The organism is Amphritea atlantica (assembly GCF_900111095.1).
GTDB classification, from domain to species: Bacteria; Pseudomonadota; Gammaproteobacteria; order Pseudomonadales; family Balneatricaceae; genus Amphritea; species Amphritea atlantica.
On record NZ_FOGB01000014.1, the window covers coordinates 1 to 113,026 of the forward strand.

Below are 113,026 nucleotides of genomic sequence, written 5' to 3' on the forward strand. Positions count from 1 at the left end.
CCCTAGCCAGTGGCGCAGCCACGTCTAGAGTAGTTAGAACGGAAACTTCATTTCCTGCTAGTCGTTAGACACGACTGCGTCGCTTGCTGGATAAAAACCGTGGCTCGTCGCTCGTCGTTCGTAACAGCAAAAAGGCTGCCGGGTTGTTGCCTTTAAGAATGCATGAAATACCAGAAAGCTCAGTATCACTACCGGGCTTTTCGCTTTTTCTAACCACTAGCAAGTGGCGCAGCCACGTCTAGCAACTCACGTTTTTCCCCCTTGTAGCAAAACCCACAACAGCCCGGATCGATCAAATACTATCAATGTAGGCTTTCCAACAAACGCTGAAAATAGTCAGACATACATATTTTTTACCTATATTTATCAATCACTTATTTTTATAAAAATCATGGTACGTTAACTGCAATATTCCTCCTACCCACTTTTAATCAGCACTGTATACCTGTGCGTTGTGATGCGGTTTATCACGCACTTAGTGCAAAAGGAGATTGATATGTCACGTATTGGTTTGTTTTTCGGCACCGACACCGGCAAGACACGTAAAGTAGCCAAGATGATCAAAAAGAAGTTTGACGATGAGGTGATGGCAAGCCCGTTAAACGTAAACCGTACAGATGCCTCTGCTTTTGCTGAGTATGAGTATCTGATTATCGGTTCCCCGACGCTGGGCGAAGGCTTGCTGCCAGGTCTGTCTGCAGACTGTGAGAATGAAAGCTGGGAAGAGTTTCTGCCCGAGATCGACGATATTGATCTGACCGGAAAAACTGTTGCTATCTATGGCCTGGGTGATCAGGTTGGTTATCCGGATGAGTTTGTCGATGCTATGGGTGAACTGTACGACTTTGTCACCGAACGCGGCGCGAAAGTTGTCGGCTCATGGCCTACCGATGGTTATGAATTCAACCACTCTGAAGCGGTGGGTGAAGATGGTAAGTTCGTCGGCCTGGCACTGGATCTGGATAACCAGTCCAACCTCACAGAAGAGCGGCTGAATGCCTGGTTAGGCCAGATTGCACCAGACTTTGATCTGCCGCTCTAAGCTCAGAGCGGACGGTATCCATAGTTTCTATTAGTTACGGTATTCCCTGCCGTACGCCTTTTATGCGTAGCTCTCAGGGCTACGCTTTTTTTCCGCCAGACAGCCTGACAGGCTGGCCTGCGTGTTCATGTGAGGTATTGCGATGATCAATCCCAACGGTTCCGGAACTGACATACTCAATGCACTTGTCCCGATGGTGGTGGAACAATCCGCCAAGGGCGAGCGAGCCTATGATATCTATTCAAGATTGTTAAAGGAGCGGGTCATTTTTCTGATCGGCCCGGTTGAAGACCACATGGCCAATCTGGTGGTCGCACAGCTGCTGTTTCTGGAAGCGGAAAACCCAGGCAAAGATATCCACCTCTACATCAACTCTCCGGGAGGTTCGGTCACCGCCGGGATGTCTATTTATGACACCATGCAGTTTATTAAACCGGATGTCAGCACTATGTGTATGGGTCAGGCGGCCAGCATGGGCGCATTTCTGCTGGCCGGTGGTACTCAGGGTAAGCGCTTTGCACTGCCTAACGCCCGGGTGATGATCCACCAGCCGTTGGGCGGCTATCAGGGGCAGGCCTCCGATATTGAGATCCATACCAAAGAGATTCTCAGTATCCGCCACAAACTCAACAGCCTGCTGGCTAAGCACACCGGCCAACCTCTGGAAACCATCAACCGGGATACCGACCGGGATAACTTTATGACCGCAGAGACAGCAAAAGCCTACGGTCTGATTGATGAAGTGCTGATTCAGCGAGGCTGATAACGGATGGCAGATCTTCAGAAATATAACCATTTCTATCTAAGTTACAGCGGCATCAAACTGCCGCTGAAGCTGGTCGGACCGCTAGAACTATCAGAGATCGAAAACCGGAACACGTTTTTCGCCTCGATAGAGGATGATCAGGGTCGGGTGACCGAGATCGCCAAAGTGGTCTACAACGAGATCGAGTTACACCACCACTATCGCTATCACGATGATGACCAGAGTCTGGTAGAGGCGGTGATCACCGCGGATGGGGAAACCCATACCATTCAGTATTGAGGTCAGGGGAAGCCCTGTTTCAGAACGGCGGGTACACAAGACCACCGTTATTACCGGAGAGACGATTATGCTTGAATCAGACTTTTTTGAAGTGTCCGATGAGTTTATCAACCTTGCCAATGATCTCGGCGACGAGTGGGCTCAGCCGATGCTCAGTGCATCGATCATGCATGCGGCGGCACGTTTTAATGCTTTCCACCTGATGTCACAGAATGATACCGGTGATATCAATACCGCCATCGATTTTCTCACCACACAATACAAACAGATGCTGATAGAAAACCTGCGGGAACTGAGAAGCGATCAGCCGGATATGCTCAATCACAGCTGATCTGTTCCCGGTGCCCTCGGCAGTAACATAGAGAACACCACAGAGAGCACAGAGGCCTGCAGGATTGAGCGCACGTACAGCATGGCTAGCGGCTCAGTCTGACACTCTTCTGCACATAGTAGGCGATCAGGCCGATGCACAACCCCCAGAACGCGCTGCTGATGCCCAGCAGGTTCAGCCCGGATGCGGTGACTAAAAAGGTCAGCAACGCGGCTTCCCTGTCACCCGGATCGGCCAGCGCAGCCGACAGACTGTTACCGATGGTACTCAACAGCGCCAGTCCCGCGATCGCCATCACCAGTGCCGTTGGAAAAGCGGTAAACAGTGAGGCGATGGTCGAGCCAAACAGCCCGGTTAACAGATAAAAGCCCCCGGCCCACACTGATGCCATATAGCGTTTTGACCGATCCTGCCCGGCCTCATCGCCCATACAGATCGCCGCCGTAATCGCCGCCAGGTTGTATGAGAATCCCCCAAAAGGAGCCAGCACCACCCCGGCAAAACCGGTCCAGGTGAGCAGAGGCGAAACCGGTGTTTCATAACCATTGGCGCGCAGCACAGCGACACCCGGCACATTCTGCGAAGCCATGGTGATAATGAACAGCGGTACCCCTACCCCAATCATGGTCTGCAGATTAAAGGTCGGCGTGACCCAGAGCGGCGTCGACAACTGCCAGTTAAGCACCTCAACATTCAGTTGCCCCTGAATCAACGCCGTGGCAGTACCCGCTAACAGTACAATAGGGATGGTATAGCGCGGCAACAAACGTTTTACGGCGATAAAAACCGCTAACATCAGCCCCACCAGCAGCAGACTGGATTGCATCACCTTAAACAGATCGATGCCAAACTGCAGTAGAACCCCTGCCAGCATCGCCCCGGCCAAAGGCATCGGAACATGATGCATTATTTTTTCAAACCAGCCGGTAATACCACACAACAGAATCAGTCCGGAGCTGAAAATAAAAATACCGATCGCCTCATTAATCGGCACACCGGACAACGCCGTTACCAACAGCGCCGCCCCCGGTGTCGACCAGGCTGTCAGTACCGGAGTTCGAAAGTAGAGGGACAGACCGGCACTGGTCAGTCCCATACCGATACCCAACGCCCACAACCAGGAGCTGATTTCAGCTGTTGAAGCCCCGGCAGCCGCGGCCGCCTGAAAGATAATCACCGCCGAACTGGTATAACCAACCAGTACGGCAACAAAGCCCGCAGACAGATGTGACAGGTTGAATAAACCTGCTACGCCTGGTCGGCTCTTTATTGATCCCATGCTACCAACTCCCTACACCCGAAAACATGTTGTGCGTTATAACGTCCAAGTACGGCAAGCGTATCATTGTGCGTTATAGCGTACAATGATAATTTAATACCTCTCTTCTAACCGGAAGCCCCAATGCAGGAAATAAATCTTTATCTCGCGACCACATTGAAACAGCTCAGACAGACAAAAGGCTGGAGCCTTGACCGTGCTGCCAGTGAAACCGGCGTTAGCAAAGCGATGCTGGGACAGATTGAGCGAGGTGAGTCCAGCCCCACCATTGCAACGATGTGGAAGATATCAAAAGGGTTTCATAAATCGTTATCCAGCCTGTTAGAGCCGTCAGCAGACAACAACAGTCAAACCGTGATCCGCCCGCCAAATAAGCAATCCAAAGTGCTGGACAGCAACAACAGTCCGATCGCACCGATATTTCCCTATGAGGAACAGTTTGGATTCGAGATGTTTGAGTTAACGCTGTTGCCGGGCTATGAGCGGATATCTGAACCCCACATTGATGGTGTCACGGAACATGTGATTGTCATCAGTGGAGAGATGGAACTCCTGATTAATGGTGAATGGATTAAACTGACTCAGGGATCATCGGTGCGGTTTGCCGGTGACACACTTCATGGATACCGGAACAGCAGCGCCAGCCCCGCTGTTTTTCACAACATTCTTCACTATGCCCATGATGTTTCTGAATAAATAATTTCAACGTAAGCTGGGGTCTGAATAAAGAAGCAAAGATAACCACAGCATTAACAATCGCCCACCCTCCTGCCATTTTTAGACTACGCTTAATCTGAACTCGATAATGGCCTGAAGGGATGGGAAGTAGCATGTCTGATCACCACACATACCGGAAAACAGAGATAGTAGGTTCATCACCTATCAGCAGTGACGAAGCGATTCGTAATGCATTGGCTGAGTGCAGTAAAACGATCAGAAATATGGAGTGGTTTGAGGTAGTTGAAACCCGGGGACATATTGTCAACGGTCAGGTGGGCCACTTTCAGGTCACACTGAAAGTGGGCTTCAGGGTCGAAAGCAGCTGATACTTCCGGCTCACATTCAAAGACAAGAGCTCAGGCATAACTCCCGGTGCTGATGCCAGACAAGCTGTTTAATCAGCTAATCTCTTTGATTAGCTGATTAAACTTATCCGGATCTTCAGCTTTGAGGGTCATCAGCGATGACTTCAGCGAGTTGATATTCGCTGACAGATGCTGCCGTTTAACCTGCTCTATATCTTCAGCTATCTTTTGCAACTGATCTATGGATTCACTGGTCTGATGCTTTGTCAGCTCCAATAACACATCGGTAATCACCCCCAGTTGCTTACCATAACTGGCCACATCCCGGACCACGGCGGTTTCTATTTGACGGTTACCCGCAAAATTAACCTCAATCTGGGGAGACCACCAACTGGTAACAGGGGAGATATCCTGGGTCAGATCACCACTGAAAGGCGGCTTGAACATCCCCAGCCAGGGATTCATCCATAGGTTCATACTCAGTCTCTCCTCTGAATTCAGTCAATACCCATATCAAAACTCAGATCAGTATAGACAGATTTTCAGCGAACAACGCCTTGTATTACCTCGTCAGCCACTCAGCGACGCCGGGGTTTTCTGGCACTCCTGCCCGATTTACCTCGAGGACTTTCGCCGGATTTGGGGGAATAAGATGACGCGCCACCGGATCTGGATTTCTGTGAACCACGTCCCGATCCGCTCTTTTTATTTTGCCCGCCAGGTTTTTTACTCTGACCACCGCCAGATCGTTTTTTCTGCCCCGCAGGTGCTTCCGATGACGAGGCAGCCGCCGCTTTTAAGATCTGCTTCAGTTCGTCCTCTGTCAGATCCCGCCACTCACCCACCGGCAAGCCTTTGAGATCGACATTCATGATCCGCACCCGCTCCAGTTTTGTCACTTCATAATTGAAGTGTTCACACATCCGGCGAATCTGGCGGTTCAGGCCCTGGATCAGGGTGATACGAAACACCTTAGGCGACTCTTTAGTGATCTTGCATTTTTTGGTGACCTTACCGAGCATCGGCACCCCGGCACTCATTCCGGTAATAAACTCATCGGTGATCGGCTTGTTCACCGTTACCAGATACTCTTTCTCATGCTTATTTCCGGCACGCAGAATCTTATTTACCAGGTCGCCATTGTTAGTGAGAAAGATCAGCCCCTGAGAGTCTTTATCCAAACGGCCAATAGGAAAGATGCGGGTGCTGTGATTGACAAAATCGACGATATTATTGCGTTCACTTCCCTCGGTGGTACTGACAACGCCCACCGGTTTATTCAATGCAATAAACACAAGATCTTCCGCTTCTTCAGGATCAATCGCCTGACCGTTCACCTTCACCAGATCTCCCGGGGAAACCCGGTCACCGATAGCGGCGCGCTTACCATTGATAAACACATTACCCTGCTCAATAAAACGATCTGCGTCCCTGCGGGAGCAGATACCACTATCACTGATATATTTATTCAAACGGGTTGATGTGTCACTCAACATAGATTGATGTCTCAAAAATGGGGGCTGAAATGGCTTATCAGATGAAATCTGAAGCGGGTAGCATCTGAATTATGCGTATTCTTGACCAAATGACCGGCAGGCGCCAGTCCTGTCATAAAATTAAAGGGTTAATTAAGAGGGAAATGACAACTGAAACAGATTCAGGCCTCTTCAGTCATCTGCCTGAGTTTATTGATGGTATTGAGATTCCTTCCCGTGGCGGGCACACCCAGACACTTTTCCAGACCGGCGACCAGTTTTGACCGGCCGATCCCATCCGGCGCCTGTAGATAGAAAACCTTTCCTTTTATCTCAAAACGCTCAGTTTCAGAAGCCAGCGCCATCAGTTTTGCCCTATCAGGCTGAGGCTCGTGCTGTAAAAAGTAAAAGTGAACCGATTTACCATCAGCCAGATCATAGGGGTTATGTTTCACCGCCGCATCAAACTCATCCTCGCCCAGCACGATCATTTCAGGCCGGAAACCAAACCCCGCTTCAATCTCACGTAGTACACTCTCTCCGGGTTTCGATTTTCCCTTTAAAATAACATTGCCACTCTGAATGTAGGTTCGCACCGCATCAAAGCCGTTCTGTTGCAACAGTAAACGCAGATCCGCCATTGGCAGGATATTTCGCCCGCCAACGTTAATGCCTCTGAACAGTAAAATATAGGTTTTCATCGTATTACAGAGTTCCCTTCAGCAAGAGAGCGGTCTGTTAACACCGCTCTCCCCTGATTGCTCCTGGACGAGCCTTAGTGATCAGGTTTACTCGGCCCTGGCGTCGGCCCCATGTTCAGATAACTGCGCACCAAACCAGCGATGAATCGCAGTTAACAGATGAAGATCGGTGGTTTCAAAACGGATCTGAGCCCCTGTCGTGAGAGGTGAGTAGGTGACCGCTATTCCCGCTGACCCGGCCTGAAGTTCTTTAAGTCCCGGCATCGTGGCACCATGCAACATTGCCGGATCGGAATAGTCACCCTGCTGGAAACGTTCAGCCTCATGACTGAGATGTTGCTGAATCATAGCGATCTGATCATGCGCAGCGGCATCTTTAGCAACGACCTTTTGCACCCCTCCGAATTCGGTCATGGTGAACACATGCATGGTCTCCGACATTGCAAAGGGCATCACATGGTGAGACATCTGATGCACCTGCTCCTGGGTGGTTTGAGCGGATGCCGAAGCAACGCTTATCAGCAGCAGAAGCACAGCGGCCTGCACGGCTTTTGCAATACAACACACAGACTGTTTCATATCATCTCCATCTTATTCGGGTGAGGAACAACAGCAAAGCAGCAGATCTGTCGGTCAGGCACCACGTATCCATAGAGCTTAAACCTATAAGCCTGCCATTAAAACGGTTTAATCCTTACAAAACAGTGTTGCGAACAGCTGCGTTGATTCTTTCAAACCCGCTTCTGTCAGCACAACCGATTTAGTCTTGTTAACCGGATCATGAATATACCCCTTTTCATGCAACCGATTCATGACCTCAAAATCCATCCCTTTCCAGGCACGGACTTCATCATGAAGCGTCAGCTGTAATAGCGCTAAAACGGTTTGGTCAATTTTATCTTCATCGATATTCATAGGGCCCCTCCATGATAGCGGCTGATGTCACACAGGCGCATCGGACACTACGGAACTGGATGGTAGCCCGCTACGGCTACTTTGTGGCGCCCTTGAAGAAGAGTATAGCCCTAATAGCCAACACTATAAGCCCCATTGCGCGAGCTAACTATAAGTTGATCCAGTCGTTCATGAGGAGATCCCCAAAGGGCGTTAGAAAGGGGTAAGTAACAGGATATAGAGCGGGACGGCCCCCTGGGCCATCCCGCTTTTTCGAGATAGGAGCAGCGGTTTTTCCTTTATCCATCCACTGCTTCAGCCGATGCGGTATCCTCTTCTGAAGGGTCCAGCAACACCTCTCTGACGATCAGTTCGCTGGCGTCATCAACCCCGTCACGATCCACAATCACCTGTTTCAGCTGCGGATTGGATGGCATCTCGTACATGCTCTTACGCAGTACTGATTCCATAATCGAACGCAGACCACGGGCACCGCTGCCCCGGGCACAAGCCAGTTCAGCAATACGGGTCAGCGCCTCATCGGTAAATACCAGATCAACTCCCTGATAGGCGTACAGCTGACGATACTGCTTTTGCAGTGAATTTTTCGGTTCGGTCAGCACCCGCACCAACGCTTCAGCGTCCAGCTCATGGAGGAAGGTGACCACCGGGAAACGCCCGACAAACTCGGGAATCAGACCAAACTTCTGTAGGTCTTCTGGCTTCAGCTCGGCCAGCAGTTCATCGTGGGTGTGCTCTTTATCGGCCACAAAGTCAGCCTGGAAACCGATACCAACCCCATCGGGCCGCAACCGCCCTTTAACGTGCTCCTCCAGGCCGGGGAAAGCGCCGCCAACAATAAACAGGATATTGGTGGTATTGATCATCTCATCACCGCTATCTCCGCGACGACCACTTTTCGGCAGTTTGACATCATGACCTTCAACCATTTTCAGCAATGCCTGCTGCACACCTTCGCCGGAGACATCCCGGGTGGAGGCCGCCCCACCGCTCTTGTCCGCCAGTTTGTCGACCTCATCAATATAAACAATGCCCCACTGAGCCCGCTGCACATCACCATCGGCGGCATCCACCAGCCGACGCATAATGACATCAACATCTTCACCGACATAACCGGCCTGGGTCAGGGTCGTGGCATCGGCCACCACAAAGGGCACGCCGATCACCCTGGCCAGACTTTTCACCAACAGGGTTTTACCGGTGCCGGACGGGCCAACCATCAGCACATTGGATTTTTCCAGCTCGACGCCGCCATCAATATCGGTAATGGAATCGTTGCTGTTAAGGTTGAGCAGCCGCTGGTAGTGGTTATAGATAGCGATGGAGAGGATCTCTTTGGCGCCCTCCTGATCGATCACGTACTGGTCCAGATGCGCTTTTGTCTCTTTTGGCGTCATCAGTGATTCAGACAGATCATTCTGCTGCGCCTTCTGCCCCCAACTGCTCGACACTTTATACGCCAGCTCAACACAGGCGGAGCAGATAAAGCCTTCATTGCCAGAGATCAGCGGCACTTCCGCCGATTGCTGCACACCACAAAAAGAACATTTGATTTTCTCTTTATCACTCATGAATTCACCGCCTTGGGCATCTCAGTCTGATGCTTAAGTTGTTCTTTAATCCACTGCCGCTGATAGATAGATTGCTGTCGATCACGCAGTGAGGCTTTTAGCTTGGGAAGGACCTCTTCAAGGGGGAGTTTGCGCGGCTGTTCAATCCCGGTGCAGTACAGCAGGTGATAGCCAATTGAGGAGAGTACCGGCTCACTGACCTCTCCTGCCTGCATAGCAAACAGCACGTCGTCCAGCTCTGGATAGAGTTGTCCCCGTTCAACGTTGCCGATCTTGCCGCCATGCAGCGCCGTGGGGCATTCAGAATGTTTCTGCGCCTGCTCGTTAAAACGGGTTTTCTTTTTCAGAACCCGTTCACGGATCTCATTGATTCTGGCCAGCGCCCGGTCCGCCCGGTTCTCGTCATAATCATCGTTGACCGTTATCAGAATATGGTGAGCGGTGCGCCGTTCGGTGACGGAAAACTTATCCGGATGAAAGTAATAAAACAGCTCGGCTTCGGCATCAGAGACTTCCGGAGTGCTGGCCGATACCCGGTCAAGGGTGGCTTCCACCAGAAGATCGCGGCGAATCCCCTCTCTCAGCAACGCCAGGGTCAGATCCGCCTGTTCCAGCGCCTGCTCAAATGCAGCTGCGTTCTCATAGCGTTCGATAATCTCTTCCAGGGATTTTTTAACCTGTCCCTCGGAGATCACGACGCCCTGGCTTTGATCCGAACTGAGAATCACCCGTTCAATCTCCAGCTGATTGGCAATCAGACTGGCGGCTTCACTTCTCTGTCGGGCATCCAACTGATCCGGGGCACATTCAAACTGACTCCATGACAGCTTGAACAGCGCATAGATCGCTTCCGGGCTATCACCGTGGTTAACCATAATCACCTCCACGTGCCATTTGCGGGTCTGCGGTTGCTGCAGCAGGTTCCAGTGCCCGCTCCGGGATACAGATGCTCTGGCCATTGATATACAGGTTGTACTGAATATCGCTCTGGTCATCCCGCAGAACACCCTCGATCTCTCCCTGATCGCCTTTGCTGGCAATCAGTTGCCCCGCCATTCGCAGATCACACAGAATCCGTACTTTATCCCTGAACTCGAAACGGTTCTGAATCCATTCAGCATCCGCCGGGATCAGCTCCTCCTCCCGGCAGCCAACGGTGCGACCGGCCTCTAAAAAATGAACCCGGTAGATCAGTTGGTCCTGCAGATATGTTCCGACATCGTAAACGCAGCCCACCTCGCCCCGTCGCATCAGCAGTTCGCCCACCTCTGTTCCGGGATAGGTGCCATCATTACGCACATTCCTGATCAGTCTGACTTCGCTTCCGTATTCATATTTTGGCCGCATAGGACATCACTCCAGAATCTGGTCCAGGGGGACAAAAGTGGTTTGCGGACCTTTCATATGAAATACCCGAAATACCTTTTCTGTCAGCGCATCAGAGTGCACAAAATCTTCATACGCTTTTGTCAGCAGCTCTTTATAAGCCGTTTTGTAGCCCTCGATATCGGCCACCTGATCGGCATCGGGCAGATCTTTCAGGTAATCATGGAAACGCTGCATAATGTGCAGCCGGTTTACCTGTACCACGCTCCTGTCGAACTCAATAGCGAAATATTCCAGAAAATCCTCAGCAGAGCTAAGTTCTTCCAGATCATCCATAAATGTCATATCACTCATCGTCTCACCTCATGCACTCATTCGTTGATCTAGCGAATAGATCCCTTTCTGGTTGTAGGCTACTTCCAGCAGTGAGCGGGCACCGAGACGATCCGGACTATCCAGCGCCACTACTTTCTCCAGCCGTTCGATCCCCTCTTCAAGCTCTCCCAGGCGCAGACACAGATAACCGCTGCCTTTCAGCGCCAGCAGGTAGAAACGCACCATACCGAACGACTCAACCATGCCGTAGGAGAGATGTTCCAGGGTCATACGCCGCCAGCCCAGATCAAAACCAAACATCTTGCCGGACACCTCAAGAGCGGTCCCGGCAACCTCCAGCGCCTCGGTATAGCGATGCTGGTAGTAATAAAACCGGTACAGAGCCACCAGCACCATCAGATTTTGCGGCGCCATAAAGCGGGCTTTTATCAGGTAGGGTTCCGCCTGACCACGGCTGTAGGCGTCTGCTGCCTGATTGAGCAAAGCCATCACTTCGGGTGCCAGGGGTGCTTCAAAATAGAGATCAGCCTCTTCAAAACTGTGCAGGTCCATAATTATTCTCCGTGCGCATGCGCATATCTTTTTCCGTCAGGACACTCGTTATCGCAGATATCACTGCTCGGCTCACACTGACTGTAAAATTTAAACTGGTAGCCAGACTCAAGCGCGCCCTGCTTTTCTAACTGGGCTTCAAGCTTGTCGATCCGCTCCAGCATGCAGGCCATCGCCCGGCCCACCGGGTCGGGGATCATATGATGATTGAGGTTAATTCCAGACACACCGGCGCTGAGCTTCTGATCGGCAACCACCCGCCCCGGAATGCCAACCACAGTGCCATCTGCCGGTACATTAGCGACAACCACAGAGTTGGCGCCCACCCGGGCATCTGCACCAATGGTGATCGGTCCAAGAATTTTCGCGCCAGCACCGACCAACACCCGGTCACCCAGCGTCGGATGACGTTTACCTTTATTCCAGCTGGTGCCACCCAGAGTGACACCGTGATAAAGGGTTACATCATCGCCCAGCTCAGCGGTTTCACCGATAACAACACCGGCACCGTGATCGATAAACAGCCGGGCACCGATACGGGCGCCAGGATGAATATCGACGTTGGTCAGCAAACGCACCAGGTAGGCCAGCATGCGAGCAGTGAAAAACCACTTAGCTTTCCAGAGCTTATGTGACAACCGGTACAACAGGACTGCATGAACCCCGGGATAGGTGAGCAAAATCTCAAAGTAGTTTCGCGCAGCAGGATCTCGGTCAAAGACACAGTTCACATCCTCTTTCCAGGTTGCCCAAAGCCCCACTGGACCGTTGGTGATCATCGGAATAGCCTCCGTTTTCATATTCATCAGCGTCTCCCTTCAGTCAGTAATGAAGCACAGCGCATGCCAGACTGGAGAGCGTGTTTAAAGTGCAACAACTGAGGGTTCATAGATCTCACCCGCGACCGGTAACAGCTCTTCGCTGAGCCGGATCAGTTCCATCGAAGAGAGGGTTTGTTTATTCAGTGTGACCCGCTGGCGAATCTCTGACAGTAAGATTTCTGCCTGTTCACGGCTCAGTATGATGCCCAGTTCCTGATAGACATGTTTCACAATGCTGACACCGGAATGTTTGCCCAGCACCAGTTGATGTGAACGTCCCAGTTTCAGCGGATCGAGCCCCTGATAGTTGCGCTGATCTTTTAGCAAGCCATCGGTATGGATACCGGACTCATGGGTAAATACATGGCTGCCAACCACACTTTTCTGACAGTGCACCTGACGTCCGGATGCCTGCTCTACCATGGCGGAAAGGGACGGCAGACTGGTGAAATCGATACCGCAATCGATGCCGTACAGCTGTGATAAACCGATCACCACCTCTTCGAGGGCGGCATTTCCAGCCCGTTCTCCCAGGCCGTTGACGGTGGTATTCACATGGGTTGCACCGGCGCTGATTGCCGCCATGGAGTTGGCTGTTGCCAGCCCCAGATCATCATGGGCATGCATCTCGATCTCAAGATCGGTAGATGCTCTCAGATCGCTGATCACACTGAACAGGGAGAAAGGTTCCATCAACCCCAGGGTGTCAGCATAACGAACCCGTTTAGCACCTGCCCTGGCGGCCACTTCGTACATCGTTTTAAGGAAATCGGTCTCCGCTCTGGATGAATCTTCACAGCCGACACTGACACTGAAACCAAGATCTACCGCTGTTTTCACATAGTAATCGATCTGCTTTAACACCCACTGCGGAGTTTTACCCAGCTTATAGCGGATCTGCTGGGCAGACGCAGCGATCGACAGGTTAAGAATATCGACACAGGTCTCCTTAGCCGCGGCAATATCGCTGTCACACATCCGACACCAGACCATCAGCTGAGGGCGCTCAGCCAGGGCTGCAATCGACCGGATCACCTCGCATTCAGCGCTACCCATGGCCGGAATACCGATCTCCAGTTCAGGCACACCCGCACCATGAAGCGCCTGGGCAATCGCGATTTTCTCATCCGCATTGAAAGCCACACCAGCCGTCTGTTCACCGTCACGTAGCGTTGTATCATTGATGGTCACTATTCTGGTTGCAGACATCGGAAACCTCACCGCATCTATGTATCTGACTGAACTTATTCACGCGCCTGCGTCAATAAACGTTTCTTACTGAGTGTTACTGCAAACTACATTCCAAGTTATAAATACTTAATAAACAGACAGTTACAAATATCGCCCAGCGGGTTATCACGACAAAGCAGCCGATTTGTCACAAATACTACATAGCTTAATACGGGCAATCAGACAGGTTGTAAGACGCGCCCAGGGAATCGTATACGCAGGTTAATGAAGAGACTGCTACCCAGCAGAAGAGATGGTGGGGGATAAAGATCGGGTCAGCGCGTCGATACGAAATCAGAAACGCCCGGCATAGACTGATGGCAGTAAAACAGTCCCACCGGGCGCCCTGAAAAAGCGGTAAGCTTAGCTGACCAAAAACGCTTATAAGGCCAGTTTCAGCAGTTCGGCCAGATGCAGCGTCTGACGATCAGCATAATGCTGAATCTGGGAGCGGCAGGAGAATCCATTCGCCACCACCAGTGCTTCAGGTTCCGCTGCCAAAGCGGGCTGCAGAGCAAGGTTGAACATCTTTTCGGAATCCTGCTGATGCTCTTTTTCGTAGGCAAAACTACCGCCACCGCCACAACAACTGGCATCGATAAACTCAAACTCCAGTTCAGGTATCAGTTTCAATACTTTACGTACCGATTTCATCGCCCCCACCGCTTTCTGATGGCAGTGTCCATGCACAACCACCTTTTGTCCGATCGGCGTCGACAGTGCAAGCATGAAACGTCCGGCACTGATCTCCCGGGCGACAAACTCTTCAAACAGATAAACCTGTTTAGCCAGGCCTGGGGCTTTATCAGTCAGTCCCAGCTGCTGATATTCGTCCCGCAGCATCAGTGCTGATGAGGGTTCCAGTCCTATAATCGGCACCTGTTTATCTATGTAAGGGGTAAGATCATCCAGTAAACGGCAGGCTTTCTCCCTGGCTTTATCCAGATCTCCGGATGAAAACCAGCTACGCCCTTCCATCGCCCCGCCTTTTGCGCCGATAAAACGCACATCATAACCCGCGCGGGCCAGCACCTCCTGCGCCGCCATAAAGATCTGCGGTGAGAATCCCCGCGACAGACTGTCCGCCAGCATCACCACGGTATTGCTTTTTATCGCTTCCCTACTATTACTAACGGCTGGCGTCTCTGTCAGCTGATGAGCACTCGGCAGCGGCAGTGCCACTCTGGCGCTGATACCGATATAGCGCTCCATCCACCGACGGATAAGCGGGCTGCGGTTTCGCAGGGTAAAACAGACACGCAGCAGATGGGGAAACCTGAGCAGCAAAGGCAGGTTGGCAAACAAGCGGTCGCGCAACGCATAGCGCCCCCGGTTATCGGGTTGCGACAGATATTCTGAACGAATCGTGGCCAGATCCAGGCCACTTTCACACTCTCGCTTGCACCCCTTACAACCCACACAGGCGCGCATCGCATCATCCAGTTGCTGCTTCTCGTCTGCGGTGATCTCGCCATTGAGCAGGCGTTTCAGCAACCGGCTGCGACCACCCGGAGAGTAGGCAGCATCCTGCCGCACCCGAAAACTGGGACACATAACACTCTTTGTCACAGGCCTCAGGCATACCAGACTGTTGATACACACGGATACCGCTTTGGCAAAGTTGCCACCGGTTTTGGGGATATCCGCATAGGCATCTCCCAGCCCCGCACTTTCATAATCAGACCAGTCTAAATTGGGTTTCATACTTCGGCTTCTGTCAGGGGTTGATCACTGTTCTTGTTGCAAAACACAGATCAGTAACCTGCAAAACATACGCCAGCAACCCAGAGCGCATTAACTGATTGATCTGCATAGCATTGTCAGATGAGCTACACAGTTAACACCCGCTAGCATTCCCCCAGTTTGTCGTCTTTATGACAATAATATCTGTTGTCTGGCTTCACTCATCCGTTGCTAAGGTTGTTGCTAGGATCGTTGTTAGGATTGTTGCTAAGAGACCATCGCTTCACCGGCCTTTGAGCCGAGCTTTGCTTCGGTGGTCTGCCGATAGAGCTGATCCGCCAGGGACAAGAGCAACGGTTTCTGATGCAGCCGTTCAAGCCAGGAGGCTCTGATACCGTTGATACCGTAATAAGCCCCGGCGATCTGGCCACACACCGCCGCAGTGGTATCCGCATCATCGCCCAGATTAGCCGCCATCAGCACGGCATCATCAAAATTATCACTATGGAAGAAACACCACAGCGCCGCTTCCAGACAATCAATCACATAACCACTGCCACTGATTTCAGTCACCGGTTTTTGCAGAAACTCTTCGGTGGCGATCAGCCGCACTTTTTTGCTCTGTGGCAGATACCCCGCTGATGACATCAGAATGTTTTTATTCGCACCACGAAGGCAGCGGGCAATAATCGCAGCAAAATAACAACAGGCATCCAGGCACTCCGGGGCTCCATGGGTGGTGCGCGACGAATCACTGACATAACCGATCAGATCAGGGTGTTCGCTATAATAGAGCACCATCGGGGCCAGTCTCATCAGCGAACCGTTACCCGCAGACATGGGGTGAGTATCACCACTGAATGGCTCACCGGAGGACTCAAACAGATGCAATGCATTTGCCACCGTTGCACCGATATCGAAGCAACGCCCGGTGCTGCTGTGTCGCCCCTCCTTCCACCAGCGATAGTAACGCTGCATCTGATCTCTGGCGTCAAAACCGTTGCACTCAATCAGTGATTCCGCCAGACAGATCGCCATCGAAGTATCATCGGTCCACTGCCCTGGTTGCAGATAAAACGGGCCTCCACCCAACATATCGTCAATCGGTGTAAAACTGCCAGGCGGTTTAAACTCCAGCGTTGTGCCGATAGCATCGCCCACCGCCAGCCCGAGCAAGCAGCCCTGATAACGCTCTTTGAGTGAAACCATTTTCTCTCCTTATTGATTCAGATCAGCCAGCCAGTTACGATCACCCATATAATAGGTGCGAAACATGTCGACGAAGATTTAGCAGCACATGGCAGATTCACCTCTGGAACTGATCCAACATTTAGCCCCTGGCGAACCGACACTACCCGCTTACGCACGCCTGCCGGTGAACCACTGCAATTACCCTGCCATCATATTGGGCAGCCTGACATTTCAGCGCTATCCCGAAGCGATCTTTCTCGACAATGTGGCAACCTTTCATCAACCTCTGTTTAACCGTTTGGATAACATTGAAGCGGCCGCTGACAGAGCGGTGGCGTTTGAAACCTATATGCAGGCATCGTTTCTGCTTACCGCCCCTGAAGAAGCCGGCTATCAGGCAGAGAATCAGGAAAACGGCGCAGAGTTACGCGGTATAAAACACACTCACAAGAAAAAGGCGCGCCATAAGGCCGATTACAGAAAGCTTCTGAGAGGTTGGTTGTTTGACTCTGACAGCCGTGAAGCGGCGGTGATGAAAGGCTGGGTAGAGTCCCGTTTTGGCTTGCTGGCCCGCAACCACAAAGGCCCACTACGGGATTTCGAATCAGAGACCTATTTCAACTACACCCAGGAACGCAGTGCCGGTCTGTACAACACCAACAGTCTGGAAAGCCAGCTCGATCTGCTGTACAGCTATTGCCAGTATGAACTGCACCGACGGTTGCCAAACCAGCGACACTATCAACTCTATCGCGCCACCAACCGGCTGAATGAATACGACACCCTGTTTCAGGGGTCAAAATCCAGCTCAGCGGTGATTCTTAACAACCTGACCTCTTTCAGCAGCAGCCTGGAACAGTGCGACAGTTTTGGCGACACCCTGCTGCAATGTCAGGTTCCCTTCAGTAAGATCCTGTTCTTCCCCGACCTGCTTCCCGGCGCATTCAGATGTGAGAGTGAATATATCGTGCTTGGCGGACTGTATCAGGTCAGCAAGGTCGCGATTTAAGTTATATCGAGTGTGATCTGGCATGGAAAAGAACAGACCTTAATGGCGATTACTGTTTATGTGAGAACCGGAGGGACGAGTTCTCATCAGGCATGCAATAACCAGTCTTCCCGCATCATCCGATACAATCGCACCGGTCGGTTATGAAAATCCTGAAGCCTGTAGTTTACGAATCCAGCCTTCTCCGTCACTCTGACAGAGGCAGCAAGCTCTGGCTCGATAATAACGACGACCGACTCACACTGTTTTTGCTCGAAAGCATATTGTAGAACTCCTCTAACCGCTTCTGTCGCAAACCCCTGATGCCAGAACCTGCGTGCCAAACGATACCCCAGATTGATCTCTTTATTGCCGCCAACCCACTCAGGTCCAACACCACAGAAACCAATAAAATCGCCTGACGTTTTCTCGCACAATGCCCATGGCCCGATTCCATGTGATGCGTAACACTCAAGACACCAGTCTATAAATTGTCGGGTAGCTTCCTCATCGCAAACTCCGCGAACGGAAAACTTCATCACTTCCGGGTCGCTTAGAATTTCAGTGAGTGCCTGAACATCCTGATGGGATAACGGTCTTACAATCAACCTGTCTGTTGCAAATAGTTGCACCGGAATCTCCCTGTGCATTACGCCGTGTTAACCCGCAGTCAAAGCGGAGCCGAAGGCTTAGCGTTGGTTGAACACTTTATATTTGTTTGATTACATAGTTTTCAGCTTTTCGATAGCTACTCTGTAGAGGTTTGGGTAACAGCCCTAAGATGGCGTCTTTTAAAAATGAGGTAGAAACCTCAATACCTTGTTGATCACTAAATCCCCAAGCATCACCTTCGCGATTATTAGCTGAATAACGAATAATACCTTCAAAAAATGCACGTACAGAGCTAAAAGCACCATCTTTTTTCATTTTCTCTAGATTGCAGACAAGGGCGCTATTTATATTAAGTTCATCAGGCTCATTAGAGGGGCTTACGTCTAATAGCAAGAGCTCATTTTCACCACTGTAGCGCCATTTTGTTTTACTCTCAAAATCTTCCAAGGCCGATACAAATGAGTTGTCACTATAACTCCAATCTACACCATCTATGCTTGTTACAGTCTTAAGGTCAGGGTATTTATCTTCTGGCCAGTAAGCCCCATAACCACAACAGAAAATATCTATGTGTTCCTTTGAACGATGATGAAAATAGCTAAGCGATTCCAGAATTTCATCCTTACAAAACTGTGAATTCGGGTTGCAAAATAGGACTGCGACAAGACTTTTCTTCTTGATTTTTGCATTGACGTCAGCCATCGCTTTTGACGATGCAGGACTAACACCATCAAAAAATGCTATCCGTTTAGGCTTGCCTAAGAATTGGTTATTAACTGCCTTTACTATGTTCTTATATAGGATGGCGTCGATCATTGCTCAAATCTCTCTTTGAAATATAACGCTGCCAGCAGCGGCCGAGTGAAACGAGGTCCAGCGACCGCAGGGAGCGATGCTGGCTGGCCTTGTTAAGTTCATTTGTTTTCATTCTTGTAAATCCCTACACCAAGCCGAAGACAATCATCTAGCTCTTTTGGAGCGGAACCACAGTATATTGATTGAACAAGCATGCTTTTTGTATGCAGTTCTTTGAAATTAATTTCAAAACCGTGACCATTCCATGCTGTACCCAATTGACGAGTTTGAACAATTTCATGGCCTTCAAATTGCTCGAACGGAGAATACTTTGTAATTTCGTAACCATCATCACTAGTTATTTCTGGCATCTCGGCTAATTTGCGAACGCCTAAGTATTCGCCGCCAATTTCACCCTGCAAACAAAATACACCTTTGCTTGTTTTTAGGTAAACGACGTTGAACTCATCTTGAACAGTATTAATTAATACCTGTTCTAGAAACGCCCCCTCTAACTCTTTTAGAAGTTTGCATGCTTCGTCTATGTATTGCTCGTAGTTTTCACTCATAGGAACTTAACGCCCGCATTTGGGGCCGCAGTGTAGACGCGAAGCGCCGAAACGGAGGTCCCAGGCCACGAAGTAGCCGCCCAAGATGCGATTGTTAGAGCTTGTATTTGGCATAGTAGCTTTTTAGTGCCTCGTACTGTCTTTTAGGTACTTCATTTAGCTCTAGACCTGAGACCAATTCGTTAAATTTGTTTATATCTGGGGCAACCTCAAAACTATGGGTACCTATTGCCTCTCTGGACGTAACTGAAAATTTCTCATTCCCTGAACGTTCGATATTGCCAGATAACTCTGACACCATATCCCATGCATGAATATTAAGGTAACTAGATTTGGAATTCTCTAAATCTTGACCCTCAAGACCTATTTTTTCTTGTAGCTCAGATAGCTGGTCATATACATCATGGCTCTTATTAAAAGCTCCTTCTGAAAATCTTCCAGCTTTTGCTAAGGCAAAAAAGTTTGTCTTTATTAGGGGCTTAGCAACTTCTTTAAGATTTTCAATTGTAGCGTTGGCTTCGTTTACCGCCTCCTTCAATTTCGCCTCAAAGCCTGCACCTTTAAACTCTGAAAATTTATCCAAATTTGCAAAGGCGAGAAAGATACCGCTTGCAGCAACTGCAATTCCCATCTCGGCCGCCATACCTTTAAGGCCAAATACGAAAACAGAAGCTATTAACAAAATAAACCCGACAAAGTTTAAAAATCCATTCATTTATTTTCTCGATGTTGTAGCTCTAACAGCTAATTATAGTGCCGTTTGGCACTATAACTCCCAGGCACTATAAATCTGAGAATTGGGCAGGCCAAAATTCACTTTTATTTTATATATCAGCAGGATAGACAGTCTTAAGAGAGGTTTGCCACAGAATTGGAGTATCTGTAGAGGCCGCGTCCCTGCCAACAACTTACCCACATCATAATATCCAATCTTATTAAATCACAGGGCTATATCACTCCCCCCCTGTTCACATTCACGCAACCCCAGCCTGTAACCAAAGCTATTTATCAATCAACACAGCAGCCTGATGACTTCGGCACACTGTGATGATTTTTCGCGGCAGCTTTCTACCCATACTGGCAGTTAGTTTATCTTATAAACGTTTACCAAACTAAACAGTTGTGATTATATTCATTATTAAATTACAACAATAACAGAGGTTACCATCGGGAGATGTATGATGTCTAAGAGGGTTCTGACTGCTGCGGCAGCGATACTGTTTATCGGTGCATGGTGTTTTCTGGCTTATCGGATTAACAGTGACACGTCGGATAATAGGGGGATAGCAAGCGGGTTTATGATCAGCTCGGCTGTGTGGGGAGTATTACTGCTTCTTGGTGCTGCGATCTGGTTGAGGGAACAACGCGATTTCCACGCAGAGTCTGGCGTAGAGGGGATGGTCGGGCGTCTGGTCAGAAGCGATCTGACACAGGAAAATGTCCGGAACCAGCCCGACGGTGGAACGGCAGCGGATCTGAGCCAGGCTATCGAGAGACTAAAGCATACCCTGACCCAGTTTTCCCACAACAGTGTTCTGCTGGCCCACTCTGCTCAGGGGCTTGATGGTAATCTGAACAACATCGACCGGGCGACCGGTGAGATTGTCCACCAGCTGAGCACCTCGGCATCGGCAAGCGAGGAGTTGTCAGCCGCCGCGTCTGAAGTATCTGAAAACTGTAAACGTGCATCCGATAACTCCCACGAAGCCAACGAAGTAGCACTCAGGGGACAGTCGATCATTCGTCAGACCATCGGCAGCATGCATAAAACCACCGATATTGTCACCGATTCGGCGGCCGTTATCCGCAGTCTGGGTGAGCGTTCCGGCGAAATTGGACAGATTGTCGATCTCATCAGTAATATCGCCGACCAGACCAACCTGCTAGCGCTGAACGCCGCAATTGAAGCGGCCAGAGCCGGTGATCAGGGACGCGGTTTCGCGGTTGTATCCGGTGAGGTGAGAGAGTTAGCCGAGAAAACCTCTCAGGCAACCGAAAAAATACGCCTGACCGTTGAAACGATGCAGAAGGAGCTGAAACAGGCAACCGGGATGATGGATCAGGGGGTTCTGATCGCCCAGCACGGCACCGAGTCTGCGCAGCAATCTGAAACCGCACTCAACGATATACTCAGCCATATCACCTCTCTGGTGGGAGAGGTCGAGCAGATCGCAGTCGCCTCACGGGAAACCACTGCCACTACCGAAGAGCTATCCAGAAGCCTGCATCAGGTAGCCCAACTGATGGATGAAACAGCCGGTAACGTTAACCATAACAGCCTGATTGTGACCAAGCTGTCGGAATCGGCCAGAGAGATGAAACACCTGATCGGGCAGTTCCGGCTGGTGAGCAAGGCGGACGCCGAGGCGCTGGTGCAACGTGCCCACGATTACGCCCGGGAACACGGCCGGGACAAAGCGATTGCAGCATTTAACGATCACGAAGGTGATTTTGTGAAGGGGGAGCTCTACGTGCTGGTGCAGGATTTCAACGGCACCATGCTCGCTCATGGTGGCAACCCTGCACTGGTCGGCAAGAATCTGGCTGAGGCCCGGGATGCCAGCGGTCAGCCGCTGTGTCCGCCACTGGTAGCGATTGCAAGGGAACAGGAACAGGGCTGGTATAGCTACGCCTACCTGAATCCACACACCGGTAAAGATGAGCCTAAGCACACCTTTGTGCGCAGGTTTGGTGACGATTGTTATATCGCCTGCGGCATTTATCAGCCCCAGGCCTGAGAAACTGACAGCACTGAGAAACTGACAACCCAGAGAAACTAACAAACCTGAGTGGAGGTGATATGACGTGTCATATCACCTCCACATCAGTTTTAAGGATTCTCTCAGCTGAATCCGCCCGATTTACACCCGCTGCTGTCGATAGAAACGGCTGAGCACCCGCGCCAGATTGACTGCGTCATCACTGCCCGCCAGTTCACGAATCGAGTGCATCGCCAGTTGCGGCACACCGATATCAATGGTTTTAACACCGATCTCTGCCGCCGTGATGGGGCCTATCGTACTGCCGCAGGCCATATCACTGCGTACAACAAAGGATTGCAGCGTAACCTCTTCCTGCCGGGCGATATGACGGAACAGTGAAGCGGTTTCACTGTTGGACGCATAGCGTTGATTAGCATTGATCTTAATCACCGCCCCGCTGTTCATTCGTGGGCCATGATTACTGTCATGTTTATCGGCAAAGTTGGGGTGCACCGCATGGGCGTTATCCACCGAAACCATCATCGAGTTGGCAATCATCCGGTTACGGACCTCAGGATCGGGTGCCAAACGCTCCAGCAACTGCTTCAGCATCGGCCCTTGTGCACCTGCGGCACTCATGCTGCCCACCTCTTCATGATCATTACACACCAGCAGGGTATTCTGATCTGAGTTTGATTCGATCAGGGCCTGCATGCCGATAAAGCAGCTCAGCAGGTTATCGAGTCGCGCTGATGCGAAAAACTCTTGATTCAGACCGATGTAAGCGGGTTTCTGCACATCATAGAAATACAGCTCATAATCGAGAATTTCGGCAATGTCATCGACATGGTTTGCCAGCAATTCCTGTTTGAGTATCTCTCGCAGTTCGGCTTTATCATCCCCATGCAGTTGCGCCATCAGCGGTGGCATCTCTGTTTGCGGATTAACATTGCGCCCATGATTGACGTCACGGTCCAGATGAATAGCCAGACTGGGAATCACGGCTACCGGACGTTGAAAGTTCACCAGCTCGCTGCGCAGCCCACCATCGATGGAGACATAGTTCACCCGCCCGGCCAGGGACAGATCACGGTCAAACCAGGGATTCAGCAGCGCTCCGCCATACACCTCGACGCCCAGTCGCATACAGCCCTGACTGATGGTTTCAGGATTAGGCTTCACCTTCAGGCAGGGGCTGTCAGTATGGGCCCCCACCATGCGTATGCCGCTCGTGGCCAGGTCTGAACCGGTTGCCATATTCCAGGCAATAATGGAGGATTCATTGCGCACAATAAAGTAGCGCCCACCGGGCCATACATTCCAGGTGTTCTGTTCTTCCAGCTCGATAAAACCGGCTTCCTGCAGTCGCGCCCGCATCTCATATACCGCATGAAAAGGGGTTGGCGATGCCGCCAGAAAATCAAACAGTTGCTCATTAAACTCATGTTTTTGCATTATTGATCAGCCTTTTCCTGAGGCAGGATTTCTAACAACTCAATTTCAAAAATAAGGGTGGAGTTGGCCGGTACCATCCCCCCCGGGCTTCGTGCACCATAGCCCAGTTCTGAGGGCAGGTAGATCTTCCAGCGGGCTCCCGGGGACATTTTCAGCAACGCTTCCCGCCAGCCTTTAATGACATCCTTGACGGTAAACACCGGTTGTTTCTCTTTGCCGACTGAACTTTCAAACTGTTCGCCGTCTACGGTCCAGCCAGTGTAACTCACCCGGACCTGACTGAGTACATTTGGCTGGGGCCCCTCAGCTGCCTGTAACACCTCATATTGCAGGCCTGAAGGGGTGACCACAACCCCATCCCTCTGGGCATTTTCCTGCAGAAACTGCATCCCTGCTTTTTTAGTCCCATCGTTCAGTGCTTTATCCAGCAACTGCTGATGAAACTGCTTTTCCTCTTCAGTTTCGCCACAACCGCTGGTGATGGCGACTAACAGCGACAAAACGACAACACTAACAACCCGCATAACCACAATAGCTGTACCTGCTTCAATTAATAAACTGGAGATAAGCCGTTGATTTTACATCAGCACGCGACAAGACTACACTCAGATTTTCTGAGTTACGGAACCAAGCTGGTTATTTGTCTGTCTCAGAACCTATCAGTAGTAGCAAAACAGGAACATACAGCTTGATCTACACACGCCACTTACGTCGATTGCTCACCGCGTCTTCACTCATCCTGGGGCTGTTGACAGCGCTGCCAGCAAGCGCACTGACCAGCTCTGTTTTGCAACCGGATTCCATCCACAGCCAGACGATCACCGATATTGTCACATCCCTTAACCGGGATCACTATACTAATATCGTACTGAATGATGAACTATCGGGCAAAGTACTCGATCAGTATCTCGATAGTCTCGATCCGTCAAAGGCTTTTTTCTACCGCTCCGATATTGATGAGTTCCAACAATACCGGACAGTGATCGACGATGAGATCAATAGCGGAGATCTGACCGCCGCTTATGCTATCTTCAACCGCTATCAGCAGCGTACTCAGGAACGTTTAAGCAAGCTGATCGCAACTCTCGAAAACCCCGACTATAAGGTCGACTTCAATCGCGATGAAACCATTCTCACCGACCGGGAAACCAGTCAGTGGCCCGCCAGCGAAGCAGAGATGGATGAGTTCTGGCGCAAACGTCTGAAGAGTGCATTACTGGGGCTGAAACTGGCTGACAAGCCGGTTGAGGAAGCAAAAAAACTACTGATAAAGCGTTACAAAAGCCAGCTAAACCGGGCTTTGCAGACCAACAATGAAGATGTTTTCCAGAGTTTTGCCAATGCACTGACAATGCAGTTTGACCCGCATACCCAGTATTTTTCACCCCGTCTGTCGGAAAACTTCAATATCAATATGAGCCTGTCACTGGAAGGCATAGGCGCGGTATTGCAGAGTGAGAATGACAATACCAAAGTAGTGCGTCTGGTGCCTGCCGGACCCGCTGACAAAGCCGGACAGTTAAAGCCTGCCGACCTGATTGTGGGTGTGGGTCAGGGTGAAGACGGTGAGATTGAGGATGTTGTCGGCTGGCGCCTCGATGAAGTGGTAGCACTGATCCGTGGGCCGAAAGACACCGTGGTCCGCCTGGATATTATTCCTGCCGATGGAGACGACAGCCAGCACAAAATTATTAAGATCACACGCAACAAGGTGAAGCTTGAAGAACAGGCTGCCCATAGCAAGGTGATTGAACTCGAACACCAGGGTAAGCCATACAAACTGGGCGTTATCAGCATTCCGGCCTTCTATATCGATTTTGCCGCCCTGCAGCGCGGCGAACCCGACTATAAAAGCACCACCCGTGATACCGCCCGTCTGATCAAAGAGCTGACCGATGAAGGTATCGACGGACTGATCATCGACCTGCGCAACAATGGTGGCGGCTCACTGCTTGAGGCCAATGAGCTGGTCGGACTGTTTATCAGTCGCGGGCCGACGGTTCAGATAAGAGACCCGCAGGGTCGGGTCAATATTCAGGGGGATGCCGACCCGAAAGTCGCCTATAGCGGCCCGATGGCGGTTCTGGTAAACCGGCTCAGCGCTTCGGCTTCAGAGATCTTTGCCGGTGCCATTCAGGATTATCAGCGCGGCCTGATTGTCGGTAGTCAGACATTTGGTAAGGGCACTGTACAGACCCTCTCGCCCCTGCACCATGGACAGATAAAACTGACCCATGCGAAGTTTTACCGTATCTCCGGCGAGAGCACTCAGCATAAAGGGGTGATTCCTGATGTAACGCTGCCAACACTGTATGATACCGACGAGATTGGCGAAAGCTCGCTGGAGGGAGCCCTGCCCTGGGATATGGTGCATGAGGTGCCCCATCAGCGCTATGTCAACTTCAGCACTATCCTGCCGGAACTGAACAAGCGTCATATTGAACGCACCAAATTCAACCCCGATTTCCTCTATATGAACGCCCAGATCAAGCGGATGCATGAGAATAAGAAGGATAAAGAGCTATCCCTGAATGAAGCAACCCTCAAGGCTGAGCGCGACAAATCTGAGCAGTGGCTGCTGGATCAGGAAAACCAGCGCCGCGCGGCGAAAAAACTGCCCGCCATCAAAGCGCTTTCAGAACTGGACGATCTGCTGGAGAAAGACTCTCAGGGACGTACCATCAGTCCTGAGCAGGAAGCGATTCTCACCGAAACGGGCAATGTACTGCTTGATATGATTGAACTGACCCATAACTATATGGCGCTTAAGAACTGATCCGACAGGGATAGATTTAATGCAGTTAAGCAGGCTCAAACTTGGACTTCTGATTGGTGCTCCGGTGTTGCTGATCATCGCCTGTGTGACTGGGTATTTCGTCTATCACATGATCAGCGCGCAACAGGCCGAAAACCGTAAAAAAGTTGAAGGCTTTGGTGAACTGGTCATCCCCCTCGATACCACAACGCCGCAGGCAACCGATGATCCCAGCCTCAACCCCAGCATTGCCCAGGACGCGATGACGCCGGTTGAGAAGGTGATTTCCACCCTCAAGGAGGAGCGTTTTAAGCTGCTGAATGAGGCGGAGGTGATGCGGGAACAGATCACTACCCTACAGGCCAAAGTTGACGAGCTGGAGCTTTACAAACGCACCAATGAACGCTATGCCCCACACACCTTCGATGAGGAGGTGTCCACCATTCATACCCGTATGAAACAGTTCCTCGCCAGTCAGGAGGAATCCAAGCGGTTCAACAGTAATCAGCTGAAGGGGATGGCCGCTGCCTCAGCACAGGAGTACCGCCGCTATCTGACGATGAATAAACTGTTACTCGACCAGGATCAGATTGATGACGTCGTTAACCACCACCTGCCCGTGTTTGCCTACTGTATCGGCGATGGCATGGATATCGCGGCCAACAACCGTGCTGAAGAGTTACAGGTTCTCGAGTATTTCAAAACCGAAAAAACCGATCTGATGAGCAGCCGCCTGAAGAGTGACCTTAAAGCGGTTCTGGAGCCCTGTCAGGAGCTGTTTGCCGAGCGCATGAGCAGCTTCAGCAACTGAGCATCCCTCCCTGAATTACCTCTCCCCGCCCCCCCCTGTTCAGACAGCCAAAAGCAGCTGCCCTTTAATCAAAACGTCAAATTCTGTATAATTTGCGGTCCTGTCCTGATGCCTGCTGTTATTTTCGTCAGCCAACACGGCCGCCATCGGGCTATCGAAACTGTCCCTGTGTCTGGCTGACGATGCGGGTGTAAACATGGCACTCCCCCGGTTTATCAGGGGCAGGCCAATAGGAATATACATGTCCGAAAGCTTTGCTGAATTATTTGAAGAATCCCTGCAACATATCGATATGAAGCCCGGCACCCTGGTGATGGGTGAGGTTGTCGATATCGATAGCGACTGGGTCACTGTCAACGCTGGCCTGAAATCTGAAGCGGTTATTGATCGCAGCCAGTTCCTGAACGATGCTAACGAACTTGAAATTCAAGTGGGCGATATGGTTAAAGTTGCCCTGGAAAGCGTTGAAGATGGTAGCGGTGAGACCCGTCTTTCCCGTGAGAAAGCCAAGCGTGCGGAAGCCTGGGAAGTCCTGCAGGGCGCATTTGATGCAGAAGAAACAGTCAAAGGCTATATCAGCGGCAAGGTCAAAGGTGGTTTCACTGTTAACGTTAATAACATTCAGGGGTTCCTGCCTGGCTCTCTGGTCGATGTACGCCCAGTCCGGGATGTCGACCACCTGGAAGGTAAAGAGCTTGAGTTCAAGCTGATCAAACTCGACCCTAAGCGCAACAACATTGTTGTCTCTCGCCGCGCCGTGCTTCAGGAAGCCAACAGCGCACAACGCGATGAACTGCTGGAAACTCTGGAAGAGGGTCAGGATGTTAAGGGTTATGTGAAGAACCTGACCAACTACGGTGCATTTATCGATCTGGGCGGTGTTGACGGCCTGCTGCATATCACCGATATGGCGTGGAAGCGAATCTCTCATCCAAGTGAGATGCTCAACCCCGGTGATGAGATCACTGTCAGAATCATCAAGTTTGATAAAGAAACCAACCGCCTGTCTCTGGGCCTGAAGCAGCTGAGCGAAGACCCATGGTCCTCCATTAAAGCGCGTTACCCATCCGGTGCTATCGTGCCGGCACGGGTGACTAACCTGACCGATTACGGCTGTTTCGCATCGATTGAAGATGGTGTTGAAGGTCTGGTGCACGTTTCTGAGATGTCCTGGACCAATAAAAATGTTCACCCATCCAAAGTGGTACAGGTTGGTGACGAAGTGAACGTGATGATCCTGGAAGTGGACGAGGAGCGTCGTCGTATTTCACTGGGTATCAAACAATGCACGCCTAACCCGTGGGCCAGCTTCGCTGAGCAGTATGCTGCTGGCGACAAGGTGACCGGTGCGATCAAAACCATCACTGACTTCGGTATTTTTGTCGGTCTGGAAAATGATCTGGATGGTCTGGTGCATATGTCAGACATCTCCTGGGATGCTGACGGTGAAACTGCGCTGCGTGAATATAAGAAAGGTGACGATGTTGAAGCGGTTATCCTCTCTATCGATTCCGAAAAAGAGCGTATCTCACTGGGTATTAAGCAACTGGGCGGCGACCCGTTCTCTGACTATGTTGCTGTTCATGACAAGAACGCCATTGTGAAGGGTACAGTGAAGTCAGTCGACCCGAAAGGTGCGACTATCGAGCTGGCTGAGGGCGTCGAAGGCTACCTCAAAGTGGCTGATATCAGCATTGACCGCATCGAAGATGCAACCACTGCCCTGAAAAACGGTGAAGAGATTGAAGCGAAGATCGTCAATCTGGACCGTCGCAACCGCTCAATCACGCTGTCGGTCAAGGCTAAAGACCAGGCTGATGAGAAAGCGGCTATCAAGGCTGTTGCTGATGCGCCTGTTGAGCTTTCCGGCCCAACCACGATCGGTGATCTGATCAAAGCGCAGCTGGAAGCGAAGAAGTAACCTTGCGGAGCTGAACCGCAACACCAAAAAGGAGCGCATTGTGCTCCTTTTTATTTTCATGGCGATAGACTGAAAAACCAGCGTTAGTCGATCAGATAGTCAAAGTAATCATCATCGCTTTCAATCTTGTCATCGGTAATCTCATACCAGCTCAGTACCGAAGCACCCGCTTCCTTCACCGATTCCCGACGGCCACTGACTAACGGATGCCATTCGGGCAGCTCTTTCCCCTCATGCACCAGCCGGTAGGCACAGCTGGGTGGCAACCAGTGAAACGCTTCGACATCTTCCGGCCGCAGTTTGACGCACTGAGGTACCAGCGAACAACGCTTTTCATACTGCGTACAATACAGCGTCTCCATATCCAGCAGATGACAAACCACGCTGGTGTAATGCACCTCGCCGGTATCTTCATCCTCAAGCTTATGCAGACAGCAGAGTGAGCAGCCATCACAGAGAGACTCCCATTCCGGGGGAGTCATCTGTTGCAGTGACTTGCTACGCCAGAATACCTGATCGGCCACTAGCGTACTCCGGTTTCTGGCCGGTCCTGATACAGATCGAGCAGATAATCATCTTTCGGGGGTGGCATCTGCAGGAAGTAACCCTTTTCGCGGATATCCTCCAGCACCTTTGCCGCATCGACACGGGACAGCTCTTTTTCCGGCGTTAACAACATATCAAATACATGGACTGGCGCACCAAACATCTCTTTCAGCGGATCAGGCACCCGTGTCATTTTTTCCATCTTATCCACATAAAGATACATCTCATCTTTTTTGGAACTGCGAAACACACTACAAATCTTTTTCATAAACTCTCTGTTTATACTTTCAGGCTCTGCAATTTTTCCAACAATGCATCGCCAATCACCGCTTTACGCCAGCCTGACAGGCTTGGCGGCAGGCTGAACTTGCCCTGATTTTCCGTTCGTATCAGGGCATCAAGATCTTTTTTACGCAACAGTATCTCAGGCGCTATATTCAACTCTTCTGCTTTACTGCGCGCCATCGCTTTCAGCTGTTTAAGGGGTTTGTTCCATTTATAACTCAATGGCTGCTGAATCGGTTCCGGCGGTTTTGCTGCCGCAGACTGGGCTGCGGTTTTAAGAAAACCCAGTATCACCTCACCATCCTGCTTAACCTGCTGCGTACGGATATCTTCTACCTTCGCCAGGGCTCGCAGATCTGTGGGCCATTTATGCACAATATCCAGCAGAGCATGATTTCTCAGCACCCGGTTGCGGGGCACATCCCGCTGCCGGGATATCCGCTCACGCCAGGCGGTCAGATCACGCAGGGCAGCTATTTTTTCCGGCGGCAGTTTCCAGGCCTGACTAAAACGCTGGTAATAGGTGACGCCATCCGGATCGCTGTCCGGCGTCTGCTGCAGTAACAGTGCGGTCTCCTCTTCAACCCACTGGCGCATCCCCCGGCTTTCAAGTTCCGCTATCTGGCGCTGACACAGCACCGGCAGATAGGCGACATCCAGGGCGGCATAGAGTTGCTGCGACGCGCTCAATGGACGCTGCAACCAGTCAGAGGTGGTTTCACCCTTATCCAGCCTAACATCCAGCGCATACTCCACCAAACGCTGATAGCCCATGGAAAACCCCCAGCCAAGAAAACCGGCAGCAATCTGAGTATCAAAGATCGGCTGTGGCAGCTCACCAAGCATATAGAGGAACAGCTCCAGATCCTCATTACCCGCATGCAGTACTTTAAGCACTGAGGGATTACGAAACAATTGCACCAAGGGGGCATAGTTTTCGATTTTAAGCGGATCCACGAGGTAACAGCCTGTGTCATCGGCTATCTGTATCAGGCCAGGCACCGGATAAAAGGTATCCACCCGGATAAACTCGGTATCCAGAGCAATCAGAGGCAGGGTTTGCCACTGCTTGCAGTAATCGGCAAGCGTTTCATCATCAGTGATCCAGACCGGCTCAGCTGCAGCAGTTTCAAGTCGCTGCCAGTTATACGCTTGTGTCATCAGTACCTCAGTTCATCGACCGGCGACCGGCCATTGCATGGGCGAGTGTTCCGCCATCGACATATTCCAGTTCACCGCCCACCGGCACGCCATGAGCGATGCGGGTCACCCGGATATCCAGGTGCTTTATCTGTTCGGCGATAAAATGCGCCGTTGCTTCACCTTCCACGGTTGGATTGGTTGCCAGAATCATCTCTTTGACCGCACCGGACTCCAGCCGTTTAAACAGAAGGTCCAGCCCCAGATCATCGGGGCCTATACCATCAATCGGCGAGAGGTGGCCCATCAGAACAAAATAACCGCCATTGAAGCCTCCGGTCTGCTCAATAGCGAGCATATCCACCGGCGATTCCAGCACACAGATCTGCGATTCATCACGACTGTTATCGGCGCAGATCGAACAGAGTTCATTCTCTGACAGGGTGCGACAGCAACTGCAATGGCCAACTTTCTCTGCGGCCACCGTCAGTGCTGTTGCCAGCGTACTGGCACCATGCCGATCACGCTCCAGCAGATGAAAAGCCATCCGTTGAGCCGTCTTCGGGCCAACACCGGGCAGCACACGAAATGCATCAATCAGATCCTGAATCAGAGGGCTAAACGACATCGTCTCTACTCAGCCTCAGAACGGCATATTGAAGCCCGGTGGCATACCCATGCCGCCGGTGACTTTCGCCATACGCTCCTGAGTGTTCGCTTCCACCTTGCGCACAGCATCGTTAACTGCCGCTGCAATCAGGTCTTCAAGGATCTCTTTATCCTCTTCCATCAGGCTGTCATCGATCGCCACACTGCGAACATCGTGACGACCATTCATCACAATTTTCACCAGACCGGCACCGGACTCGCCATTCACCTCGGCCTTGGCGATCTCTTCCTGCGCTTTCTGCATCTCTGCCTGCATCTTCTGGGCCTGTTTCATCAGGTTACCCATGCCACCTTTCATCATATTTGTCCTCGCCTCTTGTAACCCCGACGTTCAGGTCCGGGCTTAATCTGTTCGCAAAATAATCGGGTTTAACCCTCTGACTCAATCGACTGGCTGCACCGACTGCAGATCGATAGTGGCGGCAAACCGTTCAATCACCGATTGTACAACCGGGTCATTCTGAATTGAGCTGACAGCCTGCGCCAGTCGTTCAGCGCGTTTGCGGTCACGATACTGGCTGGGGGTCTCACGCCCATAACTGCCTAAACTGAATTCTACCTCAACCGGCTGGTTAAAATAATGACCAATCGACTCGCGTATACGTTCAATATGGGTCTCACTGATCAGCGCTTTCTGCTCGTTGGTGTAATGAAAACGCCAGCAATCACCGACCGACTCCAGTGACGTGTTGGATGCGATACTGTAGGTCATTCCGGTCAGGCCGATCAGTTCAACCAGCAACACCCACTGCTCAGGCGTAAACTGGCCGATCTCTTTACTGACATCCGCTTCGGGCTCAGCGACCGTTGCCGCTGCTGATCCGGTCTGTTCCACCGCTGCAACAGCAGGGTTGGCAACTGGCGGCTGAGAAGTCATCGGCGGTTCGGGCCGGTCAGCCGGCTCCGGACGGTCTACTGACGCTGAATCCACCTGTGGACTGGCAATGGACTCAGAGTGACTCATCGCCGGTTGTGCAGACTCCTCATCAACGTTACGCCCAATGGACTGAACCACAGTTTCTGACTGCGATGACAGCGGGGAGCTTTCTTCCCAGGGAAGGTCGACCACAGGCGGCGACACCTGCGTCGTTACGGCTGCGTGCCCCGCATCAACGGGCGGTTCGGAATCAGTTTCAGGCTTTTTTCCCGGTAGGTCCTCATCACCACCCTGCAGATAGGATTCGTCATAATCCGGAGGGGAATCCTGTGGCCCCTGCGATGCAGACGGGTCAGACGCAGGCTGAATCTGGGGCTCTGTCTGTCGGGGAGCGGCAGGCGGTGGACTTGCTGACGGATGCTCAGCAAGCGGTGTCGCGGCACGCGGCTCTACAGCAACTGCAGCAGAAGCCGGGTCAGTCTCGCTGGGCTGGCTCAGCCCCTGATAACTCACCGATACCGGCCGGAACGCCAGCATCCGCATCAGAGTCATCTCAACCCCTTCCCTGGCATCCGGGACAAAGGGCAGATCTTTACGCCCCATCAGAGCCGTCTGATAAAACAGCTGAACATCTTCAGCGGTCAGCTTGCCTGCCAGATCCAGCACCAGATCCCGGTCTCCCAGGCCATTGTCTACCGCATCCGGAACAATCTGAGCCAACGCGATCCGGTGCATCAGACTGATCAGATCACCGAGCACCGCATTGTAATCAGGGGAGTAACGGGCCAGCTCTTCAACGGTGGTCAGCAGCCCTTTTGCATCGTGTGCGGCCAGGCTGTCCACCAAACGGTATACCAGTCGCTGATCGATGCTACCGAGCATCGCCCGGACATCAGCCTCAACCACCGAACCGGCACCAAAGGCTATCGCCTGATCGGTCAGACTCAGCGCGTCCCGCATCGAACCATCCGCAGAGCGGGCTAACAGCCACAACGCGGGTTCTTCATAGGGGATATTCTCCGCCGTCAGCACGTGACACAGGTGCTCAACGATGCGCTCCGGAATCATATTCTTCAGATTAAACTGCAGACAACGGGACAGAATCGTCACCGGCAGCTTCTGCGGATCAGTAGTCGCCAGCAAAAACTTAACGTGTGGAGGCGGCTCCTCCAGCGTTTTCAGCAGCGCATTGAACGAGTGTGTCGACAACATATGCACCTCATCAATGAGGTACACTTTGAAGCGGCCATGGGTAGGAGCGTACTGCACATTCTCCATCAGCTCGCGGGTGTCTTCCACCTTGGTGCGGGATGCTGCATCCACTTCGATCAGATCGACAAACCGGCCTTCACTGATCTCCCGGCAGGCTGAACATTCGCCGCAGGGTGTGGAGGAGACACCGGTCTCACAGTTCAGTGATTTGGCAAACAATCGGGCAATCGACGTTTTACCAACCCCGCGGGTGCCGGTAAACAGATAGGCATGGTGCAGCCGGTCATCGTCCAGAGCATTCACCAGTGCCTTGAGCACGTGCTCCTGACCAACCATTTCCTGAAACTTAGCGGGACGCCATTTACGCGCCAGTACCTGATAACTCATCGCTGCAAATCTATATGAGAGGGGTGTTTATTCATGGCTACCAATGCTAACGGTAACCGCCTGATATCGCCAGCGAAACCGGCCATTATGTGCTAACTAAATTGCGTTTTATCAAGTGATTCAGGTTTTACATGAAAACTGTTCTTTAGCGAACTCGGAATAAATAGACTAACTTAAACGAACAACAACAATCTTCTAACCTGCGAGGATATGGAGATGCAAAAAGCGAACAGTGCAAACGAGTACAGGATACGTAACCATCGTTTAATCGAACAACAGGAGATCATCCGCTTTCAGGACCGCCACTGCCCGATAGAGATCCTCACAGAAGAAGCCCCCTGCTGGATCAGCAGCGATGAACCGGTATCTCTTGAGTGGAGTGAACAAAGTTCACATTAACCTACCGGTTTTCACTATTTATTATACAAGGTCAAATAACGGGAGAGGCGCCTGAGTCTGCTCCCGTTTTTTATATAAGAGAAGCGGTATTTCAGTTCCCTGCGTTTTTCAGAATCAGTGAAAAACAGATATTGGTTTGCTGGGCAAATAGTGTAAACGCCATGAAGTCATCCTCACTCAGCGGCCGCTGAACCGCACTGCCTGAAGGGTCATTACGATCAGCATAAAACAGCCCAACACAATGCCGCCCCCAGATAATGGGGGCGATAAAAAAGCCATCACTACTGACCTGCTGCCGCAGTGAACTGTCCAGATAGGCCCGCCACTTTGGTACATTAAGATTCTCTACCCAGACCGGTTGCCGGCTATTAAGAACATGGGTGAAGATATTAGGCGAACCGCCAAGACTGACGACAAACTCCCGCTTAATCTGATTAAAATTAACCGCGGAGATAAACCGGGGCATCAGACAGCCCCGCTCCCGTGACTTAAGAAATACGATAGTCCGGCGCATCCGGATACCCCGATGGATCCCCTCCAGAGCGGTCTGAACAACCAGATTAAAATCCGCATTCTCATTTGGTAAAAATGCCAGCTCCCTCAGGATCCGCAGCTGCAGTGTCTCATCACTCAGCTCTTCCACAACCGGCCCGGCTTCCCTGTGCACCTGAGAAACCAGATCATGACGAATATAACGGGTTAAAACTCCGGCGCCATAAGTACGTAACAGCTCAACCGTCTCATCAGAACACTGCTCTACCCGGGTCATCAGGTCCCGCTTATCCCATTGCGTCAGATCTGCCATACTTGTCAGCAGCTTATCCAGCTCGTTGCGACTATAGTGAGGCGTTGCCAGTATCTCGCTCACTTTGACCGCCAGACTGACGCAACGCAGCTCCGGAGTACGCAGTTCCGGTTCTTCCAGAGTGCTGATCAGCACGCTCCCCATATTCCAGGAACTGGCCAGCCCCAGACTCATCTCCTCAAAGCTGGTACCCAGTTTCTGACGAACGATATAGGCTATATCGTCATGTTTGACACACTGTTTTTGGCGCAGCTGCTTATCCAGCTCGACAGTGACCGGCCCGCCCATGCTCCAGAAAGCACTCTCACCAAAACGATTCAGCAGAGCGGCAATAAAAGCTTCCTCCTGAACATCGTCCTCATAATCCTGCATCATCATCTTAGCAATCATTCCGGCATGAAATGACTGCGCCATCAGCTTTAACAGTCGCTCGTATACGCCGGGAGTCAGCTTTCTGTTTTTCAGCAGACTGTTGAGCATTTTGGCGGTGATACAAATATTCTTGATCCGGGTAAGCCCCAGCACAACCGACGCCCTGCTTACCGTCGTGACCGGATTGTGCCCCATATAACCGGCACTGTTGGCCACTTTGAGAATCGCCGTAGTCAGTGCATGATCGTGCAGAATCGCTTGCCCCAGCCTGGCCAGAGAAGAGGTATCATCTTTGGAGATCTTTTCAATCTCCCGAATAGTCGAACACAGCGCGGGCAACTCCTGCTCACTGATCCGTTCAACCCATTCGCGTGTCCCATGAGGCGTAATATTTGCCGACATTTTACTCAGCCCCTGCTTTAACTCAGTTTATTCTAAAACAGGAAAGCTCAGGCGTAGGGATGTGAAGGTGTGATTTTGAGTAATAGTAAGAGAAATATTGAATAAATAACTATCAAACCTCTGTTAAACGAAAATAGAGAGCGTTTAATCAGGAAATGAGATGAAGAGATTGGGGGCAGCTCCACCAGCCACATCCCGGCATACGCGTCCATCGCCTCGCAGGGGTTAGCCTGCGTCCTTCCGGGCCTACATTTCTGAGCCGAAAACGACTATGCACAGATACGATCGCAAAAAGGCGAGTGCTTTAGCTTTAAGCGTAAAATATGGGAGATTGGGGGCAGCTCCACCAGCCACATCCCGGCACACGCGTCCACCGCCTCGCAGGGGTTAGCCTGCTCCCTTAGCAGGTCGACATTTTGAACTGGAACCGATCGAGCACACAAATACAGCCGCAATAAAGTTTGCAGTGCTTAAAAGAGAAGACATGGGAGATTGGGGGCGGCCCCACCAGCCACATCCCGGCACACGCATCCACCGCCTCGCAGGAGTTAGCCTGCTCCCTTCCGGACCGATACTTATGAGTCGAAAACGATTGATAACACAAACACAGCTACAAAAAACTGCAGTATAAAAAAAATGATATGGAAGGTATTGGGGGCGGCCCCACCAGCCACATCCCAGCACACGCATCCACCGCCTCGCAGGGGTTAGCCTGCTCCCTTCCGGATCTACATTTCTGAATAGGAAATAACTATGCGCGTAAAGACAACCGCAAAAATTGGCAGTACTAAGAAAGTAAGATATGAGAGATTGGGGGCGGCCCCACCAGCCACATCCCGGCACACGAATCCACCGCTGTGGCTGCTCCCTTCCGGGCCTGACCAGGTTCACGGCTTATCGTTGCGGGAGGACCAATGGAGCCACCATAACGTGACCACTCAAGGTCGTCTCGAACGAGACAGGCGCGCAGTATAACAGCCTGTCCGGCAGATGCAAACAGGATTGCAGACAAGACTGAAAACTACCGCTATGCAATGAAGAATATGTTTAAAAAACAACCATTAATCATCCGATTCGAACTCTTTGGTAATACGCCGTACATACCACCAGACCAGCAAAACAACGGCAGGCAGAGAGTAACTCAACCAGTGGATCGCCATATCGCGGGGCTCGCCTGAAGTCAGATGGCGAATGGTGCGCTCCACCAGGTCAAAAACATAGTAGGTGACGACAATAATGGAGAAGGTTTCCAGCTTTGCCTGCAGATTCAGCTGCCGGCGGGTACGTTTATTCATCGAGCTGAGCAGCCCGTGAATTTTCTGCTCGGTTGACAGATCCACCCGTGAACGCAGCAGATCACTGGAGCGGGCTATACGTTGAGACAAACGCTCAAGCCGCTGGGCCGCAGCCTGCCAGGTACGCATCGCCGGGTCGACCCTTCGCTCAATAAACTGCTCCAGAGTTTGCAGGCCCTCGATACGGATCTCCTCCAGCTCTGAGATTCTCATTCTCACAAGAGCATAATAGGCATCGGATGCTGAAAACCGGTTTACCGTATCTGCTGAGATCTCTTCTGCCTGGGCCGACAGTGACATCAAAGCATCCAGTGTCTCGGACTCATCCCCCTTATCCAGCGCACTTAGTTTCAGGGTTATCTCGGCCAGCTCCCGGTCAAGCCGGGACACTTTTCTCATGGTCTCGCGGGCGGGTTCCAGGCCTAGCAGGGCGACTGCACGATAGGTGTCGATTTCGCAGAGACGCTGTATCAGCCGGCCACACTGATAGCCATGCATATGTATATTTTTCACCAATATCCGGTCCAGATAGAACTCACCTTCGGCACGAAAATCGGTCCACACCCGGGCAGCGCCACGCATCACCCGGGAACCGATCAGTTGATGATTCCTGAACAGCTCCCGCGCCCTCTCCTCATCGCCTTCGGCGGAAGGCTCCATGACCTGTATCTGCACCCCGGTGATCAGCTCGCCGGGAAGCTGATCACTCCAGTTTTCCGGCAAGCCCGCTAAGGTCTGCTGCCAGCGGCTATCCAGCTGATTCTGATACAGGGTCAGGGTATAAAACTCAGTATGCGCTTCCCAGCGTAGCGCCAGTGATTCAAGTTGCTGGTAACAGAAGCTGGCTTCCGGCTCCATAGCCTGCCCGCCACACCGGAGAAAAAACGCAGAGATATCATCACGCACCTCGGCGATCCCTTTATCCCCCAGCATCAGAGCAAAATGCAGTACTTTTAGCGGTGGACTCAGCTGCTGAAATGGCCGGGCGTGAACTTCATCGGCAATCATCTGCCGCTGTGAATGAAACAGCACTATCTCTCTCCCATCTACTCTCTCGGTTAATAACTCAGATCAACCTGACACTAAGGCTATCCTTTTTCGGCTCGCATATGCTAAAAATGAACCGGCTATATTCTCTGGCGTCTGACACAGAGAGGGGAGACAAGATCTACCGCCCACATCAGACTAAAGTCTATAGTCAGACCTAATATACAGGAGCAATATGAAACAGGATAGCAGCCGGCACTTTGTTGGCCGACTCTTTGCCCATCTCACCTGGATTACGCTGCTGGGGGTGTTCTATCTGATTTTTCAGGGCCGCCTGCTACAGCAGAATGACCCCAACCACGCATTGCAGGTTTCAGACAACAATCAGCCTGTCGTGCTGCAACGCAATCGTCAGGGGCATTATGTGGCCCCCGGAACCATCAATGGCCAGCCGGTTCAATTTCTGCTTGATACTGGCGCCACCGACATCAGCATCCCCGGAAGGCTGGCCGATACACTCCGGCTAACACCCGGCAGAGTCTCATATGCCAGCACCGCTAATGGCACCATTAAGGTTTATGACACCCGGCTGGATTCTGTCGCACTGGGAGGGTTGTCGCTGGCAGATGTATCTGCCCACATCAATCCACATATGCAGGGGGAAACGGTACTACTGGGAATGAGTTTTTTGCAGCACCTGGAACTGATTCAGCGCGGCGACACCCTGACCCTGAAACGTTAAACAGAGCAACGCTAATATCAAGAAAAACAGCTGCTGGCATTGCACTGGAAATACCTCTGATTTAGAATGTTTGTCAGTTAATTTTTTACATCAAGAGAAGGGCTGACGTCCTCGCCAACCTGCCTGCCTGGGCAAGGTGGTTGTTTTGACCGCTGTAGCAAACAGCAGCAAAACGATGTGGTCATTACCGACAAAAATCAGGTAACCCCCACGTATCAACGTCAGCTCTCATGAGAATGGGAGCAGATCCATGTTTGAAGCACATATCTATTCAGAATCACCCCGTACGGAAACTGTTGCGGCCATCCGCTGGGTTAAACTCAACTCACCTGCCTGTTGCTGGCACAGCCATTATCAGTGCAATATTCGTTACTGGATCACCCAGGGCAAACGCCAGTCGCGGGAACATCTGTTTCTCTATATCGAATTTCGTCAGCGTGACAACAGCCATGGTTACAAGATGCTAGAACTGCCCGGCAACAGCCTCACCACAGAAGCAGTACAGAAGATTATCTGTAATACCTCTTTGAGCTTACAGCTTGATCCATTAAAAACTGAACAGTGGTGTCGCTCACTTTGAGCGCAGTCCGTTCTCGGGTCATTAAAACGCCGGGACGCAACGCAGACAGAAACCGTAATAATCCCTCCCTGTCACCAGCACTGTTTCTGTCTGCATCCATGGAAAACCCAGTTCGGGAGGTTAAATACTTTAAAATCAAGTTCTTTTGCCGATACTATGGCGCATCAGCTCAACTTTTATCAGGTTTCACATGATCTCCAGACGCAAACTAACATACGAAATTCTCGATATCGGCAATAAGCAGCACACGCTGGGAAAAATTGTTGATATTTTCCTGATCCTGCTGATCTCACTGAATGTACTGTTCGTTATACTGGAAACCCTGCCAGCCATTACGGCCCTGGAACATCAATGGTTTTACTGGTTTGAAGTCTTTTCGGTTATTGTATTCAGCATTGAATATGTAGCGCGGGTGTGGAGCTGTGTAGAGGATGAAAAGATAGCCCATAAGCATCCGGTTTGGGGGCGACTGCGTTATATGCTGACCCCATTGGCGCTGATTGATCTGATCGTTATTCTGCCATTTTATCTGAGTATGATGCTGGTTGTAGACCTTCGCTTCATGCGGGTGTTACGTCTGTTGCGGGTTTTTAAACTCACCCGCTACTCCTCCTCGATGTCATTGTTATTGCAGGTGTTACAGCGGGAAGCCCGATCTATCAGCGCAGCACTGTTTGTGCTGTTTATGCTGATCATTGTTGCTTCCAGCCTGATCTATTTTGCAGAGCATCATGCCCAGCCCGAAGCTTTCAGCAGTATTCCCGCGGCCATGTGGTGGGCTATCGTCACCATGACAACCTTAGGCTATGGCGATGTTATTCCCATTACTGTGATGGGTAAGATCATGGCTTCGATAATCAGTATCATGAGCCTTGGCATCGTTGCCCTCCCCGCCGGTTTGCTGGCGTCGGGATTTAGCGAGGCGATTCGGGAACGACGCAGGACCTATGAAAAAATGGTGAACCTGGCACTTCAGGACGGTGAAATTGACTCGATTGAGCATAAAGCTCTGAACCAGATGCGGGAAACCCTGGGTATCAGTAAAGAAGATGCCGCCCATATTCTTCACGCCAATATAGACCGTAAGATGGAACAGGACGTTAGTCGCGACCTGAACCAGTTACGTCAGGAGATCGATGCGGTGCTGCTCGACCGTTGCCCCCATTGTAACCACAGCGTCAAATGGCTGGAGCGACGGGGTCGCAGTAAAGAGCGATCATAAGAAACGGAGGCTGGGCCTCCATTTCTTGCAACAGCAGCTGGCTTAATCCAGGCCGTTAAACTCCTCTTCATGCAACCAGGCCGCATGTTTCGGTGCCTTCTTAGTCCGGGACCACTCCTCCAGCATTAGCGGTGCAACCCGTTTCAGTTCGCTCATCTGTTCATCAGTGCCTTTCACATAAGTCAGCTCGAGACGATGACCATTCGGATCAAAAAAGTAGATTGAACGAATAATACCATGCTCGGTAGGTCCGATAACGCTGATCCCTTTTGACTCAATCTCTGCTTTTGCGGCCAGTAAGGCGGCCTCATCTTTTACCCGGAAAGCGATATGCTGCACCCACGCCGGAGTATTCTGATCCCGGTCCATTTTTGGCTTAGTTGGCAGCTCAAAAAACGCCAGAATGTTGCCGTTTCCGGCATCCAGAAACAGATGCATATAGGGATCAGGCTCTTTGGTAGAGGGGACACGGTCTTCCGCTATCGCGACAAGAAAGTCCATATTCAGCACATCTTTATAAAACTCCACGGTCTCTTTCGCATCGTTGCAACGGTATGCAACGTGATGTATCTGTTCAATCTGAATCATGACAAAGCCTCTCATAGTTAATTGTTATTATTAGGTTTTAGTTATCCCCAAAGTAGCATTTCACTACAGTACAGGCCAGACAGGTAACAGCCGTGACTATTATCAGGACGTAAGTCTCTATCAATAACTCACTGTTTTTATGATGTAAATTAAAGAAAGTTTGATTATTCAATAACTGGAAATTGTCTTTTTCTATAATAACCATATAAAATAAATGTTATTTTTGGCCCATTAGAGATATACCTTAGTGAACGATAAACATGCCACTCAGGACACTAAAGAACAGCATCTGGATCTGAGCCATTATTTTCCCTACCAGTTAGCAACCCTGGACACAGCGGTCAGCCAGTCAATATCCCAGCTCTACTCTGGCCGTTTCAATCTCAATCGTCAGGAGTGGCGGATCATGGCTGCGCTTGGCAATACAAATGCGATGTCTGCAAAAGAGATAGCAGCTCACTGCAATCTCGAAAAGATGCAGGTCAGCCGCACTATCTCACGGCTGAGAGATTCAGAGTTGATACATCAGCAGGAAGACCATGATGACCGCCGTTACACCCGGCTCAGCCTGACTGAAAAAGGCAGGGGAATCTACAAAAAACTTGTACCGCTGATACTGGCCCGGGAAGCGTTTATCCTCTCGGCACTCTCAGATGAGGAGCTGCATCAACTGCTGGGTCTGATGGAAAAAATCCGCCACAAAGCTCTTGAACTGCAGCAGTGGGGTTAATTTTTTCACCTTAAAAATACAGTGTCAGATTAGATAAATGACTGAATAGACGGTATTTTCAGCCACTGTCATCAACAAATATAAAGTCGCCACCCACCCGTTTACCCCGCTTTAATGCAAGATCTGCACGGTCCAGAATCGACTCAGGAGTATCCCCCCGCCGGTAGGTGGTCAGCCCCACGGTTGTGGTCATGGCAAAGGTTGAATCCTGCCAGCAAAAGGTATGTGCACGCACCCCCTGCCAGGCTTTCTGAATCACCTGCCGGGCGATTCCCGGGTTATCTTCACGCATCAACACGACAAAATCAGCGCCATTCCAGCGGGCCAGACAATCAACACCGCTCAGCGCTGTGCGGATAATATCAACGGTGGTGATTAACACCTGGTCACCACAGTTATGACCATAGTGATCATTCACATCCTTAAAAAAATCGAGATCAAACATCATCAGGGTAAAACCTGTACCGCTCGACTGGGCCCGCTCAACCTCTGCGGTAAGCCTTCTGAGCAGATGGTGCTGATTAAAAACGCCGGTCAACTGATCAATCTCTGACTGCTGCTTCAGTTGTTCAATCTCAGCAGTAAAGCGGGTTACCTCCTGAAAAGTGATCAGATAATGATCCTGAATAACTGTGCAGCTAACACCCGTCACCTGAAAATCACGCTCGTCGCCATCACCGCAACGGACCTGTAACCGCGCCTGGACGCTATCCTGTGTTTCCCTGAGCTGCTGGCCAATACTGCGGCAAAACAGCAACAGCTTTTCCTGCGGCTGAGCCTCAGAAGGAGCGACCACCATTCCGTCTTGATGGCTGGGCATCAGCTCAAGAGGATAACCGATCAATTGATGATATTTTTGATTGACGTAGACAATGCTCTGCCGACCCGGCTCTCTCAGTGAATCTTCGTTGAACATCATCACCATTGCAGCCACTGGCAGACAATCCAGAATATGAAGGAAATTTTCTAAATCGCCTTCCAAAATACAGTCCCCGCCTACAAAATTCCAGGATGTTCTTAAGTGTAGCGCATTCTGCGCGTCAGAACCGGATGCCTATTCAACCCGGGAACCTGTTAACCGGGTGACAATGCTGATCTCCCCTTCAAGGGTTTTATGCACTGGGCAGCGATCAGCAATTTCAAGCAAGCGTTGACGCTGCTCGTCTGACAGTTCGCCGGTCAGGGTAATCAGCCGTTCAAACTGATCGACTTTACCGTTAACAGTGTCACAGGAAGCACAGTCGTCAGCATGAACTTTAGCGTGTGATACATCCACCTGAACGTGTTGCAGCGGAATCTTTTTTTGCCGGGCGTACATTCTGATCGTCATAGAGGTACAGGCACCCAGACCGGCAGCCACCAGTTGATAGGGACTCGGGCCCAGATAGTTGCCGCCATAGCTGACCGGTTCATCCGCAACCAGATGATGACCGGCTACGCTGATATCCTGAGTAAAACCATCAGGATCAGCCTCACTTACCCGGATAATGCCTTCCGGTGCATTGATATACTTAGGTAAAACCTGAATATCGATATAGCGCTGCGCCCAGGTGGATATCAGCTCAGCCGCATAATCAGCATCTTTCTTCTCGCTCAACAGATGATCAGCAGAATCCAGTGTAACAAAGCTTTTCGGATGCTTAGCCATCTGGAAGATCCGTGCAGCATTATCCAGCCCGACCACCGTATCCAGCGGTGCATGCATCACCAGCAACGCCTTACGCAAACCTTTAACAGCCTGCTCCAGAGAAACCGAGGCGATATCATCTACAAACCGCCGTTTGATAGTAAACTCCCGTCCAGCCAGATTAACCCGGGCCTCTCCTTCAGTGCAGATCTCACCCAGTTGATCCCCCAGGTTGTGCAGCACATGCTGCGGATCGGCAGGTGCACCGATAGTGACCACCGCTTTAGCCTCAGGAACCTCAGCAGCAATAGCGAGAATGGCAGCCCCTCCCAGAGAGTGACCTATCAGTAACTGGGGCGCAGTATAGTGCTCCCGGAGAAAATCAACCGCCAGCAACAGATCCTGCATATTTGAGCTAAAGCTGGTATTGGCAAACTCTCCCTGAGAGTGGCCCAATCCGGTAAAATCAAATCGCAACACCGCAATCCCTAACGACGCCAGCCGCTGTGCAATACGCCGTGAAGCCTGCAAATCTTTGGAACAGGTAAAACAGTGGGCAAACAACGCGTAAGCACTGGGCTTACCCACCGGCAGATCAAGACTTGCCGCCAGTATTGAGCCATCATGGCCGGTAAATTCCAAACGTTCAGTTTTCATAGTTCCCCCTGATCTGATTTACCAACGAGTATCAATCAGATTTCAGAAGGGAGCCATTAGAATTTCTCTATCGGGGATATTGTGCGGCTAAATCAAAAAACAGACGCGACATCGTCGCTTGCCAGAACGGGGCCTGCGGCCCCTGCTAGACGGAAAACTGCGTTTTCCTTGTTAGAAAAAGATCAAAACAGATAAAAATCTTGAAATAAATTTGCTTTTTCTAGCTACGAGCAAGTCGCGAAGCGACGTCTAGCCAGCGGCTAAGCCGCGATCTGCTCTTAACGGCGTTTTAGTGATGATGCCCGCCATCTCCATGGGCGTGACCGTGAGCGATCTCCTCGGCTGAGGCATCACGGACATCAACAATTTCGATATCGAAGGTCAGGGTTTTGCCCGCCAGCGGGTGGTTATTGTCCACCGTCACCATAAATTTTCCAACCTTAACCACTTTAACCTGTCGCAGTCCCTCCTCTGTATGCACAGTACCGACCATCCCCGGACGCCACTTTTTTGCTCCCTGCAGATGTTTTACCGGAATACGCTGTTCACAGTCCGGCAGAAACTCACCGTAGGCTTCCTGAGGTGTCAGGGTGACGGAAAAAGTATCCCCTACCGCTTTACCCTCCATTACCTTCTCGAGACCACTGATCATATTGTTATGGCCATGCAGGTAAGCCATGGGAGAGCCTCCGCGTGTGGTTTCTTCAACGCTGTTATCTGCGTCGGTCAGGTGGTAGTGAAACTGCACAACTTTATCTTTGGTAACACTCATGAGGATTCCTTAATCTGCTGCCGGACTGACAATCACCCAGCGAAACGGTTGCCGGGATTATACGCCATCAACTCATCGCAGTAATCTCAAATTCACCCTGCGGAAGGGTAACAATATCCCCCCGATAGCGACCGGTTAACGCCTGACCTATAGGTGATTGCGGCGTAATAACCGTGACAATTTCGACCATATCAGTCACCTGAATTCCCCCGCCTGCAGGACCTAAAAACAATCGTTTCACCCCTCCCGCCTCATTTTCAAGGGTCACTAATGTCCCCAGCGAGATGGCTGAATTTTCAGTCACTTCCCGCTGCGGCATAGCCCGGTAGGCTGTCAGATCGATCTCCAGCGCCTGCACCCGTTTAGACTGCCCGTGGGCAAGATAGGACGCCTCCAGACCCAGAGTATCATACTGATTTTCTGCCACACTCTCTTCATGGGTGGCCGCCTCCCGGGCTTCATGTGCAGCGGCAATATTCATATCCAGATCAGCCTGAAGCTGGCTGATGATCTGCGCTATAAGCTGTTTTTTATCCATATATCCAACCCGCTATACAATCAATGCAGTATCCACATTAAATTATGAAAAAGAAACACGCTATTCACACACATTCATGCTGATCTATGGGACAATATGTCCGCTTATTTTTACCACAACGTTATAACTGATGGACTCCTGTTTTGCTGACTACCGCTAATATTACTATGCAGTTTGGCGCTAAGCCTCTGTTCGAAAATATCTCTGTTAAATTTGGTGAGGGGAACCGTTACGGCCTGATCGGCGCCAACGGTTGTGGTAAATCAACCCTGATGAAGATTCTCGGTGGTGATCTGGAACCCTCCTCCGGCAACGTCAGCAAGGACCCCAATGAGCGGATCGGTAAACTACGTCAGGATCAGTTTGCTTTCGAAGAGTTCACGGTTATCGATACGGTGATCATGGGGCATGCGGAGTTATGGGAGATTAAGCAGGAGCGGGATCGTATCTACGCCCTGCCCGACATGACCGAAGAGGAAGGCATCAAAGTCGCTGAGCTTGAAGTAGAGTTCGCCGAACTGGACGGCTATACCGCAGAATCCCGCGCCGGAGAGCTGCTGCTGGGGCTGGACATTCCTACAGAACAGCATTTCGGTCCGATGAGTGAAGTAGCACCCGGCTGGAAACTGCGGGTATTACTGGCTCAGGCACTGTTTGCCGACCCGGATATCATGCTGCTGGACGAACCAACCAACAACCTGGATATCAACACTATTCGCTGGCTGGAAGGGGTGCTCAACGAGCGTAACAGCACCATGATCATCATCTCCCACGACCGTCACTTCCTCAACTCGGTCTGCACCCATATGGCGGACCTGGATTACGGAGAACTGCGGGTTTATCCGGGCAACTATGACGACTACATGATCGCGTCAACAGCCCTGCAGGAGCGTCTGCAGTCAGACAATGCCAAGAAAAAAGCCCAGATTGCCGAGCTGCGCAGCTTTGTCAGCCGCTTCTCAGCAAACGCCTCCAAAGCGAAGCAAGCCACTTCCCGGGCACGACAGATTGAGAAAATCGAACTCAACGATATTAAGCCATCCAGCCGTCAGAGCCCCTATATCCGCTTTGACCAGGAGAAGAAACTGCACCGGTTGGCGCTGGAGGTTGAGGGGCTGGCCAAAGGCTATGGTGAAGCACCGCTGTTTAAAGATCTCAGCATGATGGTCGAAGTGGGTGAACGGATCGCTATTATCGGCCCCAACGGCATCGGTAAAACCACCCTGCTGAAAACGCTGCATGGCGACCTTGAAGCGGATAGTGGCTTGGTAAAATGGTCCGAAAACAGCAATATCGGTTATTACGCCCAGGATCACGCTCACGAGTTTGCTGATGAAATTAACCTGTTTGACTGGATGGCCCAGTGGACCAAATCCGGCTCTGATGAACAGGTCATCAGGGCTTCTCTGGGACGTATGCTGTTCTCACAAAATGAAATTAAGAAATCGGTGAAAGTCCTTTCCGGGGGTGAAAAAGGCCGGATGCTGCTGGGTAAACTAATTCTGCAACAACCCAACATCCTGCTGATGGACGAACCGACCAACCATATGGATATGGAATCGATCGAAGCCCTCAACCTGGCACTGGAAAACTTTGACGGCACGCTGATCTTTGTCAGCCACGACCGGGAGTTTGTCTCCTCTCTGGCCACCAGGATCATCGATATGCGTGAAGATGGACTGACAGACTTCCGCGGTGGCTACGAAGAATATCTGAAAAAGCAGGGCATTGCAGGCTAAGTATACCCCAGCAATAAACAAAAAAAGCCAGCAGCCGCTCTGCTGGCTTTTTTATGCCTGCAACCCGGTGTTACCAGCCGCATTACCACTACGGGTTGTTGCCTTAAGCTCGGGTGTATTACACTCACCGCGTTACTTGTTACAAACTGAGCTACACTGGTAGGGTCAACTGTTTGTAAATTCAGGTGATTTAGCTAAACGGCTGGATCAGTTTAATTATAAAGCCGCTGTGCCGGGGGGAATAGCTGCCCATAAAAGGATATAGATCATGATGCTACACAACACTCTCAGGCGTACCTGGATCGGCAGGATGGTTATCGCATTGATGCTTGTGATGAGTTTTCAAAGCGTAACCGCCAATGCCGCGATGGTTTCAACCGAGACCATTATCCAGACAGAACACCAGCAGTACACTAAAAGTGATCTGATACAGAAGCTGGAATCGGCCGAACTGCAACAACAGCTTGTCGATATGGGAGTTGATCCACAGGAACTTCAGCAACGGGTCGCCAGCCTGACACCGGATGAGATCAGCCAGTTGAACGCAAATCTGGCCTCGCAACCTGCCGGTGAAGGTATTCTGGGGTTAGTCGGCCTGGTGTTTGTGATTTTTGTCATTACCGATATGCTCTGTGCCACCGACCTGTTCAGCTTTGTTCACTGCATCAATCGCTAACAGGGCTGACACGCTGCTTAACCGGCTATCCACTCAGCTGTTTGCAGCACTGTTGCTGACCGCAATAGTGCTGCAAACCGGCTGTAGCAGTAATCAGAGACTAATCGACTCATTAACAGAGGACCCTGCTATCCAGGGGGTCACAGAGATCGATGGACTTGCCTATTTTCCACAGCAGGATGACCAGTGCGGCCCCGCTTCACTGGCAACCATGCTGGCCTATAACCAGATCACAACCACTCCGGAACAACTGCGCCCTTCCCTTTATATACCCAAAAAAGGGGGGACTCTGGCGGTTGAGATGGAAGCCAGGGCACGGCAGTTTAACCTGATCGTCTATCCTCTGAAGCCCGATGTGAGCGATATATTATTGGAGCTGGATGCCGGACACCCGGTACTGGTGATGCAAAATCTGGGGTTCAGCTGGCTACCCCAGTGGCATTTCGCGGTGGCTATCGGTTATGACCTGAATGCACAACAGATCCTGCTGCGCTCAGGCCCCGACAAACGCTATCCGACCGACCTCTCGCTGTTTGAAAAAACCTGGTCACGGGCAGACCACTGGGCCAGAGTAATACTGTCCCCCGACCAACTACCCGCAACCGCCACCCCGCTACGTTATACCGCCGCCGTCAATAAACTTGAGCAACTGGGTTCGCACACCCCAGCGCTGCAGCAAGCGGCAGCCCGGGCCTATCAGACCGCGTTAAAGCAGTGGCCCGACAACGCTACCGCACTGATGGGGCTGGGTAATATCGACTATGCGCGGAAACATTACCGCTCGGCTGCCGATTATTTCATCCGCTATATTAACCACAGCAATACACCCGCAGCAGGCTGGAATAATCTGGCTTACACGCTGATGCAAACAGGTTGCACAGCTGCCGCGATCGAATCGATCAGCTGTGCAGTGGCCATCGCACCGGATCAGCCAGCCTACCGCGACAGCCTCGATGAACTCAACAACCTCAGTGCTACACAGAATAGTAAGGCTAACTGTTCACTCCCCGCCTGTATCGCGTCGAAGTAAAAAATCCACACATGACTCCCAGTCTGAGACCGGAGCGGCAACGTTAGTGAACGTCTTCTCCCTCATTCAACCTCATTGATCACCTGAGATTCTAGCCATCGAGCTGAAAATTCATTAGCAGGCACCGGTCGGCCAAACAGATACCCCTGGCCAAAATCACAGCCAATATCGAGTAACATCTGTTTCTGTTCAGGCGTTTCCACACCTTCAGCAATGACTTTAATGTCCAGGGTATGCGCCATAACGATAATCGCTTCACACAGTACCAGGTCCTGAGACCCCGAAGTCAGATGGGAGACAAAACTCTGATCAATTTTAAGATAGTCGATATGAAACTGTTTCAGATAAGCGAGTGAAGAATACCCGGTACCGAAATCATCAAGCGCCACCTCGATCCCCTGATCACGAAACTGCAGCAGCTTATCTGCCACACCTCTGCCCGCCTCCATCAGCAAACTTTCGGTAATCTCGACACACAGGTTGGCCGCACCATTGTGCGTGAGGACATGACCAAACCAGTTGGGTTTGCTGCTATTGTCATCCTGATACTGCACCGGTGAAGTATTCACACTCACCTGCAGCTCGGTATTGAACCGTGCCTGCCAGATCGTCAACTGACGCACCACTTCAGCAAACACCCAGTTGCCAATATCCACAATCAGACCGGTCTCTTCCGCTAACGGAATAAAGTCCAGTGGTGAAACCTGTCCCCTGGGATGATTCCATCTCAGCAACGCTTCTGCCTTGACGACACGACCATTTTGCAGATCAAGAATCGGTTGGTAATAAACCTCAAACTGCTGCAGATCGAGCGCTTCACGCAACTCATTCAACAAACGACGGCGCTGCTGAGCCACGGCCTCCATTTCGGGGGTGAAATAGTGGAACCGGTTACGTCCCTCCTCCTTGGCTGCATACATGGCCTGGTCAGCATTTTTCATCAGTGCTTCCAGGGTCATCGCATCGCTGGGGTAAAGCGCAATACCGATACTCGCCGAGACAAAAGAGCGATTATCCTTAAGAATAAAAGGCTCACCCAACTGCCGTAATATATTTCCGGCTACCCGCTCAATCACAGACAGATCACCGATATTGCCCAGAATCACCAGAAACTCATCGCCCCCTAAACGGGCAACCGTATCGGTTTCCCGCACACAGGAGAGCAACCGTTTGGCAGCCCCCTGCAATAAAAGGTCACCATAGTCGTGTCCGAGTGTGTCATTCACCTCTTTAAAGCGGTCCAGGTCGATCATCATCACCGCGACCTGTTCGCCTTCCCTGTCGGCTTTTTTCATCATTTGTAACAGGCGATCTGTAAACGTACGCCGGTTGGGAAGATGGGTCAGAGAATCGTAATGCGCCATCCGGGTCAGTTCAGCCCGGGCACGTTTCTGTTCGATCAGATTGACATCGATACAGTACATCTCCTGCCTGTCATTTTCAGAGCGTAGCATGACATGGCTGGAGAACACCGGTACCAGACTGCCATCTTTATGTTGCAACTCCAATTCAGAGGCGGGGATCTCCTGGCCCTTTTCCAGCCAGTCATGATGTAGCTGAATCACCGTCTCACGCATCGCCTGAGGGATAATTAACGCCTCAAGAGGCTGACCCAGCGCCTCTTCCCGGCTATAACCGTAGAGCGTTTCACTGGCATCATTCCAGTAGATCACCTGGCGGTTCTCGTCATACCCCTGTACTGCGATAGCCGGGAGGCTCTCGATCAGTTCGCGGAAACGAGTTTCACTCTGACGTATCAGCATATCGGCCATCTTCTGATCGGTGATATCCAGCATCAACCCACGAAGCCAGCGGGGTTTTCCATCTTCAACCACCACATTGACCATATCCCGAAGCCAGACAATATCACCATTTGCCGTCAAAAAACGGTATTCAAACTCATGATCACGATGATCAGCGACCGCTTCGTCGCAAAAGCGAATCGCCCACTCCCGATCATCAGGATGGATATGGTCTTTCCAGAAATTGGGCTTAAACCAGGTGCCGATTGGATAACCCAACACCCTGACAACATTGTCACTGATATAGGTGTAAGTATAGGTATCATGATCCGCTTCCCAGACAATACCATTGGTCGTATCGACAAGGTTTTTAAAACGCTTTTCACTCTTGCGATGCGCCTCTTCAGAGCGATACAAACGGAAGTTCCAGTAGAGAATAAACAGCAATACCAATAAAACCAGTCCGCTGACTTTGAGTATTTTTTCCACCGCAATGCCATTCTGGGATACTGTAAGACCTGCCCAGTGCTCAAAGATCTGATTGCGTTCGTTCTCGGTGATGCTATTCAGCGCTTTCTCAATAATCCCTGACAGGATTGGATTGCCACGATAGACCCCAATGCGGAAATCACTCTGATAGTCCGTGTGGCCAGAAAAGCTCAGATTAAGTATCCCCTCCTGTTTCATTACAAACCCGGCAGCCGTCGCATCCCCCACAAAAGCAACAGCCTCCCCCTCTGCAACCATTCTGAGCGCATCCTGAATAGTGGCCGGATTGATAATAGTGATCTCAGGGTAATCACGCCGCAGCAACTCATTGGTAAAGTGCCCCTTATGGATCGCAACCCGTTTACCTTTCAACTTGTCCAGTGTTCCGATATACCCTTTAGATTGTTCACTGATAATCACGGCTGTGCTGGAAAGGTAGGGTTGGCTGAAATCAAGATATGTCTCTCGCTCTGCCGTTTTGACCATACAGGACATCAGATCAAACTCTCCATTCCGGGCGGCTTTTAACACCTCACCCCAGGAGTGTTTATCCGTAACGGGCACAAACGAAACACCAAGACGCTGTTCCAGCAGGGCAAAATAATCGGCTGATATACCGGTATAGTCACCGTTATTATCGACCCATTCGTAGGGGGCAAATGTGCGATCGATACCGAGTTTTAGCTGTGGGTGCTGCTGCAGCCAGGCGATCTCTGTGGCACTCAGGTTATCATCTCGCCAGGAAAATTCAGATGTGGCCGATTGCTGAGAAGATTCAGCCGCGTACGCTGAACCCCATACACTTTGAACCAGGCTCATAGCCAGACTGATAAATAAGATTAGCCAGGGGGCTATTCTGAACATCCATATCTCCAACAGCAAAAGCGTTCCAACCTGTAACCTGACACTCTCTATGAATCAGGTAAAGACAATCATTTAATACTCAATAGCTTAATATTTAACGGTTAAATTCCCGTTTAGCCACGTCGGGATCAGGATAGATTTTATCAACTCTAATTGCTTCCCTTCGCTTTAGCATAGATCTATTTGCCGAATAGTGGGCATTTTCAGGAGGATATATAAATTAAAAGCCAGCTTTCTGGCCGGCTTTTACAGGTTTTAAATATAAGCGCAAACACAAACCTTCAATCAGGTTATAAAACACCGCCGCACTTACAGCCCGGAAATATGCTCCGCAACATCCTGAATCGCAGCAGCATCGAGTTTATCAACCTGAACTTTCATCAACGCCTTCAGCGGACCGCCATAGGTACCCGCTTTATAACCATTCAGCGCATCGACAATCTGGCTTGAAGGCCATCCCTGAATCACCTGTGATTTCCCCATAGCCGACTTTTCAGCGGATGCACCATGACATTCAACACAGGCCTGAAAAACCTCAGCGCCACCAGCATGAACGACAGGCGCGGAGAATGCCATCGCACACAGAGCCAATACAATACCACCTGTTTTTTTCATCCGGGTCCCCTCCCATAAGTTATAACTCTATATTACTAAGGGTGTTCGACGTATTACAAAGCGCTCTGTCATCACTTTGAGAGGTGCAGTTCAGGTACTGTAGCGGTAGTTAACCGATGTGGAAAAAACGGTGTTCAGATCAGGGCATTCGCTGAGGCAGAAAATCTGGCGGATTTTCAGGGTATTATTCCGGTTCTTCCGGGTGAAAAAAACCAGCTCTGAGCGGCTGGTTTTCTGAAGACACGCCAGGCTTAATCGGTTTTTCGCTTTTTCAACGGAGCCATACCATCGTCGGAGACAATCTGTCGATTAGCAGCGCGGCGATTCTTGCGGTCCTGAGGCGCTTTAACAACCCGTTTGGGTCGTGCCTCAGTCGTTTTCTGTTGCTGCCTGGCAGGTTTTGCTGCAGGTGCCTCTTTTATCCCTTTAAAGCTTGCCGTTAAACCGGCCAGCTCACTGAACTTAACCGACTGTTGCAGAAAGCTTTCAACCCGCTTGAAGGCGTCCCAGTCTTTCGGCCCGATCAGTGACACAGCCAGACCTTTGGCTCCGGCCCGACCGGTACGGCCAATACGGTGCACATACTCTTCTGCCTGTTTAGGCATATCAAAGTTCACCACCAGCGACACCTGCAGCAGATCCAGCCCCCGGGACGCGACATCGGTGGTAATCAGCACCTGCTGCTGGCCGCGGCTGAAACTGTCCATGATTTTATTGCGATCGCTCTGACTCATCTCACCACTGAGAGCGGCAGTTTTCAGTCCCTTGCCCGACAGCAACAGTGACAGTCGCTCAGTATCGGCACGGGTGGCGGTAAAGATAATCACCTGCTGGTAGGTTTCAGTGTCGAGAATGCGTTCTAACACAGCCTGTTTATGATCCAGATGGTCAGTGAGATAAAAGCGCTTTTCGATATCAGCGTGTTCAGCATTAGCCGCCCCGATGGCGATCCGTTTAGGCGCTTTCAACAGCGTTTTAGCCATGCTGTTGACCTCTGCGTGTTCCAGGGTAGCGGAAAACATCAGCGTCTGCCGCAGACGATGACTGGCTGTCTGATTAATCCGGTTCAGCTGATCGGCAAACCCCAGATCCAGCATCCGGTCCGCTTCATCGAGAATCAATAGTTCCAGGCCATCGAGAAACAGAGAGCGTTCATCCAGATGGTTGACCAGTCGTCCGGGAGTTGCCACCACCACATGGGGATTTTTCGCCAGCGCTTTAGCCTGATCGTTGAAGTTTTCTCCCCCCAGCACCAGCGCCACCTTAAACGGAGAGCCGCTGATCAGACTGCGCAGCTGCCCGTAGACCTGTTTAGCCAGCTCCCGGGTCGGGGCCAGAATCAGCGCCCGTGGGTCCTTTTTGCTGAGGGCTTTCTGGCGCATCAAACGTTGCATGGTCGGCAACAGATAGGCCAGGGTTTTACCGGAGCCGGTCTTAGATGACGCGATCAGGTCATGCCCGGTGATCGCCGTTGGCACAGCCTGAGCCTGGATCTCAGTAGGCTCGGTGATCCCCTGATGCGCGAGGATAGTGCTAAGCCGGGGGTCGAGCCCCAGATCGGTAAAGTTTTCCGCGTTAGACAAAGTCTGCTCCGGTTATACTGAATTCATCGGAATATAGCTGGCAATCATAACAGAGATCAGGTCGCAACAATGACCCGGATCGCATCCAGTTTCAGCGAAGCGCTCTGCAGGTGATGCTCCAGTTCTGCCCGGGTGTGCGCCAGAAAATCGATCTCTTCCTGACGAATATTCGGGTTCACCGCAGCCAGTGCGCTAAGTCGTTCCTGCTCTGCACCCAGCAACCGGGCAACATTCTCTGTGGCTTGCGCCAGCATCGCCGGTTGTTGAGTATCCGCAATTGCTTCTACTCGCTCGACCATCTGACCGATCTCACTGCGGGTATGCTTGACAATATCCACCGCCTGGCGCCGCCCCACCCGCTCTGCCAGGTTGTTGATATGGGTCTCGGTCAGTATCGCGCTGAGATCTGTGCCATTGGTATCAACAACGATACGGCTCAGGGTCTGGGGCAGATAGCGCTGTACCTGAAGTTGTTTCGGAGCCGCACAGTGCAGCGTAAAGATCGCTTCCAACAACAGCGTACCGGGTTTCAGTGGCGGTAGTTTAATCGAGCAGACCGCCGTATTACCAAAGTCACCATTCACAACAATATCCATTGTGCCCATCACCAGCGGGTGTTCCCAGGTAAGGAACTGGATATCCTCCCGCCCCAACGCCAGCGCCCGGCTGTAGGTGGCCGTCATACCATCGGCAGGCAGACCCGGCAGGCTTTCATGATGCATATGATCGCCCGGGCTGAGAATAATACTCTGACTGCTATGCACCTGCTGTTCAACGCCAAACTGATCAAACATCCGCTCCATATAGCTGCTCAGTTCGATACTGTTACCGGTCACCTCCATGCTTTCGGCAATAGCAGCGGCTTTCACCGGGTTACAGGAGTTTAGTTCCAGCAACTGGTCACGCCCCTGTTGCAGTTGCTCCAGCAAACGATCTGCTTCAGCACGGGTACTGCTGATCAGCTGCTCGGTGTTCGCTTCGTCATACTCCTCAAACAGTGCCGGAATCAACTGATCGAGGAACTGATCGAACAATACCTGGCCTACCGGGCAGGCCCGTTCAAAACAGTTCAGGCCGCGATGGAACCAGTCCAGCAGGATAGCCTGTGCACTGAACTCATAATGGGGCACATGGATCTGAACATCATTGCGCTGACCAATCCGGTCAAGACGGCCGATGCGCTGTTCCAGCAGATCGGGGTTCAGCGGCAGATCAAACAGAACCAGATGACTGGCAAACTGGAAGTTACGCCCCTCACTGCCAATCTCAGAGCAGATCAGCACCTGAGCGCTCTCATCTTCATCGGCAAAGTAGGCGGCGGCACGGTCACGGTTAACCAGGCTCATCCCCTCATGGAACACCGAGGAACGAATCCCTTCATACAGACGCAGATGCTCTTCCAGCGATTTTGCAGTGTCTGCGTAGGCGCAGATCACCAGCGCTTTCTGGTCACGGTTCTGTTTCAGCCAGTCCACCAGCCACTCGACCCGGGGGTCGGCTTCCAGCCAGCGATCCGCCAGAATCAGCTCGGGATGCAGTCGCTCTTCAAGATCAGCCTGGGCCAGCAGTTGCTGTTCACTTTCAAGATAGAACTCGGGTTCCGGCAACGGATAACTGTGCAATACCCGCTTCGGAAAACCACTGACGCCATCACGGGTATTGCGGAATAGCACCCGACCGGTGCCATGATGATCGAGCAGACTGTCCACCGCATCCTGAATCGCCTGATCAAGAGAGTCATTTTCCAGCTCATCCTGCAGCTGCTGAGCGACCTCGTCCCCCAGATAGCTGCCCAGTTGAGTAAAGACTTCAGGGGCATCTTTCAGTTGCTCACGGGCATCTTCATCCAGCAACCGGGCCACCAGCTTACTTACCGGCTGATAGCCCTCCTCTTCGGCACGGAACTGTTGCAGACTGTAATACCGATCCGGGTCCAGCAGACGCAGCCGGGCAAAGTGACTATCAACCCCCAGCTGTTCCGGCGTAGCGGTTAACAGCAGCAACCCTTTAACTTCACGGGCCAGCGCTTCAATACAGATATATTCCGGACTGGACTCCTCTTCGGACCAGACCAGATGGTGCGCTTCATCTACCACCAGCATATCCCAGCCGGCATCCAGCGCCTGTACCAGACGGTCCGGGCTGGACTTGAGGAAGGATAAGTTACACAGCACCAGCTGTGCGGTTTCGAACGGATTAACGCCCTCGTCCGAAAGCTCCAATGCTTCACAGCGCAGCTCATCAAGAATAGTAAAACGCAGATTAAAGCGGCGCAGCATCTCCACCAGCCACTGATGTACCAGACTGTCGGGCACCACAATCAGCGCCCGGGACGCCTTACCGCTAATCAGCTGCTGATGCAGGATAAGCCCCGCTTCGATGGTTTTACCCAGACCGACTTCATCCGCCAGTAATACCCGCGGAGCAAACCGACGGGACACCTGATGAGCAATATAGAGCTGGTGAGGCAGCAGCTGCACCCGTGGCCCCAGCAGACCATAGCTTTCCGATTGCAGGTGGGCAAACTGATTTTTGAGCGTTTCCACCCGCAACTTAAACTGACTGATCTTATCCACCTGGCCGGCAAACAGTCGGTCGTGGGGCTTGCTGAAGTGCACCGCACTGTCGAGATCTCGCTCCTCCAGCACCAGCACCTCACCTCCGTCATCCTCCACCTGATAGACCATATAGCCATTCAGTTCCTGCTGGGCGGTAATGGTGACCTTAAGGCCTGCGGCATTGCGCACCTGTTCGCCCACCGGATAGACCACACGGCTCAGCGGCGCGTTATCGATAGCGTAAGTACGCTCCTCTTCAACGGCAGGAAACAGAATTTCAACGCGGCGGTTAGATACGCTGGTTACCAACCCCAGCCCCAGATTTGATTCGGTATTACTGATCCAGCGTTGGCCGGGAATAAATTCAGACAAAAGACAGCTCTCAAACAGGAAACGATATAAACAACACCGTGAAACACTATAGACGATAATCAAATTTATCGCCGGAAGTAACCGGTCAGCGCGGAATGATAGGCGTTGTGGCGGAGTACCTCAAGGCGCAATCACTCTCACCGGCTAATATAGGAAAATATTAATACAATCATCGCTATAAACAGACCAAACCAGTGTGCTGAAATATCCGCACTGGCAAAAATAATGTATGCTTGCGCCTTTAAACCTGTGAGTAATCTTCGATGTTCTTTATCGACCTAAATCTGGATCTGGAAATTCTGGGCCCACTGGCTGACAACAACTTTCTCAGCCCCCGCCCGATCCAGCAACAGGCTATCCCTGTGGCCATGGAGGGCTTCGATCTGCTGGCATCCGCCCCCACCGGAACAGGCAAAACACTGGCCTTTGTGCTGCCGGCTCTGCAGAAAGTATTCGACAAAGATCCTGACCACAGCAGCGCACCACAGATATTGATTCTGGCCCCAACCCGGGAGCTGGCAAAACAGATCTATCAGGTGATCGAACTTCAGACGCAACATAATCGCATTAAAAGCTGTCTGATCGTCGGCGGTGTCCCTTTTGGTATGCAAAAGAGCATGCTGGCTGAACCGATCGATATCATGATCGCCACACCGGGGCGACTGCTGGAGCTGAACGCACAGGAGTGGCTCGACCTGTCCCTGGTAGAGATGCTGATTATCGATGAAGCCGACCGGATGCTGGACCTGGGCTTTATCAATGAGATTAAGCAGATCGCCGATGTACTGCCCCTGCAGCGTCAGACATTGATGTTTTCCGCCACCCTGGAGGGTGAAAAGATCCAGCAGTTTGCGGCGGACCTGTTGAATGAAGATTCCCAGGTGATCGCAGTCGATCAGCCCCGCCATATACCTGAGAATATCGAACAGTTTGTCTATCGGGCTGACAACGAACAACACAAAGAGTACCTGCTGAAAGCGCTGATCCATCAGCCTCAGCTGAAACAGGGGATTATCTTCGTTAACAGCCGCAAGCAGGTGGAGCACTGGGTTAGCATCATCCGCAATGCTGGCATGCTCTGTTATGGACTGCACGGTGATATGCGTCAGAGTGAGCGGACCCAGCGGATCAAAGAGATGCGCCGCGGCCGGATCAAGATCATTATCGCCACCGACGTGGTCGGCCGTGGGCTGGACCTGCCGGATCTGACCCACGTTATCAACCTCTACCTGCCACTGAAAGCTGACAGTTACGTACACCGCTGTGGACGTTCAGGTCGTGATGGCGCCAAAGGTACCGTCTGGTCGATTGTTGAGCCCTTAGACTGGGCAACTCTGGGCCGGATCGAGCGCTTTATCGGCGAAAAACTCCCACGTACCACCTTCCCGGGTCTGGCACCGAAAAAGCCAGAGCCAGGCAAAGGCAGCGGCAAAGCAAAACCGAAGAAGCCCAAAGTTAAAAACAAGAAAGCGGTGGCTAAAGCCAACGCCAAAAAAGCCTCTTCACAGAAAAAATCACCGAAGAAACGGGTAGGTCGTGGACCCAAAGCGGGCCCTTCGCCCAGAAAAAGTGACTGATAGCAGGTTAAGCTGACCCATCGGGCCGCCACTATCCACAAGCCACCGACCGGTGGCTTTTCTTGTGCGCCACCTCTTTTGATTAAGCAACCACGGTTTCCTCATCAACCTCCCGGGAGATATGCTCCAGCATGGAGTCTATCTCGGTACGCTCAGCGTCATCGGCTCCCTCGGTCAGAGCCACCTGCAACATCGCATTGATCCGTTCCTTACGAAGAATAAACAGGTCACGCAGTGAATAGGTAATCACCAGACGCGCTTCGGGAAACTGTTTAACCAACACCCTGATCAGTTCGCCGGAACGTTTAGGTAAGGCCAGCACCATATGAATCGCCACATCCTGAGGTTTCAGGGATGACCCTTCCAGCGCAGTGCGAATCAGGATTGCGGGATCTTTAGGCTGCTGTCCCAGCGCCACCAGTAGCAGTTTAAGCTCGGGGTCACCAATCTCGGCAAGGTTATAGTTGAGCAGCGGTTCCAACACGGTCGAACCCACTGAGGCCCCCTGCATACTGACCTGATATTTTGAACTGCTCTCCAGCGTTTCGGTGCGCACAAACAATTTCCTGATCATCAGAAACACCACCACGAACAGATGCACCGCCACCAGGTAGTAATACAGCCAGATACTTGCAAACTGAGTCATCAGAGCTCCGGCAATAATCGGTCCTAAAACGCCACCACAGCCCAACAGGATCTGCATCATACTGGTGGCTGACATCGCCTCTTTCAGATCGATATGATCAAACACCTGGGTCACCGCCAGCGGAAATAACGCGACCCCTGACCCTCCCGAGATCAGGAACAGCACCACCAGCATCTCAATCGGCATCGGCATAAAGCTCTCAGCGATAATCAACAGATTACTGACCACCCCCATCGCCATCAGACCGGCCGCCACCAGGCGCTTATCATAGCGATCGGCCAGCCAGCCGACCGGGTACTGTGTGAGTAAACCACCCAACTGATAGGAGCCCAGCACCAGTGAAAGCCAGATTCCGGTAATACCGTGATCATAGGCATACAGCGAAATCAGCGAAACGCTGGCAGCACTGATCAGGCCAGCACAGAGACAGGACAGAGTACCCGAGGGTGAATATTGCCACAGCCTTTTTAGCGACATCGGCCGGGGCCGGCTGGGCAACTCGGGCAGGGGTAAACGACTCATCGACATAATAATCAACGAGATACAGAGAAACACGCCGATCAGTCCAAACAGCCGGGGATCATGTTCACTGGAGAGACTGAACAGAAACGGAGCCGAACCGAAACCGATGGCAAAACAGATCTGATACGTACCAAATACCTGCCCCCGGTTTCGCTTATCACTGAGCACATTTAACCAGCTCTCCAGTGTAATAAAACTGGTGACAAAGCAGAAACCGGCGACCATTCTGAGTCCGGCGGTAATCCAGATATCGATAAAATAGCTGTGGCACACCGAGACAATTGCCAGAGTGGCGGCCATTGAAGAAAACGCTCTGATATGTCCAACCCGCAGCACCGCCCGGGAGCCAAACAGTCCAGCCATAATGGCTCCAACAGCGAACATACTCATCGCCATACCAATATTGGCAGATTCAAAGCCCCCCTCTCTGAGACGAATCGGTAACATCACAAAAAACAGGTTATGACTCACCGCCACGGCAAAAATAGAGAAAAGAATCGGCTGAATCCGAATCAGAATATTGGATTGCATTGCGCTGAGGTCCTGAAAATCTACATTGAAGTCAACCGATCACGCCCCTCAAAAAGGGAATTGATCCGCACCTTTACAACGATACCGTCTTACACTTTTACCGCAAAGTATCTCCGACGAACAGCGATGATGTTCGTGTCAGCTGTTGCTAATCCGCTATATCCTGAACATCTTTCTCACATTGAACTAAGATTTACAGACTGGCCACACAGTTTCCAATAAGGCTGTCAGGCATTTTCTTAACGTTGGCAGATCAGGGAGGGGAAGCAAAATTATCTGTCCACAAATATCACTGCGCTGAGGGTTTTCAGCCTGTTATCAGACGTCAGAGGCTCCGGCACAATCCTCAAATTACAATAATGGAGCAATCGTTATGGATATCAATGTGGCAATTTCACAGAAACCTCCTGTGCTCTTAGATCTGAAAGCTTCGCTGGAACTGGCGGTAAGTACGATCGAAGAGGTCGCTAAACAGGGGTCGCAGTTATTGGTGTTTCCCGAAGCATTTCTGCCGGGCTATCCCACCTGGATATGGCGCCTGAGGCCCGGCGGAGATATCGCTCTGGGCAATCAGATCCATTTTCAGCTTCGCAACCATTCAGTCAATATCGCCAAAGGAGATCTTAACCCGGTCTGCGAGGCCGCTGCTAAACATAACATGGTTGTGGTGATGGGCATGAACGAGATCGACTCAGAGTTCAGCGGCTCTACCCTGTTCAATACTGTTGTGGTCATAGGCAGTGATGGCTCCCTGCTTAACCGGCACCGCAAAATAATGCCAACTAACCCGGAAAGGATGGTGTGGGGATTTGGTGATGCCAGCGGACTGCGGGTGGTTGATACACCGGTGGGACGCATCGGCTGCCTGATCTGCTGGGAAAACTATATGCCACTGGCACGCTACGCACTGTATGCCCAGGATATCGACATCTATATCGCGCCCACCTGGGACAGCGGTGACACCTGGATCGCCTCCATGAATCATATCGCCCGCGAAGGTGGCTGCTGGGTACTGAGTACCGCAACGGCGATACAGGGCAGCGATATCCCCGCCTCATTTCCCGAACGTGATCGACTGTTCACGGATGACGAGTGGATCAACCCTGGGGATGCTGTGGTGGTTAAACCCTTTGGCGGCGTGGTAGCAGGCCCTCTGCACCGGGAAAAAGGGGTGTTATACGCCACTATCGATACCGATGCAGCAAGGGATTCCCGTAAGGCTCTGGATGTTGCCGGACATTATCACCGGCCGGATATCTTCCATCTGGCGATCAATCGCACCGCGATGCCACCGGTAACGTTCAGTGATGCGAAGAACTAAACACCCCTGGCTTCTGTAACAAAAAACCCGGCAACCAGTGCCGGGTTTTATTATCTGAGGCTGAATCAGGCCGCCTGAACCGTTTCAATACCGGTTCGGCTGAAAGCGGTCAGCATCGCCTGCAATGCAGCGGCGGAAGTATCTTCTGCCACGGCGACCGCGCAATACTCCTCACCATTGATCTGAACCGCTATCGACGCCTGCGCATTGGCATCGGTTCCGCCACTGAGGGCATGCTGATCGAAGTGAATCACCTCGATACTGCAACCATATTGGGTTGTCAGGGCAGCGCACAGTGCCTCCAGTGCACCCGCCCCCTCTCCGGACATCTGCTGCTCACCGATTTTGAAGCTGGCACTGACACGGTGCCCCTCGGTATGCAGATCATAGTCATGCAACTGCCACGCTTCAGACACCGAGATAAAGTGTTCATCAAACAGACGCTTGATATTGGTCGGTGAAACCTCAACCCCGCTCTGCTCTGCCGCCCCCTGCACCACCCGGCTCAATGGAAAGTGCATCCATTTTGGCAGGCTGATGTCATAATCGCGTTCCAGTACCAGCGCCACTCCGCCTTTACCGCTCTGGGAGTTAATGCGCACTACCGCCTCATATTCCCGACCTATATCCCGGGGATCGATCGGCAGATAGGCCACATCCCAGTGCTGTTTTTTATGTTCGGTGTGGTAGTTAACCGATTTGCGGATCGCATCCTGATGACTGCCAGAAAACGCGGTATACACCAGCTCTCCCGCCCAGGGATGCCGCACCCCCACCGGAATACCTGTACAGCTTTCCACCACCTCGTTGATCTCCATAATGTCGGAGAAATCCAGCTTTGGATCAACGCCCTGGGAGTAAAGATTCATCCCCATGGTAATCACATCCATATTACCGGTGCGTTCACCGTTCCCCATCAAAGTGCCTTCAATACGGTCAGCACCGGCCAGCACACCCAATTCTGCGGCGGCAACCGCACAGCCCCGGTCATTATGGGTATGCAGACTAATACGGACATATTTGCGGTTAACCAGATGACGGCAGAAATACTCAACCTGATCGGCAAAGCGGTTCGGGGTAGACATCTCTACAGTGGCTGGCAGGTTGATAATAATGTCGCGTCCACTTTCCGGTTGCCACTGTTCGATCACCGCATCACAGACCTCAATGGCGTAATCCATCTCAGTGCCACTAAAACTTTCCGGGGAGTACTGGAACGACCACTCCGTATCGGGATGCTGCTGGGCATACTGCTGCACCCACTTAGCCCCCTGCACCGCAATCGCCTTAATCCCCTCACGGGACTGACCAAATACCTGCTCCCGCTGTACGGTAGAGGTGGAGTTATACACATGGATGACCGCTTTTTTCACCCCTGACATCGCTTCATAAGTGCGTTTAATCAGCTCTTCACGGGCCTGGGTCAATACCTGAATGGTGACATCATCAGGAATCCGCTGCTCATCCACCAGCTTACGAACAAAATCAAAATCGGGTTTAGAGGCTGAAGGAAAGCCCACTTCAATCTCTTTAAAGCCCAGTTTAACCAGCAGCTCGAATAGTCGCGTTTTCTGCTCAACACTCATCGGATTCACCAGCGCCTGATTGCCGTCCCGAAGATCTACACTGCACCAGTCGGGCGCCTGTGTTAGGGTCTTGTCTGGCCAGGTACGGTCGGTCAAACGGATCGGTTCAAATGCACTGTATTTTCGATAGTCGAACATAGCGTGTTCCTGCTGGGTATCTGCCGGTGGCAGTTCTCTGATTTATAAATGGTTGTTGAGTTGAAATCCCGCGCGGAAAAGCGCGGGACCAAACTTGTATATCGCATACTTGTGGTACACATAGATCAGCCAGGTAGACTGGCGCTTCAACCTGGTTAGACACTTGTGGTGTTGTCACCCACATCCGTTGATAACGTAATGCTTTGGAGGCTCTCGGCAAATATTTATCGCTGCAGCAATCAATAGAGCAAAGTTTAAAGTGTTTGTTACGCAATAACCGTTCTAATTACGGAACTTTTCATTTATTTGCGCAATTAATATTAACAATTTACACTAAGCATACCGATATAATTGCGCAGAGCAGTAAAACCATGAAATCAAACCATCCTCTCGACCGCTTTGACTTGAAAATCTTGCGCGAGCTACAGCGTGACGGCGGGCTTTCAAATCAGGATCTTGCGGAAAAAGTAGGCCTGACCGCTGCGCCCTGCTCCCGACGGGTAAAGGCATTGGAAGAGGCCGGTATTATCAGGGACAGGGTGGTACGAATCGATGAGCGCGCGGTAGATCTGAATCTGATCGCAATTCTGCATATCAGTATGGATAAACATATCCCGGAACGGTTCGAGGCCTTCGAAACCACTATCAGCAGTTTTCCCGAAGTCATGGAGTGCTATCTGATTACCGGCCATGATGCAGATTATCAGTTAAAGGTTGCAGTGCCGGATATGGATCGCTACCACGATATCCTGCTGGGAAAGATCACCCGGATTCAGGGGGTCACCGGCGTTAAGTCAGCATTTATCATGCGAAAAATCGTTGATACCACCGCCGTTCCTCTCAACTATATTAACGGCTAGTTAAGACAGGAAAATCAGCCCCCTCCCAGGGATATCTCCCCCGGCCCGCAAGCCCAACAGGTGTTTGAAAAGCGATTGCATTAGGGAGTTATCGCCGTATAATCAGGCCCTGATTTTAAAATATACGCACTCAGGGATGAGCACTAATGACACGTTATGCACTCGCATTTGTTCTGCTTTTACTCATCGGATGCAGCGGCGCTAACCGCCCCATGCAGCTTTCCGATACACCCACCACTCCCTCCCGCTGTTTTGGCCATGATATCTGTACCGCATCGACTGCCATAGTGAGAGATGAGCAACACCTTAAAATTGTTGTCAGTGGTATCTATCACCCCATAAAGGCAGCCAATATCTGGATCGACGGCACCACGTATCCACTTCAGCTCAGCCAGTCGCGAACAGTGTATAATAAGACTCTGACAGGCCTGCGCGCCTCTGTTCACCGCTTCAGCATCCCTCCGGGCATCAGAAATAAACTGCAGCAGGGTGTGCGGGTTAAACTGTACACCGATCTGCAGAGTTACTCACTGAGCCACACGCTGAAACGGCCTGGCTACACTGACACTCAGTGGCACACCCTGCTGGCAGCCGTAGAACCAGAGCACAGCCCAAACTGAGATAATAATGCTAATGTACACCTGACCCGAACCGCTCTGAAGCGCACAATTTATTCAGCATCTCCCCTCTCACACCTGAAAAGCAATAGGCTGCAATCATTGCAGCCTGATGTTTCCCCGTTATAATCAACAGTCAACAACTCCACATCTATTTCAGGAAGAGATACCCCCATGAAGTACCTGCTTACATTCTGCCTGGTTTTACTTAGTGGCTGCACTAGTCTGGCCCAGCAATATAATCTACCAGATCATCTCTATGATGAGGTGATTCATCCACTCAGCTGTAACCAATATGAAGTGTGCAGCGCACTCTATATTGACTACAACCGCCCTAAAACGCTGAAAATAGCTGTCAGTGGTGAATATCATCCTATCATCGGCGCGACTTTGTGGATTGATAATACAGCCTATAAGCTGACACCCACCGAAAGTTATACCCGCCATGGTGTGACAGTGTCTGGCAAGCGGATTGCGATGCGTCCTTTCATCTCAGAAACACCGCTAAAAGCACTGCTGAAGCAGGCGACCAAAGTCACTCTGGAAAGCAATCAGCAGAGCTTCTCCATAACGACAGTAATGAAAGAAAAAGGGTATATTCACCCTGAGTGGCGTGCCCTGCTGGCAGGACTGGATTGAGTACTGACCGCTCAACCATATCTTGACGTCAAGAAGATGGGCAGTTCAGCAGCTGTTGAACCGCCCCTCTGTGAAATCAGAGCAAGCTGATAAAACCGTTGAACTTACCGGTCTACACACCCTCTGCCGCGACACGGTGCAGTAGTCTCTCGTACAGCGGTGCCATATTATCCCAGCTCAGAGCCGATATATCCGGTGCAGAGAGTACCTGTCCGGCACACTTCAATCCGGCTAAGCGGATAACACTGTCCACCAGGCTTTGAGTCTCACCTTCACCGCTACAATAACAGCAGCTTGCCGGTAACAGTTGCGGATAAGCCAGCCGCCCGGGCACCAACGGCATCGCTCCTGCGGCAACCCCTTCCAGAACCGCGATCCCCTGAAAGTCATGCAACGCCGTTGAGAGAACAACATCTGCCTGCTGCAGCAAACGACGATACTCTGCAACCGACTCAACATATCCCCAATGCCCCAGCCGATCACCCAGCACAGCCCTGAGTTCCTGAAACGCTTCAGGCACACGGCGAAACTGCTGACCGACAAGGTCCAGTCTGAAATCGACTCCGGCTTCACACAGTTGCCGGGCAGCCCTGAGCAGTAACTCTGGCCCTTTATCGAACTCCCAACGATGATTCCAGATCAGCCGGAGCGGCCCGGGTTGTGGGGCATGGGGCAGAAAAACGGATTGCGGCAATGGCACCGGCAACACAGAAGAGCGTCGCTCCAACTGCTCAATCACACCCACCGGGATCTGGTCGGGAAGCTTTTTTAGCAATCGACGACAGCCGTCGATAAAGGTATCGCGATTATAGTCGGTATTGAAGCAGATAAGGTCCGCCGCTAAAGCGGTATAAAGGTTAAGTATCTTCGGTTCAACATTGCCATACTCCCGGCCAGATTCGGGATAGGCAAACTGATTTTCATGAAAATAGACCAGCGTTGGTATACCCGCCAGATGAGGCACAAAGCCGCGCAACGCTGAAAGGTCGGTCATTGAGGTGGCAATCAGCAGGTCATAGTCCTGCTCAAGACACTCACGCTCACTGAATGCCCAACTGAGACTATTACCCCGTATGCGCCAGGAAAAATAACGCGGCGGCAGGGTCAGAACGGTCCATTGGTGTTGCCCAAGATTATCGACCAGCCCGCGATGCCAGTAGGCATGACTGGCAGCATCATAGGCGGACAGCAGGAGTATCTTCATAATGCTCTATTGCGCATACAGAGAGCGATAACTTCGAATCCAGGCTTCACTTGCCAGGGCCCCTGGAAGCCGCTGCTTCAATGTCCTCAAAGCGTCGGCTTTGCTGACAAAACTTTCTTTCAGCAACACCACATAATCGTGCTTGGCAAGGTTAACAGTATGGGCAATTCGCGGGATATGGTAATCGCTGATAAAACGAATACTGCTCTCCAGACTGGTCAGCCGTGCAAGCTGCACCACAAAAAGGCCCGCCGGTTGCGCTTTCAGCCAGTTAATATCCCGCAGCGATGGTTCAGCATCCGCCTGAACCGCTGATGCAGGCCCAGGGGTATCAGCCCGCTCCGCTTCTGCCTGCCCGGTGGACTGATCTGAGTGATTCAGTGAAATACGATTGTTGCGCGGGCGGGACACAGCTGTCCCAGCCTGTTGCATCGCGGCTAAAATCTTGTCATACAGCACCTGGGTTTTCGGATTACCCAGTTCGATACTGGCGTCAGCATAGGCCAGCGCCTGCAGCAGATCCTGCGGCACCACCCGTCCTTGGGAGTAGATCAGTGCCAGATTATGAGCCGCATAAGCGTTACCCGAATACACCGCTTGTCGGTACCACTCGATGGCGCTGCCGGGGTCAAAGTCAATCAACAAAACGCCCAGTGCCAGTTGCGCTTTATCATTCCCCGCAGCGGCAGACTGCTCTATCCAGGGACGGGCGGCAGCGGGATCTTTTGCCACTCCCTCGCCCTGCAATAACATCAAACCGGTTTTTAACTGACTGTCCGACAGGCCCGCTTCTGCTGAACGCTGGTAGAGAGTAAAGGCCTGATGGATATCCTGGGGTACCCCTTCACCCTTTTCATACAACAGCGCCAGATTACGCATCGCTTTAGCATTGCCCAGCTCAGCCGACTGCGTGTAATAGTTGATACTCTGCTGCAGATCGATCTCAGTGCCTTTGCCTTTCTGATAGGCTATCGCCAGGTTATAAGCCGCTTCAGCATGATCACCTGCAGCTGAGATCGTCAGCCACTCGACCACCTTTTGCCAGTCAGGCGTACCACTCTCCACCCCAAGCGCATAGAGACGGGCAAGGATAAAAGCGGCCTGAGGATCCCCCACCTGAGCCAGAGGCAGGCAGCTATGGTAGGCCTGCATCACTTTCCCTTCGCTATACGCCTGCTGGCACTGCTGCATCTGCGATGCGTACACCCCACTACCCAACAGTGTTATAACGGCCGCAATGGTAAGCCTTAATCCCTTGAGCATTGTTGATCCTTTACCACAATGTTTCTGCTTGTTCATTCAATCCGATTAACACACCGCCAGATCGCCCAAAACGCGACGGGATTAATCCACCGGTTTATAAGCGGAGAGAATCGCCCGATAGGTGCGATACCAGACCATATCAGACAGTTTTTCAGGCAACTTCCCGGCGGCAATTGCCCGGGCACCACTCAGGGATGCACTCGATTCGGCATAGAGCACCACATACATATTCCCGGCAGCAGTCACAGCTCTGAAGTAGTTAGCTTTGCCATCCAGTTGATTTTTTTTCAGAAACACTCTGACCGAATCTTCACTACTCAGTTGTACCAGCTGCAACACATAATGCCCTTCAGGCTGCGACTTCAGCCAGGAAAAATCGTGGCGACCAATAACCGCCTGCGGGCTTGTTTCACCGTCTGTCTGCTCAACCGCACTACTATCGGCACTGACGCCAGTAACCTGATCATCCTCAGCAACCTGCACCTGTTCTGAGGTAGTCACCGATACCGCTGTGGTTAACTGAGTATTTCCGGCATCTGACTCTGCCTGAGTCTGAGTCTGTTCCGCGATGCCCCTGGATTCCATTTCAGTGTCTGTCTGCTCAACCGCACTACTATCAGCACTGATATCAGCACTGACGACAGTATCCTGATCATCCTCAGCAACCGGCGCCTGTTCTGAGGTAGTCACCGATACCGCTGTGGTTAACTGAGTATTTCCGGCATCTGACTCTGCCTGAGTCTGAGTCTGTTCCGCGATGCGCCGGGATTCTGTTTCAGTGTCTGTCTTCTCAACCGCACTACTATCGGAACTGATATCGGCACTACTATCAGCACTGACGACAGTATCCTGATCTTCCTCAGCAACCGGCGCCTGTTCTGAGGTAGTCACCGATACCGCTGTGGTTAACTGAGTATTTCCGGCATCTGACTCAGACTGTGCTGCGATGCGCCGGGACTCCTCGAGCGCCATCTGCTGGCGCAGGCTTTCGACCAGATCAACAGCCGCTTCATAGTTCAGCCGTTCACTCTCTTTTGCGTGATGCAAAGCCTTATCCAGATCCATCTCTTCAGCACCAGCTGGCTCCCGGTAGAGCAACGCCAGTTGGTAATCGGCAAAACCACTGCCCTGCTCTGCAGCACGCTGATACAAAGTCATCGCTCGCTGCGGATCCGTCTGTTTTAGCAGCGTTGCCAGTGTAATCTGCGCACTCAGATCACCCTTTTCGACCGCTAGCTCCAGCCAGTGGCGCGCCTGGGTGAAATCCTGAGGTGTCCCGCTCCCTTTAAGATAACTGATACCAGTCTTTACCTGACTGGCCAGATGCCCCTGCTTAGCCCCTTTAAGATACCAGCTAAAAGCAGTTTCCAGACTCTTGGGGACGACATCACCCCGCTCGTAAAGCTTCGCCAGGTTATAACAGCCGGGCCCATACCCCCACTCAGCAGAACGGGTCAGCCACTGCAATGCCAGATGCAGATCCGGTGAGCTTCCTTCGAACCCCTGACTGTAGAGATTGGAGAGAATGAAGCTGGCTTCACCATCCCCCTTTGCTGCCTGTGGCAGGCAACGCTGTAGCGCTGCGCGGGTTTGTTTATTTTCATAGAGTGTTCGACAGCTCAGATCTTCAGCCTGCGCCAAAGAACTCCAGATAAGTGAAACACTCAGGAGATAGAAAACAGTTCGGGCCATAGTTTGTCCGTAACAACAGTAACAAAGTCATTAATATATACAGAGGGGGCCTTAGGAGCCCTGCGTTGGCTATACCAGAATCCCGCATTGATCAGGATTCTGGTGGCACGTATAACTCCTGCAAGCGCCTGAATTTCCGAATCCAGTGGCTCTTTCGGGCAGACTCCGGAATCTCCGCTACCGCCTGTTCAGCCTCCGGTATGGTTTTATAGTCACCATAGATCAGCACATAAAACAGCCCCGCTTCACGCTGAGTACGAAAATATCTGACACTATCCGGCAGGTTATGCTTCTTAATATACTTGAGCATCCCTGCTTCATCGGTGCCATACCGTAGCTGAATGGTAAAATTGGGTGGGAACTGGTCCATCACCCAGCCATCCGCCAGCGCATAGGGGTTATCCGGATGCCATTCAACCGGTTGCGGTTGCGTCAGAGACTGGTCTTCAGTGTCAGGCAGTGCGTCAGCTGCGTTAACCTCCTGAGAAAGCTCTGTAGCAGACGGGGCCGGCTGCGTCGCAGCCAACTCCGGTGATGCCGTTTCAGATGCAGTTACGCTCTCTTGTGAAGACTCTCCGGCCTCGGGCGGCACTGCAGCTGCTTCGGGTCCCGCTACAACCTCGGATTCGGGTAACACACCATCAACCGAGAGCGTTGCCAGCAACAGCTGCTGTTCCCCTGAGCCATTTTCGGGGACCGACTCACGTATCAGCCGCGTTAACTGCTGTTTCTCTGCCTGAAGTTCAACCACTTTTTGCTGTTCTGTTTCAAGACGAATCAGATTTAACAGGGACTCGGCTTCACTGTTTCCGGCATCAACTGCCTGCTGCGCTAACTCGGCAGCTTTCTCATGATCAGCCTCAACCCCCTGGCCGGCATAGTACACCAGAGCCAGGTTTTGCAGCGCCAGGCTGTTACCCTGCTTAGCCGAGCGTTGATACCAGATCAGACTTTCGGCCGGATCGATCTCAGCGAGAATCACCCCCATCGCCACCTGGGCATTACTATTACCCGCTTCCGCTGCCTTTCTGATCCAGTGTTGCGCCGATGCCCGGTTAGCCGTTACGCCACGCCCTTCCAGCAACATAGTGCCTACCTTAAGCTGAGCACTGACCAGTCCCTGCTGAGCTGCTTTCAGATACCACTGATAAGCCCGCGACTGGTCTTTCTCCCCGGCAGCACCGGTTTCAAACATGGCCGCCAGCAACTTTTGCGCCTTCGCATGTTGCGCCAGTGCCGCCTGCTGATACCAGTGTCGCGCCTGGCTATTACTCTGGGCAACCCCCTGCCCCAGTTGATAGGCCAGACCCAGACGATAAGCCGATTCGGGATGACCTTTTTCTGCGGCAACCTTATCCCAGAAGAGCCCACGCTGATCATCTTCATCAGTACCCAGCGCCTGATAATACATAGTCGCTAACAGAAAGGCGGCTTTCGCGTCTCCCAGTTCAGCGAACTCCTGACACTGCCCCCGGGCACTCTGATAATCGGCAGTGGAAAAAAGCTGATAACATGCATTGGTGTCCTGCCCACCGGCAAACGAAACAGAGGAAAGTAGCAGTGCAGAACCCGCGCCAAGCAGTACGGGTAAATGAGCCATCCGGCTCAATGATATTGACTTCGATCTTATTAACATAGTCCCTACCGCAATTCTGAAGCGCTTTATAGAAGCCGCTTCATAGCATTTGTACTGCTTAACTCCCCCCCGGAGCTAAACAGAAAACTGGCGACCATAACAATCCTCTGTTGGGAGCCATTTCCAGCCAGTCTTTATCATATACTGACGGTACCGAACAGGCGGGCACAAAAGGTAACGATACCGGCCTGCAAGCAAAGTACGGGGAGCCACCGCTCCCAACGACAATTTAACAAATTGTCGGCTGATGAATAAGTGATATTACTCACTATTTAGCTTAAAAACGAAAAAACCGGCATCAAAAGCCGGTTTTATTATTACAGTTGAGATATCTCACTACGGGAGCTACGCCAAAGCCCCCGACGGAATCTCCCTGCGGGAGCGGCTGTAGATGAACAGTGCCAGAAATACCAGCAACCCCAGACTACACATCCACCATTCACCGTGGGGCCATAGCATCACCCCACCGGCAACACCCGAGATCAGTCTTAACAGAGGGTTAAGCGGACTCTCAAGATATCCCTCCATAAAGCCAACCAGCGCATAGATACCGAAAATTGAGAAGAAGAAAATACTCAACACCTCAGCGGTAGTACCACCAATAAAATTGGTATAGGCAAACAGCAACGGCACAATATAAAGTCCCTTAGCGATCTTCCAGGCAGTAAAACCGGTTGCCATCGGCGGCGTTTTTGCAATCGCAGCAGCCGCAAAAGCGGTCAGGCAGACCGGTGGCGTGACATTGGAGTCCTGAGACAACCAGAAGATAATCATATGGGCAGACAACAAGATCATAGTCAGATGCGCCGGATCGATCGCCTGTTCCAGCAGTTGGCCTTTAAAGTCGCCGGGCACCAGTGCTAGTAACTGTTGCGCATCTACCTTGCTCATCGGTTCAGCCAATAGCGCCGCTTTATCTGCATCGACCAGCAGGAAGATGGTTCGGGCAACTTCCGGCAGCGTCCCATTGACCATCATATCCACCAGTTGCATCTCCGCAATCAGGTTATACAGTGCTGGCGCTGACAGGGTAGCCAGGACAATATAGGCCGCCGTTACCGGCAATCCCATCCCCAGAATCAGAGACGCCAGGGCCACCAGCAGCAGGGTAATCAGCAGACTGCCTCCGGCCCACTCGGCCACCATCAGAGAGAAGGTGTTACCGATACCGGTCATCGCCACGACGTTGACCACCAGTCCCACAGCGATCAACAGCATCGCCGTTGTGGCCATATTTTTGGAACCCTGCGCCAGAGCATCAAAGACATCCCTGACACCCATCGGATGTTTTGACAACCAGGATGAAACCACCACCGAGATAATGGAGATACCCGCGGCGTAGGTAGGTGTAAAACCATAGATCAGCAGACCCACCAGAACCACCAGTGGCAACAGATAGTGCCAGCCATCCCGGAACACCTCCCCAATGGGACGGGTATCCAGCTCAACCGCCTGCGCCTGACTACGCATCGCCTCAACCCGGACAAAAAAGCCCACCGAGAGGAAGTACAACAGTGCCGGCAGTGCCGCCACGGCGATCACATCCACATAAGGGATCTGCGTATAGGAGGCCATAATAAAAGCCCCTGCCCCCATCACTGGCGGCATCAGTTGCCCCCCGGTAGAAGCTGCCGCTTCGACACCTGCTGCAAAGCGGGCGGGAAAGCCTGCCTTCTGCATCAGAGGGATAGTGATTACCCCGGTGGATACTGTATTCGCCACCGAGGAGCCTGATACCGAGCCCATCAGGCCTGAGCCCAGCACCGCAACGAATCCGGGGCCGCCTATCATACGGCCGGCCGCACAGCGGGACAGTTCGATAATAAAATCACCGGCACCGGACTTCACCAGAAAGGCACCAAAGAGAATAAACATGAACACATAGGTCCAGGATATCCGGGCGATCTGACCAAACATCCCCTCTGAAGAGAAGTAACTGCGATACAACAGTGTTTCCAGACTCAGGCCCGGGAAACCGAAGATCCCATCAATATATTGCCCCCACCAGAAAACATAGGTCAGGGCTACCAGAATCATGCAGGGAATGAACCAGCCAGTGGTCCGGCGCGCCATCTCCAGCGCAATAAAGATGGCACACAGCGAGAAGACCCAGTCGAGATCATCAAACTTAACGCCCCGGGCGTAGAGGGCATCTTCGAAACCGATCAGATAGAGGGTACAGGCGATCGCAGCACACCCCAGCAGGATATCGAGTATCAGCGTAATACGACGCCCGGCACTGGTGTTACAGCGCATCATCGGCACCATCAGCGCACATAACAGAGCAAAACCACCAAAATGGATGGCAGACACCCACAGCTCTGACACCGTGCTGAGCGTGTTAAAGTAGATGTGCACCAGGGCAAAGGCAACGCCCGCCCAGTAAATAAAGCGTCCTGTAAGCGAGTGTTCCGGACGCTGCAACAGCTCCAGACTCTTCAGCTTTGCAGCGGTTTCCTGATCGGTATTAGTATCAATAGAACTCATAGCGGTATTCCGTTGACAATAAAGGTAGAACGTAAGAGATCGGGGGCGTTGGCCGCCCCCGGGGGATCACTGAACTGATCAGCAATAGGGATCACTCAGCAATCAGGTGCTCAGGAATAGTCAGACCCGCTTCTCTGTAATAACGGGCGGCACCAGGGTGCAAAGGAAGTGGTAAACCAGCAATGGCTTTTTCCAGCGCCATCGCTTTAGTCGCTTTGTGAATACCGTTCAGGAATGGCAGGTTTTCATAGATAGTTTTCGTCAGCAGATAAACATCTTCCTCTGACAGATCATCACGGACCGCCAGGAAGTTAGGCTGAGCCATGGTATTGATATCTTTTACCTGACCCGGATAGGTGTTCGCCGGAATCACATAACGGGTCCATAATTTATAGCTACCGTTGGCTTTTTTGATCTGCTCATCGGTAAAGTCCAGCACGGTCATATCGCTGCCCAGGGACGCATAAGCCCGGGTAATCGCAGAAGTAGGCACACCGGATGGGATATTCATCCCTTCAATGGTGCCGTTCTGCAGCGCATCGGCACTGGGACCGTAGCCCATATGGGCCATATCCATGCTATCTGCATCGATGCCCAGGCCTTTCAGAATCTGCAGACCAGATCCCTCTGTGCCGGAATTTTTCTTACCGATGGAGAATTTTTTCCCCTTCAGACCGTTAAGATCATCAACGGTGCCGGTTTTCGCCAGATCAGACTTAACCACAAACTGTTCAACGTTCTGCCACAACATAGAAACCGAACGCAGGTTTTTCTTCGGACCGGTTGAGGCAAATGCCCCCTCACCACTCCAGGCCCAGGCGCCATAGAGTCCCTGCAGAATCGCAAACTGAGCCTCATTTTCGCTGAGCAACTTAATATTTTCACCGGACCCGGCAGAGTTAATAGCAGAGAGAGACACCTTATATTTAGGTTCAAGCTTTACTTTTGTCAGAGTTGCCAGAGCCACACCGACCGGGTAGTAGGTTCCACCGGTCGAAGCGGTCGCAAGAATATAGGAGCGATTCTCTTCTGCCTGCGCGATCGATGCGCCACCCAGAGCAGCACTCAGCGTGACAGCCAGACCCAGGCCTTTGATCAGAGTTCGTTTACTACTTTGCATGTTCAATTCCTTCTCTCGGGATTTATTGTTAGTGTCCATCGTATAAAGCAATGCTGATGCCAAGCCCAACAAAAATTTACAAATCATTGATAATAAATAGTTTTTATTATTCTCCTCTTCGATATTCAGAGATAATAAGCAAAAAACTGCCGATTACCCATAGAACAGATAAGCAGGATCTTGCCTATAAATGGCTTCACTCCCCCGCTTAAGACAGATAATGTCGCACGCAGAGATAAGTAAAATTAAAGTAAAGCAGAGTTTTTCAGAAATGCAGGGAGAATGAGCAACTTTTTGCCTATTCTCCCGCTGAGTCGATGAATTGCGAACGGTCGATCTGATATTTAACCATTTTCTGGTTCAGTGTACGGCGTGGCAGGTCCAGCATCTCCATCACCGCTTTGATATTGCCCTTGTGCTGCTGCAATGCATCGCAGATCACTTTATATTCAAAATTTGCCACCTGCGCGGCCAGCGGCAGAGCGCTCTCCAGCCGCTGATTGTTAAGCGGTTCGATAGCTGTTTCCGGGTAGATCAGATCGGCCACCGGCAACATATCATCCAGGGCATAACGCACCGCGATGTTCTTCAGTTCCCGGACATTCCCCGGCCAGGCATATTGCTGCAGATTGGTCAGATCCTGTCGGGTAATTCTACGCAGATCCCGGCCGTGCTGGGTGGCAGCCTGACGGGCATAATATTCAAACAGCAGCGGGATATCTTCGATACGTTCACGTAACGGTGAGAGGTAGAGGCAGGACACATTAAGCCGGTAGTAGAGATCCTGGCGAAAGTTTTCCTCTACAGAGAGATCCGCTTTGGAGGCGGCAACAATACGCAGATCCACCGGCACCTGTTTATTCGACCCCAGCGGCTCAATCACTCCTTCCTGCAAGCTGCGCAATATCTTCACCTGCAGACTGGCAGGCATACTTTCGATCTCATCCAGCAACAGTGTACCGCCATCGGCATGCTGAAACTTACCGGTACGTTTTTTGGCCGCCCCGGTAAACGCGCCCGCTTCATGGCCAAACAGCTCAGTTTCAATCAGATTTTCAGGTATTGCGCCGCAGTTGATGGGCACAAAGTTGCGCTCACTACGGGGACTGAACTCATGCAGACACTGCGCCACCAGCTCTTTACCGCTGCCGGTTTCACCGTAAATAATCACGTTGGTATTCAAGGCGGCGTATTTAAGAATATCCCGCCGCAGTTTCTGAATAGCCGGTGAGATACCGATGATTTTAGCGTCAATCCCGCTGCGGGAGGCCAGATCCTGTTGTAAACGAAGATTTTCCAGCACCAGCAGTCGCTTTTCACAGGCCCGGTTGATCGTCTCGACCAGGCGTTCAGGGACAAAGGGCTTTTCAATAAAATCATAGGCGCCATCGCGCATCGCACTGATCGCCATATCCACATCACCATGACCGGTAATCAGAATCACCGGCAGCTCTGGGATGATAGAGCGGGCTTCCTGCATAAACTGTAAGCCATCCATCTCCGGCATACGGACATCGCTGACCACCACACCGGGAAACTGTTCATTGAGGTGGGTCAGCGCCTCCCGCGCCCGGTCACAGGCAATCACCCCGAATCCGGCCATCTGCAGCCACAGGGTGGTGGATTGGCGAATCACCGGATCATCATCCACCAGCAAAACCTGGCCTCTGTTCATCTTTACTCCTCTGACTGTCTGATTAATGGCAGGGACACACTAAAGCAGGTATGCCCTGGCCGACTGTTAACCCGGATAGCCCCACCCAGATCCTGCACGATTGAGCGAACGATCGGCAAGCCTAACCCCAGCCCCTCACCGATCGGCTTGGTGGTAAAGAAAGGCTCAAACAGCTGAGTCTGACTCTGCTGATCAATCCCCTTGCCGTTATCACTGATCGCAATAGTAACGGTTTCTGTTGTCTGCTGTATCTGAATCTCAAGGCGCGGTGCAGAGACATCGGCCAGGGCATCACAGCCGTTACCGATCAGATTAACAAATATCTGCTCCAGCCGGGCACTGTCACCACTGACCTGCAATTCAAGTTCGGGACGGGGATAGTGCAGCTCAATCTGTTGCTGCTGCAGCCGACCGCGAAACAGATCAACCACCTGATCCAGCGCCAGCAGCGGATCAACCGGGGAAAGATGCTGGGGCTTCTGGTAAGCAAAGGTTTTCAGCTGCCGGGTCAGCACCGCCATCCTGTTGATCAGGTCATTAATCAGTTCCAGATTACTGTCCAGTTGCTCCGTTTGCTGCTGTTCTATTAACTGACGACAGATCGCAATATAGGTTCTCAAAGCGGTCAGTGGCTGGTTTAACTCATGTACCACCGCCGATGACATGCGCCCCAGAGCCGCCATTTTCTCCGCCTGAACCAGCTCATCCTGCGCCTCCCTCAACGCCAGAGTGCGCTGCTGCACCTGATCTTCAAGCTGGTCATTCGCTTGTTGCAGGGCTCGTTCCAGCCGTTTGCGCGGAGTAATATCAATCACCGTGACCAGATAGTTAACACTTGCATCCCGCTCAATCTGCTTGATTGAAAACAACATGGGAAAGGTATTGCCATCGGAACGTTTACCCACCGTCTCCATCGCTGTCACCGGCGCAAACCCACGACTACCAAGACGATCCAGCACCCGTTTCATCACCCCCTGATAAACGTCCGGCTCGATAAGATCTGCGATTCTGGTGCCCTTAATCCGCGCCATCGATACCCCAAACTGTTGCATCGCCATCGGATTGATAAACAGGATACGCCCCTGATTATCCAGGGAGATCATACCGACATGGGCATTATTGATAATATCCCGCTGCCGCGCTTCACTTCGCTCCAGCGCCTGCTGTGTCTCCCGGCGGGAGATATGCTTCAACTGTCGCTCCCGTAACAGAAAAACCAGCAATGAGATAACGATACAGAATGCCAGGCTAAACAAGGTTGCATTGCGCTGTATCCGCCTCACCTCCCGCAGGTCATTGAGCACCGACACCTGCCAGCCCAGGTCATCCAGAGTAACGCTCTGCAATACGGCCCGGGTACCATTGTGCAGTTCTACCAGACTGATCTCAGAACCATCATATAACCGATCAGTGCGCTGTTTTAGCACCACATCCTGAAGCTGTTTCGCCGCCTGAAACGGTTTACTGGCGATCAGAATCTGTCCCGCTTTACTGAACAGGTAGTGGCTGGTCTGATCCAATCCAGCCTGCAACAGGGTCAGATCCAGCCGAACCGTTGCCACCCCCAACAGCTGGCTCTTCATATATACCGGGGCGGACAGATAGACAGCACCATCACTCTCGCTGGCGGGTAAAACCAGCTGAAACCCCTGCTGCCCCTCCAGCGCCTGGAGAAAATAGGGTTTCTGACGATGGCTGACCGAATAGAAATCCTGCTGCTCCCGCCAATGGCTAAACGCCTGAGCACGGCCCTGAGCATCAAGGATAAACAGCGCCGTGGAGCCCGCCACCAGATTAGTCTGTTCCAGATAACGGCTAACCCGGGCAATTTTATCCGGTGAGGGGTTACGCAACAGTTCAGCCACATCATTACTTTGCGAGATCAGGAACGGCAGGTATTTATAGTCTGCCAGCTCGGTACGGGTCTGACTGATAATGTTCAGCAGTTGGCTTTCCCCGCTCTCCTTCAGGTCGGACAGCGCCCAGTTACGAACAAACTGGTTCACCAGTACCGTGCCAATGAGTGACAACATCAGCATCAGCAGGGCAAGCGGAAAAAAACGCGGAAACTGCACTCACTCTCTCCTGTTGTATGTCAACCCTGGGTTGATCACCGCATGGTGGACAGACCGATTATCTGGGATTACCACTGACGCTTCGGTGCTGACCCGTCACGCACCGCCTGATACCAGGCCGGAGCATCCATCAGCGCCAGCAGATCATCCATCGGCGGATATTCCAATCCCTTTTTATGACAGAAATCAGCAAGGTCAGGAAAGCTCCACTCAAACAGCGTATCTTTATACTCCTGAGGATCAAGTCTGGATTGCTCGTACAGTCCCGCCTTTAAGCGCTGATTCTGCGCTTCCACAAGAATAATGCCTGCCGCCGTGGAGACATTAAGCGAGCCCACCATCCCCATCATCGGAATCAGAATATGCTCATCGGCCAGCGCGGCCCCCTCATCACTGACGCCATGTTTTTCAGCCCCCATCAGCAGCGCACAGGGCTGGGTGAAATCGACCTCACGATAATCGATCGCCCGGTCGGAAAAATGTGCCGCATAGATCTTCATCCCCTGAGCTTTGGCCCCGGCAATCGCGTCCGAAACGGAACGATGGTTTTGGGTTTTGACCCAACGATCACTGCCCCGGGTGGTCCCTTTAAAGCCATACCCCTCTTTTGGCGTCACCGTATGGATGCGGGGTATTCCCACCGCATCACAGGTGCGTATCAGGGCAGCAATGTTGCGCGGCTTGTGTACCTGATCGGTAATCAGGGTCAGATCCGGTTGGCGGCGATTGAGGGTTTGAGTCAGTTTGGCGGTACGTTCCGGAGTCATCGGGGTCCCAAATTAAGCTGGTAACAAAGTTGCAGCCATATTACTGAAAAATGTCGGTCTGCTCACTGCAAAAATATAAATCTGTGACATAATTACCGCCTTATTAGTGTCATTAACCGGAATCAACATGTCAGCTGCACCGAACATCATCGCGTTTCAGGGCGTCGAAGGCGCCTATTCACATCTATCCTGTCGACGGGTTTTCCCGGAGATGGAGGCGTTTGCCTGTGAGACCTTTGTTGAAGCGATGTTTATGGTGGACCAGGGCAAAGCCAGGCTGGCGATGATCCCACTGGAAAACTCAACCGCCGGTCGGGTGGAAGAGATCTACCGGCTGATGCCCAAAAGTCAGTTACATATTATCGGTGAACATTTCGAACCGGTTAGTCACTGTCTGCTGGGAATCAAGGGCAGCTCGGTTGACCAGCTGAAAACCGTTTCTTCGCACCCACAGGCGCTGGCTCAGTGTGATGGCCATATCAAACAGCTGGGCATAGAGCCGATCGCTGCTTTTGATACCGCGGGTTCCGCCTATGAGCTGGCGCAGAATCCTGATCCCAGCCACGCTGCTATCGCCTCAAGCCTGGCCGCCGAGCTATATGATCTGGAGATCCTGCGGGACAACTTTCAGGATGTCACCGGCAACACGACCCGCTTTCTGATTCTCTCCAGTGAACAGGGGATTCCGGAGCACAAGCCCGATGTCCCCTATATCACCTCACTGATGTTTACCGTACGTAACATCCCCGCAGCACTCTATAAAGCCCTGGGCGGCTTTGCCACCAACGGCATCAATATGGTGAAGCTGGAAAGTTATATGGGTAACGGGCTGACAAAGGGGGCCAGCTTTCACCTGGATGTCGAAGGCCATCCCGATGACCGGATGATGCAGTATGCCCTGCAGGAGCTGGAGTTCTTTACCAAAGAGATGCGCAACCTGGGCACCTACGAAGCCCACGAGTTCCGTGCCCAGAACCGGCCACTGCCGGAGTAACTGAGTTGAGACAGAGGTATGGGTTACCTCTGTCTTTTAGCGCTGTTTTTTAGCTTCGACAGACACAAAAACGCCGGTCCCTATTCACCTGAATCGATCACCCCGTTAATGCGTAACCGGCTGATACCGCCATCGGGAAAGATATTCAGACGCACATGGGTAACCGGCCCGATATCTGTCAGCTCCTGCTCAAACAAGTGCTCTGCATCCATCTGCAGTTTCTGAGAGGGTAGCAGCGTTTCCCAGTAGAGACTCTGCGCTTCGATCTGTTGATCTGTGCCGCCATCCACATAAGCGGCCGTGATCGAACAGCTATCCGGATAGTTACCCTTAAAATGACAGGTATCCACCAGCACCTGCTGAACAGTGCCGGGCTGAGCCAGCGCAATAATCACCCAGTCAAACCCCGGAGTTCGACGCCGGGCGGTTTCCCAGCCATCACCCATATTGATACCCCGCCCCGGCATCAGAATATTACTCATGGTGCCATAATGCTGATCACTACAGGCCAGAGCCCTGCCACCATTCATCGCGGCGGCCAGATCAACCCGCTGTCCAGGAGAGGTTTCACCCCAGTTTTTACAGGGTGTGCCATAAACACGAAAACGAGCAATCCCGCCATCGGGATAGATATTTAACCGCAGGTGGGTCCACTGACTCTCTGAGGAGATCAGATGCAGGTTATGACTATCGCCACTGAGAGACACAGAGGTCAGCAACTCTACCCATTCGGTTTCAGAGTTCGGATCACCCTCTTCGCAATAGCAGGCATCAACCGATGCTGATGGCGGATAGTTACCGGTAAAATAGCGGGTATCGATATCGATAGCCTCGATCACACCCGCGGATGACAGCCGTATCACCGCGTGATCATAACCAGAATAACGTTTACGCCGGGATTCCCAGCCATCCATCCATTTTCCGTTGTCATCAAACACGCCCTCTTTCCAGACAGGCTCAGTCGGTTGCAACATCCGCCCGACCTCAGCAAACCAGTCATCGGTGACCGATATCGCCCTGGCACCCAACCGGGCATCGGCCAGATTCAACCATTTTTCCGGATCGAAACCGATGACCGGATTCTGAGTTTTCATCATCAGTTATTACCTAAACTTTTTAAATTTCTGAGCACGACAACAGGTGCAGACACCCAGAAACGCTCTGCCAGATCACAAAACAGCATTAATAAATTTACTCAGTTCAGGTGTCTGAGGATTGGCAAGAACCGTTTTAGAATCACCCTCCTCCCATACCAACCCCTGATGCATAAAGATCACCCGATCACCGACATCCCGGGCAAAGTTCATCTCATGGGTCACCAGGATCAGCGTCATCCCTTCCGCTGCCAGATCTTCAAGAACCTTCAATACTTCACCCACCAGTTCCGGATCCAGTGCCGAGGTAATCTCATCACAAAGCAATACTTTCGGATTCATGGCCAGCGAGCGGGCAATAGCGACACGCTGCTGCTGTCCACCGGACAGTTCGGCAGGATAGCTGTCTATTTTTTCCGCCAGTCCCACTTTTGCCAACACCTCCTGGGCGATCACTTTCGCTTCGCTTTCAGGGAGTTTGCGAACCAGCTTAGGTGCCAGCATGATATTCTGGCCGACAGTCAGATGGGGAAACAGGTTGAAGCTTTGAAACACCATCCCCACACTTTTACTCAGCTTGCGGATCTGACGGTCATCGTAGACCACCTCCATCTGATCGACGACCACGCCGCCCTCACTATAAGCTTCAAGGCCATTAATACAGCGAAGCAGCGTACTCTTTCCTGAGCCACTGCGACCGATAATAGACACCACTTCGCCAGCACCGATCTCAAGGTTGATCCCCTTGAGTACATGGTTACTGCCGTAATACTTATGAACATTGTTAATACTAACGAGCGACATTGAGTTTTCTCTCCAGTTTACGGCTTGCGACTGACAGGGGATAACAGAGCAGGAAGTAGAGCAACGCGACCATACCAAAGACTTTAAATGGCTCGAAGGTGGCGTTATTCAGCATGGTGCCTGCTTTGGTCAGTTCAACAAACCCGATAATCGAAGCAAGCGCGGTACCTTTCACAATTTGCACTGAGAAGCCAACCGTCGGAGCTATCGCGACCTTTAAAGCCTGTGGCAGAATGATATGCCGCATAATTTCGAAGTAGCTTAATCCCAGACAACGGGATGCTTCCCACTGACCACGAGGGATAGATTCAATACATCCCCGCCATATCTCTGTCAGATAGGCACTGCTGAACAGCGTCAGCGCCAGTGCAGCGGCAAACCAGGCAGACACTTCCAGGCCCATCAGCGACAATCCGAAAAACACCAGGAACAGCTGCATCAGCAATGGAGTGCCCTGAAACAGTTCGATATACAAACGGGTAAAGCGAACCAACAGCGTACGCCCACTGACCTGCATCATAGTCAGCAGCAGCCCAACGGTGGCGCCACCCGCAAATGCGATCAACGACAAAACCACTGTCCAGCGCGCTGCCAACAAAAGGTTACGTAAAATATCCCAATCGGAAAACACGCTCATGACCGGGCCCTCAGATTAGGAAACATGAAATAATGGATCAGCTTGAATCCCTGACGCATCAGAATAGCCAGCAACAGGTAGATAACTGTGATCACCATATAGACTTCGAAGCTCAGGAAGTTACGTGACTGAATAAAGTTCGCGGCAAAGGTCAGCTCCTCAACGGAGATCTGCGACAGTACAGCTGATCCCAGCATAACGATAATGCACTGACTGGTTAGCGCCGGATAGATTTTCTCAAGCGCCGGAGGCAACACCACCCGGGTAAAGGTCTGTGTACGGCTCAGCCCCAGAGTTCGGGCCGCTTCCAGCTGTCCCTTAGGGATAGATTCAATACCTGCACGAATAATCTCTGTACTGTAGGCCGCCAGATTAATCACCATCGCCAACAGTCCCGCTTCCCCAGCGGTCAGTTTGATTCCGATAGTGGGTAAACCAAAAAAGATGAAAAACAGTTGTACGATAAAAGGGGTGTTGCGAATCAGCTCAACGTAAACCCCCACTGCACGACTTAAAAATGTTTGTTTACCAGCACGGGCCGCAGCACCCAGGGTGCCAAGCAGGCACCCCAGTACTGTGGTAACGATGGCCAGAATCACTGTCGACAGCACTCCCCTGGCAATCAGGTCCGAGTATGGCAACAACTCTCCAAACTGAAAGGTATAGTCCATACCGATTAACCTGTTATAGCTTTAGTTCAGCAGGCAGTTCAGCGTTGAACCACTTCATAGAAAGCTCATCAAGCTTACCTGAGGTCAGACCTGCAACGATCAGTTCGTTCACCTTAGTCAGCAGCTCAGTATCACCTTTGTGAGTACCGACATAGCAGGGAGAGTTTTTGATGATGAACTTAGATTTAAGGCCGCGGGAATTACCTTTCTCAGCAATTTTCGCTGCCACCAGGTTACCGGTAGCGATCAGCTCAACCTGACCTGACAGGTAAGCCGAGATCGTAGTGCTGTTATCTTCAAAACGGCGAATAACCGCATCTTCCGGGGCCAGCTTAGAGAGTTCCAGATCCTCAACGGAACCACGGGTTACACCCACCGTTTTACCAGCAAGGTCTGCAGCTGAAGCTACCGCTGCATCACTGCTGCCAAATACGCCCAGGAAGAAAGGTGCATAGGCACGGGAGAAATCGATCACACGCTCACGCTCAGGATTCTTACCCATACTGGAGATAACCAGATCCACCTTACGGGTCTGAAGGTAAGGGATACGGTTTGCACTGGTGACCGGAACCAGCTCCAGTTTAACGCCCAGGCTCTCAGCCAGATAAGCGGCGGTATCGACATCATAACCCACCGGTTGCAGGTCAGAACCGACAGAACCAAACGGAGGAAAGTCCTGAGGTACTGCGACAACCAGCATTCCGCGTTTAGTAATTTCATCCAGCTGATTAGCATTAGCACTCAATGCTGTAATGCATAGCCCGATCAGTCCGACGAACTTCAGGCAGCTCTTGAATACACTCATCATTCTTTACGTCCTCTGGTAATAAGGAAAAGTTTTAGGGAAAGCAGCAATGAAACTTTTGTTTCACTTAGCCAAAACTTTGCAACACTAGTGCCAAAAAATGATAGTTATTTGAAAACAGTATGTTAGCTTTCAGAGATAAAGAAGGGGGAGGCGCTTATCAGAAACCATGCACCGATGCTGTGCAATAGTCTCTGAAACAGTGCAATCAAAAGAGGTATCTGGTGCGATAAAGCGGCACTAGCTAAAATCGAGTTCGTTCAGGTTTCGGTAGCTATCGCTGATAGACAAACTACGCGCCTGTCCCGATACCGCAATATGGTGCAGTAATGAGTTACACAGAAGGGTCGCCAGGCTCATCGCTGAGCTATACGCATCAAACCCGGAAACACTTTCAAGCGGACACTCTAACCACCAGGTCGCCTTCGCTGCCACTTTTCGCAAAGAAGCATCGCCGATCAGCAGCACAGGAATATTTTTCTGCAACACCAGTTTCAGCACCTCCTCAAATATCTTAGGTCGGCGGCGAAACGCGATAAAGATCACCAGATCATCACCGCCTGAACCTTCCAACTCCTCAGCAAGGGTTTGACCCGGTAACGGAGCCAGATCAACACTGGGCCTGATCTGCAGAAGTTGCTGGCGAATATGCAGCGCAACAGGGTAACTGTTGCGAAACCCGATCACTTTGACCGAGCGCGCCGATGCCATCGCCTCAATAACAGGCTGCACCTGCTCTTCAGACAGCGACTGTGCCAGCATCTGCAGGTTGCGAATCTCACGTTCAAAATGGGGTGCATAGGTACGTATAGAGGAATCGCTATCGACAACAGGCACACCTAATTGACGTTGACGTCTTGATTCCATCTGCCCCTCTTTAAAAGAGGAGAACCCAAGTCGTTTGAACATCCGACTCACGGTCGCCTTCGACACACCACACAAACGGGCCAGTTCAGCACTGTTAAACATAGCCAGATCATTGGGACGGTCGAGCATAAAATCCGCCAGTTTTCGCTCCTGAGGGGTCAGTTCGGCATATTTATCCCTGATTGTTTCGTCAATAATTCCCATGGAGTGTCCTGGTATGTCCTTTTAAAAAACTCATCATACGCAGTTTATTGATTTGTTGAAGTATTAGCGACCCGTTCATTCAGGGAAGAGGCGAACTGCTACGTTAACGAGTATAAAAGCATTACACAGCGTGATGTGCACGATAACCACTCGCTTGTGGCAGCTCATCAAAGCAGGTAGCAAAAGCCCTAGCGTTGCCCCCCCAGAATACCGGAGTAAGCAGCTCAGCAGATAGTCAGCAGGCGTTACATATCTGCGTGGTATATCCCGTTTACTCCTTACTCAGCTTCAGATAAACCCCCAGTGACATCAGCAGTGCCACGGCAGCCATCAGCATCCAGACTGCATTCAGCACATGTCCGCCACTGTCCACCAGCAACGATTTAAACATCAGCAACAGGGACTCTATCGACACCGCGATCACAATGGCCGACATAAAGCGGGTAATGGTGCGCCTGGACGTATCATGATGATGAATATCTTTATGGGCCAGCACCTCCTCTTCCAGTATGGTTTTACCCAGATCAAAGATCGCCAGCCCCAGCGTAATCAGTATCACAATTCCAAACGAGCGGGTAGTGACATCTCCCCCCAGCTGAAACGCTTTCCAGAGTGACACCCCTGCGGCATAAATCAACAGCATAGAGACCAGCACCAGCATGCCACCGATAGCTGCGTAGATACTCTGAAATATGGGGTGGATACCGGCCCTGATCTGATCACCTTTCAGATATGAAATCAGCCGCTGCAGATTAAAATTCATCACCAGATAACCGGCAACATTTCCCTCAGAATCATGTACTGCCTGAATACTGGAGATCGCCAGTTGATGGGTGGCACAGGAAAGATAGGGATCAGTGACGCAGACCTGATTATCGGTATTACGGGCGATCAGCATATAGGGGCGATGACTGCGATCACGCCCCTTTCCCGGTTCGCGCTGCTGTCGATAACTGACACCGGGGCTGCACACGGTATCCATTAACTGTACGCCGTTAATATCCACGCTATACATCAGCTCAGCAAAGGGATAATAACGGGATATACGGTTCATCACTCCGGCCTGAGCCTCTCTGTCGGAGAGCAGTGTGGTACCCGAAAAACTGGTCATCATCGATGCCAGCAGCCGGTGAATCGCCGGCTCATATTGCTGATAGTTTTCAATCAGCCGTAAATGGTTCTGCCTCATCTCGCCTTCACTTAACATTGATGGATAAAGGGTGTGTCGCCTGCATCTCCCCTCTGGAAATCCACAGGTAATACAGGCGCAAAAGGATAAAGCCCGCAGCTGGCCTGCGCGCCTTAAAATGTCAGTTTGAAGAGAGTACGAAACAGTTTTCGTCGGGATCGTCAGCCAGGCTGCGCAAATACTCTGCGGCACGGCTGAGGGTTGTCGTCATTGAACGGTGAGCTGAAGTGTCCTCGATGATAACCGGGGACTGACGAGAAAATTCAGAGTCTTCCTGAATTGAGTGATGAGTGTCCATAAATTCTGTCTGCATAGTTTTATTATTGTTTGTCTGAGTGGCAGTCTTACACTCTGGCCTGAGTCCAGGCGCGACCACCACGTTACGATGTTATACAGTACAGCATCACGCAAAGTCGTTTGATCTATTATTCTAATAAAAGCAAAAACATTCGACCTAAATTATGATATTCAAGGGATTATTTTTAATAAAAATAAACAATACAGAGTCTTATTGACCACTCATTGTTTTGCTACTACATCCGAGAACACTACCCACGCATCCGCAGCCGTGCTGATTGACGCCCACACCTGACGAATACACAACGGGCTGTGCAGCTGGCAACTAAAATACCAGCCCACAGCTCCCATAATACTAGGTATTGATCGCGCGAAACTCCCCTGAAGACTGCGTCGCAAGACTCACCAGATAGATCGCTAACCAGGAGGCAACAAAGCCCGGCAAAATCTCATACACCCCCGGACCGCCCATGAAACTGCTGTTCCAGCCTAGCTGAATCCAGACGATAACGGTGACCGCACCGACAATCAGCCCCGCGACAGCCCCCGTACCGGACATCCGCGCCCAGGTCAGCGACAAAATAATCAGCGGACCAAACGCCGCACCAAATCCAGCCCAGGCATGGCTCACCAGACCCAGCACCTTTGAATCGGGATTACCCGCAATAATCGCCGCAGCGATCCCCACCAACAGCACACTGATACGACCGATAAACACACTTTCCCGTTCACTCGCTTCCTTATGCAGGAACAAACGATAGAAATCCTCTGTCAGCGATGACGAAGACACCAGCAACTGACTGGAAATCGTACTCATGATCGCCGCTAGCAACGCGGCATAGAGAAAGCCGGTAATCAATGGGTGAAACAGCAGATCAGCCAGAACAATAAAAATCGTTTCGGCGTCTTTGATATCCAGACCGTTGCGCACCGCATAGGCACGACCGAACACACCAAGACAGATTGCACCGATTAACGAAATCGCCATCCATGACATACCGATATTCCGCGCGGTGGACACCTCATTAACCGAACGCACCGCCATAAACCGCACAATAATATGCGGCTGTCCGAAATACCCCAGTCCCCAGGTTACCGCAGACAGAAACCCGACCACCGTCAACCCATGGGTCCACGACAGAAAGTTCGGATCAACGATTGAGAGGGTTTCTGAGGCCTGGCTCAGCCCCCCGCCGCCACTGCCGAACAACACCACAGCAGGCATCAGCACCAGTGCGATCATCATGATGCAGCCCTGCACAAAGTCCGTCAGGCTCACTGCTAAAAAGCCGCCAATCACCGTATAGGTCAATACAATGCCAAGCGTCAGCCAGATTCCCACAGAATAATCACTGACTCCACCCACGCTGATCAGCCCACTGAACGCGCTGGAAAACAGCTTACCCCCTGCCACCAGACCAGAAGCGGTATACACAGCAAAAAACACCACCACAATAATCGCGGACACCGTTCGCAAAGCAAAGGCCCGGGTAGGAAAACGGCACGCCAGAAACTGCGGAATGGTCAGACTGTTATCATAACGTTCGGTCTGTTCACGCAAACGTGGCGCAACCACAATCCAGTTGACTAAAGCTCCCACCAGTAACCCGATACCGATCCACGCCTGTACCAGGCCTGACGCAAACAGGGCACCCGGAAGCCCCAGCAACAACCAGCCACTCATGTCCGATGCGCCAGCCGATAGCGCCGCAACCGATGGCGGCAGATTTCGTCCCCCCAGCATGTATTCTTCAGATGAAGCCGTAGACTTCCGCCAGGCATAAAAACCGATCGCAATCATCAGTACAAAATAAAGAGCCAGGCTAATCCATACACCGATAGCCATAGAAATGCCTCCCTAAACTGGCCAGCACGACAACCTTCTGCACTACCAGAATTCATATTTGATTACCTTAAGTAGTAGTTGCTAACAGGCGAGTCCTCAAGTTGAAATTAAGATGACAGCAAAGATTTTCAGCCAGAAACCGGCACCCGACAGCGCTTTTTCAACACTAAAAACGCGTTAATTACCGCGCTTGCGCAGCAGTCCGGACAGTCGGATCTCCGGACATTTTCTATAAAAGGCCAACGGCCCTTTTGCTCGCCAAAATCTAAAAAAACTCTACAATGCGCGTTTGAAAACCTCACCTGGGCGATGCATTGAAACTCAGCAAACGACTACAACAGATTGAACAGCTAGTGGCTTCAGATTATGACCATATCTGGGATTGTTGCTGTGATCATGGCTTTCTTGGGGCTGAGCTGCTATCTCGGCCAACCAGCGCAACCATCCACTTTGTGGATATCGTGCCTCAGCTCATGACACAGCTGGAAAACAGGCTGCGACGGTTTTATCCCGACGCCAGGGAACGATGGGAAACGCACTGCATCGATGTGGCCCGACTTCCGCTGCAGCAATACAGTGGCAAACAACTGATCATTATTGCCGGGGTCGGCGGTGATCTGATGATTCAGTTTCTTGAAGCGATCCATCAGCAACATGCCCAACTGAATATTGATCTGCTGCTCTGCCCGGTCTATCAGCAGTATGCTTTGCGCGAGAAACTGATCGAACTGAATTGCAGTCTGAAAGATGAAATTCTGATTGCAGAGAATCAGCGTTTCTATGAAGCGATACTGGTATCATCAACCCCCGATCACCAGGCGCTTATCAGCCCTGTGGGCAACAGAATCTGGCACTCAGAAACCGCCGCACAAAAACGTATCGTCGAATCCTATCTGCGTAAAACCCTCAGCCACTACCAACGGATTCAGCAAGGCGACAAGATCAAGGTGGATCATATCCTTGAGGCATATCGCGCGATTACATTGTGATGCTGACCATTCAGTTCTCAATTTACCTTACAGAGTAGCGGGAAAACCACAGAACCGATGCCTTCTGGACAGCTTACCGTCAGGTCAATGACTCCGGTTATTCATCACTATTCAGAGCAAACATAGCGGCCTGATGAATAAGACGGGCATCGTTCAAAGCGCGATGTGCACGATAATCACTCGCTTGTGACAATTCATCAAAACAGCTAGCGAAAGTACCCGCCCGGTGACCACTCAGCAATGTACTGAGATCCACAACATTAAAAGTTTGCTCAATAGCCACCGCTTCAAACAGGCGACCTATCCAGAAACCGTCCCAGTCTTCATGGTCGGAATACACGACTTTAGACGCCAATAAGCTGTTAAGCTCCTTTGCGACCACATCCGCCGGTCTGCCTTTTTCGAAGAGATCCTGACGCGACAGTCCGTGCAGCTCATATGCTTTCAGACTCCAGTGTTCCCAGGATTCTTCAGGTCGGATAAGTGTCTGATAGGTCTGTTCAGCGTTCACCAGACCGATCTCTATCGGATAACTAACAGGACTCAAGCCGCTGGCTTCGATATCTAAAACCCATATATTACTCATCGGGTCTCTCCTTGCAGAAGACGCAGTTGCTCCTCCAGTTCTGCGATCCGCTGATCACGTTGCTGCAACAGTGCTTCAACCGCTTCCTGATCCATCCGTTGTGGAATATGTTGTGGACAGTTCCGATCCCAGGCATCAACGGTAAACATCAACACCTGTTCCGGCCGCGCCCTGTATCGGTCCTGGCTGGGCATCAGTTCAGCTAACAACGCTGGCTGATCCTCTATCACTTTTGCACGGCCCCAGATTTTGATTCGAACACTGTTGGCATAGTCCATTAAGAAGATAAACGCTCTGGGATTATCGGTTAAATTTCCCTGAGTAATGAACTGCTTGTTTCCCCGGTAGTCTGCAAAAGCGAGGGTTTGCCTGTCGAGTACCTTCAGAAAACCCGGTGGACCACCACGATGCTGGATATAAGGCTGACCGTCAGCATTAACGGTCGCCAGATAGAAACTCCTCTGCGCCGCGATAAAGCCCGCCAAGTCGGGCGTGATGTCACGTTGCCAGCCACCGCCCTGCTCCATTCGCGCATAACTATCTCTGGAACCCTTTCGGGTCTGAATAGCCTTTACACTCGCGGTAAAGGCGATATCGCTGGTATAGGTCAACTTTACATACCTCTTTCTCTGGTGCACCTCGAAAAACCGACGGCATAACTCACAGGCCCAGATCGCTGAGGCCGGGGTGATCATGAGGGCGACGACCCTGAGGCCAGTGAAATTTCCGCTCCTCCTCACTGATCGCATGCTCATTAATACTGGCGATACGTTGTCTCATCAGGCCATTAGAATCGAACTCCCAGTTTTCATTGCCATAGGCACGAAACCACTGTCCGGAATCATCATGAAACTCATAGGCAAAACGAACGGCAATTCGGTTATCCGTGTATGCCCATAGTTCTTTGATAAGCCGGTAGTCAAGCTCACGGGTCCACTTGCGTGTCAGCAACTGCACGATTGCTTCGCGCCCTGCTACAAATTCGGCACGATTTCGCCATAAGCAGTTCTCGGTATAGGCCAGAGCGACTTTCTGGGGATCGCGGCCATTCCAGCCATCTTCGGCGAGTCTGATCTTTTCGATGGCCGAGGCTTCATCAAACGGCGGTAAAGGGGGTCTGGACATAGTAAATTCTCCTCTTAAGGGTAAAGGGTGGCGAAAGCGCCACCCACACACTGACTCAGGCTGCCAGGGTATCAACAGCTGGAAAGTCGATTTCGGTACCCAGCACTTCATTCACGTAGTTCGTCAGGGTATTCAGGGCAACGTGGCCTACGATCTCCACGATCTCTGCGTCGCTATAACCGGCAGCACGAACCGCCCCGACCTCACGGTCAGAGACCTTGCCGCGGTTGTTCACAATGCTGACGGCGAAGCTCACCGCTGCTGCGGCTTTTTCATCACTGGAGGTGCCACGGCGATTGGCTTCAATTTCAGCTGCACTCAGTCCGGCCAGATTGGAACCAAGATACTGGTGTGCAGCGAGGCAGTAGTTGCAGCCATTGATCTCGGCAACCGCAAGGGCGATACGCTCACGCGTCCGGGCATCCAGCGAACCATTACTCAGTGCACCATTCAGACCGAGGTAGCCCTCCAGAGTCTGCGGGCTGTTGGCGACAATGCGAAACAGGTTAGGCACACTGCCCAGAAGGGAATTAACCGCTTCAAGTGATTCTCGGGAGGCTTCCGGTGCAGCCATCACAGATGCCGGTGTAGGTATACGGGACATAATTAACTCCTAAATGTTATCGGATTGGAGAGCCCAGCATACAATTAACAAAAATAAAGATAATTAGACTGAAATTTAATTATCTATTACTGTTAGTGAAATAATATATGCGATGAAACTGTGTGAAACAGAATGGATAAACTTGAAGCGATGCGGGTGTTTATCGAGGTTGCGGAATGTCAGAGCTTCGTTGCCGCCAGCCGCACACTGGACCTGTCAGCACCAGCAGTAACCCGATCGGTCGCTCAGCTTGAGAAGGCCCTGGGGCTGCGCCTGTTCAACAGAACCACCCGTCATGTCCGGCTCACGGATTCGGGAGCCCGGTTTTTCGAAGACGCCAAACGTATTCTGGAAGACGTCGAACAGGCCGTGGCTACCGCATCAGGAAGCTACGCCGAGCCCAAAGGGGTGTTATCGATTACAGCCCCGGTACTGTTTGGTCAGATACATATCGCACCGATTCTGACGGAATATTTGCAGCAGAATCCAGCGGTAACCGTCAGAGCGTTATTCTACGATCGCGTCAGTAATATACTCGATGAGGGTCTCGACGTCGCTGTCCGCATTGGCCACCTCAAGGATTCAAGCATCTACGCCACCCCCGTCGGCAGCGTGCAGCGACTGGTCTGTGCTTCGCCCAGCTATTTGCAAAAGCATGGCACCCCCAGGCACCCTGCCGAGCTCAGAGATCATGAAATCATTCAGGCTTCAACGGTTGAACCGCCAACCACGTGGCAATTTGAATCATCCACAGGCAGGGAATCGGTAAAACTCACTCCACGCCTGCTCTGCTCCCAGAATGGCGCAGCAATAACAGCGGCCAGAGAAGGGTTTGGCATCACCCGCCTGATGTCCTATCAGGTTGGCGAGGAGTTAAAAAACGGCTCCCTGACGCGCATACTGCAAGACTACGAAAGCCAGCCACTGCCGGTCAGCATTGTTCATCTCGAAGGGCGACAAGCTAACGCAAAGATCAGAGCCTTTATCGACCTGGCGATTGAGCGACTAAGAGCCAATCCCTATATAGACCACGCTTAAGAGCCCCCTGTCTACAGGGGCTCCTAGTTGGCCTACTCCCATCAGCGATCACACCGTTGAGAATGGTAGTCATAAAGGTCTGTCATCTTTCACCGCTTAATTCAGGTTCCGTATGCATTCCCACGCGGGAGCGTGGCAACGAAACAGAGAAGGCGTTCGGAAATTTGCAGTGCAGCTATCATATGCCGCTTTGAGTCCGTAGCGCTCTCATCCGATTTCAAAGGATGTCACACCAAAAAGACGCTGTATTGGCATCTCAGGAAAATCGCCGGTATACATTCTTGCAGTTTCAAATGAGGCGCTCATATGATGCTTTTCAGCCAGTGCCACAGCCGCAGGATTGCTATCCGGTGTATCAAGAAAAACCGTGTCAGATGAGGTTGTTGTGGATTTTAAGGCCAGGAAAAGAGATTCGGCCAGTTCAGGATTGTCCGCATACAGAGGGCCAATTTTATAACCGTTGCGGCATTTGCGTATAACACCATAACCCGCCAGTTGACCATTCTGCAGGATGCCCAGCGCATGACTCCCAGGCTGGGTAATCCATGATCTAGTAAACTGCGATCTGCTGGCAGGAAAAAATGGCCGGTCATATTGATCAATGGATTCGAAAGGTAATGTGTCGAGTTCTACAATCTCAGCGTTTTTGGGCTGCGTGCCGCCGCCAACCCCTTCGTAACGGATATTGCGATAGGCCAGCTTAAAACCAGACTTTGTGTAGTTTTCCTGCTGAGCCACCACACCATCAAGGCCGATATTAACCCCTTCAAGGTATTTCAGCCCCGCGTTCCATAACTGAATTCCATAGCCCTTGCCACGGTACCCAGGCTTAACAATGTAGAACCCAAGGAAACCAAAAGCATCGCTGTACCTGATCACCGAAATTGAAGCGATAGGTTCGTCACCCAGAAAGCCCATCAAAAAACCATTCTGATCAGCTGAATAATAACAATCAGCATCATGCAAACCCGGATTCCAGCCTTCATCTGCAGCCCATTCAATGGCAATATCAATCTCGTTTCGGCCCACTGTTTTAACGGTGTAGTCTCTGTCTTGCATAGGATCCTCCTGGAAATTTCATCGCCATTTGGTAGCTAAAAAAATTTCAACCAGCCACCCCCATCGCTGTCGGCCGCCTTTAGCTGTTAAGTTTTTTTCTATACGCTCTGCTTGAAATTTACACTGTATTTTTGTCAGGATCTTTTGCATTAGAAAAAGAGTAACCATTTGCCTGATGAGTGGCTCCGAATACCAAACCCGACTCGGCAGATCTGCGTTTAAACTCTTCAATATCCTGAACGCTAAATACCAGCTTAACGCCTACCTGCCCAAGCTTGATACTCTTAGCTGCCTGATGAATCAGTATCGTGAGACCGCGATCTTCTGAGGTCAGCTCGATCAAACCCTCGAGTATTTCACCAGTCGTGATAAAGCCAAAATACTTCCGATAAAAATCGGCGGTTTTATCCATGTTTCGCGCGTAAATTATAATCGTGTCGAGTTTAACGTCCATGACTACTCCGAATGCGTAAGACCCAACGTCAAAGGCGAGTGCCATCGCTCTCACCAAAGCAGCACCAACCGTACCCCGAGGCGATGGTTATGTGTTGCTCTCAATATGGAGATCTCTCAAGTAAAGAAACAGTGGCAGCCCCAAAGACACCCCGATGCTCAATGTGGCAACGACAGGCAGCCAGAGATGCGGCATCTGAATACGCTTACTTTCAGTGAATATGAAGACCAGCAAAACGACTGCTGAAATAATGACATCCCAACCGAAGAAAGCGCCGATTCTTGTAGAGAATAGTTCCTGAATGAATAGCGGTATATCAACCCCGTGCTCCGCTACCCAGGGTACAAATTGAGATAAAGGCAATAAGGTACCGAAAACGCATAAAATCAGATAAAGGTATTTCACTTTCTTACTTCTCCTTTATGCATGATATGAACAACCTTCGATTAACACCTTGCCATCCCGCTCTCTAAAGCCATAGATAAGAAGACCTGGCGCTTCCCGATTTTCAAGGTCTACCTTCCATATCGCAATGACGTGATCAGGGTTTCTGTGGATAGTCACCAGATCAGCTATTGTGTGTTTTCCGTACACATCGTAGTTTTCTTCTATCTGCCGATTAAATTCCTCTTCAGGAAAGTGCTCTGAAGGGTTTTCATCAAAAAAATATTGAATAAAATCGCGATAACTCTTTGTATTCCATGCGTTCTCAGTATGTTCCGCTAATGGCTGCACTATATCCAGTATTTCCTTATCACTCAGACCTGCCAATCTCATTTCATTCTCCTTTAAATAACGATCGCTGTGCCGCCGTTGGTTATAGGTTATAAGCCAATGACTCTCAAGGCCACATCAGCCTCGGTATAGTCCCGAATCGATTGGGGCTGCTAATGCGATGCCCGGTAGAGATAAAATTATAGCCCAGCGTCTCAGATGCTTTCTGATCCCAGGGCCCGTCCTCAAGGCAGGTTATTGAATCATAACGACCATTGCCCGCCAGCCTTTCAGCCAACCGCATAATCTCTATTCTGCTGTCGTGATCTGAGGATGAAGCCAATGGTATGAGTGGAAAGCTAAGGCCTGCAGCATTGAGCTATCCTTCGCTCCGATACTTCAAAGGCTCAATATCCCTTCTGAAACGGGGTTCAGCAAAATGAAAGCAACTGGCTTAATGCAACGGACACTCAGCTCATTTTGAATTATCGACGCTATAAGGGATCTGTTCGCCTGAAGATCGCTAAAATCACGCGAAACACCTTGATACAGAAAGAAAATGGAGATTAAAAACGCCAGTCAATTGAATAACTGGCTCGATTGAATACTTAGATTAAAAGCTGAACAACAAGTCACTTTTTAACATGGGAGGTCTGTTGTGGTCACTGCTAAATCCTGAAAGCAGTATGCTCTCTGGGTATATTGAACCTCTTGCCTAATGACCTCTACAACAATACTAATGACGGTCTACTGCATCTTTTTTCTTGGCCAATACCTGGCACTTTTTCAGTTTTACCTTACGTTATGACACATTCTCAACCTCAATTAAGGTCATCTCTTTCTTATCAGCATCATCGATTAATCCGTCAATTTTTCTCATGCTTTCCAGCTGGGCCTGGAGTTTCACTGAAAGCGCACTCAGCTCAGAAGCAGAGAGGGAAGTCTCTTCCGCAGATGCTGCCGTCGAGTGAGTTACATCACCAATTTCTAACATTCCCTGATTTACCTGGCTCAACCCTCTCGCCTGACTTTGCGATGCATTATCTATTTCTTTGATGGTGTCTGAGATAGTTGCCACATGCTTAACAATCTCGCTCAACGCACTCACACATTTTTGTGATACTGAACTTCCCTTTTCGATATTTTCGACTGATGACTGAATATATTGCGCCGACTCGCTAGCAGCTGTTGTACTGCGCTCAGCAAGTTTTCTGACTTCATCTGCTACCACAGCAAAACCGCGGCCCATTTCGCCTGCCCGGGCAGCCTCGATGGAAGCATTAAGTGCGAGTAAATTAGTCTGAGATGCTATGTCATTAATGACATTAATAATGTCACTAATCGCTTCGCTTGAACGATTAATTTTCTCCATCGCATGCTCTAGTTCGCTTATTTCATCGGAGGCCATGATCGCAGCTCGCTGCGCCTCAGACGAGATTGCGCTGGCCATTAAGGCACGCTCGGCATTGTCATTGGCCTGGGCAAGGATCTCATTGAGCGAGTTGCCGATTTGAGAAATAGAGTTCGCTTGCTGGTTTGACCCTACTGTCAGAGCATTGCTGGCAACACTAAGCTCGTTTGCACCTGTTGTGAGGTTTTCACTGATCGCATCCACATCTTTATACACGGCTTTTAGCGCAACCTTTTCTGACACTTCCTGTACATATTCAACATGACCTATCTCGTCGCCATCTAATCCCCTGATGTAAAAAGTGTCTACACGAAAATCTTTCTCCCACTGGTTAAAGAAAGTGCTCTGATTTCCTTTTCTTAAACAGTTCACGCCACAATCTTCGGTGTTACAGATGTTTGCTCCCCAGTTTGAGCAGTGCTGTCCGAGTATATCCTCACGTTTTACTCCCAGGGGATCGGTAGCCGCTCGATTGACAAACGTCCACTTCATATCCAGGTCAGTAACAGAGAGTGGGTTTGGGATAGCATCAAGAATCTGCTCATAAAAGTTGAACTGCTCTCTTGCCGAATGATCCATTTTTATCAGACAGCCTAACAACAACGCCTGCACTGCGACCAGGAGCAGCAAACTTGTGTTTTCTATCGAGAATAGCAATGCAACTACTATAGATACAGCGTTGATACCCAAAGCCAGACGGTAATATTTTTTCATTTTATTTCTTCTTATGGACCACTCTCACGATAATTACTAATCGCCAATTAGTGATTAGTAATAATTAGGTGTATCGACGCCCCTTATCCAGGCACCTGATTGATATATAATTAAGCATACCCTGGAGCAATAAATCAACAATTCACTAAAGCACCTGGGGTCCAGGCGATCAAACATGTAACCATCCTGTGTATATCGGACCACATACGATGTCCGGGAGAGACCCACTGAGTCGGGACAAACCCTGGATTGAATGGGCCAAAGCCCTTGTTGATCGTTATTTTCAAAGTAGAGTAAAGGGCTTTACCCCCTTTGACTTAATTCACAATAAACAAATTTATGTCGCATGAAAAAGTTGGGTTGTATTAACTTCAAAAAATAACGGCTGGGACACGCGCAGACTCGAAACCGCAAAGCGGAAGAAAAACGGACGCTGTGCCGCGTTGGTTATAGGTTATAAGCCAATGTATCTCAGGGCCACATCGGCTTCGGTATAGTCCCGAATCGATTGGAGGCTGCTAATGCGATGCCCGACAGAGATAAAATTATAACCCAGCGTCTCAGATGCTTTCTGATCCCAGGGCCCGTCCCCAAAGTAGGTTCTTGAATCATAATGATCAGTGCCCACAAGCCTTTCGGCCAACCGCATAATCTCTATTCTGCTGTTGTGATCGGAAGACGAAGCCAAGGGTATGGATGGGAAACTAAGGCCTGCCGCATTGAGTTTCATTCTGGCGGATTCAGCCCAGCCACCAGTGGCAAAAGCGACAGAGACATTCTGGCGGGAAACAAGCTGCGATAAAAAGTTATACGCTCCCGGGATCGGTGATACTTCGTGGCAAGAAATGTAATCCGCTACCCGACTGACGAACTGCTCTTTAACTTTCGCTTCGATACGCTCTCTGTCACTGTGAAAGCCCGACTCTGCGACTATCTCGGCAAGAATCCCGGAATCGGTGACGTGACGATAGCAACTCCAGTCAGAGCCTATAGCGATACCCAATACGTCCCTGATCGCTGCCTGAAAGCACTCCGTATCAAAATCGTATGATTCGACCAGCGTTCCATCTATGTCGAACATGATTAGATGCACAATCTCTCCCTACCTTATAACGCTTGCAGCAGCTACGCCGTTAGTGAGTCAGGTGGAGGCCACATTTTTGTCGCCGAAGCTAAGCTGCTTGTTGTTATTGTGCTGGCACAAAGTCGTAAGCACCCTTTTGAACCAGAAGATACTCTGATGTTGAATCACATAAATTAATTAGAAAATGTGGTTCTTCAGGCTTTATTTCGTATATGTTACCCGGAACCAGGACCTCTGTTTTACTACTGTCATCAAATCTTATTTCCAGCTTCCCCGCCAGACAGACAACATTTTCAACTACCTCAGTGTGATAGTGATTTGGCGAAATCTCTCCTGGAGCCAGAGAGATGCGTGCCACCCTTGCCCCTTCCATTTTTATCAGATCAATCCTGGTCATTAAACGTCCTCTTACGTTGGTTAACGCGGCCATCACAGGTCCGGCGTCAGCGAGATCCAGCCCATGTGATTTTCGCATGGGCAATTATGCTTAGGCAGCCACTTGCAGTACAAGCCAACCTCCCACGATAACAAAAGCCACGTGTTGTATAAGCATGCCTATACCGCGAATAAATGGGGTGGACGTGTAGAGCATTCCACCTGCATGTAATAGCCTGCTGATAAGGAAGGCACTCGCAAGACCGAGAACGAGAGTTTTCTCTCCTCCGTCGTACTCAACGAGACCGAGTGCAATAAGCGCCATAGGGGCGTACTCGATGAAATTGCCATGTGCCCGGATCTTGCGGCGCAGCGTTTCATCCCCACCATCGCCAAATGTAAGACCACCAGAAAAACCGCCGATCTTTGCTCGGCTTATCGAGATTTGAAGACTCAAAGGCACCATGAGTAATGTAAAGATGCCCGCGAGTAATGACGTGATTGGCAAGTCCATACTGATTCTCCTTTTGTCTGCCTGACGAGACTGTCGGAGTAGATATTTTGGCACAAAAATATCCATCTACCCCAGCCTTCCCCTGTCCGTTTAAACCTATTGCCTGGAAGTATTGATAGTTTTTACTCCGGCTCAAACACGTCTATATTCTGTTGTAACGTTTTCCAGACCTATCCGATTAAAGGCGTCACAATACGTACTGGAAGGCTATCATCAGATTAAAGGAGGCAAAGCCCTTTTTGATTATAACTATTGATCACTGCGATCAAGTTACAGTAAAGGGCTTTGATCCTTTGACTTCAGGAACCATTAGCCAGCTCATGCCTGAATGCTGCATGGACACCATAAAAAATCACTCAAATAATCTAATGCCCGGTTTATTTTAACAACGCTTCAAACGGCTGTGCCGGCATTGGGCGGTTGAGGTAATACCCCTGATAATAATCACATGAATGATCCGCCAGAAATGTCAGTTGGTCTGCCGTTTCAACGCCTTCCGCCACAACTTTCATATTCAGACCATGAGCCATTAAAATACAAGCCGTCACTAGTTGGTTATGGCTTTTATCTATATCTAAATCGGCTACGAATGCCCGGTCAATTTTTAGCAGATCAAACGGATAATGTTTCAGATAGGAGAGAGAAGAATAACCGGTCCCAAAATCATCAATTGCCAGTGATATGCCTAATTCTTTAATTTGGTTAAGAATATACCGGGCATACTGGTCATCCTCGATAAGAATACCTTCCGTAATCTCCAAGCATAGCTGCTCTGCGGGGTAACCCGTGTCACTCAGAATACCCTGCAATACATTAATAAAATCATACTGCCTTAACTGCCTGGGAGAGATATTAATGGCAAGTCTGAATGCCCGATACCCATTCGCAATCCACTCAGCCCCTTGCTGACACGCCGTACGAATAATCCAATTACCAATCTCAATGATAAGCCCTGTGTTTTCGGCGATAGGAATAAACTTGTCCGGCCCGACACAGCCAAGTTCTTTTGAATTCCAACGGACCAGTACTTCAGCGGACACCAGGTTGATCTCTCCATCCTGATACGCATACACCGGTTGATAATTCAGCAGCAACTCCTCGTTTTCCAGCGCTTTCCTGAGATATTGTTCCATCTCCAGCTTATACCCAGCATTACGCCCCATCTCTTCTGAATAATATTCAAAATACCCCTGATTACCGATCTCACGACACCGATACATTGCTAATTCCGCATTTTGCAATAAACCTATAGCTTTATCACCATGTTGAGGGTAGATGGATACTCCAAAAGTGGCCGATAGTGAAACGCCATATTGGTCGATCACAAACTCCTCATTAAATACGTTATGTAAGCGTTCTACAGCTTTATAAAGTTCTCTTGTGCCCCCAAAGTTTTGCAGTAATATAATGAACTCATCCCCACCGTGACGCAGAAGGCTGTCCTGGTCCTCTAATCCACCACGTAAACGTCTGGTAGCAGACGTTAATAATTTATCACCAAACTGATGACCAAGGCTGTCATTGAAGCGTTTAAAGTTGTCCAGATCGATATAAACGACAGCAAAAATAGATCCACTTTTTTCAGCATCCTCGATGAAGAAGTTCAATCGATCAATAACCAGTGAATTACTTTGAGAAAGATCCCGAATGCAACAAACGCGGACTTTTTCACCTTTTATGGCGCTGTCACGGGCACAGACTTCCATTGGGAAAATCTCACCTCCCCTCCTTTTTCCCTCAAGGTCATAAGGACGTTCGTAACCGATAGACATATGATGATGGGCCGTAGAAATACATTCTTCAGCCATAAAACTCCATATATCTTTTCCAATCAGATATTCTTCCGGGTAATCAAAAATCTCCGCTGAAGCTTTATTAGTATCCAAAATAATGCCGTCTTTATGGATCAAAACACCTTCATTCGTCAGTTCAGCAAGCTGTCTGAGTCGCTCTTCACTATTCATCAGTTCCTGCTCTGCCTCCTTAAGGAATTGCAGATCCCTGGTACCCACTTTATACAGCATCAATGATGCGGCAGACGCCAGAAGAAACATTAAGGAAACAAGAGGCACGACCGTATCGTCGAGCCAATAAAACTCATGAGCCTGATTAAGATAGAGCAGTTGCCACCCTGGCATGGTTTTCAGCTCAGACTGGCCGACGATAAAGGTAACTTCAAGCTTTTCGCTGTAGAGGCGCTGCTCTTTAATCTCGTCATGAAAGCCAAGTGAAGCTATCGGATTAATTCCGAATTGTTTTGATGCAATAATTTCGCTCATACGCGCTTCAGGAATGGGCCACAATGAACACATTTCCCAGCTTTTGTCGCTACTTGCGAAGACAACACCATCAGGGCTGATTAAAACCGCAGTGCCTTCCAGGTTGTGAATGTCAGACTCAAGGTTTTCCATAGGGACTTTGATGACAGCTACCCCTAATATGGAGGAATTCTCACTTTCAATACGACTACTGAAATACAGTCCCCTTTTTTTAGTCACTGTCCCTAAAGCCGCATATACATCCCCCCCGCGCTTCAGAGCCTGCGTGAAATAGGGACGAAATGAATAGTTATACCCTTCTAAGGAGTTGTTTTGATCCGGTCCACGGTTATCCACCACTGTAAGACCATCAGGCTTGATTAAGTAACAAAGGCTTGCTTGTCCCTTGTCACAAAACTGATACAACAAGTACTTACTTTTTATATAACCCTGCTCGCGAGACTCAGACATCGTGCCTACTATATCCGGTAAGGATGCAAGAGTTCGGCTGGCCCTGATATATCTTTCTATAGCCGTATCGAGTTTCACTGCAATAAGGCTTGCAGTCGTGTCAGCGGACTGCTCCTCTTTCTCTATATTGGAGTTGACCGATTGTTCGTAGAAGAGAAACACCCCTACCACAGCCGTCAGGCAACTGAACAAGGTTAGAAAAAGTAGAATACTACGCAGATTCATATTATTTTCTCGGGTGCATTAAACTCAATATAGCTCACAAACCGCACCGGGATGCGACACGTAGCTTCGATAATGACTCAAAGATACGGAAGGGCTATTTTCATCGACCAGTTCGAACCATTAGCCATTGCCCGGAATTGCTTTTGGTTGGATATCCCTTAATGGGGTGCAGCAAGGAAGTTTTGTCGCCAAATCAGATATCAGCTGATAGCGATGTTTATCGAAGCTCTTTGAAGATGGAATGCATAAACAACCTGAAAACGTAACCGTTATCAGGGCAAGAATGATGAAGCAACCTATAAACATCCTTTGATTCCTTAAAAGCCAGACAGGGGTATAAAGGGTCAAGCCTCCCACCTATATATAAAAAGTAATGGGAAATGGAAGACTTTTCCCAGTGGATAATGATAAACGCTGTGTCCGAGGTGGCCGCCATCACACACGCACAGTGATGTTTATGGCCACGCTCTCTTTGATACAGTTCAATCCTACCCTATATTTTTATCAGTGTTATTCAGGTTGTCATCATTCTGGGGATGGGCTTTCCAGCGAGCATTCCAGTAGCGGGCATCGAAGACAAGGCAGTATCACCAAGTGCGGTAATGGCCGCGCCGGACGTTTATTGATTGAAGGGGCACATAGCTATCGTTTCAGCGCTAATATCTCAACCGAGTTACAGAAACGACAAGAGCCGTTGAGTAAAGAGATCATGGATATAGACTGGAAAGCACAGCTAAAGCTCTGCTGGCGTTATCAGCGGTTAATCAAGCGGGGGAAACATCCGATGTCTCTGTCACAGCCATCGCCCGAGAGATGGTGGAGTATATCTGGGCGATTGCCAGCAAAGCTGATCGTCATCCTAAATACTATGCTGAAAAATGAGGAGCGCAGGAATGAAAAATCAGCCTGACATTATTGACAGAACACCACTGTCACTTATGCGATTTATGTAACGCTTGCACGCTCCTTTGAAGTAACCAACCAACGAGTGTTGCAAAAACCAAAAAAGGGCAGTCAATCGGCCAGCCCCTAAACCACTCTATTTAAGCGGATCGGCAACTTCCATTGGGTTTAAGCCATTTGCCGCCCAAGCGATAGCCTGGTTTTGATTAAGCTGATCCAGGCGAACCATGTCTTGATCTGAAATGCTAAAATCAAAAACATTTAAGTTATCGCGAATACGCTCAGGTTTACTGCTTTTTGTGAGTACACAATAGCCGTGCTGCATACCCCATCTTAATAGTAATTTGGCTTGGGGCACCTTCATACGGTTGGCCATTTCGTTAAGCACGACCTGACTTTCCGCTTTGATTTCTGCCAAAACCTCACCACCTTGTCCATCTTCCATTCGCCAGCTCGCTAGAGGTGCCAGCGAGCTATAGGCTATAGGCACAATCCCTTTTGGGCCCATAAACTCAGTCAACTCGACTTGGGCGCAAAGTGGGTGAAATTCAACCTGGTTGGCTTCTGGCAACGCCAACCCGGCGTCCATTATTTCGTCAAGGCGCGCAATATTGTAATTCGCCACACCGATGTGCTTGGTTAACCCCAGCTTTTTCAGCTCCATACACGCTTGCCACTGCTCTAATCTAAGGCTGGAAAACGGCGCGTGAATCATATACATATCCACATAATCCAATTGCAGCTCGGTCAATTGATGCTTCAGGGTGTTAATGGTGTCGTCGAATGTTTTCTCGGCAGAGCCCCACGGCGCGTAGCCCGGAAACAGCTTAGTCGTAACAAATATTTCATCGCGGGAAATGCCAGCGGCTTTTATGGCTTTACCCGTACCAACCTCGTTATTGTAGCCTTGCGCCGAATCAATATGGCGAAATCCAGCCTGTAAGGCATCACATACACATACCTCTGCTTGCTCAGTGGTAAGCTGATACGTACCAAAGCCAACCAACGGCATACCCAATTTATTGCGAGTTGTTTGTGACATGTCCATAGTTAATCCTGAATATCGAATGAAGGCAACTATATTTATAGTCCATTTAAGCTAATAAAAATTGGCTAATAATCCGTTTAACTTGCACAATAATCCAAACTTAAAGATTATTAGTAAAATTCGCGCTATATTTCTGTTGGCACTTATTTATCAACGCATGTGAAGCTAACTATGGCCATTGACTCTCTGCTCACCCTTACCCAAAACTGCATCCAGCGCCAGAACGCTCTTGGCCGCTATCTGCACTTTGACTACAGCAAGTTAGTGATAGTCTCCTTTTGCACCCCCACACCGATTGAATCTTCGGTGTATCAACCGCTGTTATGCCTGGTGCTACAGGGTGAAAAACAAGTCTCTGCCGGCGAGCACCAAGTACGCTGTAGCCAAGCCAGAATGATTTTGGTGAGCCACCATATTCCCGTGATTTCGCAGATCACTCAGGCATCAGATCAAACGCCCTACGTAGCGGTCATTTTGCCATTAGATCGAGAAAAGCTATTGCGTTATTTTGACCCAACACACACGACGCGTCCGGTAGATGATAGTGCTGCCATCGGTTGCCACCAGGTGCCAAACGAAGTAGCACAGGCACTAGGTCGATTGATTGAATTAGCGAACGAGCCAACCCTTGCGCCAATGATTGCGCCCTTAATTGAAGACGAAATTCACGCGCGTTTGATGCATTCAGAGATCGGCCAGCGGCTAATGCGTTTGGTATGGCATAGTGATAAATCAGCGCAAGTGGCCAAAATCATCAAACTCATCAACGACGATCTTAGCAAAAACCTATCCATCGCTGAGTTAGCCAAAGAATCTGGCATGAGCCGCTCTGCCTTGCATCAACATTTCAAGGCCATCACTGGCATGAGTCCACTCGCCTATACCAAAGAGCTACGCTTACTGAAAGCACAAACCCTGGTGCGCGAAAGCTCGCGCCCAATCGCCTCGATTGGCTTTGATGTCGGCTACGACAACCACGCCCAATTCAGCCGCGAATACGCTAGAAAATTCGATAAATCGCCACGTCAGGATAGAGCCACAGCGGCAGGAATTAGTTAGATTTTTGGAGAGAGTCTTCGGAGGGGGAAGCTATAGCTGTATTATTCAGGTTATATCTTGACCAACTTACTCAGCCCCGATTGATTCTGTGGCATAACTAACTGCGATTAATGTTTCGAGATTAAAGGGGTCAAAAAGGGCTTGACCCCTTTAACTTGAGATTCCAAAATATCTTAGCGCCTCTTTCACCCCCGACCACATGTAAATTTTCTAGCAACTTCGTCAGTTTAATCAGATATATAAGCTGTTGAGCATGAGACAAGAAAATAAATCTGTTCCTTTCCCCTTTTTGGCCGATGTGAATTTAAGTCTCTTGCAATACGATTTCAATTAACTGAATCAGTCATTTGCAAATCATCCATACTGGACCATAGCAATATTACTTTTTGTCCAGGAGTTTCTTCGGCACTTGTTGCTACAAAGCCGTGTTTTACAGCCCAAACCATGATAGGTTTCCCAAAGATATTTGTCCCGAAGTCATGCTGTTTTTGTAAGTCTAAACGTGGGTACCTTGCAAGTTTTCGACCAAGAAAATCCTGGACTTTACCAAATGAACTGCCGGGAAACTCTATTCTTATGTTTGTAAGTTTATTCTTGTAAAAGAAAAAGCTTACCAGTCGTGCAGGAATATTGTCAAAAGCAGACCCGATATAGGCATCACATACATAATCTGACTTTCCTATTCTTTGCTCTTTTTTAGGATTCCCATAGCATTTAAGCTCGTGACCTCTATTCTTATACTCTCTAAGAATATCAGATTGCTTTCTGGAGGAAAGCGAATCAAGCGCGACAATAAAGTCTGGCGTTCCTATCCGAGAAAACCAATTGGAAATTTCATATTTAAAATGTAGTGGTAAATTAGTATAGGTTGCTGATCCTGCGAAGAATATAACAACACTTATTGAGATTAACTTTAGTATTCTCATGAAAGTCCCTATTTCGTATAACACTAACAGCAGTTGAGCTCATTGAGCGTCAACTGCTTTCCTTGTTAAGCCTTATCTAAATCACACCAGCACATTGAGCAAACTTCATTGAAATTATGCCTACCGACTCCTTGCCATAGAAAAAATCAGGTGCATCTATGAAGACGCTTTCATTACAACGACTGGTTTGACTTTCTAACTTGCTAAGGCACGCTGAGGTGCTTGAACCACCGGTCTCTTGAAAGTAACTGTCATTACAAAACCTAGTAGCAAGAAGTAAGGCTCCTTTCTTAACCTCATCTTGGGAAGCTTGATCACCTTCAGCTTTGTCGAGCACTTCTTGATAAGTCGTTATTTGAACTTCCGACTGCTGGTTGTTCATATATAAATAATAACCACCTATTAACAGACCAATGATTAATAAATATTTCAATGTTCTTTCCTCCTTAAAAGGTTATTTTAAAAAACGTCTAACAAAGTTGTCGATTGCTGTTACTTGTTAGGTGCAACCCTTTTTTTCATTCATTCAATTCTTTTGTAAATGAAATGATTTTCAACTCACAATATTCTGCAACATCTTCATACATTGGATTTTCTTGGGCAAGAGATCTATAAATTAGCACGTATAAACTTAACGACAGCATAGCAGTAATTTTAAGAATCTTATCACTTTGCTCTCCAATTAACTCGTAAGAAGAAGTGGAATTAGGCATAGCATGAACGATTGATGTGAGCTCTTCATATAATGGATAGACCTCTAATAGCAAGCTGGGGGCTGATACTGATCTAGATTTTTCCTCTAGCATCCAGTCTAACATTTTATATATTTTAAATGAGTTTGTTTCTCTCTCGACCTCTCTGCGGGAACTTCCATTTGAAACCAACTCCATTCGCTGCATAAACGCGAATATATTGGGAATAGGACTGCCCCCTTGAACCTTAATTTGTTTATTTAAGGAAGCTGCATATCTAATTTTTTCAAGGTCACCCTCCATCCCTAGATAATCCTTGCCAATATCATCGGATGAATCAGAAATCATTTTCATCCAAATATACATAGCCTTTACAGAATGCTCAATACATGACCTATAAAGTATACCAATAGAATAAAACTCCTCTATGCAGTAGAGGTCGAAAACACCTATTCTTAAGCTATTTATTTTTGGCAAGAAAGAAACTAAAGAAAACAATGATCTTGGTTTACTAGATGACAATATCGTTTTTTCCAGATCATCTTTCGAATAAATAATCGGAAACTCATCAAGACCTCTTGAATATTCTTCAAAGAATTCTGTGATATTGAATTTCTTCATAAATTATTCCTACCCTCACCACTATCCGGTAACTTGCAGTCACCTAACATTTCAATTCTATGCGTGCGCGTTTTGACACCGCAAGACAGAGGATGAGAGAGTCATATCTATCTGAACTGAAAGAGTAATTCTGAAGCACGTTGCTTTTCATCCCCTGAAAACACGCCAGCACGGTTTGCTGTTTTTAGTGGCACATGTTGTTACCGGCCATATTTCCTATCTATCTGATAATGCACCACTTCTAAAGGTTATTCCAGTGCCTGAAGCAACGTTCAGGTGCCTGAGACGGAATCCATTGAATAGCCATAACAGCCAGATACCCTCTTTGCCGGACAAAAGCCATCTTCGAGTCACCGACAGGTCTTGCATAAATATCCACAATTCTGGCAGTTGCACCCAATTAGGTTTATCGTTCTACTATTAACAAGTTACGAATGCTTTTTCTTTTTCGCCCGTGCTTTTTAAGCCATATAAAGGTCAACATCATGCGTTACCTCATCTGCCTGATTCTGCTATTTCTGACCGCCTGTGACGGCACCTCTCAGAACCTTGCCCTGGGCACTCTGGAGCGGGATCGTATCGCCCATACGGCCACCGCCAGTGAAGTGGTGGTTGAGTTGCCGGTGGCAGCAGGTAGTCAGGTGAGCCGGGGAACCGTTCTGGTGAAACTCGACAGCACACTACAGCAAGCAGAGGTGGATAAAGCTACCGCTGAAGTGGCCCGGGCGGAAGCGAATCTGGAAAAACTCAGAAATGGTGCCCGTGAGGAGGAGGTTGCTGCGGCAACCGCCAGGGTCGCCGGGGCGCGGGCCTCACTGGTTGAGAGCCGCTCTAACTATAACCGCATTCTCAATCTGAAAAAGCAGAAGCTGGTCAGTCAATCAGATCTGGACCGGGCGCGCTCTGCAAGAGATGCCGCTCAGGCGGGATTGGAAAGCGCGCAGGAAGCCCTGCGGTTGCTGACCAATGGCACCCGGGAAGAGGACCTTCGGGCAGCGGAGGCCTCATTGCATTCAGCCCAGGCGACACTGGCAATCCAGACTAAACGGCTGGCAGACCTGACCATTATCGCCACCCGCGACGGTATTCTGGATAACCTGCCCTGGAACCTCGGGGAGCGGGTCACCATCGGCAGTCCGCTGGCGATTATACTGGCGGGCACAGCGCCCCATGCCCGAGTTTATGTACCCGAGCCATACCGGGTAAAACTTCATGTCGGCGACTCACTCATTGTTCATGTGGATGGTATCGAGCAACCGATCACGGGCAAACTCAGCTGGATCGCGACGGAACCCGCCTTCACCCCCTATTACGCCCTGAATCAGGAGGAGCGCGCCCGGCTGATGTACCTGGCGGAGGTTAAACTCCCCGATAGTGAAGCGGACCTGCCCAATGGCGTTCCGGCGCAGGTGGAGCTGCCATGACCGGTCAGTCAGCCAGCTATGCTATCCGGGCAGAAAAGCTCAGCCGACGCTTTGGTGACACCCTGGCGGTACAGGATCTCGACCTGGAAGTTGAAACCGGCCGGATCTATGGCTTTCTCGGGCCTAATGGCTGTGGCAAAACCACCACTATCCGAATGCTCACCGGTCTGCTGCAACCCAGTAATGGCCGGGTTGAGGTGCTTGGCTGCAACCTGCCGGAAGATGCTGAAAAACTGCGACTGCAAATTGGTTATATGACGCAGAAGTTTTCGCTCTACGATGATCTTACGATCGAGGAAAATCTTAAGTTTATCGCCCATATCTATGGCCTGACCGCCCGGGCCCGGAAACAGCGGATCGAAGAGTTACTGAGCATCTATGGCCTGCAGGAAAAATCAAAGCAGTTTGCCGGCAGTATGAGCGGCGGTCAGCGCCAGCGACTCAGCCTGGCTGCGGCCACGCTGCATAAACCGAAACTGCTGTTCCTTGATGAACCGACCTCTGCGGTCGATCCGGAAAATCGCCGGGAGTTCTGGGAACAGCTGTTTGATCTGAGCGATCAGGGCACCAGCATTCTGGTCTCCACTCACTATATGGATGAAGCGGAACGTTGCCATAAACTGGCGATTCTGGAGAACGGTATTAAACGGGCCGATGGCAGCCCCGATGAGCTGATGCAGCAGATGGGTTCCAGAGTGGTAGAGATCAGTTCATCTGAACTGCGCTCGTTAAAGCAAACACTGATAGCGCTGCCGGAGATTATCTCCGCCGCACAACTGGGCGCGCGTCTGCGGGTACTGGTGAAAGATAGCGTAGACGACCCGATCGGGTTTCTCTCTCAGCAACCGTCGGTGAAGCCCGAAGATCAGCTCAATCTGGTGCGCCCCAGTCTTGAAGATGTGTTTGTCACCTGTACCGGTGTCAGGGCCGACAGCGGGAGGCAGCAATCATGAACCCTTTTGTGCGGGTCAGCGCGATCGCCACTAAAGAGCTGCTGCAACTTAAACGGGACAAGATGACCTTCGGCATGATCGTCATGATCCCGCTGATTCAGCTACTGCTGTTTGGTTTTGCTATCAATACCAATGTGCGTCATCTGCCTGTGGGGGTGGTCGATTATAGCCACAGCGGCTTAAGCCGGGTGCTGATTCAAACCATCGAGGCGACCCAGGTGGTCACTTTCACCCGCCACTTCACCAACCTGCCCGAGGCAGAACAGGCAATCGCCAGCGCTGAGGTACGGGCGGTGCTGATTATCCCCAGTGATGTCAGTCAGCGACTGGTGCGCAACCCCAGTGTAGGGCTGGGCAGTCCCCCGGCCAGCGATGCCGAAACCAGCCGACCGGTTGCTCAGTGGCTGGTTGATGGCTCAGACACCATTATCGCCGGTGCGATTAAGGGCTTGCGAAGGATGCCACTGGTAGAGCTGCTGGATAAACCTGCCAACCGCCAGACACCCACCTTTGAGGTCACCCTGCTCTACAATCCAGAGCAGCGCACGGTGGTGAATATCGTGCCGGGACTGGCAGCGGTCATCCTGACGATGACGATGATTATGTTCACCTCTGCCGCCATTGTGCGGGAACGGGAAAGAGGCAATATGGAGATGCTGATCACCACCCCGGTGCGTCCTATCGAACTGATGATAGGTAAGATTCTCCCCTATATTTTTATCGGTGCGATTCAGGTTGTCATCATTCTGGGACTGGGCTTTCTGCTGTTTAATGTACCGGTCAATGGCAGCCTGTTGCAGCTGGCGCTGGCGACCCTGCTGTTTATCACCGCCAGTCTGACCCTGGGCCTGATTATCTCCACCATCGCCAAAAGCCAGCTGCAATCGATGCAGATGACGATCTTTGTCTTACTACCCTCAATTCTGTTATCCGGCTTTATGTTTCCCTACGAAGGGATGCCTCTGGCCGCGCAATATATAGCAGAGGCACTGCCCGCCACCCACTTTATGCGGCTGATTCGCGGCGTGGTTCTGAAAGATGTAGAGATTATCAACATGGCCCCGGATATCTACTGGCTGGGGCTGTTTACTCTGGGTGGCTTAGCCGTTGCCTCGATACGCTTTAAGAAACGCCTCGATTAAATACTGCCATTGATTCTCCCGCACCGGGCTGCACAATGACGCAGCCCCTGCGGCTGATGCAGGGTCAAACAGCAACACACAATCCTCCTGAGAACCAGAAAAGAAAATCAGAAACGTGCGCTAAAGCCAACATATTCAGATCTGCATCAGCTAATAATTGGCACAGAAAGAGGTAAAGAAGGCACGGCAGGATGCAACTTATTCCGAAGATTCACACTAGAGTCTAGTGGCGTAGATACACAGAGAGAACCAAGCACTCTCATTATCTGCAGCGGATCTTCGTGTTACCCCGCACAGCGTCCGACCACTTAGCGGACGTTTTTTAGCGGGAGAGCTAACCGGTAAAAGATCAACCAGTAAAAGATCGCAGTTGTCAGAAATACTATGTCTCGCCTGATGTTCAGGACATGGGTTTCCCAGTAAGACACAACTGCAATGCCCCTGGTGGCATAAGCATCCATCTCAATAAGATGGATATATAGCAAGACAATAATTATAACTCTCGTGCCCAGCACGCTGCTTTCCGGAGTCACTGACACATGCAAGAATTTGTCGATCTCATAAACGGCATTATCTCAAGCCCTGCTCTGATCTTTCTCTGCCTTGGGGCCAGTCTTTTCTATTCAATCCAGATACGCTTCGCACCGCGGCGAATGTTGCGCAAAATGTGCGAGCGGCTGTTTTCAGAATCACAATCCAGCCCTGAGCCTGCATTAGCACCTATCAGAGCCTGAAGCGCTGCGACAGGCGCTCAGCCCAGTTGAAGATTAAAAAAATAAAGAAGTGGAATACGCTTTACGACGTTCAAACCTGACGTCCAAATCTATAGCACGACTGTTAAACACAGCCTGTTTTAGTGTCTCATTTATTCATTCGTTATAAAAACAAGAGGAAGTAAACAATGAAGAAAACCCTGATTTCCGCTGCCGTCCTGATGGCTGCAATGGCAGGAACAGCAATGGCTGGTACTTTGGAAACTGTGAAGGAACGTGGCGCACTTCAGTGTGGTGTAACGAGTGGTGTCCCTGGCTTCTCGGTGCCTGATGATAAAGGTAACTGGAAAGGTCTGGACGTTGACGTATGCCGGGCGGTTGCTGCCGCCGTACTGGGTGATGCAACTAAAGTTAAGTATATTCCACTGAATGCTAAAGAGCGTTTTACTGCGCTGGTGTCCGGCGAGATTGATATGCTGTCCCGTGTGACCACCTGGACACAGACCCGCGATACTCAGCTGGGTATCAA

The 113,026-nt window shown here is 50.7% G+C and carries 107 protein-coding genes, 1 other RNA gene, 1 pseudogene and 1 riboswitch; of the genes and pseudogenes, 33 read left to right on the forward strand and 76 right to left on the reverse strand.

What is annotated here, in order from left to right; genetic code table 11:
* Window positions 1-496 precede the first annotated feature (496 nt).
* The 4 genes from BMY09_RS17665 (at window position 497) to BMY09_RS17680 (ending at window position 2,418) form a co-directional block, all read left to right on the forward strand.
* On the forward strand, window positions 497-1,042 hold the full coding sequence (locus tag BMY09_RS17665; RefSeq protein WP_091360872.1) for a flavodoxin: 546 nt from the start codon (window positions 497-499) through the stop codon (window positions 1,040-1,042).
* Between the two features lie 142 nt (window positions 1,043-1,184).
* Window positions 1,185-1,805 (forward strand): ATP-dependent Clp endopeptidase proteolytic subunit ClpP, encoded by a 621-nt coding sequence (clpP, locus tag BMY09_RS17670; RefSeq protein WP_091360874.1) that lies wholly within the window; start codon window positions 1,185-1,187, stop codon window positions 1,803-1,805.
* 6 nt (window positions 1,806-1,811) lie between these two features.
* Window positions 1,812-2,087 carry a DUF6156 family protein gene (locus BMY09_RS17675; protein WP_091360878.1) on the forward strand — a complete coding sequence of 92 codons (276 nt, stop codon included), beginning with the start codon at window positions 1,812-1,814 and terminating at the stop codon, window positions 2,085-2,087.
* A complete protein-coding gene (locus BMY09_RS17680; protein ID WP_091360881.1) occupies window positions 2,059-2,418 on the forward strand; it encodes a DUF3144 domain-containing protein in 360 nt (119 codons plus the stop codon). Before BMY09_RS17675 ends, BMY09_RS17680 begins: the two co-directional genes overlap by 29 nt.
* Before the next feature lie 85 nt (window positions 2,419-2,503).
* Here the strand turns inward: BMY09_RS17680 and BMY09_RS17685 are convergent, their stop codons facing one another.
* Window positions 2,504-3,697 carry a benzoate/H(+) symporter BenE family transporter gene (locus BMY09_RS17685; protein WP_091360883.1) on the reverse strand — a complete coding sequence of 398 codons (1,194 nt, stop codon included), beginning with the start codon at window positions 3,695-3,697 and terminating at the stop codon, window positions 2,504-2,506.
* A 123-nt stretch (window positions 3,698-3,820) separates the two neighbouring features.
* Here BMY09_RS17685 and BMY09_RS17690 point away from each other — a divergent pair, with 123 nt between their 5' ends.
* Window positions 3,821-4,393, forward strand: coding sequence for a helix-turn-helix domain-containing protein (locus BMY09_RS17690; RefSeq protein WP_091360885.1), 573 nt, complete (start codon window positions 3,821-3,823; stop codon window positions 4,391-4,393).
* A gap of 134 nt (window positions 4,394-4,527) precedes the next feature.
* Window positions 4,528-4,743, forward strand: coding sequence for a dodecin (locus tag BMY09_RS17695; RefSeq protein WP_091360887.1), 216 nt, complete (start codon window positions 4,528-4,530; stop codon window positions 4,741-4,743).
* A gap of 72 nt (window positions 4,744-4,815) precedes the next feature.
* On the opposite strand, the gene BMY09_RS17700 is transcribed toward BMY09_RS17695, so the two are convergent.
* The 14 genes from BMY09_RS17700 to BMY09_RS17765 all read right to left on the reverse strand — a co-directional run bounded on the left by BMY09_RS17700 (window position 4,816) and on the right by BMY09_RS17765 (window position 16,541).
* Window positions 4,816-5,199 carry a hypothetical protein gene (locus tag BMY09_RS17700; protein ID WP_139203216.1) on the reverse strand — a complete coding sequence of 128 codons (384 nt, stop codon included), beginning with the start codon at window positions 5,197-5,199 and terminating at the stop codon, window positions 4,816-4,818.
* A 101-nt stretch (window positions 5,200-5,300) separates the two neighbouring features.
* Window positions 5,301-6,218 carry a 23S rRNA pseudouridine(2604) synthase RluF gene (gene rluF / locus BMY09_RS17705; RefSeq protein ID WP_091360891.1) on the reverse strand — a complete coding sequence of 306 codons (918 nt, stop codon included), beginning with the start codon at window positions 6,216-6,218 and terminating at the stop codon, window positions 5,301-5,303.
* Between the two features lie 161 nt (window positions 6,219-6,379).
* Window positions 6,380-6,898 carry a DUF1697 domain-containing protein gene (locus tag BMY09_RS17710; protein ID WP_091360895.1) on the reverse strand — a complete coding sequence of 173 codons (519 nt, stop codon included), beginning with the start codon at window positions 6,896-6,898 and terminating at the stop codon, window positions 6,380-6,382.
* Between the two features lie 87 nt (window positions 6,899-6,985).
* Window positions 6,986-7,477 (reverse strand): hypothetical protein, encoded by a 492-nt coding sequence (locus tag BMY09_RS17715; RefSeq protein WP_091360897.1) that lies wholly within the window; start codon window positions 7,475-7,477, stop codon window positions 6,986-6,988.
* Window positions 7,478-7,585: 108 nt separating this feature from the next.
* Window positions 7,586-7,813 (reverse strand): DUF6429 family protein, encoded by a 228-nt coding sequence (locus BMY09_RS17720; RefSeq protein ID WP_091360900.1) that lies wholly within the window; start codon window positions 7,811-7,813, stop codon window positions 7,586-7,588.
* A gap of 278 nt (window positions 7,814-8,091) precedes the next feature.
* Window positions 8,092-9,384 (reverse strand): ATP-dependent Clp protease ATP-binding subunit ClpX, encoded by a 1,293-nt coding sequence (gene clpX, locus BMY09_RS17725; RefSeq protein ID WP_091360902.1) that lies wholly within the window; start codon window positions 9,382-9,384, stop codon window positions 8,092-8,094.
* Window positions 9,381-10,259, reverse strand: coding sequence for a nitrogen fixation protein NifM (nifM, locus tag BMY09_RS17730; protein ID WP_175483582.1), 879 nt, complete (start codon window positions 10,257-10,259; stop codon window positions 9,381-9,383). The genes clpX and nifM overlap by 4 nt, the downstream gene beginning before the upstream one ends.
* Window positions 10,252-10,731 (reverse strand): nitrogen fixation protein NifZ, encoded by a 480-nt coding sequence (locus tag BMY09_RS17735; protein ID WP_091360906.1) that lies wholly within the window; start codon window positions 10,729-10,731, stop codon window positions 10,252-10,254. Before BMY09_RS17735 ends, nifM begins: the two co-directional genes overlap by 8 nt.
* 6 nt (window positions 10,732-10,737) lie before the next feature.
* A complete protein-coding gene (gene nifW / locus BMY09_RS17740) occupies window positions 10,738-11,064 on the reverse strand; it encodes a nitrogenase-stabilizing/protective protein NifW (protein ID WP_217647470.1) in 327 nt (108 codons plus the stop codon).
* Between the two features lie 9 nt (window positions 11,065-11,073).
* Window positions 11,074-11,598: a hypothetical protein gene (locus tag BMY09_RS17745; protein ID WP_091360908.1), complete on the reverse strand. Its 525-nt coding sequence runs from the start codon at window positions 11,596-11,598 to the stop codon at window positions 11,074-11,076.
* 2 nt (window positions 11,599-11,600) lie between these two features.
* Window positions 11,601-12,404, reverse strand: coding sequence for a serine O-acetyltransferase (gene cysE / locus BMY09_RS17750; RefSeq protein WP_245756623.1), 804 nt, complete (start codon window positions 12,402-12,404; stop codon window positions 11,601-11,603).
* 57 nt (window positions 12,405-12,461) lie between these two features.
* The gene (nifV, locus tag BMY09_RS17755) at window positions 12,462-13,628 is read right to left on the reverse strand and encodes a homocitrate synthase (protein ID WP_091360910.1); all 1,167 of its coding nucleotides are present in this window, start codon (window positions 13,626-13,628) and stop codon (window positions 12,462-12,464) included.
* A 402-nt stretch (window positions 13,629-14,030) separates the two neighbouring features.
* Window positions 14,031-15,353: a (Fe-S)-binding protein gene (locus tag BMY09_RS17760; RefSeq protein ID WP_091360912.1), complete on the reverse strand. Its 1,323-nt coding sequence runs from the start codon at window positions 15,351-15,353 to the stop codon at window positions 14,031-14,033.
* 246 nt (window positions 15,354-15,599) lie between these two features.
* Window positions 15,600-16,541: an ADP-ribosylglycohydrolase family protein gene (locus BMY09_RS17765; protein WP_091360913.1), complete on the reverse strand. Its 942-nt coding sequence runs from the start codon at window positions 16,539-16,541 to the stop codon at window positions 15,600-15,602.
* Between the two features lie 88 nt (window positions 16,542-16,629).
* Between BMY09_RS17765 and BMY09_RS17770 the strand changes: the two genes are divergently transcribed.
* Entirely contained in the window at window positions 16,630-17,532 is a 903-nt protein-coding gene (locus BMY09_RS17770) for an NAD(+)--dinitrogen-reductase ADP-D-ribosyltransferase (RefSeq protein WP_091360915.1), read from the forward strand.
* 86 nt (window positions 17,533-17,618) lie between these two features.
* Here BMY09_RS17770 and BMY09_RS17775 read toward each other — a convergent pair whose 3' ends face one another.
* The 4 genes from BMY09_RS17775 to BMY09_RS17790 form a co-directional block, all read right to left on the reverse strand.
* Window positions 17,619-18,143, reverse strand: a complete 525-nt coding sequence (locus tag BMY09_RS17775; protein ID WP_091360917.1) for a GNAT family N-acetyltransferase — start codon at window positions 18,141-18,143, stop codon at window positions 17,619-17,621.
* 76 nt (window positions 18,144-18,219) lie between these two features.
* Complete coding sequence (locus BMY09_RS17780; protein WP_091360919.1) at window positions 18,220-18,939, reverse strand: hypothetical protein; 720 nt, start codon at window positions 18,937-18,939, stop codon at window positions 18,220-18,222.
* 98 nt (window positions 18,940-19,037) lie between these two features.
* Complete coding sequence (locus tag BMY09_RS17785) at window positions 19,038-19,487, reverse strand: hypothetical protein (RefSeq protein ID WP_091360921.1); 450 nt, start codon at window positions 19,485-19,487, stop codon at window positions 19,038-19,040.
* Window positions 19,488-19,581: 94 nt separating this feature from the next.
* Window positions 19,582-20,202, reverse strand: a complete 621-nt coding sequence (locus BMY09_RS17790) for a hypothetical protein (RefSeq protein WP_091360923.1) — start codon at window positions 20,200-20,202, stop codon at window positions 19,582-19,584.
* Window positions 20,203-20,668: 466 nt separating this feature from the next.
* Here BMY09_RS17790 and BMY09_RS17795 point away from each other — a divergent pair, with 466 nt between their 5' ends.
* Window positions 20,669-22,225, forward strand: a complete 1,557-nt coding sequence (locus BMY09_RS17795; RefSeq protein ID WP_175483584.1) for a methyl-accepting chemotaxis protein — start codon at window positions 20,669-20,671, stop codon at window positions 22,223-22,225.
* 123 nt (window positions 22,226-22,348) lie between these two features.
* Here the strand turns inward: BMY09_RS17795 and BMY09_RS17800 are convergent, their stop codons facing one another.
* A complete protein-coding gene (locus BMY09_RS17800; protein WP_091360927.1) occupies window positions 22,349-23,644 on the reverse strand; it encodes a M18 family aminopeptidase in 1,296 nt (431 codons plus the stop codon).
* The gene (gene bamJ / locus BMY09_RS17805) at window positions 23,644-24,168 is read right to left on the reverse strand and encodes a BamJ family beta-barrel-assembly machinery protein (protein WP_245756626.1); all 525 of its coding nucleotides are present in this window, start codon (window positions 24,166-24,168) and stop codon (window positions 23,644-23,646) included. The genes BMY09_RS17800 and bamJ overlap by 1 nt, the downstream gene beginning before the upstream one ends.
* Window positions 24,169-24,332: 164 nt before the next feature.
* Between bamJ and BMY09_RS17810 the strand changes: the two genes are divergently transcribed.
* From BMY09_RS17810 to rpsA, 3 genes are all read left to right on the forward strand, one after another.
* Complete coding sequence (locus BMY09_RS17810) at window positions 24,333-26,420, forward strand: carboxy terminal-processing peptidase (RefSeq protein ID WP_091360931.1); 2,088 nt, start codon at window positions 24,333-24,335, stop codon at window positions 26,418-26,420.
* A 19-nt stretch (window positions 26,421-26,439) separates the two neighbouring features.
* A complete protein-coding gene (locus BMY09_RS17815; RefSeq protein ID WP_091360933.1) occupies window positions 26,440-27,210 on the forward strand; it encodes a hypothetical protein in 771 nt (256 codons plus the stop codon).
* A 241-nt stretch (window positions 27,211-27,451) separates the two neighbouring features.
* A complete protein-coding gene (gene rpsA / locus BMY09_RS17825) occupies window positions 27,452-29,131 on the forward strand; it encodes a 30S ribosomal protein S1 (protein ID WP_091360937.1) in 1,680 nt (559 codons plus the stop codon).
* A gap of 83 nt (window positions 29,132-29,214) precedes the next feature.
* On the opposite strand, the gene BMY09_RS17830 is transcribed toward rpsA, so the two are convergent.
* From BMY09_RS17830 to dnaX, 6 genes are all read right to left on the reverse strand, one after another.
* Entirely contained in the window at window positions 29,215-29,655 is a 441-nt protein-coding gene (locus tag BMY09_RS17830; protein WP_091360939.1) for a YcgN family cysteine cluster protein, read from the reverse strand.
* Window positions 29,655-29,945: a YcgL domain-containing protein gene (locus BMY09_RS17835; protein WP_091360941.1), complete on the reverse strand. Its 291-nt coding sequence runs from the start codon at window positions 29,943-29,945 to the stop codon at window positions 29,655-29,657. The genes BMY09_RS17830 and BMY09_RS17835 overlap by 1 nt, the downstream gene beginning before the upstream one ends.
* An 11-nt stretch (window positions 29,946-29,956) precedes the next feature.
* Window positions 29,957-31,123, reverse strand: a complete 1,167-nt coding sequence (rnd, locus tag BMY09_RS17840; protein WP_091360943.1) for a ribonuclease D — start codon at window positions 31,121-31,123, stop codon at window positions 29,957-29,959.
* Window positions 31,124-31,130: 7 nt separating this feature from the next.
* On the reverse strand, window positions 31,131-31,730 hold the full coding sequence (gene recR, locus BMY09_RS17845) for a recombination mediator RecR (protein ID WP_091360945.1): 600 nt from the start codon (window positions 31,728-31,730) through the stop codon (window positions 31,131-31,133).
* Window positions 31,731-31,745: 15 nt separating this feature from the next.
* Window positions 31,746-32,072, reverse strand: a complete 327-nt coding sequence (locus BMY09_RS17850) for a YbaB/EbfC family nucleoid-associated protein (RefSeq protein ID WP_091360948.1) — start codon at window positions 32,070-32,072, stop codon at window positions 31,746-31,748.
* An 81-nt stretch (window positions 32,073-32,153) separates the two neighbouring features.
* Window positions 32,154-34,247, reverse strand: a complete 2,094-nt coding sequence (gene dnaX / locus BMY09_RS17855) for a DNA polymerase III subunit gamma/tau (RefSeq protein WP_091360950.1) — start codon at window positions 34,245-34,247, stop codon at window positions 32,154-32,156.
* Window positions 34,248-34,463: 216 nt separating this feature from the next.
* Here dnaX and BMY09_RS17860 point away from each other — a divergent pair, with 216 nt between their 5' ends.
* Window positions 34,464-34,646, forward strand: coding sequence for a hypothetical protein (locus BMY09_RS17860; RefSeq protein ID WP_091360953.1), 183 nt, complete (start codon window positions 34,464-34,466; stop codon window positions 34,644-34,646).
* Between the two features lie 91 nt (window positions 34,647-34,737).
* Here the strand turns inward: BMY09_RS17860 and BMY09_RS17865 are convergent, their stop codons facing one another.
* The 3 genes from BMY09_RS17865 to BMY09_RS17875 form a co-directional block, all read right to left on the reverse strand.
* Window positions 34,738-36,225, reverse strand: coding sequence for an HDOD domain-containing protein (locus BMY09_RS17865; RefSeq protein ID WP_091360955.1), 1,488 nt, complete (start codon window positions 36,223-36,225; stop codon window positions 34,738-34,740).
* Between the two features lie 820 nt (window positions 36,226-37,045).
* Window positions 37,046-37,142: signal recognition particle sRNA small type (gene ffs / locus BMY09_RS17870), an RNA gene on the reverse strand.
* A gap of 144 nt (window positions 37,143-37,286) precedes the next feature.
* On the reverse strand, window positions 37,287-38,552 hold the full coding sequence (locus tag BMY09_RS17875) for a DUF3422 family protein (RefSeq protein ID WP_091360957.1): 1,266 nt from the start codon (window positions 38,550-38,552) through the stop codon (window positions 37,287-37,289).
* Between the two features lie 190 nt (window positions 38,553-38,742).
* Here BMY09_RS17875 and BMY09_RS17880 point away from each other — a divergent pair, with 190 nt between their 5' ends.
* The 3 genes from BMY09_RS17880 to BMY09_RS17890 all read left to right on the forward strand — a co-directional run bounded on the left by BMY09_RS17880 (window position 38,743) and on the right by BMY09_RS17890 (window position 41,051).
* Entirely contained in the window at window positions 38,743-39,249 is a 507-nt protein-coding gene (locus BMY09_RS17880) for a retropepsin-like aspartic protease family protein (RefSeq protein ID WP_091360960.1), read from the forward strand.
* 82 nt (window positions 39,250-39,331) lie between these two features.
* Window positions 39,332-39,457: riboswitch (SAM-I-IV-variant riboswitch) on the forward strand.
* A gap of 42 nt (window positions 39,458-39,499) precedes the next feature.
* Window positions 39,500-39,829 carry a hypothetical protein gene (locus BMY09_RS17885; RefSeq protein WP_091360962.1) on the forward strand — a complete coding sequence of 110 codons (330 nt, stop codon included), beginning with the start codon at window positions 39,500-39,502 and terminating at the stop codon, window positions 39,827-39,829.
* Window positions 39,830-40,019: 190 nt separating this feature from the next.
* Window positions 40,020-41,051 (forward strand): ion transporter, encoded by a 1,032-nt coding sequence (locus tag BMY09_RS17890; RefSeq protein WP_091360966.1) that lies wholly within the window; start codon window positions 40,020-40,022, stop codon window positions 41,049-41,051.
* A gap of 42 nt (window positions 41,052-41,093) precedes the next feature.
* On the opposite strand, the gene BMY09_RS17895 is transcribed toward BMY09_RS17890, so the two are convergent.
* Window positions 41,094-41,639 (reverse strand): VOC family protein, encoded by a 546-nt coding sequence (locus tag BMY09_RS17895; RefSeq protein ID WP_091360968.1) that lies wholly within the window; start codon window positions 41,637-41,639, stop codon window positions 41,094-41,096.
* Window positions 41,640-41,886: 247 nt separating this feature from the next.
* Between BMY09_RS17895 and BMY09_RS17900 the strand changes: the two genes are divergently transcribed.
* Window positions 41,887-42,369 (forward strand): MarR family winged helix-turn-helix transcriptional regulator, encoded by a 483-nt coding sequence (locus BMY09_RS17900; RefSeq protein WP_091360971.1) that lies wholly within the window; start codon window positions 41,887-41,889, stop codon window positions 42,367-42,369.
* Window positions 42,370-42,427: 58 nt separating this feature from the next.
* Here BMY09_RS17900 and BMY09_RS17905 read toward each other — a convergent pair whose 3' ends face one another.
* The 4 genes from BMY09_RS17905 to BMY09_RS17920 all read right to left on the reverse strand — a co-directional run bounded on the left by BMY09_RS17905 (window position 42,428) and on the right by BMY09_RS17920 (window position 45,963).
* On the reverse strand, window positions 42,428-43,351 hold the full coding sequence (locus tag BMY09_RS17905; protein ID WP_139203217.1) for a sensor domain-containing diguanylate cyclase: 924 nt from the start codon (window positions 43,349-43,351) through the stop codon (window positions 42,428-42,430).
* Between the two features lie 72 nt (window positions 43,352-43,423).
* A complete protein-coding gene (locus BMY09_RS17910) occupies window positions 43,424-44,653 on the reverse strand; it encodes a bifunctional alpha/beta hydrolase/OsmC family protein (RefSeq protein ID WP_091360976.1) in 1,230 nt (409 codons plus the stop codon).
* 289 nt (window positions 44,654-44,942) lie between these two features.
* On the reverse strand, window positions 44,943-45,425 hold the full coding sequence (locus BMY09_RS17915; RefSeq protein WP_091360978.1) for an FKBP-type peptidyl-prolyl cis-trans isomerase: 483 nt from the start codon (window positions 45,423-45,425) through the stop codon (window positions 44,943-44,945).
* Between the two features lie 67 nt (window positions 45,426-45,492).
* On the reverse strand, window positions 45,493-45,963 hold the full coding sequence (locus BMY09_RS17920) for a transcription elongation factor GreAB (RefSeq protein WP_091360980.1): 471 nt from the start codon (window positions 45,961-45,963) through the stop codon (window positions 45,493-45,495).
* A 143-nt stretch (window positions 45,964-46,106) separates the two neighbouring features.
* On the opposite strand from BMY09_RS17920, the gene BMY09_RS17925 reads away from it, so the two are divergent.
* The 3 genes from BMY09_RS17925 (at window position 46,107) to BMY09_RS17935 (ending at window position 49,408) form a co-directional block, all read left to right on the forward strand.
* Window positions 46,107-47,702, forward strand: coding sequence for an ABC-F family ATPase (locus BMY09_RS17925; RefSeq protein ID WP_091360982.1), 1,596 nt, complete (start codon window positions 46,107-46,109; stop codon window positions 47,700-47,702).
* A 268-nt stretch (window positions 47,703-47,970) separates the two neighbouring features.
* The gene (locus tag BMY09_RS17930; RefSeq protein WP_091360984.1) at window positions 47,971-48,378 is read left to right on the forward strand and encodes a PA2779 family protein; all 408 of its coding nucleotides are present in this window, start codon (window positions 47,971-47,973) and stop codon (window positions 48,376-48,378) included.
* The gene (locus BMY09_RS17935) at window positions 48,356-49,408 is read left to right on the forward strand and encodes a PA2778 family cysteine peptidase (protein ID WP_091360986.1); all 1,053 of its coding nucleotides are present in this window, start codon (window positions 48,356-48,358) and stop codon (window positions 49,406-49,408) included. The genes BMY09_RS17930 and BMY09_RS17935 overlap by 23 nt, the downstream gene beginning before the upstream one ends.
* A gap of 62 nt (window positions 49,409-49,470) precedes the next feature.
* On the opposite strand, the gene BMY09_RS17940 is transcribed toward BMY09_RS17935, so the two are convergent.
* From BMY09_RS17940 to rapA, 4 genes are all read right to left on the reverse strand, one after another.
* Window positions 49,471-52,503 (reverse strand): EAL domain-containing protein, encoded by a 3,033-nt coding sequence (locus BMY09_RS17940; protein ID WP_091360989.1) that lies wholly within the window; start codon window positions 52,501-52,503, stop codon window positions 49,471-49,473.
* Between the two features lie 309 nt (window positions 52,504-52,812).
* Window positions 52,813-53,118, reverse strand: coding sequence for a c-type cytochrome (locus tag BMY09_RS17945; RefSeq protein ID WP_091360992.1), 306 nt, complete (start codon window positions 53,116-53,118; stop codon window positions 52,813-52,815).
* A 251-nt stretch (window positions 53,119-53,369) separates the two neighbouring features.
* The gene (locus tag BMY09_RS17950; protein WP_091360994.1) at window positions 53,370-54,701 is read right to left on the reverse strand and encodes a DEAD/DEAH box helicase; all 1,332 of its coding nucleotides are present in this window, start codon (window positions 54,699-54,701) and stop codon (window positions 53,370-53,372) included.
* Window positions 54,702-54,757: 56 nt separating this feature from the next.
* Entirely contained in the window at window positions 54,758-57,631 is a 2,874-nt protein-coding gene (gene rapA, locus BMY09_RS17955) for an RNA polymerase-associated protein RapA (protein WP_091360997.1), read from the reverse strand.
* Window positions 57,632-57,894: 263 nt separating this feature from the next.
* Here rapA and BMY09_RS17960 point away from each other — a divergent pair, with 263 nt between their 5' ends.
* Window positions 57,895-59,208 (forward strand): DEAD/DEAH box helicase, encoded by a 1,314-nt coding sequence (locus BMY09_RS17960; protein WP_091360999.1) that lies wholly within the window; start codon window positions 57,895-57,897, stop codon window positions 59,206-59,208.
* Between the two features lie 82 nt (window positions 59,209-59,290).
* Here the strand turns inward: BMY09_RS17960 and BMY09_RS17965 are convergent, their stop codons facing one another.
* On the reverse strand, window positions 59,291-60,907 hold the full coding sequence (locus BMY09_RS17965) for an MFS transporter (protein ID WP_091361001.1): 1,617 nt from the start codon (window positions 60,905-60,907) through the stop codon (window positions 59,291-59,293).
* A 373-nt stretch (window positions 60,908-61,280) separates the two neighbouring features.
* On the opposite strand from BMY09_RS17965, the gene BMY09_RS17970 reads away from it, so the two are divergent.
* Window positions 61,281-62,228 carry a carbon-nitrogen hydrolase family protein gene (locus BMY09_RS17970; protein WP_091361003.1) on the forward strand — a complete coding sequence of 316 codons (948 nt, stop codon included), beginning with the start codon at window positions 61,281-61,283 and terminating at the stop codon, window positions 62,226-62,228.
* A gap of 65 nt (window positions 62,229-62,293) precedes the next feature.
* Here BMY09_RS17970 and leuA read toward each other — a convergent pair whose 3' ends face one another.
* On the reverse strand, window positions 62,294-63,952 hold the full coding sequence (gene leuA, locus BMY09_RS17975; RefSeq protein ID WP_091361005.1) for a 2-isopropylmalate synthase: 1,659 nt from the start codon (window positions 63,950-63,952) through the stop codon (window positions 62,294-62,296).
* A gap of 371 nt (window positions 63,953-64,323) precedes the next feature.
* On the opposite strand from leuA, the gene BMY09_RS17980 reads away from it, so the two are divergent.
* From BMY09_RS17980 to BMY09_RS17990, 3 genes are all read left to right on the forward strand, one after another.
* Entirely contained in the window at window positions 64,324-64,812 is a 489-nt protein-coding gene (locus BMY09_RS17980; protein WP_091361008.1) for an Lrp/AsnC family transcriptional regulator, read from the forward strand.
* A gap of 146 nt (window positions 64,813-64,958) precedes the next feature.
* On the forward strand, window positions 64,959-65,432 hold the full coding sequence (locus BMY09_RS17985; protein ID WP_091361010.1) for a hypothetical protein: 474 nt from the start codon (window positions 64,959-64,961) through the stop codon (window positions 65,430-65,432).
* 171 nt (window positions 65,433-65,603) lie between these two features.
* Window positions 65,604-66,068 carry a hypothetical protein gene (locus tag BMY09_RS17990; protein ID WP_091361012.1) on the forward strand — a complete coding sequence of 155 codons (465 nt, stop codon included), beginning with the start codon at window positions 65,604-65,606 and terminating at the stop codon, window positions 66,066-66,068.
* Window positions 66,069-66,180: 112 nt separating this feature from the next.
* Here the strand turns inward: BMY09_RS17990 and BMY09_RS17995 are convergent, their stop codons facing one another.
* The 9 genes from BMY09_RS17995 to trmH all read right to left on the reverse strand — a co-directional run bounded on the left by BMY09_RS17995 (window position 66,181) and on the right by trmH (window position 79,987).
* Window positions 66,181-67,272, reverse strand: a complete 1,092-nt coding sequence (locus BMY09_RS17995; RefSeq protein WP_091361014.1) for a tRNA-queuosine alpha-mannosyltransferase domain-containing protein — start codon at window positions 67,270-67,272, stop codon at window positions 66,181-66,183.
* Window positions 67,273-67,278: 6 nt separating this feature from the next.
* A complete protein-coding gene (locus tag BMY09_RS18000; RefSeq protein WP_175483585.1) occupies window positions 67,279-68,535 on the reverse strand; it encodes a tetratricopeptide repeat protein in 1,257 nt (418 codons plus the stop codon).
* A gap of 81 nt (window positions 68,536-68,616) precedes the next feature.
* Complete coding sequence (locus BMY09_RS18005) at window positions 68,617-70,227, reverse strand: SEL1-like repeat protein (RefSeq protein ID WP_091361017.1); 1,611 nt, start codon at window positions 70,225-70,227, stop codon at window positions 68,617-68,619.
* 91 nt (window positions 70,228-70,318) lie between these two features.
* Window positions 70,319-71,827 carry an SPOR domain-containing protein gene (locus BMY09_RS18010; RefSeq protein ID WP_175483586.1) on the reverse strand — a complete coding sequence of 503 codons (1,509 nt, stop codon included), beginning with the start codon at window positions 71,825-71,827 and terminating at the stop codon, window positions 70,319-70,321.
* A 381-nt stretch (window positions 71,828-72,208) separates the two neighbouring features.
* Window positions 72,209-74,350 (reverse strand): TRAP transporter permease, encoded by a 2,142-nt coding sequence (locus BMY09_RS18015; protein WP_091361019.1) that lies wholly within the window; start codon window positions 74,348-74,350, stop codon window positions 72,209-72,211.
* A 91-nt stretch (window positions 74,351-74,441) separates the two neighbouring features.
* Window positions 74,442-75,470, reverse strand: a complete 1,029-nt coding sequence (locus tag BMY09_RS18020; protein ID WP_091361020.1) for a TAXI family TRAP transporter solute-binding subunit — start codon at window positions 75,468-75,470, stop codon at window positions 74,442-74,444.
* 298 nt (window positions 75,471-75,768) lie between these two features.
* Window positions 75,769-77,145: a sigma-54-dependent transcriptional regulator gene (locus BMY09_RS18025; protein WP_091361021.1), complete on the reverse strand. Its 1,377-nt coding sequence runs from the start codon at window positions 77,143-77,145 to the stop codon at window positions 75,769-75,771.
* A 2-nt stretch (window positions 77,146-77,147) separates the two neighbouring features.
* The gene (locus BMY09_RS18030; protein ID WP_091361022.1) at window positions 77,148-79,220 is read right to left on the reverse strand and encodes a sensor histidine kinase; all 2,073 of its coding nucleotides are present in this window, start codon (window positions 79,218-79,220) and stop codon (window positions 77,148-77,150) included.
* A 68-nt stretch (window positions 79,221-79,288) separates the two neighbouring features.
* Window positions 79,289-79,987, reverse strand: coding sequence for a tRNA (guanosine(18)-2'-O)-methyltransferase TrmH (gene trmH, locus BMY09_RS18035; RefSeq protein ID WP_091361024.1), 699 nt, complete (start codon window positions 79,985-79,987; stop codon window positions 79,289-79,291).
* Window positions 79,988-80,114: 127 nt separating this feature from the next.
* Here trmH and BMY09_RS18040 point away from each other — a divergent pair, with 127 nt between their 5' ends.
* Window positions 80,115-80,981 (forward strand): prephenate dehydratase, encoded by an 867-nt coding sequence (locus BMY09_RS18040; protein ID WP_091361025.1) that lies wholly within the window; start codon window positions 80,115-80,117, stop codon window positions 80,979-80,981.
* An 80-nt stretch (window positions 80,982-81,061) separates the two neighbouring features.
* Here BMY09_RS18040 and alc read toward each other — a convergent pair whose 3' ends face one another.
* The 9 genes from alc to putP form a co-directional block, all read right to left on the reverse strand.
* Complete coding sequence (gene alc / locus BMY09_RS18045; protein ID WP_338024071.1) at window positions 81,062-82,078, reverse strand: allantoicase; 1,017 nt, start codon at window positions 82,076-82,078, stop codon at window positions 81,062-81,064.
* A gap of 72 nt (window positions 82,079-82,150) precedes the next feature.
* Window positions 82,151-82,879 (reverse strand): amino acid ABC transporter ATP-binding protein, encoded by a 729-nt coding sequence (locus BMY09_RS18050; RefSeq protein ID WP_091361028.1) that lies wholly within the window; start codon window positions 82,877-82,879, stop codon window positions 82,151-82,153.
* Complete coding sequence (locus tag BMY09_RS18055) at window positions 82,866-83,516, reverse strand: amino acid ABC transporter permease (protein ID WP_091361030.1); 651 nt, start codon at window positions 83,514-83,516, stop codon at window positions 82,866-82,868. Before BMY09_RS18055 ends, BMY09_RS18050 begins: the two co-directional genes overlap by 14 nt.
* Window positions 83,513-84,187, reverse strand: coding sequence for an amino acid ABC transporter permease (locus tag BMY09_RS18060; RefSeq protein WP_091361031.1), 675 nt, complete (start codon window positions 84,185-84,187; stop codon window positions 83,513-83,515). The genes BMY09_RS18055 and BMY09_RS18060 overlap by 4 nt, the downstream gene beginning before the upstream one ends.
* 13 nt (window positions 84,188-84,200) lie before the next feature.
* The gene (locus BMY09_RS18065; RefSeq protein ID WP_245756624.1) at window positions 84,201-84,995 is read right to left on the reverse strand and encodes a transporter substrate-binding domain-containing protein; all 795 of its coding nucleotides are present in this window, start codon (window positions 84,993-84,995) and stop codon (window positions 84,201-84,203) included.
* Window positions 84,996-85,232: 237 nt separating this feature from the next.
* Entirely contained in the window at window positions 85,233-86,063 is an 831-nt protein-coding gene (locus BMY09_RS18070; protein ID WP_091361033.1) for a MurR/RpiR family transcriptional regulator, read from the reverse strand.
* Between the two features lie 271 nt (window positions 86,064-86,334).
* Window positions 86,335-87,252 (reverse strand): PDC sensor domain-containing protein, encoded by a 918-nt coding sequence (locus tag BMY09_RS18075; protein WP_091361081.1) that lies wholly within the window; start codon window positions 87,250-87,252, stop codon window positions 86,335-86,337.
* A gap of 121 nt (window positions 87,253-87,373) precedes the next feature.
* Entirely contained in the window at window positions 87,374-87,565 is a 192-nt protein-coding gene (locus tag BMY09_RS22235; protein ID WP_175483587.1) for a hypothetical protein, read from the reverse strand.
* A 339-nt stretch (window positions 87,566-87,904) separates the two neighbouring features.
* Window positions 87,905-89,395 (reverse strand): sodium/proline symporter PutP, encoded by a 1,491-nt coding sequence (gene putP, locus BMY09_RS18080; protein ID WP_091361034.1) that lies wholly within the window; start codon window positions 89,393-89,395, stop codon window positions 87,905-87,907.
* Window positions 89,396-89,709: 314 nt separating this feature from the next.
* Here putP and BMY09_RS18085 point away from each other — a divergent pair, with 314 nt between their 5' ends.
* Window positions 89,710-90,384 carry a tRNA (adenine(22)-N(1))-methyltransferase gene (locus tag BMY09_RS18085; RefSeq protein ID WP_091361036.1) on the forward strand — a complete coding sequence of 225 codons (675 nt, stop codon included), beginning with the start codon at window positions 89,710-89,712 and terminating at the stop codon, window positions 90,382-90,384.
* Window positions 90,385-90,481: 97 nt separating this feature from the next.
* Here BMY09_RS18085 and BMY09_RS18090 read toward each other — a convergent pair whose 3' ends face one another.
* From BMY09_RS18090 to BMY09_RS18105, 4 genes are read right to left on the reverse strand one after another with little or no spacing between them, the layout of a single operon-like run.
* A complete protein-coding gene (locus BMY09_RS18090; protein WP_091361038.1) occupies window positions 90,482-90,970 on the reverse strand; it encodes a 3'-5' exonuclease in 489 nt (162 codons plus the stop codon).
* On the reverse strand, window positions 90,967-91,581 hold the full coding sequence (locus tag BMY09_RS18095; protein WP_217647471.1) for a pyridoxamine 5'-phosphate oxidase family protein: 615 nt from the start codon (window positions 91,579-91,581) through the stop codon (window positions 90,967-90,969). Before BMY09_RS18095 ends, BMY09_RS18090 begins: the two co-directional genes overlap by 4 nt.
* A 49-nt stretch (window positions 91,582-91,630) precedes the next feature.
* Window positions 91,631-92,095 (reverse strand): nuclear transport factor 2 family protein, encoded by a 465-nt coding sequence (locus BMY09_RS18100; RefSeq protein WP_091361041.1) that lies wholly within the window; start codon window positions 92,093-92,095, stop codon window positions 91,631-91,633.
* Between the two features lie 55 nt (window positions 92,096-92,150).
* The gene (locus BMY09_RS18105; protein ID WP_091361043.1) at window positions 92,151-92,699 is read right to left on the reverse strand and encodes a carboxymuconolactone decarboxylase family protein; all 549 of its coding nucleotides are present in this window, start codon (window positions 92,697-92,699) and stop codon (window positions 92,151-92,153) included.
* 132 nt (window positions 92,700-92,831) lie between these two features.
* On the opposite strand from BMY09_RS18105, the gene BMY09_RS18110 reads away from it, so the two are divergent.
* Window positions 92,832-93,737 (forward strand): LysR family transcriptional regulator, encoded by a 906-nt coding sequence (locus BMY09_RS18110; RefSeq protein WP_091361044.1) that lies wholly within the window; start codon window positions 92,832-92,834, stop codon window positions 93,735-93,737.
* A 207-nt stretch (window positions 93,738-93,944) separates the two neighbouring features.
* Here the strand turns inward: BMY09_RS18110 and BMY09_RS18115 are convergent, their stop codons facing one another.
* From BMY09_RS18115 to BMY09_RS18155, 9 genes are all read right to left on the reverse strand, one after another.
* Window positions 93,945-94,796: a GNAT family N-acetyltransferase gene (locus BMY09_RS18115; protein ID WP_091361046.1), complete on the reverse strand. Its 852-nt coding sequence runs from the start codon at window positions 94,794-94,796 to the stop codon at window positions 93,945-93,947.
* Between the two features lie 118 nt (window positions 94,797-94,914).
* Entirely contained in the window at window positions 94,915-95,250 is a 336-nt protein-coding gene (locus BMY09_RS18120) for a VOC family protein (protein ID WP_091361048.1), read from the reverse strand.
* Between the two features lie 87 nt (window positions 95,251-95,337).
* A complete protein-coding gene (locus BMY09_RS18125; RefSeq protein WP_091361050.1) occupies window positions 95,338-95,655 on the reverse strand; it encodes a DUF2834 domain-containing protein in 318 nt (105 codons plus the stop codon).
* 15 nt (window positions 95,656-95,670) lie between these two features.
* Window positions 95,671-96,027 (reverse strand): hypothetical protein, encoded by a 357-nt coding sequence (locus BMY09_RS18130; protein ID WP_091361052.1) that lies wholly within the window; start codon window positions 96,025-96,027, stop codon window positions 95,671-95,673.
* A 739-nt stretch (window positions 96,028-96,766) separates the two neighbouring features.
* Window positions 96,767-98,089: a methyl-accepting chemotaxis protein gene (locus BMY09_RS18135; protein ID WP_091361054.1), complete on the reverse strand. Its 1,323-nt coding sequence runs from the start codon at window positions 98,087-98,089 to the stop codon at window positions 96,767-96,769.
* A gap of 454 nt (window positions 98,090-98,543) precedes the next feature.
* Entirely contained in the window at window positions 98,544-99,182 is a 639-nt protein-coding gene (locus tag BMY09_RS18140) for an HAD family hydrolase (RefSeq protein WP_175483588.1), read from the reverse strand.
* Window positions 99,183-99,276: 94 nt separating this feature from the next.
* On the reverse strand, window positions 99,277-99,570 hold the full coding sequence (locus BMY09_RS18145) for a cupin domain-containing protein (protein ID WP_175483589.1): 294 nt from the start codon (window positions 99,568-99,570) through the stop codon (window positions 99,277-99,279).
* A 90-nt stretch (window positions 99,571-99,660) separates the two neighbouring features.
* Window positions 99,661-100,062, reverse strand: coding sequence for an MAPEG family protein (locus BMY09_RS18150; RefSeq protein WP_175483590.1), 402 nt, complete (start codon window positions 100,060-100,062; stop codon window positions 99,661-99,663).
* Between the two features lie 377 nt (window positions 100,063-100,439).
* A complete protein-coding gene (locus BMY09_RS18155; protein ID WP_091361060.1) occupies window positions 100,440-103,016 on the reverse strand; it encodes a bifunctional diguanylate cyclase/phosphodiesterase in 2,577 nt (858 codons plus the stop codon).
* Window positions 103,017-103,563: 547 nt separating this feature from the next.
* On the opposite strand from BMY09_RS18155, the pseudogene BMY09_RS18160 reads away from it, so the two are divergent.
* A pseudogene (locus BMY09_RS18160) lies at window positions 103,564-103,898 on the forward strand (IS110 family transposase); the annotation flags it as partial.
* A gap of 157 nt (window positions 103,899-104,055) precedes the next feature.
* Here BMY09_RS18160 and BMY09_RS18165 read toward each other — a convergent pair.
* Entirely contained in the window at window positions 104,056-104,967 is a 912-nt protein-coding gene (locus BMY09_RS18165; protein ID WP_091361062.1) for an aldo/keto reductase family protein, read from the reverse strand.
* A gap of 171 nt (window positions 104,968-105,138) precedes the next feature.
* Between BMY09_RS18165 and BMY09_RS18170 the strand changes: the two genes are divergently transcribed.
* Window positions 105,139-106,026 carry an AraC family transcriptional regulator gene (locus BMY09_RS18170; protein WP_091361064.1) on the forward strand — a complete coding sequence of 296 codons (888 nt, stop codon included), beginning with the start codon at window positions 105,139-105,141 and terminating at the stop codon, window positions 106,024-106,026.
* 326 nt (window positions 106,027-106,352) lie between these two features.
* Here BMY09_RS18170 and BMY09_RS18175 read toward each other — a convergent pair whose 3' ends face one another.
* The 3 genes from BMY09_RS18175 to BMY09_RS18185 form a co-directional block, all read right to left on the reverse strand.
* Window positions 106,353-106,952, reverse strand: a complete 600-nt coding sequence (locus BMY09_RS18175) for a hypothetical protein (protein WP_091361065.1) — start codon at window positions 106,950-106,952, stop codon at window positions 106,353-106,355.
* Window positions 106,953-107,028: 76 nt separating this feature from the next.
* The gene (locus tag BMY09_RS18180; RefSeq protein ID WP_091361067.1) at window positions 107,029-107,385 is read right to left on the reverse strand and encodes a hypothetical protein; all 357 of its coding nucleotides are present in this window, start codon (window positions 107,383-107,385) and stop codon (window positions 107,029-107,031) included.
* A gap of 85 nt (window positions 107,386-107,470) precedes the next feature.
* Complete coding sequence (locus BMY09_RS18185; RefSeq protein WP_091361069.1) at window positions 107,471-108,265, reverse strand: hypothetical protein; 795 nt, start codon at window positions 108,263-108,265, stop codon at window positions 107,471-107,473.
* A 485-nt stretch (window positions 108,266-108,750) separates the two neighbouring features.
* Between BMY09_RS18185 and BMY09_RS18190 the strand changes: the two genes are divergently transcribed.
* From BMY09_RS18190 to BMY09_RS18210, 4 genes are all read left to right on the forward strand, one after another.
* Entirely contained in the window at window positions 108,751-109,689 is a 939-nt protein-coding gene (locus BMY09_RS18190) for an HlyD family secretion protein (protein WP_091361070.1), read from the forward strand.
* Entirely contained in the window at window positions 109,686-110,642 is a 957-nt protein-coding gene (locus tag BMY09_RS18195; RefSeq protein WP_091361072.1) for an ABC transporter ATP-binding protein, read from the forward strand. The genes BMY09_RS18190 and BMY09_RS18195 overlap by 4 nt, the downstream gene beginning before the upstream one ends.
* Window positions 110,639-111,784 (forward strand): ABC transporter permease, encoded by a 1,146-nt coding sequence (locus BMY09_RS18200; protein WP_091361073.1) that lies wholly within the window; start codon window positions 110,639-110,641, stop codon window positions 111,782-111,784. Before BMY09_RS18195 ends, BMY09_RS18200 begins: the two co-directional genes overlap by 4 nt.
* A gap of 901 nt (window positions 111,785-112,685) precedes the next feature.
* Window positions 112,686-113,026, forward strand: a 341-nt coding sequence (locus BMY09_RS18210) for a transporter substrate-binding domain-containing protein (protein ID WP_139203218.1), incomplete at its 3' end; no start/stop codon positions are given.

Coding starts and splice junctions, on each gene's coding strand:
- rnd (WP_091360943.1), bottom strand. CDS start 31,123: ATGACACAAGCGTATAACTGGCAGCGACTTGAAACTGCTGCAGCTGAG.
- BMY09_RS18075 (WP_091361081.1), bottom strand. CDS start 87,252: ATGAGGCAGAACCATTTACGGCTGATTGAAAACTATCAGCAATATGAG.
- BMY09_RS18070 (WP_091361033.1), bottom strand. CDS start 86,063: ATGGGAATTATTGACGAAACAATCAGGGATAAATATGCCGAACTGACC.
- BMY09_RS17985 (WP_091361010.1), top strand. CDS start 64,959: ATGACACGTTATGCACTCGCATTTGTTCTGCTTTTACTCATCGGATGC.
- alc (WP_338024071.1), bottom strand. CDS start 82,078: ATGATGAAAACTCAGAATCCGGTCATCGGTTTCGATCCGGAAAAATGG.
- BMY09_RS17995 (WP_091361014.1), bottom strand. CDS start 67,272: ATGAAGATACTCCTGCTGTCCGCCTATGATGCTGCCAGTCATGCCTAC.
- BMY09_RS18015 (WP_091361019.1), bottom strand. CDS start 74,350: ATGAGTTCTATTGATACTAATACCGATCAGGAAACCGCTGCAAAGCTG.
- BMY09_RS17880 (WP_091360960.1), top strand. CDS start 38,743: ATGAAACAGGATAGCAGCCGGCACTTTGTTGGCCGACTCTTTGCCCAT.
- BMY09_RS17890 (WP_091360966.1), top strand. CDS start 40,020: ATGATCTCCAGACGCAAACTAACATACGAAATTCTCGATATCGGCAAT.
- BMY09_RS17695 (WP_091360887.1), top strand. CDS start 4,528: ATGTCTGATCACCACACATACCGGAAAACAGAGATAGTAGGTTCATCA.
- BMY09_RS18150 (WP_175483590.1), bottom strand. CDS start 100,062: ATGGACTTGCCAATCACGTCATTACTCGCGGGCATCTTTACATTACTC.
- BMY09_RS17710 (WP_091360895.1), bottom strand. CDS start 6,898: ATGAAAACCTATATTTTACTGTTCAGAGGCATTAACGTTGGCGGGCGA.
- leuA (WP_091361005.1), bottom strand. CDS start 63,952: ATGTTCGACTATCGAAAATACAGTGCATTTGAACCGATCCGTTTGACC.
- BMY09_RS17700 (WP_139203216.1), bottom strand. CDS start 5,199: ATGAACCTATGGATGAATCCCTGGCTGGGGATGTTCAAGCCGCCTTTC.
- clpP (WP_091360874.1), top strand. CDS start 1,185: ATGATCAATCCCAACGGTTCCGGAACTGACATACTCAATGCACTTGTC.
- BMY09_RS18120 (WP_091361048.1), bottom strand. CDS start 95,250: ATGGACGTTAAACTCGACACGATTATAATTTACGCGCGAAACATGGAT.
- BMY09_RS17665 (WP_091360872.1), top strand. CDS start 497: ATGTCACGTATTGGTTTGTTTTTCGGCACCGACACCGGCAAGACACGT.
- BMY09_RS18185 (WP_091361069.1), bottom strand. CDS start 108,265: ATGAAGAAATTCAATATCACAGAATTCTTTGAAGAATATTCAAGAGGT.
- BMY09_RS18195 (WP_091361072.1), top strand. CDS start 109,686: ATGACCGGTCAGTCAGCCAGCTATGCTATCCGGGCAGAAAAGCTCAGC.
- BMY09_RS17965 (WP_091361001.1), bottom strand. CDS start 60,907: ATGCAATCCAATATTCTGATTCGGATTCAGCCGATTCTTTTCTCTATT.
- BMY09_RS18060 (WP_091361031.1), bottom strand. CDS start 84,187: ATGGACTATACCTTTCAGTTTGGAGAGTTGTTGCCATACTCGGACCTG.
- BMY09_RS17930 (WP_091360984.1), top strand. CDS start 47,971: ATGATGCTACACAACACTCTCAGGCGTACCTGGATCGGCAGGATGGTT.
- BMY09_RS17940 (WP_091360989.1), bottom strand. CDS start 52,503: ATGTTCAGAATAGCCCCCTGGCTAATCTTATTTATCAGTCTGGCTATG.
- BMY09_RS18020 (WP_091361020.1), bottom strand. CDS start 75,470: ATGCAAAGTAGTAAACGAACTCTGATCAAAGGCCTGGGTCTGGCTGTC.
- BMY09_RS18135 (WP_091361054.1), bottom strand. CDS start 98,089: ATGAAAAAATATTACCGTCTGGCTTTGGGTATCAACGCTGTATCTATA.
- BMY09_RS17685 (WP_091360883.1), bottom strand. CDS start 3,697: ATGGGATCAATAAAGAGCCGACCAGGCGTAGCAGGTTTATTCAACCTG.
- BMY09_RS18050 (WP_091361028.1), bottom strand. CDS start 82,879: ATGTCGCTCGTTAGTATTAACAATGTTCATAAGTATTACGGCAGTAAC.
- BMY09_RS18025 (WP_091361021.1), bottom strand. CDS start 77,145: ATGAACAGAGGCCAGGTTTTGCTGGTGGATGATGATCCGGTGATTCGC.
- BMY09_RS17690 (WP_091360885.1), top strand. CDS start 3,821: ATGCAGGAAATAAATCTTTATCTCGCGACCACATTGAAACAGCTCAGA.
- BMY09_RS17765 (WP_091360913.1), bottom strand. CDS start 16,541: ATGGTTTCACTCAAAGAGCGTTATCAGGGCTGCTTGCTCGGGCTGGCG.
- BMY09_RS18190 (WP_091361070.1), top strand. CDS start 108,751: ATGCGTTACCTCATCTGCCTGATTCTGCTATTTCTGACCGCCTGTGAC.
- BMY09_RS17920 (WP_091360980.1), bottom strand. CDS start 45,963: ATGGATAAAAAACAGCTTATAGCGCAGATCATCAGCCAGCTTCAGGCT.
- BMY09_RS17895 (WP_091360968.1), bottom strand. CDS start 41,639: ATGATTCAGATTGAACAGATACATCACGTTGCATACCGTTGCAACGAT.
- BMY09_RS17780 (WP_091360919.1), bottom strand. CDS start 18,939: ATGATCGACGCCATCCTATATAAGAACATAGTAAAGGCAGTTAATAAC.
- BMY09_RS17680 (WP_091360881.1), top strand. CDS start 2,059: ATGGGGAAACCCATACCATTCAGTATTGAGGTCAGGGGAAGCCCTGTT.
- BMY09_RS17860 (WP_091360953.1), top strand. CDS start 34,464: ATGCAAAAAGCGAACAGTGCAAACGAGTACAGGATACGTAACCATCGT.
- BMY09_RS18155 (WP_091361060.1), bottom strand. CDS start 103,016: ATGAATCTGCGTAGTATTCTACTTTTTCTAACCTTGTTCAGTTGCCTG.
- BMY09_RS17735 (WP_091360906.1), bottom strand. CDS start 10,731: ATGCGGCCAAAATATGAATACGGAAGCGAAGTCAGACTGATCAGGAAT.
- BMY09_RS18110 (WP_091361044.1), top strand. CDS start 92,832: ATGGATAAACTTGAAGCGATGCGGGTGTTTATCGAGGTTGCGGAATGT.
- cysE (WP_245756623.1), bottom strand. CDS start 12,404: ATGAATATGAAAACGGAGGCTATTCCGATGATCACCAACGGTCCAGTG.
- BMY09_RS18170 (WP_091361064.1), top strand. CDS start 105,139: ATGGCCATTGACTCTCTGCTCACCCTTACCCAAAACTGCATCCAGCGC.
- BMY09_RS17800 (WP_091360927.1), bottom strand. CDS start 23,644: ATGCAAAAACATGAGTTTAATGAGCAACTGTTTGATTTTCTGGCGGCA.
- BMY09_RS17865 (WP_091360955.1), bottom strand. CDS start 36,225: ATGTCGGCAAATATTACGCCTCATGGGACACGCGAATGGGTTGAACGG.
- recR (WP_091360945.1), bottom strand. CDS start 31,730: ATGTCGTTTAGCCCTCTGATTCAGGATCTGATTGATGCATTTCGTGTG.
- BMY09_RS17715 (WP_091360897.1), bottom strand. CDS start 7,477: ATGAAACAGTCTGTGTGTTGTATTGCAAAAGCCGTGCAGGCCGCTGTG.
- BMY09_RS17980 (WP_091361008.1), top strand. CDS start 64,324: ATGAAATCAAACCATCCTCTCGACCGCTTTGACTTGAAAATCTTGCGC.
- BMY09_RS17990 (WP_091361012.1), top strand. CDS start 65,604: ATGAAGTACCTGCTTACATTCTGCCTGGTTTTACTTAGTGGCTGCACT.
- BMY09_RS17675 (WP_091360878.1), top strand. CDS start 1,812: ATGGCAGATCTTCAGAAATATAACCATTTCTATCTAAGTTACAGCGGC.
- nifM (WP_175483582.1), bottom strand. CDS start 10,259: ATGGTTAACCACGGTGATAGCCCGGAAGCGATCTATGCGCTGTTCAAG.
- dnaX (WP_091360950.1), bottom strand. CDS start 34,247: ATGAGTTATCAGGTACTGGCGCGTAAATGGCGTCCCGCTAAGTTTCAG.
- BMY09_RS17850 (WP_091360948.1), bottom strand. CDS start 32,072: ATGATGAAAGGTGGCATGGGTAACCTGATGAAACAGGCCCAGAAGATG.
- BMY09_RS18145 (WP_175483589.1), bottom strand. CDS start 99,570: ATGACCAGGATTGATCTGATAAAAATGGAAGGGGCAAGGGTGGCACGC.
- BMY09_RS17960 (WP_091360999.1), top strand. CDS start 57,895: ATGTTCTTTATCGACCTAAATCTGGATCTGGAAATTCTGGGCCCACTG.
- BMY09_RS17720 (WP_091360900.1), bottom strand. CDS start 7,813: ATGAATATCGATGAAGATAAAATTGACCAAACCGTTTTAGCGCTATTA.
- trmH (WP_091361024.1), bottom strand. CDS start 79,987: ATGACTCCGGAACGTACCGCCAAACTGACTCAAACCCTCAATCGCCGC.
- BMY09_RS17835 (WP_091360941.1), bottom strand. CDS start 29,945: ATGAAAAAGATTTGTAGTGTGTTTCGCAGTTCCAAAAAAGATGAGATG.
- BMY09_RS18040 (WP_091361025.1), top strand. CDS start 80,115: ATGTCAGCTGCACCGAACATCATCGCGTTTCAGGGCGTCGAAGGCGCC.
- BMY09_RS17970 (WP_091361003.1), top strand. CDS start 61,281: ATGGATATCAATGTGGCAATTTCACAGAAACCTCCTGTGCTCTTAGAT.
- BMY09_RS17910 (WP_091360976.1), bottom strand. CDS start 44,653: ATGAAAACTGAACGTTTGGAATTTACCGGCCATGATGGCTCAATACTG.
- BMY09_RS18130 (WP_091361052.1), bottom strand. CDS start 96,027: ATGAGATTGGCAGGTCTGAGTGATAAGGAAATACTGGATATAGTGCAG.
- BMY09_RS17745 (WP_091360908.1), bottom strand. CDS start 11,598: ATGGACCTGCACAGTTTTGAAGAGGCTGATCTCTATTTTGAAGCACCC.
- rpsA (WP_091360937.1), top strand. CDS start 27,452: ATGTCCGAAAGCTTTGCTGAATTATTTGAAGAATCCCTGCAACATATC.
- BMY09_RS17760 (WP_091360912.1), bottom strand. CDS start 15,353: ATGAAACCCAATTTAGACTGGTCTGATTATGAAAGTGCGGGGCTGGGA.
- BMY09_RS17795 (WP_175483584.1), top strand. CDS start 20,669: ATGTCTAAGAGGGTTCTGACTGCTGCGGCAGCGATACTGTTTATCGGT.
- BMY09_RS17885 (WP_091360962.1), top strand. CDS start 39,500: ATGTTTGAAGCACATATCTATTCAGAATCACCCCGTACGGAAACTGTT.
- putP (WP_091361034.1), bottom strand. CDS start 89,395: ATGGCTATCGGTGTATGGATTAGCCTGGCTCTTTATTTTGTACTGATG.
- BMY09_RS18100 (WP_091361041.1), bottom strand. CDS start 92,095: ATGTCCAGACCCCCTTTACCGCCGTTTGATGAAGCCTCGGCCATCGAA.
- BMY09_RS18065 (WP_245756624.1), bottom strand. CDS start 84,995: ATGATGAGTGTATTCAAGAGCTGCCTGAAGTTCGTCGGACTGATCGGG.
- BMY09_RS22235 (WP_175483587.1), bottom strand. CDS start 87,565: ATGCAGACAGAATTTATGGACACTCATCACTCAATTCAGGAAGACTCT.
- BMY09_RS18000 (WP_175483585.1), bottom strand. CDS start 68,535: ATGCTCAAGGGATTAAGGCTTACCATTGCGGCCGTTATAACACTGTTG.
- BMY09_RS17770 (WP_091360915.1), top strand. CDS start 16,630: ATGGCAGATTCACCTCTGGAACTGATCCAACATTTAGCCCCTGGCGAA.
- BMY09_RS18010 (WP_175483586.1), bottom strand. CDS start 71,827: ATGGCTCATTTACCCGTACTGCTTGGCGCGGGTTCTGCACTGCTACTT.
- BMY09_RS18105 (WP_091361043.1), bottom strand. CDS start 92,699: ATGTCCCGTATACCTACACCGGCATCTGTGATGGCTGCACCGGAAGCC.
- BMY09_RS17915 (WP_091360978.1), bottom strand. CDS start 45,425: ATGAGTGTTACCAAAGATAAAGTTGTGCAGTTTCACTACCACCTGACC.
- nifW (WP_217647470.1), bottom strand. CDS start 11,064: ATGAGTGATATGACATTTATGGATGATCTGGAAGAACTTAGCTCTGCT.
- nifV (WP_091360910.1), bottom strand. CDS start 13,628: ATGTCTGCAACCAGAATAGTGACCATCAATGATACAACGCTACGTGAC.
- BMY09_RS18200 (WP_091361073.1), top strand. CDS start 110,639: ATGAACCCTTTTGTGCGGGTCAGCGCGATCGCCACTAAAGAGCTGCTG.
- rluF (WP_091360891.1), bottom strand. CDS start 6,218: ATGTTGAGTGACACATCAACCCGTTTGAATAAATATATCAGTGATAGT.
- bamJ (WP_245756626.1), bottom strand. CDS start 24,168: ATGCGGGTTGTTAGTGTTGTCGTTTTGTCGCTGTTAGTCGCCATCACC.
- clpX (WP_091360902.1), bottom strand. CDS start 9,384: ATGAGTGATAAAGAGAAAATCAAATGTTCTTTTTGTGGTGTGCAGCAA.
- BMY09_RS17785 (WP_091360921.1), bottom strand. CDS start 19,487: ATGAGTGAAAACTACGAGCAATACATAGACGAAGCATGCAAACTTCTA.
- BMY09_RS17790 (WP_091360923.1), bottom strand. CDS start 20,202: ATGAATGGATTTTTAAACTTTGTCGGGTTTATTTTGTTAATAGCTTCT.
- BMY09_RS17945 (WP_091360992.1), bottom strand. CDS start 53,118: ATGAAAAAAACAGGTGGTATTGTATTGGCTCTGTGTGCGATGGCATTC.
- BMY09_RS18115 (WP_091361046.1), bottom strand. CDS start 94,796: ATGCAAGACAGAGACTACACCGTTAAAACAGTGGGCCGAAACGAGATT.
- BMY09_RS18090 (WP_091361038.1), bottom strand. CDS start 90,970: ATGAGTAATATATGGGTTTTAGATATCGAAGCCAGCGGCTTGAGTCCT.
- BMY09_RS18055 (WP_091361030.1), bottom strand. CDS start 83,516: ATGAGCGTGTTTTCCGATTGGGATATTTTACGTAACCTTTTGTTGGCA.
- BMY09_RS18005 (WP_091361017.1), bottom strand. CDS start 70,227: ATGGCCCGAACTGTTTTCTATCTCCTGAGTGTTTCACTTATCTGGAGT.
- BMY09_RS18165 (WP_091361062.1), bottom strand. CDS start 104,967: ATGGACATGTCACAAACAACTCGCAATAAATTGGGTATGCCGTTGGTT.
- BMY09_RS17815 (WP_091360933.1), top strand. CDS start 26,440: ATGCAGTTAAGCAGGCTCAAACTTGGACTTCTGATTGGTGCTCCGGTG.
- BMY09_RS18175 (WP_091361065.1), bottom strand. CDS start 106,952: ATGAGAATACTAAAGTTAATCTCAATAAGTGTTGTTATATTCTTCGCA.